Genomic DNA, 107,282 nt, shown 5'->3' with positions numbered 1-107,282 from the left:
CCTGCGGCTTCTACGAGCATACGAGGCGCCAGATGATCGATCGTCCCCAGCCCTTCTGGGACTATTGGCAACGGCAGGGAGCGGCTACGTCAATGCTGGTCTAACAGAGAGATCAGTAATTGATTGTTCTTTACTTAATATATCTTTATTTAATTGCGTTGGATTTTCCAACGTAGGTTTTTCCTGCGTAGGTTTTTCCAACGTTGGATTATCCAATGTTGGATTTTCCAATGTAGGTAAATCCAATATAGGCGGCTGTCCGCCGCTGGTAGCTGCTTCCGGCTCTCGCGGCTTCGGCTGCTCGTATATGACGTAATCTGCGCCCCGCAAGCGTCCCTTTTCGTCGCGCTCCCGGCTGCGCACGATATATCCGGCTTTTTCGAGTTCCTTTACCGCTTCGCGGATTGCGTCGATCTTCTCCCGGTTGATATGGGATAAGCCCGCAAGGGTATAATCCCAATCTTCGGGCAGCGAAAGCATTTGCGACAACAAGCCCTTTGCCTTTAAGGACAATTCCTTGTTTCGCAAGTGGTGGTTGCTCATAACGGTATATCCCGTATTTCGCTCCACTCTGAAAACTGCCATATTTCCTCACTTCCTCTCTTGGTATGCGTGGACAATTAGAAAGCCGTTTTCGGCTGTTTTGGTATTGCAATATGCCCTTTGCCGTTTTCGCGTCTGCAAAGCCGCATGGCACAAGGGCTTTTGCCCGTCTATTTGTCCATGCTGGCGTGCGTTTTCCGCGTCCTTTTGCCGGGGCAATAGGGACACTCTTTGAAAACGCAAAACTCATATTTCCACCCGGGGCGGTAGAAACGGCAAGTGCCGCAATCTTCATCATCTCCGGCACAACCGGATTGATAGCGGTCAAATCCCGGCTTCTGCTGCATGAGCAATTCAAACGCCCGCTGCTTGCCCTTTGTGAAATACATTCCGGCTGCACCTCCTTTCCTGCGGGCATAAAAAAAACGGCGTTACTTTCTCCCCCAAAGGGGTTAAGGTAACGCCGTTTGTGTGCGTATTCAGTTTTTAACACATTCCCTGTCTATCCGCTGTCCGCAAAACCATTGATTTTATTAGCTTTTTGCCGCTATCGCTATCACACCTCATTATTATCCCGCCCGCGTTATACGTCGCCTAGCTATTAAACCCATTGAACTTGAGGTAGCTCATCAGGTACGCCTTCGATACAAAAGACGAAACCGCACTGCGTACGAGCAATGACTCGCGCGTAACCTGATGTGCGGTATCGGGCACGGGAGTCTGCTCAAGGGAAAACGCCGCACGAATCGATGCCTCAAGTTGATCGACTACATAATCGAAAGCCGTCGGAGCGTCGTAGCTCAAGCGCTGAATATTAAAGAGCGCCTGAACCGCAGCGATGGGCAGCACCTGCTTAAAGATACAAATGGCGATGAGACGCGCAATCTGCTCACGGCCATACTGCTTTTTAACTGGAGCAGGAACAAGGCCGACCTTTACGTAATTATTGATCATCGAAGGCGTGATAACGGGCTGCTCTACGCAAATCGAAAGCGGCTCCATCCACAGCGCAACATATTCAATAACCTGATCGCGATAGAGCGTTACGTTGGGCAGCTGGTCATAGCGTGGCAGGCTCAACGCATTGAGTTTACCCACCATATCGGACTGAATAAATGCATCCGGCAGCACCGTCGGCTGAATATCCTCCGGCTTAATGCTGACCGATGTATCGGACATCGGGATAACATGTTTTACGTGGTTCATAAGAGACCTCCGTTCGTTTTCTATATTGTATTCTAGAATATCTAGTTTTGCATACCACATAGCCGCTAAGTAAAAGTGGTTGGACAGCACATTGACGCACCGTCCAACCACTTTGCATATAGATAGCAACCTTACATAAGATATATTATCGTACTTATCCTCGTAAGAAGGCGTATGCGCTGGTAGCCGCTATGGCTCCGTCCGAAACGGCGGTCACAACCTGGCGTAAACGCTTGGAACGGATATCGCCGGCAGCAAACAAGCCCGGCGTGCGCGTGGCCATCGAATCGTCGGTAACGATACCGCCGTCAGGCGCCAGATCCACCAGATGCTGTACAAGCTCGGTATGGGGCTGTGTTCCGGCAAAGACAAAGATGCCAAACGAACCTGGATCGAAGGACTCGGAATAGGTATCACCGGTGGCGTTGTCCTTAAACGTGATGGTTGTAGGCATGGCCTCGCCCAATAGCTCCACAATACTAGTTTGGTACCTAACAGAAATATTATCTTTAGCGAGCACCTTTTGAACCACGCCATCGGGAGCACGGAACTGATCGCGGCGCAAGACGATGGTCACGCTGCTGGCAATTTCTGATAAGAACAGGGCTTCCTCGCAGGCAGCATTACCGCCGCCAATGACAAAGACCTGTTTGCCACGAAAGAACATGCCATCGCACGTCGCACAATACGAAACGCCGCGACCGCGATACGTATCCTCGCCAACAAAACCAGCAGAGCGCGGCGTGGCGCCCATGCAAGCGATAACACTCGAGGCCAGCGTATCGCCCGTATCGTGATGCACCGTAAACAGCGCCGCATCCGCATCGTAATCGATACCCGTCACCATGCTCCATACGACCTGCGCACCCAGGCCCTCTGCATGCTGCTGAAAACGCTCGCCGAGTTCGGCGCCGCTCAAGAGCGGAATGCCCGGATAGTTTTCGACCTCATTGGTTGTGGCGATCTGTCCTCCCGACATGCCTTGCTCAATCACGGTCGTCGTTAGGTTGGACCGCGACGCATAAATGGCTGCAGCATAGCCCGCTGGGCCGCCGCCGATAATCGCAACATCAATCGGCTGATTGGTAGTCATGGAGTGTCCTCTCATCGAAACATTGGCGTTCTTTGCGCTCATACCCAAATTTAGGAGAACATGACAGTCATGCACTACAATGATTCCTTGCAAAACAACGATGAAGGGGAGTTATCGATGGATCAAACGCAGATGGGCAATGACGCTCCCCTGCCCACGCAAAGCGCCCCCCAATCGGAGCAATTGATGCCGTCACCTGTACAAAAGCCCTTAGTGACCATTGTCCACGCATCGGTTGGTTCGGGACACAAAGCGGCAGCAAACGCTATCGCACAAGCATTCGAGCTTATACGCGGCACCAAGGGCATACCGCAGGATGTCGAGATTGAGGTCTTGGATATCCTCGATTTTGGACGCATAAAATTCGACGGCAACAAAACGGCCGCATCGTTTACCGGCGCCACACGCCCAATTTATGACTTGACCTGGCGATATACCCTTACCGGACACCTGCTTTGGGGCGGCGGCACGGCATGGTCGCGCATTATGTTCCCCGCATTTAACGAATACGTTCGCACTCGTAGGCCTATTGCCGTGGTCGCCACACATATCACGGCAGCCAACGTTGCGGTTGGTGCGCGCGTCATTACGGGCATCGACTATCCCGTCATTTGCGTGCCGACCGATTACGAAGTCGAGGGCTGGTGGCCCCATAAGGACACTGACTTATTCTGCGTGGCAAACGAGTTTATGGCCGAGACGCTCCGCCCACGCAAGGTTCCCGAGGCAAAGATACGCATTACGGGCATCCCTATTCGCGCTGGATTTGACACGGATTACAATCGTGAGGAAGAACTCGAGAAGTTCAATCTCCCTATCGACAAGACCATTGTGCTGGTAATGGCCGGCGCCAGTTTGCCTCAACCGTACGTTCGCTTTCGCGCGGCGATGGACCACACCCTCCCCTTCCTCCGTAGCTTCGAGGATATGCACTTTGTCTTCTTGCCGGGCAAGGACACGGAATACGCCACGCGCCTGAAAACGCTCTTCGAAGCCATGAAACTCGAAAACGTCACGGTTCTTGACTATGTCGATGACATGGCAGCGCTCATGCACGGCTGCGATCTGGCAATTCTCAAATCGGGTGGACTCACTGTTACCGAATGCCTGTGTGCACACCTGCCGATGATTCTGCTGGGCAAGTCCTATGGCCAGGAAAAGGCCAACACCACCATGCTCACCGACTTGGGCGCCAGCATGCATGTCACCACCGCACGCGAGCTCATCGTGACGCTGCGCCATCTCCACGATCATCCCGAGTCGCTCAAGGCGCTGCTCATCAATGGTGAAGTTCTACGCCGTCCACACGCGGCCGAGGACATCGCCATCGCAACCATGGAACTTGTAGGCAAGCCCCAAAAGCGCAAACGAGCCTTCTGCCGCTTCTACTGGGGCGGAAAACCCGCGCATATCCGCTAGCATTGGACTGTCCGCCGTGGCGCAGGCCGCCCACACATATCATTCCATGCTCAAACATTCTCGCTTCGCTTCGCTCGCTGCGAAACTGCGCGTGGAACGATATGTGTGGGCGGCCTGCGCCACGGCTATACGTACGCGCTAGCAGCCATATCGGTTACCCTACTAAAAGCAGCGAAGGGGAACTCGAAAACAAGAAAACAAGTAATCAAAGTAATCCGATCTAACAAAGGAGCCGTCTCTTTGTCAGATCGGATTACTTATTAGACACAGCTTCTAGATGCAGCATTCGGCTTCAGATGGGAAGCCATAACCGATTGCGAGCATGTAAACGTAGCTCGCCCCTGGGAGGCCCCTATATATCGTCCCGCGCGCAGTTTCGCAGCGCAGCGAGAATGTTTGAGCACGGGATGATATATAGGGGCCTCCCAGGGGCGAGCGGGCATTACGATGCCCATTTTCAACGAAGAAATGAGCTAAGCCACACCAGAAGAACCGAAACCGCCGGATCCTCGGTCGGTTTCGTCTAGTTCGTCTACCTCCACGAGATTGACCGTGGGAACTTCTTGGATGACGAGTTGAGCGATTCGGTCACCCTTGTTGATCTGGATTTCATTGGATGGATCCAGGTTGATAAGGATGACTTTAAGCTCACCTCGATAGTGGGCGTCTATAAGACCGGGCGTGTTGACTATAGACAGACCCTGCTTAATAGCCAGGCCACTGCGAGGCTGAACGAAGCCAGCGTATCCATCGGGCAGCGCGATCGCAAGGCCAGTAGAGACCAAGCGTCGCTCGAAGGGCTTAAGGGTACAGTCCTCATTGGCACGGAGGTCCAAACCGGCATCTGTGGGATGGGCGTATTTGGGAAGCTCGATCGTAGGGTCGAGACGCTTAATGTTGACTGTAATGTTGGACATAAAATCACCTTAGCTTGTCGAGCTCTTGCAAAAACTCATCGATGTCTTTGAAATCGCGATAGACCGAGGCAAAGCGAATGTAGGCCACCTTGTCGATCTTGGCCAAGCGCTTAAGCACCATGTCGCCCAGGTCGTGGGACGTAACAGCCGTCAGCGTACGGGAACGCAGCTCCACCTCGATGTCATCGATGAGCTCATTGAGCTTTTTCGTGTCGATGTCGCGCTTAATCGTAGCGCGCATTAAGCCGACCAGCAGCTTATTGCGATCGAACCGCTGCTTTGACCCATCAGATTTGATGACCTCGATGGGGTCTTCGCATCGCTCGAATGTTGTGAAGCGATAGTTGCACGAACAACATTCACGACGGCGTTTAATGGTGTTATTAGATTCCTGCATACGGGAATCGACAACACGGGTATGTGCATTGCCGCATCTGGGACAGCGCATGGTACCTCCTCCAAAACGATAACAAGGGTACCATGTGCCGGAGTTTAAATCTTACGAACGCGCAGGAACTTTAAGAACGTCACCCGCATCGAGTGATCCATGCTCCAGATGATTGACACTGCGAATTATGTCAGAAGTCTCCTGTGTAGAAAGACCGTCAACAGAATGCTCCTGAGCAAGCGACCACAGGGAATCTCCGGACTGAACACGGACGGTCTCATAGGTAACGTTAGATGCCGACTCGGCATATGCGGCGTGACGAGCGCTGAAGATCGAGGTAGCAAGTACAAAGAAGAGCGTGAGCGCAACGGCCAGGGCGACAATCGTCGAGGCCTTCAGAGCAACGGGGGCCGAAGTCGTGGCGACGCACTGGCTGCGGACGGGCTTGCCAGGCAGTGTTTGAAAACCAGATCGGCCGCCTTTGACAACCGTGAAAGCCGGCGCCGCAGGCGTCTCGAGCTTAAGGGCGAGGTTTCCCTGGACCATATCCGTTGCATTCATCATGTTCTCCTCTCGCGTTTTTTGACGAGAACTGTTTTATCAAGCCGCGAGGACAAAAAAGTCTAGCGCGGGAACGAGTGTTCGGTTATTATTATCTTCGAACAGTTGTTCCTGTCAAGCAAACATAGAACATTTGTTTGGGTTAGGTAGAGAGGAATCCCTGATGGCTCGCAAAATTACCAAGCGACAGCAGCAGATTTACGACTTCATCAAGGAGTATCAGCAGGAAAAGGGCTATCCGCCCAGCGTGCGTGAGATGGCTTCGGCTGTGGGTCTTTCCTCCCCTAGCACCGTACATGCACATCTCTCCGCACTGGAAGCACGCGGCCTGCTCAAACGTGACGCCACCAAGCCTCGTGCCCTAGAGCTCTTTGACGAGGACGGAGCCTCCGTCTCCATCTCAAAGTCCGATGAGCCCACGGCACCCCGCGGAACCGTATCGCTACCCCTCGTGGGCCGTGTCGCCGCAGGGATCCCCATCCTTGCCGAGCAGAATATCGAGGACACCTTTACCATCCCGACCGAGATCGCAACGGACCAGGGGTCTTTTATCCTCGAGGTCCACGGCAATTCGATGATTAACGTCGGTATCCTTAACGGCGACTATATCATCGTTCGCGAACAGAAGAGCGCCATGAATGGCGAGATCGTTGTGGCCATGATCGATGGCTCCGCAACGGTCAAAACGTTCTACAAGGAGCAGGGACGAGTTCGCTTGCAGCCCGAAAACGACACCATGGAGCCCATCTATGCGACAAATCCGACGATCCTGGGCAAGGTTGTTGGATTGATGCGCCGGTTCTCGTAATGCAAAACCGCATCACGGTCTTTGATACCATTCGCGGATTTACCATGCTGTCGATGGCAGGATTTCATGCTTGCTACGATCTTGCCTATCTTTATGGTTGGGATATGCCCTGGTTTACTCAGACCATCTTCCAAGACATCTGGCGTGCCAGCATCAGTTGGGTATTTTTGTTTATTGCCGGCTGGATGTGCACCCTCTCGCGCAACAACATCAAGCGTGCCGTCAAATATGCCGCTGCCGCTTTTGTTGTATGGGTCGCGACGACGCTCGTCTCAGTCGATGACTCGGTGAACTTCGGCATCATGTTCTGCATGGCGGCCTGCACCGCCATTGTCGCGCTCGCGCGTCCGGTGATCGTTAAAGTGCCGTCGGTATGGGGTATAGCAATTTGCCTCACACTTTTTACCCTTACCTGGAGCATTCCTAAAACGGTTTATCCTATCCCCTATTTAGCTTGGCTGGGTTTCCCAAGTCCAGACTTTGTCTCTGGTGATTACTATCCAGTCATACCATTCTTATTTATGTACCTTGCAGGCTTCTTTGCCGCCCACACGACTCAGGAAGCAAACTATGAGGCGCCGGGATGGGCCTATGCGAATCCCATCCCGGCGCTCGCAAGTCTCGGGCGCCATGCGCTGCCGTTCTACCTGCTTCATCAGCCGGTTATCTTGGGTGTACTGGAGCTGATTTACTCTGTTCGATAACGCTCGAGACGCGGTGCGATACGGGCTGGAAGCTTTGCCACAATACGAACGCCGTCCTCGAGGTATTCCTCGTGCAGAAGGGTTCCCTGTTCGTGCACAAGCGTGATTAACGCGCCCTCTCGATACGGGATATCGGCCGAGAGCAACACGTCCGTAGCGGCCGCTTCACGAGCAATGCGATCGACCAAGTCATCAAGGCCCTCACCCGTCTGAGCCGAGAACAATACCACCTCGGGATAGCGCCGGCGAAAGCTCAAGCGGTCGACGCTATCGAGCAGATCGATTTTATTGAACACGGTAAGCGTCAGGCGCTCACCGGCACCAATCTCGTCAAGGACACGATCAACCGCCTCAAGCTGACGCTCGTAATCCTCATCGGAAGCATCCACAACTTTAAGAACCAAATCGGCGCCGAGCACCTCGGAAAGCGTAGATTTAAACGCGTCGACCAGGCCATGGGGCAGCTTTTGAATAAAGCCAACGGTATCAGTGATCGTCATGCCACGGCCACCGGGTAAACGATACGAACGCGTCGTAGGATCGAGCGTGGCAAACAGCTTATCCTGCGAAAGTACCGTGGATCCCGTCAATCGATTAAGCAACGTCGACTTACCGGCATTGGTGTAGCCAGCCAACGCCACGCGAAACGCCGGCGATTCAATACGGCTTTTCGATTGCACACCACGACGTTGTTCAACCTGTTTCAATTCGCGTCGAAGCGCAGCGATCTTATCGCGAATCAGGCGACGGTCGACCTCGAGCTGGCTTTCGCCCTGGCCAAAACGCGATCCAATGCCGCCACGCGTCTGTTCCTTAGCAAGGTGGCTCCACATACCTCGCAGACGGGGCAGCAGATACTGCAACTGAGCCAGCTGCACCTGTAAGCGACCCTCACGCGTCTGAGCATGCAGGCCAAAGATATCCAAAATCAACGCCGTACGGTCAATAATTTTGACCGGTTCGCCCACGGCTTTCTCAAGATAGGACTGCTGTGAAGGAGTCAAGTCGTCGTCGAAGATTACAACATCCGCATCCATACGATGCACCAAACCGCATAGCTCCTCGACCTTACCGGAGCCGATAAACGATTTGGGATAAGGTTTGACCAGACGCTGAGACAAGCGTGCCACGCATTGGGCTCCAGCAGTGTGAGCCAAGCGCTCGAGCTCGTCGAGCGAACGGTCGAGCGGCCAGGCGTTATCGCGCCACTCAACACCAACCAAGACGGCACGCTCAGGTTCAGGCGCCGTGGGAACCAAGGGAAAACGTGCCATTAGGCAGCCTCGATACGACGGTAGATATCATCGACGACCTCATCGATGGTAAACTCATCCATATCGAACCACACGATGCGATCGTCACGCTTAAACCAGGAAAGTTGGCGCTTGGCATAGCGACGTGAGCGCATCTTGATAAGCTCGCGGGCCTCGTCCATGGTAATAGTGCCTCGCAAGGCATCAATAATCTCTTTGTAACCGATTGCCTGCATCGACGTGAGTGCATCACCCAGGCCCTGGTCCATAAGGCCACGGACCTCATCAACCAGCCCCTGCTCAAACATAAGGTCGACACGCAGGTTAATGCGCTCATACAGCACTTCACGGCTACGCGTCAGACCAAACCACAAGGCATGATAACGCTCATGCGGAACGCTGAATTTGGACTTCTGCTGGGCATACGACACACCGTCATCGTGCATCTCGAGCGCACGGATCACGCGGCGCACGTTATGGGGATGAATCACGGCAGCCGATTCCGGATCACGCTCGGCAAGCAGGGCATGCATAGCTTTCTCGCCAATACGCTCGGCAAGCTCCTGATAGCCCGTGCGACGTTCGTCCTCGAGCTCTCCCGAAGGAAAATCCATTTCATCGAGTGCAGCCTTAAGATACAAGCCCGTGCCGCCGCAAAAGACCGGAAGCCGTTGCTCACCAAGCAAACGCTCGATATGCGCCCGGGCATCAGACTGATAGAGCGCAGCAGAATACGCGACGCCCGGGTCCACGATATCGACAAGGCGCAGGGGCACCGAGCACTCCTCGGGCATCATCTTGGCCGTACCGATATCCATACCGCGATAGATTTGCATCGCGTCACACGATAACACTTCAGACGACAGACGAGCAGCCAGGCGGTCGGCAACATCACTCTTGCCGACCGCCGTCGGACCGACGATCGCTACGGCAGAAAGGTTTGTGCCGGGGGAAACCATTAGCGAGGCTCACCCACAACGGAGCCAGACAGATACCACGTCTTGGCGACATCCACATCGACGTCGACGATTTTGCCGATAAGCTGATCGATGCTATAGCCAGCGGGAATCGGCGCATGCACTGTCTGGTTCTTAGGACTTTTACCAAGAAGGACAGCGTCGTTTTTCTTGCTCGTGCCCTCAATAAGCGCAGGCACCACGGTGTGAAGCTCGCCCTGGTTATACTCGTATGCCGTCGTCTCAATAACCTTGACCAGACGGTTAAAGCGCTCAAGGATAACCTCATGCGGGGTGGGATCATAGATCTCAGCTGCCGGGGTACCGGCGCGCTTGGAGTAAATAAACGTGTAGGCCTGGGCATAGCGAACCGTCTCGGCAAGCGAGAGCGTCTGCTCAAAGTCTTCCTCGGTCTCGCCCGGGAAGCCCACGATGATGTCGGTCGAAAGCGCAATTTCAGGCATACGGTTACGAATGCGATCGACCAGGCCCAGATAATCCTCGCGCGTGTACCGACGATTCATCTCTTTAAGGATGCGCGTGGAACCCGACTGAACGGCTAGGTGAAGCTGCGGCATAACGGCAGGTGTCTCGGCCATAGCATCGATGGTCTCGGGAAGCAAATCCTTGGGGTGCGAAGAAGTAAAGAAGATACGCTCGACGCCCGTATCACCCACGGCGCGCAGCAGGTCGGCAAAGCGCGGCTTGCCAAAGAGATCGCGACCGTAGGAGTTAACGTTTTGTCCCAGCAGCGTAATCTCGCGCACACCCTGACGCACCAGACCCGTCACCTCGTCGACAATCTCCTCGAAGGGGCGGCTCTTCTCGCGACCACGGACGTACGGCACGATGCAGTACGTGCAGAAGTTGTTGCAGCCCGTCATGATGGGCACCCATGCATGATACTGCGTCTCGCGATGCCACGGCATACTCATGGCGTCCGTATCTTCATGCTCATTCGTGCGGATATGGCGCTTGCCATCCATAAACGCCTCGGCGATAAGCTCCGCCACGTGCGCAATCGAATGCGTACCAAAAATAACGTTGACGTTATCGACGTTGGTGAGCAGGCCCTCGCCATCGCGCTGAGCGATGCAGCCACCCACGGCGACCACACGCTTGCCCGAAGGAGAAGGAGGAAGACTCTTGCAGGAATTGCACTGTCCGTACAGGCGCGTATCGGCAGCCTCGCGCACACAGCACGTCATGAATACGACAATATCGGCATGCTCCGGATCGAGCGCCATAAGACAGCCATAGGAATCGAGCAAACCGCTCACGCGCTCGGAGTCGTGCTGATTCATCTGGCAGCCGAATGTGCGGATAAAATAGGTTTTACCGGCAAGAATATCGCGTACGAAGCGCTGGTCCATGAGCTTACATCCTAACGATGATATCGACGGGGCACAAAGGTGCTACAAACGTGCGAAAACTCGCTTACGCAACAGGCTTAACGTCGTCCATGACGACATTGTCCATAGCAGCCCGATTAATCTGGTGAACGTAGATAGAGAGACGGATTGCCGTGCGAGACTCCCCGTTAATGAGGATGTCAGAGAACACCGGCGCACAAGAGACATCAAAGCCAGTCGGAATCAGAAAACCTCGTGCAATGGCAACGGCCTTTATGGCCTGGTTGACGGCGCCGGCACCGACGCACTGAATGTTGACGGGAACGCCATCTTTGACCATACCGGCAATGGCGCCGGCAACGGACGCGGGCGATGATTTGCTTGATACCTTCAGGCAATCCATGAAGAAACTCCTGCGTTTAAAAGTACGTTTTAACTGCAATAACTGTATCGTACCGAGCGGACTCGGTAAAGATGCTACTCCTCTTTGGCAAGATCGAACGTCACGGTGATGCGATCACGTGAAACGCGAATCTTAGGGTCGCCGCACAGATTGAGGTAATACCGGGCGGCGAGGTCATTGAAGTCGCGCTCGACAGCACGCGAAAACTGCGCCATGTCATCCTTGGCAATGCGGAGGCCTCGACGGTCTTTGGCAAGATCGACTGGAGCCGGCAATTGCGAGGTGGAATCGCGCTCGCGCAGCAGGCGCGCACACACGCCGCGAACGGGCTTAATCTGTCCCGAAAGAATACGGTGGGCAGTACGCTCGGACATCTCGAGACCCAGCCCGGAGCAAATCCGGATAAAATCCTCGGCATCCGAAGCGAGACCTAAACGATCGATAACCGGAAGCTCACACTCGTCATCGATAAAGAGCAGGCGTGACGTATCGAGACGACCGGAAGCCTGGGCGTACAGGGTCGCAGCGATCTCGGACGGAGAGCCCAGATACACGTCGCAGTCGCGCAGCTCCTCAAGGGCAAACTCGCAGGCTGCGCGAATGATGTTGTGAGGACCACGAGCGCATACATAGCGGCCGTCTTCGTCTTTAACCGCCTGAGGCCAGCTCGACTGGTCGGCGCGCTCAGCCAAGCGATCGGTGTCAACGCACACCTTAAACGCTGAGCCCAAATCGACGCCCGATGTAACAACGCGTGCCTCATCGGTGTTCTGCTTGATAGAGAACAGCGCCATACCACGACCGTGAACACCCCAACGGTCCATCTTCATGCTCTCGAGCTTGGAGGTGACACGGGCATCGAAGATACGCTCCTGCATATCCTGCGGCACACCCGAACCGTTATCCAGGAAGAGGAGGGTACGAACACCCTCCTCCTTGGTCGTGGCTAGATAGACCTTATCGGCTCCGGCATCGCGAGCATTACGCAGCATCTCGATGACAATGTCCTCTACATGCTGAATGTCATGCTTGGCCTGACGGCGCTCGGCCTCCGAAACGCGGAGGCGGACATACCCCTCGCCAAGGTTTTCCTCGACGCGAAGGTTGCCCTCCCCCGACATCGACGCGATAAATGAGATGAGCTCGTTCGCGTCGTTCATGTTATTTAGCGATATCGACGGCACGGCTCTCGCGAATCACGACAACGCGCACCTGACCGGGATACTCCATCTCTTCCTCGATCTGATGGGCGATATCGTGCGCAAGCACCGTGGACTGGGCATCGGAAATCTTGTCCGGCTGAACCATGACATGGACCTCGCGACCGGCCTGCATAGCATAGGTACGCTCGACGCCGTCATGAGAGTTGGCGATCTCCTCGAGCTTCTCAAGGCGCTTGATGTAGCTCTCGGCCGACTCGCGACGGGCGCCGGGACGAGAAGCGGAAACAGCATCGGCAGCCTGGACCAGAACGTCGAGCACCGTGTTGGGGTCGACATCGGCATGATGGGCCTCGATTGCGTGGACGATAACGGGCTTCTCGCCATAACGGCGGGCAAGCTCGGCGCCAATCACAGCATGCGGACCCTCAACGTCGTGGTCGATGGCCTTGCCCAGGTCATGCAGAAGACCCGCGCGCTTGGCGGTCACAACATCCAGACCAAGCTCGGAGGCCATGATGCCGCACAGGTCGGAGACCTCAAGCGAGTGCTGTAGCACGTTCTGACCAAACGAGGTGCGGTAGCGCAGAGCGCCCAGGGTTTTGACGATCTCGGGATGCAGGTCGTGGATACCGGTATCGAAGGCAGCCTGCTCGCCGGCTTCGAGCACACGCTGCTGAACCAAGTCAGCGGCCTTGTGGTACATCTCCTCGATGCGGGCGGGGTGAATACGACCGTCGGCAATGAGGTTCTCGAGCGCCACGCGGGCGGTCTCACGACGGACCGGATCAAAGCTCGAAAGCACGACAGTCTCGGGGGTGTCGTCGATCACAAGGTTGACGCCGGAAACCTGCTCGAAAGTACGGATGTTACGACCCTCGCGACCGATGATGCGTCCCTTAAGGTCATCGGAGGGAATATGAACGGACGTGACGGTGACCTCGGCGGTATGGTCGGCGGCACAGCGCTGGATCGCCAGGGAGAGAATCTCCTGAGCGGTCTTGTGGCACTCGGCGCGGACCTGTTGCTCGGACTCACGGATGATGGCGGCCGCCTCATGGGTAACCTCACCGCGGACCTTGTCGAGCAGCTCCTTGTGAGCATCCTCGCGCGTAAGGTCGGCAATACGCTCGAGCTCGGAGGTCTGCTTGGCGCAAAGCTCCTCAAGTTCGCGAGAGCGCTTCTCGACCTGACCGGCCTGGCTGGACAGCTGATGCTCGCGCTTATCGAGCGCATCGTTGCGTCGGTCGAGCGATTCCTCGCGCTGCATCACGCGATTTTCGAGCGCGCGAATCTCGCTCTTACGCTGCTTGTCCTCGGCCTCGGCGGCCTGTTTGTTCTTGATGATCTCTTCCTTAGCCTCGAGCAGAGCCTCTTTTTTGAGGGTCTCGGCCTGACGCTTAGCATCACCGATCAGGGACTCTGCCTGCGCGTGTGCCGACTGAATCTTTTCTTCGGCCTCGTGAAGACTTCCCTGCTTGGCGGTGCGCATGTAGGCAATGGCGACGATGGCACCCAAAACAATGCCAACGAGCGCTGCAATGATAAGCGGCATGCTCACTCCTTTTTATGGATTCGTTACACAACAAAGCGAACCGTCCATACGAACGGCTCGCGACATTTGAGTAATATGGGCGCAGCTTATGCGGGTCGGATACAGATAAACATATAAACAAACTCATCGCAGATGAGCACATATCACAATGCAAATGACAGTTATTATCCTACGTTGAACCGCAACAACTGTCAAATTAACGCACCCAGCACGGCGCCTATCGAGCGGTGAACGGCAGGAGCGTAACGTGCGCATGCTTAAACGTCGCATTTCTCGCTTAAGGCATCGAGGCGCGCCTTAACGGCATCCGCGGAAATGTGATAAGAAAAGCCCTTGCCCATCAAAAATCTGACGAGCTTTTCGAATGCACGTGCCTCGGGAACGCGACGCTTAGCGAGCAAAGCCGATGCGCGAGCCAAGTCGTCATCCTCGGCAAAATAAGCCTCGGGATACCCTGGAATCTCATCAAGTGCAACATGGCGACGCTTGAGTTCAGTCTCGATTTTGCGCTGCCCCCAACCACGACGCTTACGCTCCTCGATAAAGTACGAGCAAAAGCGGTTCTCATCTAAAAAACGATACTCGATGGCACGATTGACGGCAAAGTCGATCGCGGGCTGACGAAAGCCATAGCGCGCCAACTTATCGCGCACCTCGCCCGTAGCATGATCACGACGCGAAAGCATCTCGGTCACCATGGTGAGCGCACATTTGCATTCAATAAGCTGCACCGCCTCGCGAAAGTCATCCCAGTCGCAGGGAAGATCGAGACGGTTCTGAACGTACACACGTGCCACACGCACGGGAATCCAAATGGACCGTTCAAAACCGCCCTCCAGATCGCAATCGATATGTGCACAGGGCTTTTTAGACGCATAACCGCTCGAGAACGAGGAGGCCGTCTTCTTATCCGGAAAAACGACCCGAGCCTCGGTCACCGTATACGACATGTCGGCATCCGTTACTCGTCGTCATCGTCGAGCATCGCGGAGCCATCGATGGCATACAGCTCGTCAAACTCCTCGGGGGCGGGCTGATCGGTCAACTCAACCTCGGAGGGGGCATCATCGTCATACTCAAGACCGCAGGCAAGGCGAACCTTGTGCTCGATCTCGTCGGCGCAATCGGGATGCTCGCGCAGGAACGTCTTAGCGGCCTCGCGACCGTTGCCGAGTTTGTCCTCACCATAGGCAAACCAAGACCCCATCTTTTTGCATATGCCGCACTCGACAGCCATATCCAGAATCGAGCCCTCTTTAGAAATGCCGGTGCCATACATGATGTCAAATTCGGCCGAGCGGAACGGAGCAGCCACCTTGTTCTTAACGACCTTGGCACGTACGCGATTGCCGATAACCTCGTCCTTGAGCTTGATGGTATCGATTTTACGAATATCGATACGCACGGAAGAGAAGAACTTGAGTGCGCGGCCGCCTGTGGTGGTCTCGGGGTTGCCGAACATGACGCCGATCTTCTCGCGCAATTGGTTAATGAAGATGCAGGTTGTGTTGGACTTGGCAAGCGAGCCGGCGAGCTTGCGGAGCGCCTGACTCATCAAGCGAGCCTGCAGACCCACCGTCGTGTCACCGATCTCGCCCTCGATTTCGGCACGTGGAGTCAAAGCGGCGACAGAGTCGACGACGATGGCGTCGATGGCACCGGAACGCACAAGCATGTCAACGATCTCGAGCGCCTGTTCACCCGTATCGGGCTGGGAAATCAGCACCTCGTCGATATCGACGCCGATGCGCGCGGCGTAGGTGGGATCAAGCGCATGCTCAGCGTCGATAAAAGCCACGACACCGCCCATGGCCTGCGCCTCTGCAAGAATCTCGAGCGAAAGCGTTGTCTTACCGGAGGACTCGGGGCCATAAATCTCAACGATACGGCCGCGCGGCACGCCGCCGATACCCAAGGCGGCATCGAGCGCCAGAGAGCCCGTCGGAATAGCCTCGACCTCGAGCTCGGGACCGCCGTCGCCATACCTCATAATAGAACCCTGGCCGAACTTCTTCTCGATCTCGGCCTTGGTAGTGGCGATCATCTCGTCGCGCTCTTTGCCCGTCGTGCGCGTATGAACGGTACGTACGGGACCTGAATTCTTGGCCATGAATAGCCCTCCTCTTAACAACCTGAATCGATGATAAACGAACGGCTGTTCGTGGTCAACCGTTCAGGTTCATCATATGCACCCGTCCATTCCAAAACCCGACCAAACGCCGACCAAACGCCGACCAAACGCTTGACCATGCCAATCGCAAATACGAGTGCTCGTACAAATTAAAGACATGTGCCAGCGCAAGCGCATTCCTTGCCAAAGGTCCCTATCTCCACAATTAAGGGGCCCTAAGGCCCCTTAAAACACGTCTATTCCATGGAATTGAGCACGCGGACAATGCGTTCCAAAGCCTCAGCGACCGCATAGGCACGGACGCACGACCGATCACCCTCGTAGTGACAGCGCGCAGACTCAACGACCGTCGCTCCCCCCTCGGCCGCACGATACGCCCATCCGATATAGAACGTGCCGGCGGGGTCTTGCTCGGTACCGCCGCCGGGCCCAGCGTAGCCCGTTGCGCTCACGGCGACATCGCTCTGATAGAGGTCCAGCGAGCCCGCGGCCATCTCACGCGCCGTCTGATGCGACACGGCGCTAAACCGATCGAGCGTTTCCTGCTCGACGCCGAGCACGCGATGTTTGATCTCATCGCAGTAGGTCACCGCACCGCCACGAAGCACCGCCGAGGCACCCGGGATATCGGCAATCGTCGAGGCAATCATGCCCGCCGTCAGCGACTCCGCCGTCGACACCGTCACGCCACGGGCACTCGCGCGCTCGACAATATCGCGCGCCAGCTCCTCGTTGTTTGCGGCGATCTGCAAATAAGACTCCGTCATACCCACCAGGACCTAGACCGAAAAGACGATCTTACGGCAGTTCCAGAAGTACTGGGCACCCGAGATAATGGTCAAAATGACGGCGATGACGTACAGGAAGCGCGACACCGAATAGACACCGAGCAGCAGCGACGCCGGCCCCAGCTGAAGACCGGCCATCGCAAAGACGCACAGATAGCCACAGATGGAGACCATCGTGGTCGCCGTCTTGTACTTGCCGAGCTTATCGGCGGCAACGACCACACCGGCAGCACTCGCGACCATGCGAAGTGCGCTCACCAACAGCTCGCGGAACAGGATAATGAACACGGACCACACGGTCACCGCGCCAAAATCCAAGAACAGCAGCAAGGCCGAGAACACCAGCAACTTGTCGGCGATGGGGTCCAAGAACTTGCCGAAATCGGTGATCTCGTTGCGTGAGCGCGCCAGATAGCCGTCGACCTTATCGGTGCACGACAGGATCACATACAGAATGAAGGCAGCGGCGGCGAGCGGGCCGTCAAAGGTGCTCCAGTCCGTACCGGCAACGCTCGCGTGAGACAGAGCCGAGACGATCATGAACACCGGAATAAAGACGATGCGAACGCACGTCACGATGTTGGCGGGCGTCCAAACGCTCGTCAGTTCCTTATTGCTCTCGTTTGCCACGACGCTCTCCTACTCCACAACATGGCCGATAAGCTCATAGCAGAAGCTATCGGTAAACTCGACGGTCAAAATATCGCCCACGGACGCCTCGCTGGCGTCCAGATGCACCGCGCCATCGGAATCGGGCGCCTGGAACCAGGCATGACCGATCAGCTCGGCGCCGTCCTCGGTCTCCTCGATACCGTCGACGATTACCTGGGCGCGCTCGCCCACATGGGCTGCTGTGGCGGCAAAACCCAGCGACTCGGCCAGATCCATGGCCTCCTGGGCGCGCTCGAGCTTGACCTCCTCATCGACCTGGCCCTCCATATTGGCGGCCAGGCTGCCCTCCTCCCGCGAGTAGGCAAAGACGCTCGTATAGTCAAAGCCGACGGTGTCCATAAAGTCGATAAGATCACGGAACTCGTCGTCGGTCTCGGTCGGAAAGCCGACCATGGCCGTGGAACGAATCACGATGCCGGGGATACGATCACGAAGATCGCGGAACAGTTCCTCGAGCTCCTGACGCGAACCGGAGCGACGCATGGCCTTGAGGATGCGCGCGTCGCAGTGCTGCACGGGGATATCGATATAGGGCAACACCTCGGGCGTATCGCGGATCGTCTCGATAAGCTCGTCGGTCATGCCCTCGGGCTGCAGATAGAGCACACGAACCCAGACGTTGTGCGGGCGCACAGCCTCGGCGACGGCGCGCAGCAGCTGCGCCAGATTGCGCGGTGAGGCCTCGGCGGCGTCCTCATCGGCAAAGTCGGTGCCCCAAATGCCCGTGTCCTGGCCGATCAGCACGATCTCGCGCACACCGCCGGCAACCAGGTCGCGCACCTCGGAGATAATGCTTTCGGCATTGCGCGAATGATAGCGACCGCGAATGTAGGGAATCATGCAGAAGCTGCAAAAACGATTGCAGCCATCGGAGATCTTGACGTAGGCGACAGCGCCCTCGACGGTACGCTTGACCTGCGGGATATAGGCAGCAATTTTACGCTCCACACCAAGAACGCCATCGATGACAGAGACGATACCGTCTTCCTCATCGGCCTTCACAAATGCCGCGACCTCGGGCAGCTCGTCGGGCAGGTCGTCGCCGTAACGAGACGGCACGCAACCGCACATGACAATGGGGCAGGAGCGAACGCCGTCCTGCACCTCGTTAGCGAGCTCGAGCGTGGTCTCGATGCTCTCAGACGTCGCCGAGGTAAGAAACGAGCACGTATTGACAATGGCGATATCGGCATCCTGAGGATCGAATGCCTCCTCGTAGCCCGCAGCGGTCAGCAGCGAACGCATGCGGTCGGTATCGACCTCGTTCTTGGCGCAGCCAAGCGTGATATAGAGTACGGAACCCAACGGAGTATCCATGTTGGAGAGCGGTCCTTTCGAGTAAATTAGCGGTAGTTGGTAAACTGCAGCGGCTGGCCGTAGTCCTGGTCGCGCAGGAACTGAATCACCGTCTGTAAAGCGTCCTTAGAAGCCGAGGAAACGCGCAGCTTATCGGCCTCGATGGTCACCTTGACCTTAAGCTTTTGATCCTTGATGTCTTTATTGATCTTCTTTGCGGTCGCCTGGTCGATGCCCTCGACGATATGACCGAGCACGCGCACGGTACCGCCCGAAGCCGCCTGCGGGGTGTCCCAAGAGACAGCCTTGAGGTCGATACCGCGCTTGATGAGCTTGGAGCTCAAAACATCGATGATCTGCTTGGAGACAAAATCGGCCGGAGCGTTAATCGTAAAGAGCTGGTCGCCCTTCGAAAGCTCGATGGTGGCGCCGGAGTCTTTAAGGTCATAGCGCTGGGAAATCTCGCGGGCGGTCTGCTGGAAGGCGTTATCGACCTCCTGCATGTTAACCTCGGACACAACGTCGAAGCTGGAATCTTTAGCCATGGTTCTTCCTTTCGGTACGGGGAGCCTTAGTAGCTGTCGTACGAATAGTCATCTGAATCGTTCACTGTCTGGCCGTCGGATGCCGTGTCGGTGCCGACGGTAGACTGGACATCGGTGCCGTCGGCATTATCGGTACCGCCGGCATTATCGCCGTTCGCGGAGTCGGCGGTCTCCTTCTTGGGAACGGTAATGGTCACGCGCGCCACACCCGATGTCTTGGTGTCATAGCGAACCTTTTCACCATTCTTGGTGACCGTGACATCGGAGGGCTTGGACGTGGTGATCTCAATCGAGGACTCGGGCGTGTACTCCTGCTCAAAAGGACCGGTCGCTTGAGCGCCATAGACCGATTTACCGTCGACCTTGACCTCGATCCAGGCGGTCTTGCCCTTGGCAACAGAGACCTTGACCTTGGTGACCTCGTCCTCTTCCTTTTCCACCGTCGCCTTGGCGGCATCGGAACTGGCCGCATCCGTCGCCTCGTCGGCGTCTTCATCCTCGTCAGTGGGTTCGGTCTTCTTGGAAGATTTCTTAGTCGTCGTCTTGGTAGCCACGGGTGTCTCGGGCGTCGACTCGGGTGCAGCAGAGCCGCAACCACGCAGGAGTACCACGATGAGCAAAATCAACAGTAGCACCACGGCACCGATGCCGACGTACATAATGCGCGGATCGATCGTGTTGTATTGAGAGGCGCGCCCAACGCCGCGTCCGCGATTGGAGCTACCACGACCATTACCCTGCGGTATGCGGCCGCGACCGCTATCGGGACGACCACGATAGCTACTCTGGCGCTGCGAACCCCGCTGGCCCGGACGCGGCGCAAGCTCGCCACGGCCCTGATAGCCGCGCTGACCAGAGCGAGGCGCCGAAGAGCGTTGCCCATAGGGCTGGGATTGCGAACGGAGGCGCGGCGTCACCTGCGTGGTATCGGCGTCGGAATAGCCATCGCGGGAACGCCCGGCGGATACTCCGCGATAGCTACGACCGGAGTATCCACCGTCGCCGTAACCGGCGCGAGGATCGCGACTCAACCCGCGAGCGGCGGGAAGCGCACGGTCATCTGGCAGGGGCGTACTGCGAAAACGATCTCGCTGAGAACGAATTTCCTCGCTGGAGCCCGTCTCGGTGATATAGCCCGCTTGCGGAGGGCGCTGGCCGTACCGTGTCGTACGACCACCCTGAACCATCAAAAAACGACCGTTATCGACCGAAGAACGCGAGTTAACGTAGCCGGCAGCATCCTGAAAACGACCGCCCTGCTGCGAGGTATCGCGTTCATATGCCATGAGGTCGTCAAAATAAGCGTTGACGACCTCGCGCGGGTTAAGCCCCAAAAAGCGAGCGTAGCTCGAAATCATGCCCTGCGCATAACCACGCGGGGGCATCGATGCAAAGTTACCAGTCTCGAAAAACTCGATGATCTGCGGCCTGATTTTGATGGTGTTGGCGACCTGCTGGATGGAAAGGCCCATCCGGCGACGCTGCTCGAGCAGCATGTCACCAAAGCGTGCAGCCATCAGAATCCTCCAAACTCACGATCTTCACGTACCATCTCGGCGTCGACAGACTCCAGCGCGGCAAGCCCTTCGTCATCCAGCAGGACCTCGCGCGGCTTGGAACCGTCGGGCGGGCCGACGACGCCCTTTTCTTCCAGCATGTCCATAATACGCCCGGCGCGCGCATAGCCAACCTTGAGGCGGCGTTGCAGGCCAGATGTGGAGCCCAGCTGCGATTCCACCACAATATGGGCGGCCTCCCAGATAAGCGGGTCGTCATCCTGCGGCTCGGCAACGCCCGTGCGAACAATGCCGCCACCAGCCGTGGACATGGAAGCAGGCGCCACGGCAGACAGAATCTCCTCGTGGTAGTCGGGCTCGCTTTGCGACTTAACGAACTCGACGATCTCGTTGATCTCGTCATCGGAGACAAAACAGCCCTGGATACGGCGGGGCTTGCCCCAGTCGACCTTGGAGAACAGCATGTCGCCCAAACCGGTGAGCTTTTCGGCGCCCATCTGGTCGATAATGACGCGGGAATCGATGCCCGTGGCCACGTTAAAGGCGATACGATTGGTGATGTTGGCCTTAATGAGGCCCGTCACCACGTTGGAGCTGGGGCGCTGCGTAGCCACGATAAGGTGAATACCGGCGGCACGCCCCAGCTGGGCGATACGAACGATCGAGGCCTCGACATCCTTGCCGGCAACCATCATCAGGTCCGATAGCTCGTCGATGATAATGACCAGATAGGGCATCTTTTGCGGCGGGTTATCGTAGTGTTCGAACTCGCCGGCGGCCTGCTTTTCGTTATACGTCGAGATCTTGCGAACGTTGAGGCGCACGAACACCTTCAGGCGACGCTCCATCTCGGAAACAGCCCATTGCAAGGCACTCGCAGCCTGCTTGGGTTCGGTCACCACGGGCACATAGAGATGGGGCAGGCCGTTATAGCCGGCAAGCTCAACGCGCTTGGGGTCGACCATGATCAAGCGAACGTCCTCGGGAAGGGCGCGCATGAGCAGGGTCGTGATGATGGAGTTGATCATGACCGACTTACCGGAACCGGTGGTACCGGCAATAAGCAGGTGGGGCATCTTGGCGAGGTCGGCGACAACCGGCGTACCCTCGGCATCGCGGCCGATGGCCAGCTCGAGCGGACCGCCCTTCACATAGGGAAGCACGTCGCCCAGGTTAACGTTCTGGCGCTTGCGATTGGGAATCTCGATACCCACAAGCGAGGTGCCGGGAATCGGCGCAAAGATACGCACCGACTGGGCGGCAAGCGAAAGCGCGATATCGTCCTCGAGGCTCGAAATCTTGCTCACGCGCTCGCCCTCGCCGGGCTGCAGCTTAAAGGTCGTCACCGTGGGACCGGCAATCCAGCCGACGACGCGAGCGCTACGGCCAAACTCCAGCAACGTGGACTGCAGCGACTCGGCAGTCTGCTCCAACTCCTTGTCAGAAGACGCGGCGGACGCCGACTGCGGATTGGCGTGCAGGATTTCGAGCGGCGGGAGTTTGAGGCCATCCTCTTGCTCGCCCTCGACATCGGCAGCAGTGCCGTCAGCTCCCCCATCGCCGGCTGCAACAGGAGCAGCGGAAGCCGTTGGGGTGGGGGCATCGGCAACCTTGGGGTGCTTCAGGAAATCGGGGATCTGCGGGGCAGCAGACACGGGGTTCACGGCAAACGGCGGCTCGGACTCGTCGACCTTGTCCGGGTCGTCTTCCATCGAAAGCTGTCCGGTGACCTGTCCTCGCCTGTCTTGGCGACGCGGCAGCAAAGTTGTCTTGGCGGTCTCGAGCGGACACTCGTCATCCTCGTCATCGCCCTCGGTGAGTTCGATTTCGCTATCGGACCAAGACGGGTCGGGCTCACTCGTGTTGAGCTTGGGTGCGGACTTGCCATGCTTGGCATGGCGACGCGGCAGCAGCGTGGTCTTGGCGCGCTCGGCCTCCACAGCCTCGGACACGTCGACAAACGGATCATCGTCCTCGTCATCATCGTCCAAAACCGGGTCCGCATCATTGCCCATGACCGTGGTCACGGCCATATCGGAGCCCTTCTGACGAAGAATGCTCAGGTGCGGACGGGCGACGCCGGGAACCGACAGGGCCTCTTCGTCGCCCCACGGGCTCGCATTGACATCGGCACGACGGCGCTCGGCAAAATCGGCAGCGCGATCGCGCGCAGAGCGCAAAACGCCACCCACCGAAAAGCCGATGATGACAAAGCCAACGACGGCCAAACCCAACAGGACCACCATCGCGATAGGTTTACCCAGGGCATTCTGCAGCGCACTCGCTATAAACGCACCGATATAGCCGCCCGAGGCGGATAGGTTTTGCGGCACAAACATGAGGTCGCACGAATCGCTCGTGCCCGGCACCATCAACGAAAGAATGGAGACGACGGAGATAAAGACAACGGCGCCACCCGCGACCGAGCGAATGTTGAGCGGCGAGTCCTCACCCAAAAAGAGCGTGGCGGCAAACAGCAAAATGACGATCGGCAGCACGTAGGCGCCCAGGCCAAAGCCAAGATGGTAGAAACCGGCAACCGCTGCCGTCACGGGTGCCGTTGCCGGAGAAATCACGGCAATGAAAGACGCAATCGCCAAAACGGCAATAACCACGCCGGCGATATCGCGGTTGGCCGAAGGCTCGACCAGGGGCTCAACATCGTCGAACTCGGCCTCGTGGCCCTTATTGGCACGAAGATGGGAACCGGCACCCTTAGCAGATGCCGGTTGGTTGTTGGCTTTATTGCCTTTGGCGTTTTGTGCAGATCCGCGCGCCAAACTAAACCTCCATGACGACCGGGATGATCATCGGACGGGTGCGCGTACGGCTCCAAATGAAGTTGGAGAGCGAATCGCGCACGGCCTTGCGAATGGCATCGGAGCCGCTGCTCGTAAAGCTAAACTTGCCCTTCTCGATTGTCTTCATGATGGATGCGGAGGCATCCTCGGAGAACTGATCGTCGATGGCAAATGAAACACCACGGCCCGAGAACTCGATAGCCTCGATCTTCTTATGCTTGAGCGAAACGATGGCGACAGCCGTGACCATACCGTCATTGGCGAGCTTCTGACGATCGCGCAGGACGATGGGGTCGGTATCACCGATGCGCAGGCCGTCGACGTAGACGACGCCGGACTCGACGGGCGTGCCGCGCTTGACAATACCACCGCGCATCTCGAGCGTGTCGCCGTTATCGAGGATAAAGATGTGATCATCCTTAATACCCATCTTACGGGCAAGCTGGGCATGGGCACGCAGGTGCACGGCCTCGCCGTGAACCGGCATAAAATAGGTGGGCTTGGCCATGGCCATCAGAAGCTTGAGCTCTTCCTGGCTGCCGTGACCCGAGACATGGACGAGGGCGCGATTCTTATCCCACACGTCGCAGCCAAGCTTGGCCAGGCTGTTGACGACCTGCTGGACGGCCTTCTCGTTGCCGGGAACAGGGGTCGCCGAGAGGATGACGGTATCGCCCTCGTGGATGGAGAGCGTCTTGTGCTCGCCGTTGGCCATGCGGGACAGCGCCGACAGCGGCTCGCCCTGAGAGCCGGTGCACATGACGACAATCTTGTCGTCAGGCAGGTTATCGATATCGAAGGCATCGATGATATCGGCATCGTCGATGTTGAGGTAGCCCAGCTCGCGCGCCACGCGGGTGTTGGTGAGCATGGAACGTCCGGTCACGACGACCTTGCGGCCGCACTTGCGGGCGGCGTCGCAGATCTGCTGCAGGCGATGGATATGGCTCGAGAACGACGCGACGAACACGCGGCCCGGGGCATTCTTGATGGCGTGCAGCAAGTTGGGGCCGACTTCGGCCTCGGACTTGGTAAAGCCCGGAACCGTGGCGTTGGTGGAGTCGGAAAGCAACAGGTCGATGCCCTGCTTGGCAAAGCGACTGATGGCGGCATAATCGGGCGTGACGCCATCGATGGGCGTCTGGTCGAGCTTAAAGTCGCCCGTGTGCATAACGGTGCCCTGGTTGGTGCGAATGAATACGCCCAAAGCGCCCGGAATTGAGTGCGTCATAGAGAAGAAATCGAGCGAAATGCCACCAAGATTGACATGGCTACCGCCCTTGACCTCGCGGAACTTGGGCGCGCGGATGCGGAACTCGGAAAGCTTGCCCTCGATGAAACCAAGCGTCAGCTTGCTCGAGAAGATGGGCACCTTGTTGTTGAGGTCCTGCAGCAGGTACGGAAGCGAACCGGTATGGTCCTCGTGGCCGTGGGTGACGATGATGCCGCGGAGCTTCTCCTCGTTCTCCAGAACATAGGTGTAGTCGGGAAGCACCAGGTCAATTCCGGGCTGGGAGTCGTCGGGGAACATAAGGCCGGCGTCGACGAGCACCATGTCGTCGCCGCACTCGAAGACCGTCATATTCTTGCCGATGCCATCAAGGCCTCCGAGCGGAATGATCTTCAAGGGAGATGATTTTTTAGCTGCCATAGGTTCGTGCGGTTTCCTTTCTTCGAAACGGGTCTGGAACAACCGACGGGGCGCTTCTGGCAAACCGACCGCCGGGAACGTACAAACATGCATCACGGAGTCGATGCAGTAACCGCATTATGATACCCATTTGCCCACCAACAGACCACCCATGCATCAAAGCCCCATCTGAACTGGTCTATCCCGCCGGTTTCCCGTGGGGCGGGCACTGATGAAGTTTCCTGCTCTACAGTCCTGCTCACGACGGAGGCCACATTAAGTGGCCTCCTGTTCGTGCGGAACTCGCGATAAACTTCATCAGTGCCCGCCCCACGGGAAACCTGCCAATAAGGGACAGGTTTATTTTGGTAGGTTTTATCTGGGGTAATGCCGCGCATGCGATTATCTAAAGATCTGAATTCAGATAACTGAATAGACTATCTGACAAAATCGAAACCCGCACCCACCAGCCCTTTTGCTATTCCCGGCGGGGGCCGCGGGTAAAGTTTATCGCGAGTTCCGCACGAGCCGGAGAGCACTTAATGTGCTCTCCGTGCGAGCAGGACTGTAGAGCAGGAAACTTTACCCGCGGACCCCGCCGGGAATAGCAAAAGGGCGACCCCTGTCCAGAGTCGCCCTTGTTGAGCTGCTTATGTGTAGCTGTTACTCGGCGTCGTGGTGACGGCGGGGCTTGCGGCCTCCGTTGTCACCGGGACGGCGCGGACGGTCGCTGCGCTCGGAGCGCTCGCGACGCGGACGCTCACGGCGCTGGAAGTGCTCGCCATCGCCCTCGGGGGCACCCTCGGCACGAGCCGGGGCCTCGGGCTTATCCAGACGATCGAGCGAGATCTTGCCGCGATCGTCGACCTCGATGACGACGACCTTAACCTCGTCGCCCACGTTGAGGACGTCCTCGACCTTCTCCACGCGGCCCTTGGCGACGCGGGAGATGTGCAGCAGGCCGTCCTTACCGGGCAGCAGGTTGACAAAGGCGCCGAAGGGCTGGATGGAGACCACGCGACCGGTGTACTCCTCGCCCGGCTCGGGAACCTTGATGATGAGCTTAATGCGCTCGACGGCCTGGTCGACGGACTCGCCGGTGCCACCGACAAAGACAGTGCCGTCCTCCTGGATGTCGACCAAAGCACCGGTCTCGTCTTGGATGCCGCGGATGACCTTACCGCCGGAACCGATGACGTCGCGGATCTTGTCGGTCGGAACCTGGATGGAGACGATGCGCGGAGCGGTGCTGCGCGTGGTGTGGCGCGGCTCGGGGATCACATCGAGCATCTTCTGCAGGATGAAGGCGCGACCCTCCTTGGCCTGCTGCAGGGCGCGGGCCAGGATGTCGAAGGTAAGGCCCGTGGCCTTGTTGTCCATCTGCAGAGCGGTAATGCCCTCGGTGGTGCCGGTGACCTTAAAGTCCATATCGCCCAGGAAGTCCTCGAGACCCTGGATGTCGGACAGGACCACGGTCTTGCCCTCCTCCTGGATCAGGCCCATGGCGATACCGGAGACCGGGCGCTTAATGGGCACGCCGCCGTCCATGAGGGCGAGCGTGGAGCCGCAGGTCGAAGCCATCGAAGAGGAGCCGTTGGACTCCATGACCTCGGAGACCACGCGGATGGCGTAGGGGAACTCGTTCTCGTCGGGGAGCACCGGAAGCAGGGCGCGCTCGGCCAGGTTGCCGTGGCCGATCTCGCGGCGCTTGGGGCTACCCATGCGGCCGGTCTCGCCGGTGCAGAACGGCGGGAAGTTGTAGTGGTGCATGTAGCGCTTGCCCTCGGTGGGCTCGATGGTATCCAGACGCTGGCCCTCGTTGAGCATGCCGAGCGACAGGACGGAGAGCACCTGGGTCTGGCCGCGCTGGAACAGGCCGGAGCCATGAACGAGCGGCAGGTAGTTGTCCTTCACCATAATGGGGCGGATCTCATCGGCGGCACGGCCGTCGACGCGCTCACCGGTCTCGACGACCATGGTGCGCATGGCCTTCTTCTCGAGCTTCTTGAGTGCCACGGGGATCTCGCGCTCCCAAGCGGCCTGCTCCTCCTCGGTGAACTCGGCACGGATGGACTCCTTCAGAGCCTCGACCTTGCCGATACGGGAGAGCTTGTCGGCGTCGCGAAGGGCGGCTGCCATCTCGTCGTAGTGGGCGAAGATGCGCTCCTGGACCTCCTCGACGGGCTGGTCGAGCGGGTACTCCTTCTTGACGATAGCGCCGTTGACCTGCTCCCACTCGGCAACGAACTCGTCCTGAGCCCGGCAGAAGGCAGCGAGGGCCTCCTGGCCAAACTTCATAGCGGCGAGCATATCGTCCTCGGAGATCTCATCGGCGCCGGCCTCGACCATCGAGATGAAGTCGGCAGAGCCGCCCAGCTCCAGGTCCAGATCGGAGTTCTCGCGCTCCTCATAGGTGGGGTTGACGATAAACTCGCCGGTCTCCACGTTGCGGCCGATGCGCACGCACGCAAGCGGGCCTTCGAAGGGCACGCCGCCGAGCGTCATGGCCAGGGAGGCACCCATGACGTTGATGACGTCGAAGGGGTTGACCTGGTCGGCGACGAGCGAGGTGGCGACGATGTGCACCTCGTTGCGGAAGCCGTCCGGGAAGCTCGGGCGAATAGGACGGTCGATCATGCGGGCCGTGAGCGTGGCCTTCTCGCTGGGACGGCCCTCGCGCTTGAGGTAGCCACCCGGAATACGGCCGGCAGCGTACATCTTCTCGTTGAAGTCGACGGTCAGCGGAAAGAAGTCGTAGTTCTTGCGCTCCTTGGAGACGACCACGGTGTCGAGCATCGTGGTGTCGCCCTGCTTGACCAGACAGGCGCCGGTGGCCTGCTTGGCAAGTTCGCCCGACTCAAAGGTGTAGGTCTTGCCGTACAGCTCAAAGGTCTTGGATACGAGTGTCATTGTTCTCCTTTACCCCGCAGGCCCCTTGCCTGCGGGCTTCTCATGTGACGCGGGCCCCCTGCCCCCGCCACGCTTCAGAGCGTGATTGTTCACGCCCTTACACAAAAAGAGCGCCCCGCTGCGCAGGACGCTCTTAGCATGTACAAATCCTTACTGGATGTTGTCGCGGATGCCCAGAGCCTTGATGAGCTCACGATACTCGACGACGTCGTTCTTCTTGATGTAGGAGAGAAGACGACGACGGCGACCGACGAGCATGAGCAGACCACGACGGGTGTGGAAGTCCTTCTGGTGGGACTTCATGTGCTCGGTCAGCTCCTTGATGCGCTCGGTCAGGATGGCGACCTGAACCTTGGGGTTGCCGGTGTCGACCGGGGTGTTACCGAACTGGGCAGTCAGCTCCGCCTTGCGCTCTTTGGAAACAGTCATTGTTTCACCTTTCGTTTCGCGTCGCCCGCGGGCGACTCTATTCGCCTCGGACTGGGAAGCCGCCGGTGGAGCGAGCATCCAAGGTCGAGGTACCAACAGGTCGGTATGTTACCACAAGCGGACCGCGTATGCCCATCATCACCGACCCAACATGAATTCCATCGCGCGAAGACGCTGATCGGTGTGCGTCGCAGCCCAAACATGCGAAAGCCCCAGCAAAAAGGCGGCAGTATGGGGATCGACCCTCTCGGCCATGAGCGCATCGAAGGTCATGGACATGAGGGCGCGCAGCCATGCGACCTCGCCGGTCGACACCAGCTCGGCACCCGGAACGCTCGACGCGCACGACCCGCACATGAGCCCGCCCGCCTGGGGCGAAAAATACGACAGCATGGGGTCTCCGCACAGTACGCAGGCCGAAAAATCGGGTCGATAGCCAACGTGCGACAGCAGCTTAAAGACATATGCCGCCACAAGCAGATCCATATGTGCCGTGTCGAGCCTGCTGCCCACCAGGGCAAGTGCTCGCTGCGTAATGGCAAAGGTAAACGGGTCCTCGGCGTCCTCGAACGAGCACACGCGCGCGACCTCGGCGATCGCGCTTGCGGCGCAGGTCGTCTCGTAATCGGGCGCGGCGCCGAGCGGCGCCTCCAAAAGCTCGGCCTGGGAAACCACGTCGAGCGACCGTCCGTGCGCGAGCAGCATATCGACGGTACAGAACAGCTCGCAGCGCGCCGCCAGGCGCCCGCCGGGTTTGCGCGCGCCCTTTGCCACGGCACGGACCTGCCGACCCCGCTCATCAAGCATCGTCAAGATCAGATCGGTCTCCTTGAGCTTGGTCTTATCGAGGACGAGTACCTTTGTGCGATATGTCCGTGAGCCTGCCATGAGCGCCGCGCGCCCTTAGTCCTCGGCGTTGTAGCCAAAACGGCGAATCTGGGCCTCGTCGTCACGCCAGCCGGCCTTTACCTTCACGTCCAGCTCCAAAAAGACCTGCGTGCCAAAGATGCGCTCAAGATCGCGACGGGCGTCGATGCCGATATGCTTGATCATCTCGCCGCCCTTACCGATGATGATGCCCTTTTGGCCCTCGCGCTCGACGTAAATGGTGGCATGCACGCGCAGCACCTTCTTGGTCTGCTCGAGCGCATCGCAGATTACGCCAACGGAGTGCGGAATCTCATCACGGGTGCGGCGCAAGACCTTCTCGCGCACAAACTCGGCAACGAGCGTCTCGTCGGAAGCGTCGGTACCCATGTCCTCGGGGAACCAACGCGGGCCCTCGGGCAAAAAGTGCGCAACGGTCTCGATGAAGGCATCGACGTTAAAGTTCTTGACCGACGACGTCACGATTTCATCGTCATATTCCATAAGCTCGTGGGCGGCCTTAAGCTGCTCCATGACCTGTGCGGGATCGGCCTCATCGGCCTTGGTGAGCACCAGGACCTTCTTGGAACGGGCGCATCTGACGCGCTCGGCAACCCAGGCGTCTCCCCTGCCGATCGGTTTGGTGGCATCAATCAAAAACGCGACGACATCGACATCGTTCAGCTCGAACAGCGCGCTCTTGTTGAGCTCGGACCCCAGGCCGTCCTTGGGCTTGTGGATACCCGGGGTATCGACAAAAACCAGCTGGTAGCCAGGGCGATTGACGACGGCGCGCATGCGACGGCGGGTCGTCTGGGCCACCGGCGAGGTGATGGCGACCTTTTTGCCATAGCAGGCGTTGAGCAGCGTGGACTTACCGGCGTTGGGGCGGCCGACCAGGGCCACGAAGCCGCTGCGGAAACCGGGCTCAACGTCGCCAAAGCCCGCGAGGCTGTCGCCCTCGTCGCACAGGGCGTCGAGCTCCTCGTCACTCATGCCCTCAAACGGGTCGAACTCCTCGACCTCGCAAGCCTCAGTCGCTTCGGCATCCACAGCATCCAGGGGCTCGTCGTCCAGCGTTTCATCGATAGGCTGCATATTGTCGGACATGAAAATCCCTTTCTAAATAAAGCCGAGCGCGTGGGCAAATACCAACAAGCCCACAATCGCGGCGGTGATGGAAAGAACGTATACGGAGGCGGCGGCGATATCCTTTGCACGCTTTGCCAGCGGATGGAACTCCTGGGTCGCCAAATCGACAATCGCCTCCATGGCGGTGTTGCACAGCTCGCCGTGAATCACCAGGCCGCAGCAAATGATAATCGTAGCCCACTCGGCAATGTCGAGCCCCACGATGCAGCCGGCAATGACAGTGCACACACCCGCCACGAGCATGACCTTAATGTTACGCTCGGTCTTAACGGCGGTAACGAAGCCCTCCATGGCGTAGGAGAACGACTTTAAAAAGGACGGATGGTCCTTGTTCGATCCGGGAATCATAGACGGCTCCTAGTCGTGGGCATGGTTGGTGATGGGGCCGACGTGAACCAGCTTGGGGTCCTCGCCGCGCTCGAGCGCCAGATCGCGCAGGATGGCGTCCTCGCGGGCCTCCATGACCTCGGCCTCGTCGTCCTCGATATGCTCGTAGCCCAGTAAATGCAACATGCCATGCACGAGCATCAGGCGGCACTCATCGGCAGGGCTATTGCCAAAGCCGGGGGCCTGACGGGCAATGACCTGCGGGGCCAAGATGATATCGCCGAGCTCGAGCGTCTCGTCGGCTGGGATATCCTCGTCAAAGGCCGAGTCGCATTCAAACGAGAGGACATCGGTGGTACGGTCGATACCGCGCCACTCGTGGTTGAGCTCGTGCATCTCATCCTCATCGACATACGAAAGGGAAATCTCGACTTTTCGCTCAACGCCCTCGGCAGCAAGCACGACCTCGCAGATGTGCTCTACCTCCTGCGCGACAAGCAGCGTATCGAGCTCGGCATCGTTGCTGATCAATACACTCAACGGGACTCCTTTCGGTCGCGCACGCGTTTCTCGCGCACGTCATCATAAGCATCATATGCCTCGACGATTCGCCCCACCAAGGCGTGACGCACCACGTCGGCACGCTCGAGGTGCGAAAACGCGACATCGTCGACACGACCCAAAATCTGCTCAACGTCGGCAAGACCACCGCGACGACCTACCAAGTCACGCTGGCTCAGGTCACCGGTAATCACAAACTTGGAGTTAAAGCCCAAGCGCGTCAGGAACATCTTCATCTGCTCGGGCGTGGTATTTTGAGCCTCGTCGAGCACCACGAAGGCATCGCTCAGCGTACGACCGCGCATGTAGGCAAGCGGGGCGATCTCGATCACGCCACGCTCCATAAGCTCATCGGTGCGCTCGCGATCCATCATGTCAAAAAGGGCGTCGTAGAGCGGACGCATGTAGGGATCGATCTTTTCCTCGAGGGTACCGGGCAAAAAACCCAAGTTCTCCCCCGCCTCGACAACCGGACGCGTCAAGATCAGACGGCCCACCTCGTGACGCTTGAGCGCGGCAACGGCAAGCGCCATGGCCAGATAGGTCTTACCGGTACCGGCAGGACCCAAGCCAAACGTGATGGTATGCGAGCGGATGGCATCCACATAGCGCTTTTGACCGAGCGTCTTGGGGCGAATGGCACGACCGCGATACGAAAGCAGCACATCATCGCGAAGCGACGTAGCCCCGTACTCACCGTCGCGCAAGACGGCCAGGCAGCGAGAGACATCGTCGACAGACAGCGTCCGTCCGGCGGCAGCCTCGCGAAAAGCATGCTCGAAAAAGCGCGCCACGAGCTCGACCTCGTCCGGGTCACCGCACACGGCGATACGGTCGCCACGGGCGACCACGTGGGCGCGAACCAAGCTCTCGAGCGCACGAAGGACGCCGTCGCCGGCACCCAAAACGCGCGAGGGATCAATTCCATCGGGAACGGTAAGTCTAATCTTCGAGGCTTCCATGAACCTCCCTGCGTGCATGGACCAAGCCGGAATCATCGACTCCGATGATAGCAACATCGAGCAGGCACGGGGCTGTGAGTCCGCAGGTATCGTCAAGACGGGCATGATGGAACGAACCGAGCGTCAGGTTGTCGCCATACTCGAGCACGGCACGCTCGACGGTGCCCACGCGACGGCGGGCGTCGGCAATGGCGAGTTCCTGCGCCGCGGCTCGCATACGACGGCTGCGCTCAGCCATAACCTCGGGCGGCACCTGGTCGGGCATATCGGCAGCAAGGGTACCGGGACGCTTGCTATAGCGGAAGACATGCATGCGCGAAAAGCCCACGCGACGGCACAACGCCAGCGACTCCTCAAATTCCGCGTCCGTCTCGCCGGGAAAACCGACGATGACGTCGCACGAAAGGGACGCCTGAGGCAAGTTGGCGCGGATCATACGCACCGTCTCCTCAAATGCCTCGGCGCTATAGGGACGTCCCATGCGATGCAGGGTCGCCGTGCAGCCAGACTGCACGGGCAGGTGCAAAAACGGGGCGATGCGCTGCGGATAGCGCGCCATGACCTTAAGCAGGGGCTCGGAGATATCCATGGGCTCGACCGAGGAAATGCGCACATGCGGAATAGACGTACGCTCCATGATGGCCTCGAGCAGCTCATCGATCTCGACGTGTTCGTCAGTCGCACTCTTGCCATCGTAGGCGCCCAGGTTCACGCCCGTCAGCACCACCTCGGGCACGCCGGCCTCCTGAGCCTCACGAACTTGTTCGAGCACAGACTCGACCGGCACGGAGCGCTCGGGGCCGCGGGCCTTCCACACAATGCAATAGGTGCAACGATGGTTGCAGCCGTCCTGGATCTTCACACCCAGACGCGAGCGACCGAGCGCGTCGACCACATCGCCGTCGCTACAGGCGGCCACGCTATCGGACTCAACGCCCAGCACCTCGCAGACGCGTTCGGCGACATCGATCTTAGACGGCTCCGCGATCACGCGGTCCGAAAGCTCCAGAAGCTCCTCGGGGTGCAAATTGACAACGCACCCGGTCACGACCACATAGGGCTCTTTTGGATGAGCCAGCGCATGGCGGACGGCCTTACGGGTCTTGGCCTCGGCCTCGCCCGTAACGGCACAGGTGTTAATGACGATCAGCTCCGCATCCTGAGGCTCCACCATTGCAAAACCCAGGCGCATAAGATCGGCAGTGATACGGTCGGACTCAACCCGGTTGACACGGCAGCCGAGGTTGACAACAGAGATATGAGGTGCGAGCACGCGGGCTCCTTAATCGAGGATGTCGTCGAGAGCGCTCTTAATGCGATCGGTCACCGATTTCTTGCCGGAAGCGACATCGTCGCCCGACTCGGCGGCGAAAGTCTCGAGCAGCTCGCGCTGCTTGGCGGAAAGGTTCGTGGGGACGAGCACGCGCAGCTGAACGATCAAGCGTCCACGCGAGCCGCCACCGCCGATACGGGGCATACCGTAGTTGTTGACACTCACGGTGTCGCCGTACTGCGTACCGGCGGGGACGCACACCTTGACGACCTCGTCGGGCAAAATGCCCTCAACCTTAATCTCGCAGCCGAGCGCAGCCTGCGCAATCGAGATATCGCTCACGAGGTACAGGTCGCCGCCGTTGCGTTTAAAACGCTCGTGATCGGCGACGCGCACGTTGACGATCAGGTCGCCCGAGGGCTCACCACGAAGGCCTGCCTCGCCAAAGCCGCTCACGCGCAGCTGGCGACCGGTCGAGACGCCGGCGGGGATATCGATGTCGATCTTTTCGTGCGAAGGCGTGCGGCCCTGACCGTCGCAGGTCTCGCAGGGATGGTCGATGACCGTACCTTCGCCATGGCAGTCGGGGCAGGGCGAAGAGGACTGAACTTGACCCAGGAACGAGCGCTGGACCGTCGTGACATAGCCCGTGCCGTGGCAACGGCTGCACTGCTTTTCGGCCGCACCCTCGGCCCTACCGGTGCCATTGCAATCCTCGCAGGGGGCAAGGCGGTCATAGCTGATCGTCTTTTTGCAACCGAGCGCCGCCTCCTCAAGGGTCACCGAAAGGGAGATGGCCATATCGCGGCCGCGACGACGCTCGCGGCGATTTCGGGCGCCACCGCCGGCACCGCCGCCAAAGAACGACGAAAAGAGGTCGTCCATGCCCATGCCGCCAAAGATATCGTTAATGTCGACATAGCCGGAGCCACCGGGGCCGTCGGGCGAACCGTAGCGATCGTAGTTTGCACGCTTCTGCTCGTCGGAAAGAACGGAATATGCCTCGTTGAGCTCTTTGAACTTGGCCTCGGCATCGGGGTCGTCCGAAACGTCCGGGTGTACGATACGGGCCTTCTTTAGAAACGCGCGCTTAATCGTCCGCGCGTCGGCATCCTTGTCGACGCCAAGTACCTCGTAGTAATCCCTATTTTCCGACACGACCGAATCCTTCCGACTTTCATTATTGTCACAGTGCGTCCTATACCCAAGCTGGGCCGACCGCAAACAAAGGGTTTGATGTTATTGCATTGCGTAGGGCGAAAGCATGGCACGTTGCGAGCAGCTCGCAAACCAAACCGACACGAGAGCAAACATAAATCCGTTGGCAAAACCGTTGGCAAACTGCATCGCGCCGCGCTTCCACCACAGCAGGCTGCGGTGAAGCACGCCGTCCGAAAGCACCATGAACAAGCCCATGGCAAACGGAACAAAGCACATCATGGCAAAGGCCGAGAACACGCCCGAGATGGCCGACAGCACCAAAAAAGGCGCCACGATGCCCATCAGGTAAAAACCGGTACGAGCCTTGCCCTCCAGGCGTTCGGCCTCGACATGGGCGCGCCCGACCAAATCGCCGCCCGAGGCACCGTTGGTGCCGGCGTGACCCATGCCGTCAATATGGATCTCGTCGCCATCATGCGTGCCGGCAGGAAACTCAATCGTCTGCTCGGAGGTCACACGGGTCCGCCCGCTGCCACCGCAATCGGGGCAGGGGTCGGCGACGACCTTACCGGAACCGCCGCACTCGGGGCAGACCGACTGGAACGTGCCGGCACCAAACAGGAAGGACAGGTCGACGTCGATGTGGCCGCGACCGCCGCAGCTCGGACAGGTATGTGCATGCTCGGACGAGACAGAGCCCGAGCCTCCGCAATGACCACAGGTATCGAAGCGCGTATAGCGGACGGTCTTGCGGGCACCGCCCTTGGCCTCCTTGGCGTCGAGCTTAATATCGACGACCACGTTGGCGCCGTTCTCGGGATTATAGGCAGCCTGGCTGCGACGCTGCTGGCCCCAGGCGCCACCAAAGGGAAAGCCGCCCTCAAAGGGATTGCCATAGCCTGCGCTGCCGGCGTAGCCGCCGCCATAGGGCGAAGCAGAAGGAGCGCCGGCGAAGGGATTGCCCGAGCGCATGGCATCATAGCGCGCACGCTTCTGCTCGTCCGAAAGCACGGCATAGGCCTCGGAAACCTCTTTAAACTTTTCCTCGGCATCCGGCTCTTTGTTGACGTCCGGATGGAGCTTGCGGGCCTTTTGCTGAAAGGCCTTCTGTATATCACGCGAGGTGGCGTCCTTGGAGACACCCAAGATCTCGTAGTAATCTTTTTCGTTCATCGTCGCCATGCGCGGCAACCTCCTGCTCACAGCAGCGTATATATTGCGGTAATTCTACCCGAGCGGCCTAAGCTAGACCCCAAAACAGCTCGAACAGCATATTTCCATCGAGCCAGCCCAAGTGGGTGGGCGCTAAACGGGCGCGGGCGCGACCTGCTACAACATCTTTTGAGGTGATGCGCCCCGCATGCCCCTCGACATCATCGGGTACCCAGGTGGCAAGGTCCAACTCGAGCGCACGGTCGCAGGACGCCGCCAGCTCGTCTGCAGGAATCACGCTTGCCGAGCGAACCAACAGGTCGGGCCCAATGCCACGCGTCATGCGGCAGGCGAGCATCAAATCCTCCGCCGCCGCCTCCCGCTGCGACAGGTACTCGGCATCAAACGTCGTCGCGGCATCGTCGCGTTGCACCAGACGCACGCGATACGCATCGCCGCGAGCGGGCACGTCGGGATAAAGCCCGGCCAAGCAATCGAAATCCTCGGCGTCGAGCATACCGGCGGCAGAGCGACCCAGGCCCAGATAGCCCCGTCCGGTCCAATAGGCGATGTTATGCGAGCACTCATGTCCGTCGAGTGCATAGCTTGCCACCTCATACGGGTGATAGCCGGCCGCGCCCAGACGCTCGCGCGCCGCTTCCATGCACGCAGCCTGAAAATCCTCGTCGGGCTCGAGCGACTCGTCGTAACACGCCATGCGGTAGAGCGGCGTGCCTTCCTCGAGCGTGAGGGGGTACACCGACACATGTTGCGGCGCCGCTGCCAACACGCCATCGAGCGTGTGCTTCCAACTCGCTGCGGTCTGCCCGGGAAGGCCACACATAAGGTCGCACGACACATCGAGCCCAGCGTCCTTAACCGTCGTGATGGCAGCGAGCGCCCGATCGGCATCGTGAATACGGCCGATGGCGGTAAGTTCGGCATTATCGAGCGTTTGCACGCCCAGAGAGACGCGTGTGACACCAACCTTGGCAAGCGCAGCGGCAAGCTCGGCGGTCAGCGACTCAGGATTAGCCTCGCAGGTAAACTCAACGGGCTTGCACCACATGCAAATACGCCGGGCAAGCTCCACCAGACGCTCTCCCGCCAGCGACGGTGTGCCGCCGCCAACATAGACGGTGCGGACCTGTGCAAGCGCCCCGGTGTCTCCAAAGGCATCAAGGCGCGCATACAGCTGCTCAAAATAGGCATCGAGCGCAGCGCTCAGGTCGCACGGAGCAAAACTGCGTGAGTCAAAGTCGCAGTACCGACACTTTTGAGCGCAAAACGGCACATGCACGTACAGCGCGGTAACGGCCACCGTTAGGCCTCCAGCGGATGAGCGGGCACCGACTCGCCAGCGGCAAGCGCGGCCTCGCAGGCCACCACATCGCGCTCGATATCATCGACCAATGCCATGAACTCCTCATATGTGGAGCAACGCACCACCTGGGCACGCCAGGCGGCGGCATGGGGCATGCCCTTTAGATACCAGCTTGCGTACGTACGGGCACGCGACATGAGCGGCAGAAGCTCATGCGTCAGCGTGAGATGCTCGCGCAGGGCGTCCAGGCGCTCAACAGAGCTGCGCACCGGCGCCGGTACGCCATTGAGCGCAAGGGCGCGAGCATCGCCAAAGACCCAGGGATTACCGTAGATACCGCGTGCGATAAACACCGCGCTGGCACCCGAGTTGCGCAGATGCTCCACGGCATCCTCGGCCGAGAACACGTCGCCCGAACCGATAACGGGAATCTCGACGGCATCGGCCACCTCATCGACGACCGACCAATCGGCCTGACCCGTATAGAGCTGCGTGGCACAGCGACCATGCACCGCCACAGCAGCGGCGCCCGCCCCCTCGAGCATCTGGGCAAACGTCGCGGCATTGCGATCTTCGGCGTAAAAGCCTTTGCGGATCTTAACGGTCACGGGCACGTGCGCCGCGCCCACCGCCGCCTCGACGATCTTTTCGGCCAGCTCGGGCGTGCGCATGAGCGCCGAGCCCTCGCCTTTGGTGACGACCTTGCGAGCCGGGCAGGCCATGTTGATATCGATCAGCGACAGGCGATCGCCCACACGCTCCTCGACGGCAGCGACGGCGCTCGCAAATTGATCGGGCTTGGAGCCAAAGAGCTGCACGCAGATCTGCCGCTCCTCGTCGGCCGGCAGCACCAGGCGCCACGTCTTATTGCTGGCATAGGCAAGGCCCGCCACGCTCACCATCTCGCTATAGGCAAGATTGGCGCCGCGGCGGCGGCACATGATGCGATAGGCGGGATCGGTCACGCCGGCCATAGGAGCCATAAGGAACGGCTGCTCGGCATAGGCACCCAGCAGCCGCGTACTGTATTCAGAAAGCGCCATGGAACTACTCGTCCACCTTGAGGATCGCCATAAAGGCCTCTTGCGGGACCTCGACCGAACCGATGGCCTTCATGCGCTTCTTGCCCTCTTTCTGCTTCTCGAGCAGCTTGCGCTTACGCGAGATATCGCCGCCATAGCACTTGGCCAAAACGTCCTTGCGGCGCGCCTTGACGGTCGAGCGGGCAATGATCTTGTTGCCGATGGCACCCTGAATGGGCACCTCGAACAGCTGGCGCGGAATAATTTCCTTAAGCTTGTCGCACAACCCGCGGGCCAGGCCATAGGCCTTGTCCTTGTGCACGATAAACGAAAGCGCGTCCACCTCGTCGCCCGAAAGCAGGATATCGAGCTTGACGAGCTCGGAGGGACGATACTCGTTGAACTCATAGTCGAGCGACGCATAGCCCTTGGTGCGACTCTTGAGCTGGTCAAAGAAGTCCAGGATGAGTTCGGCGAGCGGCATGTCGAAGCGCATCTCGACCGATTTGCTCGTGAGGTGGATCATGTCGGTCGTAATGCCGCGGTGCTCGATAGCGAGCTGCATGACGGCTCCCGTATACTCGGGCGGGCAGATAATCTTGGCCTTGAGGTAAGGCTCCTCAATACGCTCGATGCGCGTAGCCTCGGGCAGATCCTGCGGGCTGCGGACATCAATCATCTCGCCGTCGGTCTTGTAGACGTGGTAGTCCACCGAAGGGCTCGTGGCGATGAGGTCCAGGTTGAACTCGCGCTCCAGACGCTCCTTGACGACCTCCATATGCAGCAGGCCCAAGAAGCCAACGCGGAAGCCAAAGCCGAGCGCCACCGAGGTCTCGGGCTCCCACACCAACGAAGGGTCGTTGACATGCAGCTTATCGAGAGCGTCACGTAGGTTCTCGTAATCCTTGTTGTCGATCGGGAACAAGCCCGTATAGACCATGGGCTTGGCCTCACGGTAACCGGGAAGCGGCTCAGGGCAGGGATTCGATGTCCACGTGAGGGTATCGCCCACGCGAACGGCCTCAGGGTCCTTCAGGCCCGTGACCACGTAGCCCACCTCACCGACCGTCAGCGCGTCGACCGGAGTCTCGGCGGGACGCTTGACGCCCACGCCATCGACCAAAAAGTCGCCCTCGGCCTGCATCATGCGCAGGGTATCGCCCTTCTTGATGGAGCCGTCAAAGACGCGGACCGTGGCGACGACGCCGCGGTACTCGTCAAAATACGAATCCAGGATGAGCGCCTTGAGCGGAGCCGTCGCATCGCCCTTGGGCGGTGAGATCAAAAAGACGATGGACTCCAGCAGATCATGGATGCCCTCGCCGGTCTTGCCCGATACGCATACGGCATCGTCGGCAGGAATCGCAAGGTCATCCTCGATCTCGGTCTTAACCTCGTCGGGGTGTGCCGACGGCAAGTCGATCTTGTTGATAGCGGGCACGATATCCAGGTTGGCGTTCATGGCGAGCGTCGCGTTGGAGACGGTCTGCGCCTCGACGCCCTGCGTGGCGTCGACGACGAGCACCGCACCCTCGCAAGCGGCAAGCGAACGCGAGACCTCATAGGTAAAGTCCACGTGGCCCGGCGTATCGATCAGGTTGAACTGATACGTCTCGCCATCGTCGGCGTCATAGGAAACGCGAACGGCATTGGACTTGATCGTGATACCGCGCTCGCGCTCGATATCCATTGTGTCGAGCAGCTGCGATTCCATGTCGCGCTCGTCGACGGTATGGGTGAGCTCGAGGATGCGATCACTGATCGTGGACTTGCCATGGTCGATGTGCGCAACGATCGAGAAGTTGCGGATGTGGGAAATGTCAATTGAAGTATTCATGCGGACTATCTTACCCGAGCGGTACAAAAAATGGAGTCTGTTCCATAAAACAGGCTCCATTTATGCGCGTAATCTATGTGGTGTGAAATTTACAACTTAGGCGTTGATGCTGTTCACGAGCTTGGCAAGACCGGACTTGCGGTTGGAAGCCTGGTTCTTGTGGATAACATGCTTGGCGGCAGCCATGTCGAGGCGCTTGGTGACGGTCTTGAGGGCAGCCTGGGCCTTCTCGGCGTCGCCCTCGGCGACGGCGGACTGGACGTGCTTGGTCAGCGTCTTGAGCTCGGACTTGACAGCCTTGTTACGCATGCGAGCTGCCTCATTGGTGCGGATACGCTTCTTCTGAGACTTGATGTTTGCCACTTCTGGAGTTCCTTTCGAGTTCCTTGCAAAAAATGTATGACACCTCTGAGACACGGTGAGGTCATGCAAGCGCCTACTATAGCACGCTCCCCCTCAAAGGGATAGAACGAATTTGTCAAATAGACAGGTATCATCACGATTTTCTCAAGATGTTCGTAATCCAGAGCAAAAGCGCGTTCTGAGAATCGGCCGAACCCTTAAGAGCGAGCTCAACATCGACCGCGCCCTCGAGCGCCGCGACGAGCTCCGCCATCGAAAAGCGGCGTGCCCAGGTCAGGTGATTCTTAACCTGCCAGGGTTGAAGCTTGAGCGTCGCGGCAAGCTCGCGACCCTGCCCACGCGCATCGAGCGCCTTGGCGACGATAAGCTCGCGAATGCGTCCGCACAGCAGCGTGTAGGTCCACACATAGCTCTTGGCGGGTAGCAGCCCAAAGAGCTCAAGCGAGCGGCGCATATCACGAGCCGAGACCGCGTTGAGAAAATCCCAGGGCTGAACTTCGGCCGTGCGCACGATCCAGCGTTCCACATCGGCAAGCTCAATTTGCGGCGCATCGACCATCTGGGCAAGCTTGGCCAAGTCGTTATCGAGCATGCGAGTGTTTTCACCCGAACGCGAGACGAGTTCCTCGGCGGCCGCCGTCGAGATCGACTTGCCGTGCTGCGTCGCCATCTGCTGCACGCGGCGCGGTAGCTCCCAGCGCTTGGTGCCGGAGCAATCGATCACGGCCTTCTTGTCGATCTTGGCGATCGCCTTATACAGGCGCGTGTTCTTGGCAAGGGAGTCGGCGATGATGAGACAGACCGTTGTGGGGCTTGGACTCGCTAAATACTCGACAAGCGGCTCCGAGACCGCCTTGGCGAGCTTTGAGCAGCCGTCAAGGATTACCAAGCGAAACTCGCTGCCCATGGGAAAAGTGTTGAGCGATCCGATAATGGACTCGATATCGGGGTCCTTGGTCATGTCGCGCTCGTCGAGGTTGAACTCGACCATACCCGACTTTTCCAGACGTGCTTTCATACGCGAGACGGCGTGGTCGCGCTTGACTCCGTCGGTACCGACGATCAGATATGCCGGCAGCAGACCGGTTTCAGACATCGCGCTCCCCTCCCGCAGGCTCTCCTGTTCGTACCGTGCCATTCTATCCCACGGGTTGGTCCCGCGCCAACGGCAGCATCACGGTCGCTGACATCGCATGGCAAAACCGGCCGCAGTCGGCGAGACGGTAATGTCGCCTCTCTCGATAGTGCATGCGAACGCGCCGCCCGTATCGCTAACGGCATCGATGCAGGCATCGGATGGATGGCCGTAGCGGTTGCCCTCGCCCGCGCTCGCAATAGAGAGCTCGGGCTTAAGGGTTTCCAGCAGGTCTGTATCGACAGAATCTTTTGAGCCGTGATGCCCCAGCTTGAGCACATCGATATCACCCACCTCCTGTACAAACTCGCACTCCTGATCGAGCTCGGCATCACCAGTGAGGAGCATACGCAGGCTTTTGCCTTCCTGAGCATAGGAGAGCAGCAAGACAAGCGAGTCCTCATTGCCCTCACCGTCAACCGTATCAAACGGCCACATCACACGAGCCCGAAATGCGCCGATATCGACTGTGTCTCCGCGAGCCACCTGCCGATACGTGACGCTTGGGCGATTCAGAACCTCAGCAGGCGCGCTGCCCAGCGCATCCGCCGCAACCGCAATGCTACCAACCGAAAACCGATCGAGTACGTCGGGAAGACCGCCCCAATGGTCTTCATCCCAATGCGTCACGAAGACGGCGTCGATATGGTGGACGTTATTGCGAACCAACGCCGACACCACGCGCGCGTCGAGCCCACAGTCGACGAGCGCCACGGCGCCACCCTGACGAACCAGAATCGCATCGGCCTGGCCAACATCAAGGACTGTCACCGAAGGCGGCGCACATCGATCCCAATAGACATACGGAACGCCCGCCGCAAGCATCAAACACAGCAGCCCTACTGCCATGGGCCGCGCGCGGGGGCGTGGCCACAAGACCAAGAGGACCACCAGCGAAAAAGGCACCACGTATACCAAGGGCGTATCGGGCGGCACGCTTACGGATGCGCCCGGAACGGCAGCAAAGAGCTGCTCAAAGAACAGGGCACAGCGAGCGATAGCCATGGGCACCACAAGCGCCCCGTGACGCAAGAGCGGCACAAGCGAGCAAGGCACCAGCACAACCGAAGATGCGAGCAGCACGCTTATCACCGGACCGATCACGGCATTTGCAAGCGGGGCAATGAGCGAAAACATCCCAAATGCGGGAATGGTTACGGGAAGTGTCGCGATCTGCGAGCACAGCGTGACGGACAAAATACTGGCAACCCCCGATGGCACGCTCAGCTCGCCCAAGGCGTAGGTAGCGTAGGGGCAAAAACAAAGGATGGCAAAAACACTGGCGCACGATAGCTGAAAACCCATCTCGAACAATACTGTCGGCCGCAGCAACATAAAGATTGTCATGGTCAAAAATAGAGCCGAAAGGCCATGCCGACGACGTCCGGCGCCGTTGACGACAAGCGTCACCGCCACCATACAGCACGCGCGCACGGCCGAGGGCGAAGCGCCCGTAAAGACGGCATAGGCAGCGAGGGCCAGCACCAACAGCCCCCTCTGCAGCCCACGAGAGAGGCGAGTCTTTTGCAGGGCGCTCTCAATCACAAACCCAACGATGGCAAGATGGCTGCCCGAGACGGCGATAAGATGTGCGGTGCCCGTTACCGAAAACAAATCGCCCGCCGGCTGAGCACGCAGCTCGGAGGAGCGTCCGCAGACAACGCCGGCAATGAGCGAGCGCGCCGGATCGGTCTCGGGCGCGATAACGGCAAGGAGCTCGTTTCGCAGCCAAGGCAACAGCCCCGGAAAGCCCTCGTCAACCGATACCAACCGGATGACCTTAACTTTTCGAAGCTCGCCCCGCAGTACGCGTGAGCGCCCATACGCATCATTCTCAAAACGCGAAATTCGACCGACAGCATGCACATGCGAACCGGCGCTGAGCTCACGATCACACGACAGCCGTATCTCGCCCAAGCGCTTTCCACCCGCATATGAATCACAGGTATAGGAGTACGTCCCGTCATTGATGGATGGGTCACCCTGTACAACAAACTCGAGACTGCTCGCAGCTCGATTATCCAGTGCCCCCGAAGCACGCAGCGCCCCTATCGCCCAACCCGCGGATACGACCGCTCCCGCCAGGAGGCCGAGGGACGCGGCATACAGCCATCGCCTCCACCGCACAAGACGCATACAAAACCGAGCCAATACGATGCACGCGGCAGCCGCAACGGGAATGGCCATAAGCAATGTGACGGGCGCTGCCCGCTCTCCCAGCAGCAAATCGGCTGCCACGTTAAGTACCAGGCCGCAGCTCGCACACAAGCCAGAACAAAGGGCCATCGTCCACGGCATCAGGGGCCGCGGCGGCATCACATGCTCGCACTCGGACACACTCATACGCAGATGCAATCTTTAATTTTGGCGAGCTTTTTCTCACCGATCCCCGATACGCGCATGAGGTCATCGACCGAGGCAAAGGCCCCGTTTTGAGTCCGCTCATCGATAATCGACTGGGCCGTAGAAGGCCCGATGCCCGAAAGCGTCTGCAGTTCCGCCGCACTTGCCGTATTGATATTCACAAGCCCCGACGAAGACCCCGCACCAGCAGTCATGGCAGCACCGCTTTCGACCCCGCCGACCGCCGCAGCCGCTTGTTGCTCCCCCACCATCGGAACATAGATCTTTTGACCATCTGTGATCTTGGACGCACGATTAAGCCCTGTCACATCCGCCTCAGCCGTAAGCCCTCCGGCGGCATCGATCGCTTGGGACACCCGCGCTCCGTCTTTGAGCCGGTACACGCCAGGCCTCGCAACGGCGCCATCAACATCGACGTACACCTCAGCAGTAGAAGAACTCTTGGCAGACGACTCATCGGCATCATCAGGTAACCCATCCCCGGCCCCGCGCACATCCGAGGCGCTCGCCTCATCACTACGCTCAAACGACACGCCGCTGGAGCGGCCACCAAAACTTGCCATCGCCAAGCCGCTCGCGGCGGCAATGACAATCAGAATCGCCACGACCATCGCCTTATGGCCGAGCAGCTTTTCTGCCCAGCGGTCCATCCGTTTAACCCGTTCGTGTTGCTCGCGTTGCGCCATAGCAAACACCTCCCAACACCATCGTGTCAGGAAACGAGCGCCGTAGCCTCCGCACGCCCACACCGGTTATCGAAGTCAAACCAAAAGCTGACCAAAACCTTGCAGGATAGTGTCCATTTATTCAGATACACGTCGACAAATGAACCGTTTATCGCCTAATGCCCAGGTAGATTAAGACCGACGATGCAAATGCACCGCCGGTCTATACACAACATTATTCGTGATCTTGGTAAATCTCACGTGGAGCAAGCTGAGGATGTTTACGTTTTAAGGTCTTAGGGGCCTTGTACGTGTTGCTCTCGAAGTCGATGTACTCGGTCTGTTTGAGCAAGCGCTCAATCATCTCCTCGTGATCGAACAGCTCCCACGCCTCATGCACGGCATCGAGTTTTGCGTGCGTCTCAGGGCGGCGCGGCATAAAGAGCGTGCAGCAATCGGGAGCAGCCTCGGTCGAGATATCGAAGGTACCGATTTCCTCGGCACGCGCGATGATCTCCTGCTTGTCCGAACCGATCAGCGGGCGGAACACGGGGATCTTGACAGCCTCGTTGACGGCCATAATGTTCTCGAGCGTCTGGGAGGCAACCTGACCGAGCGATTCACCGGTCACGATAGCCTTGGCGCCCTCGATATGCGCAATGCGCTCGGCAACCGAATACATAATGCGGCGATACATGATCACGCGCAGGTTGCTGGGGCAGGCCACGGAAATCTCACGCTGGCAATCGCCAAACGGCACCACGTACAGGCGGCCGATCTGGACGCCCGGCGCAAGCGCACGGATAATGTCCTGCACCAAATACTCGCTCGTATCGGGTGTCTGCGGACGACCGGAGAAATGTACCGGCACGCACACCGCGCCGCGACGCGCGAGCATCCAGGTCGCCACCGGAGAATCGATGCCCGACGACAGAAGCGTCACAACCTTGCCGGCGGAACCCACCGGCAGACCGCCCACGCCGCGCTCGGAGCGCGCATACACGTAAACGCTACCCTGGACCACCAGTACGTGCACCATCGCGTCGGGGTCGTGCATCTGGACCTTTTTATCGGGGAAGGCCTCGCACAGTACCTCGCCAACCTGACGATTGATATCAATCGAGGTGAGCTCGTAGTCGGTGTTAGAGCGTTTGGCATGCACCTTAAACGAATCGAAGGGACCAAACTCGCGCAGCGCCTTCACGGCGGCGGCGCAGTACTCCTGCGGGTCGCGGTTGGTGTGATATGCCAGGGACACGCGGGCAACGCCGGGGACGGTGCGAATGACACGCGCCGCCTCGTCGGCCTGATGCTCGTTAAAGGTCACGAGGATATAACCGGAAATTCGAGACACGGCATTCACGGAAAAGGCGGCCAAGGCCGCCTTGATGTTATCCATGAGGATATGCTCAAAATGTGCGCGGTTCTTGCCCTTCAGTCCAACCTCGTGATAGTGGACCAGGCAGACGCGAGCTGCCATTTAGGCTTCAGCAACCTTGTGGCCGAGCGCCTTCTTGTAACGAGCCTCGTCGTAGGAGATATCGCCGTCGACAATCTCGTCCATAGCCATCGAGATGGTATCGGCGCCGGAGAGGCCAATGGTAATGTCATCGACATCCTGAACGGCAAGCACGCGGTTGTGCTGGCCACGCAGCATGCTGTTAATGTCGCAGGCGCGCTTGGAGGCAAGCGAGGCGAGCAGGAAGCGGTTGTGATCGGTCTTCTCCAGAAGATCGTCAATACAAGGCTTTACAACGGACACGGACCTCAGATCCTTTCATGCATATCGAGAACGCGAACGAGCTCATCGGTCGCGCGGTCGAGATCATCATTCACCACGACGTCGTCGTAGCGGTCGGCAAGGGCAAGTTCATCGGCGGCGTTTGCCATACGCAGCTCGATCGTCTCGGGCGTCTCGGTACCGCGACCGACCAGGCGATCGCGTAACACCTCAAGCGAAGGCGGCTTGATAAAGATCAACACGGCCTCGGGGAAACGCTCCTTGACCTGCAGGGCACCCTGGACATCAATCTCCAAAATCAGAGACGAGCCAGAGGCGAGCTTGGATGCGACCTCGCTCACCAACGTGCCGTAGCAGTTACCGTGGACCTCGGCCCACTCAACAAACTCACCGTTTGCCACGCGGCGGTCGAACTCCTCGCGCGTCAGGAAAAAGTAGTTGACGCCGTCGACCTCACCTTTACGTGGCGCTCGCGTGGTAGCCGAAACCGTCAGGCCCAGGTTCGAGCGGCGCTCGCGCACACGACTGACGAGCGTCCCCTTGCCTGCACCTGACGGTCCAGAAATCACAAAGAGCTTTGAATCCTGAGCGCTCACTTATTTGGTCAGCTGCTCGAGGAGCTGCTCGCGCTGACGGACGCCGAGGCCCTGGACGCGACGGGTAGCGGAGATGCCGAGCTCCTCCATGATCTTGGCGGCCTTGGCCTTGCCATAACCGGGCAGAGACTCGATGAGGGTGGAAACCTTCATGCGGGAAGCGATGGGGTCATCGGAGTTGAGCACGGACTCGAGAGACTTCTCGCCCTTCTTGATCTGCTCGCGAAGCTCAGCGCGAGCGTGACGTGCGGCGGCAGCCTTCTCAAGAGCCTGCTTACGCTGCTCGTCGGTAAGCTGAGGGAGTGCCATTCGAACCTCCAAATAGTTGGGTTATATCTGATGCAATAATTGGCATTTTAGCACGTCAAACGCACTAAATGCCCAATCGACGGCTCCATAGGTTAGACGATACCTGCGAAAAGTGCAATATACGGAGGTCAAAGTTGAGCCCCTGACCTGTGATTCCACACAAAGGATGGGAAAGTTTTCGCAGGCACAAGGGCTAATTTGTGCTAATAAGACCCAAAAGTGGTGACTTGAGGGAATCTTTTACGCGACGTTTTCGACCAGCTCGGCGACGATGGCGTCAAAGGCCGCAACCGGATCGTCGGAGCCGGTAATAGGACGGCCCACCACGATGTGGCTCGCACCGCGCTCGATAGCCTGGGAAGGTGTCGCCACACGGGATTGATCGCCCAGGGCGGCACCCACCGGACGCACACCCGGAGTCACGATCAGCGCGTCGGGGCCGAGCAGCTCACGCATGTCGTGAGCCTCCATCGGCGAGCACACGATACCGTCGATGCCGTTGGCCTGAGCGAGCTTTGCCAGGCGAGCGGCCTCCTCGGCCACGGGCGACTCGACGCCGATCTCCGCCAGCGCATCCTGATTCATGCTCGTAAGTACGGTAATGGCGACGAGCTTGGCGCGGTCCTCGCGCGCCTCCTCGGCACCCTCGCGGCAGGCAGCGAGCATGGCGCCCGAACCCAAGCCGTGGACCGAGAGCAGGTCGGCACCGGCAAGCGAGGCCGAGCGAGCGGCACCGCGCACCTGATGCGGAATGTCATGGAACTTGAGGTCGAGGAAGACCTTAAAGCCCAAATCCTTGAACGTCTTGACGATCTCGGGACCCTCGGCGTAATAGAGCGTCATGCCCACCTTGAGCCAGGCGGCATGGCCCGAAAGCTCGTGGGCGAGCTCGAGTGCGCGCTCACGGTCGCAGTCGAGGGCGACGATAACACGGTCGCGGGCATCGGTCTCTAGCATTCGAACGCACCTACCAGCTCGTTGATGTCCTTTACGCCCTGGGACTCCGCCCAGGCCTCGAGCTCGTGCGCAATCTTAAGCGAAGCACACGGGTCGACGAAGTTGGCCATGCCGACCGACACGCAGGTGGCGCCGGCCAGGATAAACTCGGCCGCATCCTCGCCGGTCATGACACCGCCGACACCGTTGATGGGGATATCGACGGCCTGGGCGACCTCCCAGACCATGCGCACGGCGATGTGGTGGCACAGCGGGCCCGAAAGGCCGCCCTTGGGCTTGGCCACACGGGACTTGCGGGTGTGCACGTCAATGGCCATGCCCTGGATGGAGTTGATGACCGAAAGGCCGTCGGCGCCGGCAGCCTCGAGGGCGCGGGCGATCTCGGCGACGTTGACCGGAGCCATCTTAACGAACAGTGGCTTATCGGTCACCTTGCGGCAGGCAGCCATAACGGAAGAGGCGCCCTCGGGCGTGGAGCCCATGGCGGCACCGCCGGCGGCAATGTTGGGGCAGCTCACGTTGATCTCATAGCCGGCAGCCCAGGGGCACAGCTCGACATACATCTCGAGCGCGCGCACGAACTCATCAACGGAGTGACCGGCAACCTGGCAGATGACCTGGCAACCGTCCTTGGAGAGCTGCTCGAGCCACGGACCGGACTCGCGGGCGAAAGCGGCCACACCGGGGTTCTGCAGGCCCACGGAATTGATCATGCCGCCGGGGATCTCGGCCATGCGGGGTGCAGGATTGCCGGGCCAGGGCTCGGCAGCGCAACCCTTGGTGGTGATGGCACCCAGCTGGGAGACATCAAAGAAGTTCTGGAACTGCCAACCGTAGCCAAAGGTACCGGCTGCGGTGTTGATGGGGTTCTGCATCTTGACGCCGCCGAAATCGACGGACATGTTCACGGTACCCACTAGAAGACCACCACCTTGGAAGCATCAAACACGGGGCCGCACATGCAGGCACCCTTCATACCGTCGACCGTCTCGACATTGCAGGTGTTGCAGGCACCAAAGCCGCAGCTCATCATGCGCTCGAGCGACACCTCGCAGTACGCGCCGGCCTCGGCGGCAGCGGCGGCGACTTTCTTCATCATAACGGCGGGACCACAGCTGGCGACGTAGTCGTAACCGCCCTTGCCGAGCAGCTCAGCGGCAGGATCGGTGCATAAGCCATGCGTACCCAACGAGCCGTCGTCGGTGCACACGTTGACCGTGGCTCCCAGCGCGCGGAACTCATCGACGCCCACGACCTTGGACGCGGTGCCAAAACCCAGGCACACGTCAACAGCCACGCCCTGCTCGGCAAGCATGCCAGCGAGGCACAGCACGGGCGGAACACCGATGCCGCCCGCCACGAGCAGCGCCTTCCTGGTGCCCTCGGGTACCAGCCAGCCGCGGCCGCCAGGGCCCAACAGGTTGGACTTGGAGCCGGGGCCCATCTGCGACAGACGACGGGTGTCGTCGCCCACGACGGCGTACCACAGCTCGACGGTACCGGCCTCGGCGTCAGAGCGATAGAAGCTCAAGGGCACGCGAAGCAACGAAGAGGCATCGCCGGGCACGGCGATGTTCACAAACTGACCGGGCTTGAGCGCACTTGCAAGCTTGGGGGCCGAAATAACGAGCGAGAAGATGCCGTCGGCGATCTCCTGGTTCGAGACGACCTCGAAGTCGTGCATGCGTGCAGTGGAAGGTGTGGGCATAGACGCTCCAATCCCCCATGCAGTTGCATGGACCAAACGAACAGAAAGCGCGGCACCGCAAGGGCACCGCGCACAAAAGCGATAAGGCTATGCTAGCAGATGCAGCCGTCGGCAAGCGTCTGTTTACCGCCGACAAACACATCGGTGGCACGACCGGTGAGCGTGCGGCCGGCAAAACCGGAGTTCTCGGCGCGCGACTCGTAACCGTCCTCGCCGACCGTCCAGGTGACAGACGCGTCGAAGACGGTCAGGTCGGCAACAGAGCCCGCCTTGACCTGAACCTGGTCGAGGCCCAGGATCTCACGCGGCTTAATAGCCATGAGCTCGACCATGCGGCCCATACCCATCTTGCCCGTGTTGACCAGCTCGGTGAGCACGAGCGACAGCGAGGTCTCGAGGCCGATCATGCCAAAGGGCGCGAGCTCGAACTCACGGGCTTTCTCCCACGGCGTGTGGGGAGCGTGATCGGTGACGATGACGTCGACGGTGCCGTCGATGACACCCTGGCGGATGGCCTCGGCATCCTCGTCGGTACGCAGCGGCGGGTTAACCTTGAGCGAGGTGTTGTAGGTCTCGTCCAGGTCGTTCTCGGTCAGGAACATGTGATGCGGGGTGGCCTCGCAGGTAACCTGAACGCCAGCGGCCTTGCCGGCACGCACGAGCTCCAGGCCATGGGCGGTGGAGATGTGCTGGATGTGCAGCTTGGCACCGGTCAGTTTGGCGATCTCGATGTCGCGGGCGATCTGGAGTTCCTCGCCGGCAGCCGGCCAGCCCTCGAGGGCCAGACGAGTCGAAACCTTGCCCTCGTTGATCTGGCCGTGGCCGACCAGGTCCTCGTCCTGGCAATGGCTCATGAAGACCTTGCCGAACATCTTGCCGTAGTCCATGCAGCGACGGAGCATGCCTGCACCCTGCACGCCGCGACCGTCGTCGGTGAAGGCGACGGCGCCGTGGGCGACCATATCGCCCATCTCGGACATAGCCTCGCCCTTAAGACCGCGGGTCATGGCGCCAGAAGGATAGACGCGGCAGTGGCCGACCTCGGCAGCGCGGGACTTGACGAACTCAACAACGGTACCGTTATCGGTAACGGGGTCGGTGTTGGGCATGGCGCACACGCCAGTGAAGCCGCCCTTGGCAGCTGCGCGGGTGCCGCTCTCGATGTCCTCTTTGACCTCGTAGCCGGGCTCGCGCAGGTGGACGTGCATGTCCACCAGGCCAGGGACAAGGTACTTACCGGAAAGGTCGCGGACCTCGGCTCCCTCGGCGGCGAGGTTCTCGCCGACCTCGGCAATCTTGTCGCCGTCGATCAGGACGTCAACGACACCGTCAAGCTCGACGGACGGATCGACGACGTGGGCATTCTTAAGAAGCAAGGCCATTATCGGCACCTCCAAGCAGCAGATACAGGATAGCCATACGCACGCAGATACCGGCGTAGACCTGCTCCAGGATGACGGAGCGTTGCGGGTGGTCGGCCATATAGGAGTCGAACTCGACGCCGCGGTTGATGGGGCCCGGATGGCAAATGATCGCGTCGGGCTTCATGAGCTTCTCACGGTCCTTGGTCAGGCCGAAGAGCTTGTGGTACTCGCGAATGGTCGGGAACGGGGCACCCTCGAGGCGCTCCTGCTGTACGCGCAGCATGTAGACGACGTCCAGCTCGGGCAGGACGGAATCGAGGTCGCTCGTCACGTGGTCGCAGCCCAGAACCTCGGGCGCCGGCGGCAGCAGCGTGCCGGGGGCGACGGCGTAGGTCTCGCAGCCCATGATCTTCAACGCGGGGATCAGCGAGCCACAAACACGGGAGTGGGCGATGTCGCCGACGACGGCGACTTTCAGACCGTGGAAGTCACCCTTGTGCTCCCAGATGGTGTACAGGTCGAGCAGAGCCTGCGTGGGGTGGTTGTGCTTACCGTCACCGGCGCAGATAACACTCGCGGGCGAATTCTGCGTGACAATGTAGGGAGCACCGGCATGTTTGTCGCGCACGACGATGCAGTCGATCTTGTAGGCGTTGAGCGTCTCGACGGTATCGACGAGGCTCTCGCCCTTGACCGTGGAGGTCGAGGAGCCGCCAAAGTTGAGGCTGTCGGCCGAAAGACGCTTCTCGGCAAGCTCGAAGGAGCTGCGGGTACGCGTCGAGGGCTCGTTGAACATATTGACGATGGTCTTGCCCTTGAGCGTGGGGACCTTCTTGATGGCACGCTCGTTGACCTCGGAGAACGCCTTGGCGGTCTCGAGGATGAGCTTGATGTCCTCTTCGGAGTACTCGGTAATGTCGATCAGGTGCTTATGATTGAACGCCACGGTACTACTCACCTCCCAGCGGCGCGGAGCCCACGTGGGAACCCGGCGCGACGTCGTTGATCTCGACAGCGGTGCGGCCGTCGACTTCCTTCATATATAGGTGCACGTTCTCCTCGTGCGACGAGGGAACGTTCTTGCCGACAAAGTCCGGCGAGATAGGGAGCTCGCGGTGACCGCGGTCAACGAGAACTGCCAGCTCGATGCGGCTCGGACGGCCCAGGTCCATAACGGCGTCCAGAGCGGCGCGGATGGTGCGACCCGTGTACAGGATGTCGTCCACCAAAACGACGCGCTTGCCGTCGACGCTGAAGGGAATGTTGGTAGCGTGGATCGCGGGAGCGAAGTTAGTCGCATAGTCATCGCGATAGAAGCTGATGTCCAGGCTGCCGAGCGGAACGTCAACACCCTCGATCTCCTTGATCGCCTCGGCGAGCTTCTTTGCCAGAAGGTCGCCGCGCGTGACGATGCCGACCAGAGCGAGGTCTTCACAGCCCTCGTTGCGCTCGAGAATCTCGTGCGCGATGCGGGTCATCGCTCGGTTGACGGCGGTCTCGTCCATGATGACCGCCTTGGGGGAAGTCGTGCCCATCGATCTCCTTCCTCACATGTCTTGACTGCTGATACAGTCAAAAAAATAGATGCCCGACCGCTCAAAGCGGACCAGACACCCACAGGAAGGACTGCTCTATGGCAGCAATATAAATCCATGTGGGTATCTCGTACCCCTTTAATGGTCAAGGGATAGTGTAGCCAACCCCGAGCTTAATTGCGAGCATTAATACGGAGCAATCCGCAAACGGACTCAACGCTCCATAAACCTATATATATTTGCGGGACAAGCTTGAAAACGTCGATGCGAGCTGGCATAATCCCCTCTGCTACACGCAAATCGGATCTACGTCCAGGGCCGTAGCGTGGGCACTATCGCCATAAGAGAAATATCTCTGTGTAGATTACGCACAGGGAGCTGCTTCTGTGCTATAGTTCAGGCTTGTTTGTTAACGCGACATGTTCGTTTGTCGCCCAAGGAGGGTCAGTTATGTCCAAAGTTTGCGAAGTTTGCGGTAAGCACCCCGTTGCCGGTCGCTCCATCAGCCACTCTCACCGCGTCACCAACCGTAAGTTCCGCCCCAACATCCAGCGCGTCTACGTCGTCGTCGATGGTCACCGTCGCAAGATGAACGTTTGCTCCACCTGCCTTAAGTCTGGCAAGGTTGCGCGCTCCTAAATAAGGTCTTACCAACAAGTACCTCGGACTCTCCGGGTCAAAGACCTCGCGTTCACATAGAACTTACCAAAGGCGTCCTCTCTTCTGGAGGGCGCCTTTTTGCACTCATTGGGGACAGACTTACATGGGTGTTTTCACTCATTGGGGACAGACATGATGCGTGTCTGCGGCGCCCCGACTAGCTCCGGCCCCTGCCTCACGCAGCTTCCTTCCAGCCCGCAGTGGCCTTGGTCACACTTGTAGCGCCGATACCGGTGATACGGGCAATTTGCTTGACCGTGAGATGTGCCTGCCTGAGCCTCAGCAGGCAGGCATCGCGTTCGGGGCGTGGCAGGGCCTTAAGCAGCTTAGGATCTATGCTCGGCAGGACTTCGCGCGCAACGGAAAGGGCCTCCTCATCGGGGATCCGACGGCGTGGAAGAACCTCCACCGACCAGATGCGCCCGGCAGCTTCCTTGAGATGTTCGCAATAGCAACGGGAGCCTCCGACAATATCGAGCATAGGGGCCGCATCACAAATGTCAAAGGGATCGTAGTTTTATTATGTAATGGCTTAGTGTTATTGAAGACTTACTTACTCACTGTAATCATGTTAGCACACCGACCAAGGGTTTCTATGAGTCCTTATTTGTTTGTCCGTGCTAGATATTTGACGGTGACTTTGATGGGACTTTCATCTTGGTGTCGAACTCCACGACTCTGTCATCACCTTTAAGCCACTTGCAACCACAGGATAACAATAGTCGCTGTCATCACGAGCAAACCGCTTGCGTCCACCCTTTGGCAATAGTCGCTGTCGTCACGAGCAAGCCGCTTGCGACTACCCACGCGGAGTTAAACAATAATTGCAAACTGAAGCTGCAAATCCACCCGACAAGGCTCTTTTATAAAACCCATTGTTTAGACGACCAGCAATCTCATCAGGCTCTCACCTTGAATAGTTTCCCAGCCAATCTGCGTGACTGCCTCCGACAGCTGTCTATCATGCGTAACCAACAGTAACGCGCCAGAGAAACCGCTCAGCATCTCCTGCAGCGCCTCAATAGAACCCACATCAAGATGATTCGTCGGCTCGTCGAGTACGAGGAGGTTGGGATTCGTAACAAGCTGTTCAGCAAGCATGAGTTTGCGGAGTTCGCCAGGACTCAAATCGTCGCCATCGAGCAGTTTGTCAGGGTCGGAGTTCAACCGCGCCACGATGGAGAGGATGCGACCTTTCGTCTCCTGGTCCTGGTCTCGGAGATGCCTCAGTGCTCGCTCGCGTTCCTCTGGCCCGACGTCCTGGGGAACGTACGCAACTTTGACATTATCAGGAACAGATTCGATGACGCTTCGCACCACCAGGCTCTTTCCCGTTCCGTTCGCACCGGTCAACACCACGTGATCCGTTGGCGAGATCCAGAGCTCCGGCACGTCTATCGAGAACTCGCCAGCAGACAGTCGCGACGCCTCCAAGTGCGCCACGCAGCTTGAGCGCGCAGCGACGCCGAACTCGCCGATGCGATGGTCGTATCTTTTCGAGACGGTTTTCTCAGAAAGCTCTGCCTCGGCCTTTGCGAGCCGCCCGCTCATTTTGGACGAGAGCTTTCCCGCTACGCCGTCCTTTCCAGATACTATGGCGCGTCCGATCTTCTCCCGAGCGTCGCTGTCTTTTTTGCTCAAGCCGCGCTTGCTTCGCTTGCCCTTCTGACGCGCCGCCTCTTCGCTCCTGCGCTGGGCTTCTGCCTTCAGGCGCTTAGCTTCACGAGAGGCTTGCTCGCGATCCCTCATCGCAGAGGCGCGTTCGCTCGCCGCCTGGTCGCTTGCCTTTGAGTACCCGCCGGGGCGCATGGTCCAACGTGCGCCCTCGCACATGAGGCTCTGGCCCACAAGGCCATCGAGCAGGTCTCTATCGTGCGAGATGAGGATGCCGATGCCGCTGAAGGAGGCCAGCGCCTCCTTCACGATGTCGCGCGTGGCGGCATCGAGGTCGTTGGTCGGCTCATCCATGATGAGGACATCTGGTTGTGCATAGAGGGCGCACGCGATCTGGAACCGCTTCTGCTGACCGCCCGAGAGCGTGTCGTAGCGCCAGAACCAGTCGTCTTCGATGCGGAGCAGTGCCCTTGCCCGTTGCGCCTCCTTGCCCCAATCCGATGCGAGATCAAAGAGCTTGTCTGGCTCTTGGGTCGAGTCTTGCTCGCAATACGACGCGAACAGATTCGGGCTCACCGTCCCGGAATCGGGTGTAATAACGCGGGCGGCGATACGGGCGAGCGTGCTCTTCCCGCATCCGTTGTCGCCGATGATGCCCGTCCATCCCGATGGGAACGTGGCGCTGACGTCTTCGATGGCTGGCGATGCCGTACCGGGGTAGGTATAGCTGATGTGAGTGAGATTCAGTTGCATGGCGAGCTCCTTTGAGAGGAGGTCGCGCAGGGGTCAGGCACGCGATGTATGGATTTGGAACGAGAAGGCACTGAAGCGATGCGGCACCCTGAAGCGCGACCGGATGTACAGAATTGTCGTATGGGGTACCCGAAACGGGCATCGCTAGTTCTTCATCTAACCTGACCTAACTCGAAGCGGCGCTTGCCAAAGGCCCCGCTGGATGATTGATATCTAGGATTATAGCATGGTAATCAGGTGGCAACTCGCCGGCGCGCCCTTGGCTCGTCGCTTCACCCAAGTGCTGATTGGTGCTGAGAGCGGAGAGACTGCGTGGCACTGCTCCCTCTAGCTGGCGCCTGATGCTGGAAAGCATCGCGCAGAAACGCCCGCCCTTCCCGCAACCCGCCAGAGCATGGCCGAAGGCGGCGGTTGGCACTGCAGCCTCCTCCCATGTTATCTTTATTGAAGATAATTAAGAAGGTGGTGCACGATGTGCAGAACATACCCGGGAAAGGAAACGAAACACAGAACCAACTCATAACAGCGACGCAGCAGCCCTCGAGTCCCGTGGCCCTGAGCGCAGACGTCGAGATGCTGCTCGAGCGCTTTTTAGTCGAGGCCGAGCTGGCCGAGACCACGAAGGAGACCTACCGCAGGACCCTGAGGGGCTTCTTCGCGTGGAAGGAGGAGCGAGGGATCGCAGACCTCGCCAGGGGAGACATTCTCGCCTACAAGCAGGACATGCTGGCGCGGGTGCGGCCCTCGACGGCGAGCACCTACCTCACCGCGGTCAAGAGCCTGTTCAAATGGCTCGAGTCCGTGAGAGCCTACCCGAACGTGGCCGCGGACATAAAGACGGTCAAGCTAGTGGGCAACATCCACCGCAAGGACGCGCTGACGCCGGCGCAGGCCAAGCGCGTGCTCCAGGTGCTGAAGGGCGACACGCTGCAGGCCAAGCGCGACTTCGCGCTGGTGAACCTGCTCATCAGAGTCGGCTTACGCTCGGTGGAGGTCACGCGAGGCCGTCTGGGTGATTTGCGCAACAGGGGCGATCAGACGATTCTGCTCGTCCAGGGCAAGGGCAGGGTCGAGAAGGACGCGCTCGTGGTGCTGACCGATGCGACTCTAGGACCCATTTACGACTACCTGGCAGCGCGCAGGTGCGAGGGGCGCGAGGTCGTCGGGGAGGACTCGCCGCTGTTCGCCAGCCTCTCCAACAAAACATATGGGAAGCCGCTGTCCACGCGCAGCATACGGCAGATTGCGAAGGAGGCCCTGCGCGCGGCGGGGCTCGACAGACACTATGACCCAATCCGAGGGCACTAAAAAGATAGGAGCCCCCGCTCGTGACCGCGGGTCGGGGCTGCGACAATGATGTTGAAGTGCCATAGGCGCAGCCGCGCCGCAACGAGGTTGGGAGGCTCCCATGCCAAAGTATTCTACCGCGTTCGGGATGGACGTCCACCTGAGGTCGACCACCGTCTGCGCCCTCGACGCGGACACCGGCGAGGCCGTGACGAGGAGGTTCCCCGGCAACCCCTGGGGCGAGATCGCCGGGTGGATGGATGGGTTCCCCGGGCCGTCGCTCGCGGCCTACGAGAGCGGCTACCTCGGCTTCGCCCCGCAAAGGGAGCTCGCCGGGCTCGGCGTCGAGTGCGTCGTCGCCGCGGTCTCGAAGATCCCCAGGTCGGCCGCCGACTCGGCCTCCAAGAACGACAGGAACGACGCCGCCAGGATGGCCAAGGCGATACTCGCCCACGACATCCCCCCGTATGGTCCCCCTCCCCCGAGGTCGAAGGCATCAGGGACCTCGCCGGCGCCTACGACGGGGCGACCGCGCGCCTGGCGACCGCCAAGCAGCGGCTGCTCGCCTTCCTCGCAAAGCGGGGGTTCGTCTACGGCGGCACCACGCCCGCCGGCAACCCGAGGAAGTACTGGACCTACGACTTCCTGAGGTGGCTCGACAAGGTCAGGCCGGAGGACGATGGCGGGGTTCGGACGCTCGCCGCCCTGAGGAACGAGGTCGAGGCCGCGGCGGAGGCCCGGGCGGACCTGCTCTCCGAGTACAGGGCCGCCGTGGATGCCAGCCCGATCGCCGCGGAGGTGGCCGCCCTCCAGTCGATCAAGGGCTGCGCCTTCGCGCTGGCCGCGGCCTTCTCGGCCGAGGTCGGCGACTTCACGAGGTTCCGTTCCGGAAGGCAGGTCACGGCCTATTTCGGCCTCGCGCCGAGTCAGAGGTCGAGTGGCGACTCCGTGCGGCTCGGAGGCATCAGCGGTGCGGGCAACGCGCTCGTGAGGAAGCTGGCCGTTGAGGGTACATGGTGCTACGCCGCGGCACGGCACCAGCCGAAGCTCATGCCGAGGGACACGGGCGTGCCCCTCGAGATAAGGATGCACGGGAGGAAGGGGTCCGAGCGGCTCCTGCGGCGGCGCGAGGAGATGCTCGCCCGCGGCATGCCCGCGGCGAAGGCCAACGCGGCCACCGCGGCCGAGCTCGTGAGGTGGCTCTGGGCCCTCGGCATGATGTGCCGGGAGGGCGCGGAATAGACATAGCCCCCGTCCCGGCGAGCCGGGCGGCCTTCGGGGATACCCCCTATTTCGCTGTGCGCGCGGAGCCCTCCGCATGCGCCTCGACAGACTTGGGGAACCCCGCCGAAGGAATGGAGTGCGGGCCGACAGAACGGTATCCGCGGATATGAGACTGAGCCGAAGGCGTCGATGACATGCCGGGGGCGGACCGGGACGGGTTAACGGCAGGCCCCGCCGACCGATTGCAAGCGGTCGGCGGGGCCATTGTGGCTCTTGACAGCGGATTGGGTCATATGAGCGAGAGGCTCACGACCCACAGCTTCCGGCACAGCGCGGTGACGTTCGCGTTGCTGGGGGGCGCCAGCCTGCAGCAGGCCCAGGCGCTCGCAAGGCACACGAACCTGACGACCACGATGGTCTATGCCCACAACGTCGACCGCGTGAGCCAAGCTCCGGAGCGTTTTGTCGACGGCCTCCTCGACGACTAGGAGCCCGAGGCCGGGGCCGCGTCATGCGAGGGGGATGCCCGAGAGGTCGCTCCCCAGCACCTCCAGGTACTCCAGCAGCTGCTGGTACTTGCCCCGGAGCAGCAGGAGCTGTTGCTGGAGCTCCGCGTTCTCCTCCTTCAGCTTCCTCGATTGCTTCCTGCTCTTGTCGAGGGCGATGTCGAGGTCCTGCAGGCGTGACTGCGCCCTCTGGAGCTCCCTTGACAGCCTGGTTATCTCGGCGTCCTTGTTCAGCTCGCGCCTGCCCTCTTGGCTCACCTTGCCCGTCGGCTTGAACTGGCAGACCCGGTTCTTCGCCAGGAGCTCCTTGACGTGCTGCTGGCTGAACGTCCCCGAGCTCAGCCCCGTGAGCGCCATGAGCTCCTTCTTGGTGACGATGCGGTGGTCCTCTTCGATCTCGTCGATGGCCCCCTGGATGAGGGCCAGCGTCTTCTCGCGCTTCGCCGCGTACATCCTCTGCATGTTCTCACTGGGCTGCTTCATCAGAGACCTCCAGGTCCTCGTCGCTGATAACGCTCAGCACGCGCTGGGTCAGCGTTTCGTATGCGTCTATCCAAGCACCGCAGAGCTCGGCGAAGACCTCGTTGCCACAACTTAGAGCCTTCTCCTGCTTGCTGCGCCAGTCGTCGAGCTCGCTTTGATAGTAGTCGAGGTCGCCGGCGTCGGGGACGAGGTAGCTGCAGCGGAGGCACCTCGACCTGTCGGCGCTGCAGCCCCTTGCGTCCGAGCACAGGCCGATCCTGTGGACCCTCTTGGCGAAGGGCTTCGACAGGATCCTGTCGAAGCGCGCGGGGTCGTCTGTGTTGATGATCCTGCCCCTGAACACGACGGGGTCGTCCTTGCGCAGGTCCTTGACGGAGGTGTGGGTGTAGCTCTGCTCGATCATCTTGGTGTTGTGGTGGGCGGTGAGCGGCAGCAGGTCGATGGCGCGGAAGAGGCCCGAGTTCATGCGGTCGCTGACGGCGTTGTGGCGGAACTGGTGCGTCGTCGGGGAGTAGGGCTCGCCGTGCTCGTCGACGATTCCCCTGCACTTGCAGAGCCGCGAGAAGAAGCGGTTGCAGCTTCCAAGGTTCTTCGGCTTGAATGCCGACCCGTGAGTCCTATAGCATCTCTCCCCCGTCTTCGGGTCCCTTATGAGCCTGTAGGCCCGCGAGGTGAAAAGCCACCTTGCATTCTCGCCGAGGTGCGCCAGCACCTCGTCCCTCTGGGCTGCCACCAGGTCGACGAGGAGCTTCCCCATGCCCTCGTACCTGACCTCGATCAGCTTGATGTCGCTCGGGACGTAGGGTCCCGCTTGCTTGAACGACGGGATCGTCAGGGTGTAGGTGTCCGCGTCGAGCCGCTTCAGGCACCTGACCGTCATGCTGAGGACCTCCGTGGCGCGGTTGGGGATCAGGCGCAGCATCCAGTAGAGGCACCTGTAGACCAGCGGGATGCCGTCTTTCATGAAGATGACGTCGAGCTGGCCGGCCACCTCGTCGGGGATGTACTTGTCCTCCTTCTTGACGTAGGCGGGGGCCCTCTCCAGCACGAACCTCTGCATGGCGGAGCTGATGTCGGTGAACCCCGACTCCCTCGCGAATGCCTCGAGAGCGTGCCAGTAATGCAGGCGCTTTCTCAGGGAGGTCTTCCGCTCTCCCGAGAAGAGGTAGGCATAGAAGGAGGCGAGCGCCTCCGGCGGGGCTTCTGCGAAGCTCTTGCAATCGTCGGGGATGAAGTCTGCGCAGTGCTTGATGGACATGCAGATGTCTGAGCTGATGGCAGCGGGGTCCCGCCCCTTCACGAGCCTCGTCAGCGCCCATCTCTTGGCCTCCTTCTTGAGGTGTTCGTTCGAGATACCCGTGAAATATATGTTGCGCGAGCTCGGTTTGACGTTCTTGTCGGGCTTCACCTTGTCGGCTTGCCAGACGTCGTCGCTGAAGCTCGAGGCAGAGCAGTAGTCTGAGAGCATCCTGGCCGCCTGCTCGTCGGTGACGGACACGGTGTTGGAGAGGACGACTGGCTCGAGGGCCGCGGACCCGGATGTGGGGAAGAGCAGGCTGTCAGGCATGTTGCGTTCCCTCCTCAATAGCGTCGAGCACGGCCCTGTAGCGCTCGTTCAGGGTTCTCTCCTGCGCGTACTCGGTGTAGCCCTCGTACTCGTCCATCGGGATGTCCAGCTCCGCGTACTTGGCCTCGAACTGCGCCAGCAGCCTCGACGAGTCCTCGTAGAGCTCCTGCCAGCGTGCTTGGAAGGCCCTTCCCGTGCACAGCTTGGGGCAGGACGCGCAGCTGATGTTGCCGAGGTCGGCGCACCTGCCCTCCGAGGGGTGCTTTGAGCACACGCCCAGCTCCACGTTGCGGCGGTTGGTGCAGAAGTCGACGTAGAGCCAGCGGCGCTCCTCCTCCGTGTACAGGTCGAGCCTGCCGCTCTCGATCAGGAGGTTGAACTTCTGCTGGAAGAACTCGCTGTTCAGCTCTGCGAGCCTCCTCATCCTCACCTCGGCGTAGACGCGCTCGGTGGTTCTGTGGTCGACGTGGCCGAGCTGCTTTTGCACGTCTGTAAGCGTGGCACCCGACGTGATGAGCTCGACGGCGACCGTCTTGCGCGTCTGCCTGGAGCAAAACGTGTCGTAACTCTCGTCGATCGACTGCATGCCGTACCGCTCGAGCAGCCTGTTGATCGCTCCGTTGAAGGTCGTCGCGGGGAACTCGGTCTTAACCCCGTTGGTGATGCAGAAGAAGAGCGTCTCGACCCCGTACATCTCCCTGAGGGCGGAGGTCTCCTCGATGTAGGCCTCGATCTCGCCGTGGAGCCCTGGCGAGATGACGGCGAAGATCTTGTCGCCGAGGCGCCGCTTGATCCTGGATGCCGCGGTCTTGGGGGACCTCGCCCTCACCTGCGGCATGCCGCTGGCGGGGTCCTCGGCCGTGATGTCCTCGACGCGGATGCTCTTGATATCGGAGAGGCGCCACCCGGTCTCCATTGCGAGCTTGAGCATCAGCCTGCAGGCGCTCGACCCAAGCTCGTCGACGTGCTCCTCGAGGAACACCAGGATGTCCTCGGGGATCTCCGGGGTCGCCCTCGAGTAGTCAGAACCGCTCCTGACCGTCAGGTTCGCGGTCGGGTCCGTGTCAAGGCGCCCGCGAGCGACGAGGTGCCGGAAGAACCTCCTGCAGCTGGTCAGATGATGCTTGAGCGTGCCGGGTGCATAGCCCTCCTTGCTCATATGCGAGAGCGCGGCGAGGACATGCAGCTCGCCCACGTCCTCTGGGCAGGTGATGCCGTATTCGCCGACGAGGAAGGAGAGCACGGTTAGCAGATCGGCCATCGCAGCCGGGATGCGCGCCAACGCGCGATGGTCAGAGCTCGCGCGTTGGCATGCATCCTGGTAGAGGAACCTCAGATACTCCCTCGCATCCTGCTGGAACAAACCCGTCCCGTCCAGCACGGAGAAGTCGAACCGCCTGCCTGAGAACGTCTCCCCCTTGGGGAAGTAGAACCACACCTCCGACTTGTCGCTGGCCACCTCGTCGGCGTTGCCGTCGAACATGAACCTGCGCAGGCCGGCGATCTTGTTCTCCAGGTGCTCGTCAAAAGCGTTTGCGAGGGTGGGGGTCTGCCGCACCTTCTTGAACGCCGCGAACTTCCTCACGTCCTCGTCTTCCAAATGCTCCTTGAAGTCGCGACGGAATCTGTGGAGGGGCAAGATCGGCCCCCTCGGAGAGTCGGGGGCCAGGTACCTGCCGGCGAAGAACGCATCGTATGCGCCCAGGAGCTCCTCGAAGCTGACGCCGCCTGGCAGTTCCGGTGCCGGCAACTGGGAGTCACCTGCGACAAGCAGTCCAGCAGGGACGGAGCTCTTGTCAACCCGCACAGCTTTCTCGTCGTAATAGGCGCGTTCCTCCGCGCTGAGATCTAGGAATTCATATACGGTGGTCCGGTTAGAGGTCGTAGCGTACGCAGCGTACGTGTAGGGCAACATCTCCCTAGCGATTACTTCATGCAGCCTGCGATAGTCCCACCGCTTGCCGTGCCCCCTCTCTCTGTGCTTTCGGTACCTCCCGACAGGGCGCCAGGAGAACCCGAAGATGTACGCGGTCAGGCGCGGGTAGGTGAAGTGTCGGTAGTTGCGATCGGACAGCCCCGAGGCATACTTCTCTGCCATGTCGCGCACATACGCCGCGAACTCCTCCTCGCCGATCTCCTCGACAACACAGTTGTCGAGCCACATCAGGAAGGAGTCGTGAGCTCTTCTGAAGTATCTTCCGTTGAACTCCTCGCGGACCGCTGCAAGGGGTTCCCGATGATTGATGGCCTCGACGGCGCGGTCCCCGATCTGCACCGGGAAGCGGTGATAGGTGTAGAAGCGCTCCATGTACGTCTCGCCAAAGATACGTATCAGGGGGTTAACGCGGTCCCTGACCTGGTAGGTCAACCCGGTTATCACCTTGAAGAGCTTCTTTATGCCGGGCTTTTCCCAGGCTTCCTCGTCCTCGTGCATGGAGACGAGCACGTCGAGGAAGTAGTCGCTCAGCTCCTCCTCCGAGAACATGGAGGTCAGGGCAAGACGACACAGGGTCCCATAGCTATATGTCCCCTTCAGCGACTCCTCCAGGCCCTCGCAGGAGGGCAGCGGCGTGCGCGACTCCACGCAGGCGGCCAAGGCAGCAAAGTCGCTCACCGTCGCCGTGTCTGCGACATGGGTGTAGTTGTTGCTGCGCTTCGCACCCCCGGAGTTGTCCCTGATGTGCTCGAGCGCCTCCTCAGGTTGCCTGATCATCGGCGCGCCTCTTCTCCTTGGCTGCTTCGAGCCTCTTCCAGTTCTCGACGGCGGTCACCCTGTCCTGCCTGTTCTTGTAGGGCTCGGCAGACTCCATGCTCTTCCAGCCCATGATGTCCAGGATCTGGTTGTCGGTGAGGGAGGCGGGGTCTAGGGCCTGCTGCCTGAGGAGCTCCTCCATCTTCGTGCTCCTGCCGGAGTGGGTGCGCACCTTGGCGGGGTCGAGGCCGGCGTGCTTGGCGGCGCGCTTGATGATCTCGAGCGCGTTGTGGTAGGCCATCGGCTTGCCGAAGCTGCCCTCGCGCTCGCGCAGGTTCAGGAAGATCTCGGTCGGTACGAGCACTCCGGAATCGATCAGCTTCCCCTCGACGGCGCTGCGCTCGTTGTAGAGGTACTCCTCCAGCAGGCGCCGCGAGCGCTCCGACAAGACGCAGACGCGCCCCTCGCCCTCGCGCCTGCCCTTGCTGCGGAACAGCTTCAAGGTGCCCTCGTCTGCGCGGTAGAGGTCGATCTGGGCGGAGAGGATCTCGTCGATGCGAAGGCCGTCGAGCGAGAGGGAGAAGACCGCCTTGTCGCGGTAGGTGCGGAGGTTGCTGAGGATGGCGTCGACCTGCTCGTCCGTGTACCACTTCTCGTAGTCCACAGGAGGCTTGCCGCTGACGAAGGACGTCTCGGCGACATAGCGCGGCGACGTGGTCACGATTCCCTGGCCGTAGAGGAAGGAGTGCGGGTTCTCCCCACTTCGCTCCTCTGCGACCTCCATCTTGACCTCCCTGCCCTGGGAGCGCAGGAAGGTGTAGAAGCTGGCCACGACCGTGTAGTAGCCCCTGACGGTGAAGCCGGACCTCTTTCCCTCCACTGCGCCGACGAACGGGATGACGTTTCCGAACTGCAGGAAGCGCAGGAAGCCGGCGAGGTGCTTGGCGGTCGCGTCGGCGTAGCCGATGTGCCAGCAGTCCTGCAGGTAGTTGAGGTGCTTGCACAGCTTGTAGGCGTACTGCCTCGCCGTCTGGGGCGAGCCCATGTTCATCTTGTGGAGGAACTTGTTGGCCCAGAAGGGGTAGGCGTCCGGATGGTTGATGATCCAGCCGTCCATCGTTCCCCCGTCGGCCTTCGGGTAGAGGCATTTTTCAACGGCAAACATTTTTTGTCACCTGAACAAACATCAATTCACTGGATAACGCTTAGTTAAACATCACAATAAGTGCTCGACCTATCAACGACTAAAAATAAATCTTAGTATCTGAAATACATAATAAAATGAAGGCCCAGCTGATAGGCCTTGAAGCTTGACCATCGGTACGCCTCGAGTGAGTCGAGCGAACCTTTCACAGGATTGAGATGGATATAATCGAGCAGCTGCACCGCCTGAGTGTCCGACTCAACCGCAACCCGCGAATAGCGATTGTCAAACAGATGGCCCGTTCTTCCCGTTTTCCCATTGAAATACTTGGCATACGCCGTCAATGCGCACTGCATCGCCTTTGAAAGGTTGTCATAAGGGTCATCAACCATCAAATGGAAGTGGTTGTCCATAAGGCACCAAGCCAACACCGCCACTTTATGGCGCGCAAACCTGTCCGAGATATCCGACAAGAAACGATAGCGGTCGGAGTCATCTTCAAAAATAATCTGCTTGGAGTTGCCGCGGTCATAAACATGGTAATAGCCGGTGATCGAAACGGCGCGGGCACATCGGGGCATAATCTCTCCTTTCAAAACTGTACAGGCAACACCTAAAAGGAGAGAAGCAACGCGAAATGCTGAGCCTGTGATCTATTTATATCCAATAAGCGGCAATAACAGGTCCAGAACAGCGAAATGGCAAAACGATGTCTGTCCCAAATGAGTGAAAGCACTCATATAAGTCTGTCGCCAATGAGCGGGCCGATGCCAGGCTGATATTTTTAATTAAAACGCTTCAGTAGATTGAAGCGTTTTAGTGTGCCTTTTACGGGAATCTTACCGTTCGCCGAATAATTTCTTGCTATCATGCAACACGTAGGGTAAATCTCCGATCGCAAGGAGACACAAATGGTGAAAAAGTCACCGGAAAACACTACTCCCGCAATTGTGGACAACGTAGAGGCGCTTGAGGCTAAGCTCGCTCAGATGCGAGAGGCCCAGGCGCTTTTTGCTACGTACACGCAGGAGCAGGTCGACAAGATCTTCTACGAGGCCGCCATGGCCGCCAACAAGGCTCGTATCCCGCTGGCGAAGATGGCCATCGAGGAGACCGGTCGCGGCGTTCTTGAGGACAAGGTCATCAAGAACCACTACGCCGCAGAGTACATCTACAACGCTTACAAGAACACCAAGACCTGTGGTGTCATTGAGCGCGACGAGGCCTACGGCATCACCAAGATCGCTGAGCCCATCGGCATCGTGGGCGCCGTCATCCCGACGACCAACCCCACCTCCACCGCGATCTTCAAGACGCTGATCAGCCTGAAGACCCGCAACGCCATCATCATCTCCCCGCACCCGGCTGCCGCCAAGTGCACCATCGCCGCCGCCAAGCTCGTGCTTGACGCCGCCGTCAAGGCCGGCGCCCCCGAGGGCATCATCGGCTGGGTCGATGTCCCCTCCATCGAGCTGACCAACATGGTCATGCGCGATGTCGACATCATCCTCGCCACCGGTGGCCCGGGCATGGTCAAGGCCGCCTACTCCTCGGGCAAGCCCGCCCTGGGCGTTGGCGCCGGTAACACCCCGGTCGTCATCGACGACACCGCCGACGTGCTGCTCGCCGTCAACTCCATCATCCACTCCAAGACCTTCGACAACGGCATGATTTGCGCTTCCGAGCAGTCCGTGACCGTCATCGACACCATCTATGACCAGGTTAAGGCCGAATTCCAGAAGCGCGGCTGCTACTTCGTCAAGCAGGGTGCCGAGATGGAGGCCCTGCGCGGCGCCATGTTCAAGAACGGCGCTCTCGATCACCGCATCCCCGGCATGGCTGCCGCCAAGATCGCCGAGCTCGCCGGTATCGAGGTTCCCGCCAAGACCAAGATCCTGATCGCCGAGGTCACCTCCACCGACCCCGCCAAGGAGGAGTTCTCCCACGAGAAGCTCTCCCCTGTCCTGGCCATGTATCACGCCAAGGACTTCCAGGAGGCCGTCGACAAGGCCGAGCACCTGGTACTCGCCGGTGGCCCGGGCCACACCGCCTCTCTGTACGTGCATCCCGCCCAGGCCGATAAGATCAGCCTGTTCGAGCATGTCATGAAGGCCTGCCGTATCGTCATCAACACCCCGTCCTCGCACGGCGGCATCGGTGACCTGTACAACTTTGGCATGAAGCCGTCTCTGACCCTGGGCTGCGGCTCCTGGGGCGGCAACTCCGTCTCCGAGAACGTTGGGGTGAAGCACTTGATCAACGTTAAGACTGTGGCCGAGCGCCGTGAGAACATGCTGTGGTTCCGCGCTCCCGAGAAGGTCTACTTCAAGAAGGGTTCCACGCCCGTCGCTCTCGACGAGCTGGGCAGCGTCATGGGCAAGAAGCGCGCCTTTATCGTCACCGACCAGTTCCTCTTCAAGAATGGCAACACCCGCGCCATCGAGGCCAAGCTCGACGAGATGGGCATCGCCCACGACTGCTTCTACGACGTCGAGCCCGATCCGTCGCTGCAGTGCGCACGTCGCGGCGCCAAGCAGATGGCTCTCTTTGAGCCGGACGTCATCATCGCCGTCGGCGGTGGCTCCGCTATGGACGCCGGCAAGATCATGTGGATGATGTACGAGCACCCCGAGTGCAAGTTTGAGGACATGGCCATGGACTTCATGGACATCCGCAAGCGTATCTTCACCTTCCCCGAGATGGGCAAGAAGGCCTACTTCGTCGCCGTCCCGACCTCTTCGGGCACCGGTTCCGAGTGCACGCCGTTCGCCATCATCACCGACAAGGAGACCGGCATCAAGTGGCCGCTCGCCGACTACGCACTGCTCCCCAACATGGCTATCGTCGACGCCGACAACTGCATGACCGCCCCGCGCGGCCTGACCGCCGCCTCCGGCATCGACGTCATGACCCACGCCATCGAGTCCTATGTCTCCATCATGGCCTCCGACTACACCAAGGGCCTCTCGGAGCGCGCTGCCAAGCTCGTCTTCGAGAACCTGCCCTCCAGCTTCGAAAACGGCGCCAAGGACCCGCATGCCCGCGAGGAGATGCACAACGCCTCCTGCATGGCCGGTATGGCCTTCGCCAACGCCTTCCTGGGCCTCAACCACTCCATGGCCCACAAGCTCGGTGCCTTCCATCACCTGCCCCACGGCATCGCCAACGCCATCATCCTGACTCGCGTCATGCGCTACAACGCCGCCGAGGCCCCCGTCAAGATGGGCACGTTCTCCCAGTATCCTTACCCCAACGCGCTGCACAACTACGCCGAGATGGCCAAGTACTGCGGCATCGAGGGCAAGGACGACAAGGAAGTCTTCGAGAACTTCATCACGAAGCTCGAGGAGCTCAAGGACTTCATCGGTGTCAAGAAGACCATCGCCGACTACGGTGTTGACGAGCAGTACTTCCTCGACACCCTCGACGAGATGACCGAGCAGGCATTCAACGACCAGTGCACCGGCGCTAACCCGCGCTACCCGCTCATGAGCGAGATCAAGGAGCTCTACCTGGACGCCTACTATGGCCGCGAGCCCCAGGACTACGCCGTCTGCTAGTTTTTAGCACGGTTATTTCGGCGGGGGTGAACGGGCGCACGCACGCCCCCGCCGCTGCTTCTATCGCATCGTTGAAAGGATGCAATCATGCTGCTCCCCGAATCCAAGACCGAGCTCGTCCGTCGCGGCAACAAAGTCGTTTACGACCTGGGCGACAAGATCGTCAAGGTCTTTAACGAGACCAAGCCCGTCTCCGACGTGTTCAACGAGGCTTTGAATCTTGCCCGCATCAATGAGTGCGGCATCCGCAGCCCCAAGGCTCTCGAGGTTTCTCAGCTCGAGAACGCCAACGGCTGGGCGCTCGTGACCGAGAAGGTTCCGGGCACCACCCTTGCCGAGAAGATGACTGCCGAGCCCCAGCGCTTTGGTGAGTACCTCGAGATGTTCGTCGACCTCCAGATCGAGATCCACGGCTACACCTCCCCGCTGCTCAACCGTCAGCGCGACAAGTTCGCCCGCATGATCGACAGCCTCGATCAGCTCAATGCCACCACGCGCTACAACCTTCAGGAGCGTCTGGACGGCATGACCAAGGAGTTCAAGGTCTGCCACGGCGACTTCAACCCCTCCAACGTCATCGTTGGCGACGACGGCCAGCTGTACGTCTGCGACTGGGCACACGCCACCCAGGGCTCCCCTGCTGCCGACGTTGCCACCAGCTACCTGCTCTTTGCCCTCAACAGCAAGGACCAGGCCGAGGCCTACCTGGAGCTCTACTGCGATCGCGCCGACATGCCTATGCAGGTCGTGCGTCAGTGGACGAGCATCGTCGCCGCTTCCGAGCTCGCTCGTAAGCGCAACGTGAACGATGAGTTCCTGAAGAACTGGATCGACGTCGTCGATTATCAGTAATATCTGAGCGATTTATTTCGCATCGGAGGCACAAAGGAAAACCCCGCAGCTCGCATGGGCTGCGGGGTTTTCCTTTTAGCAACAACTGTCCCTTAGACGCAAAAGCGGCCCTGCATCTCTACCTCGAGAGACGCAGGGCCGCTTAACAAGTGCACTAAACGCAGCAGGCTCGATTAACGGCGTGCTGCTTTCACAAGCTCAGCGACCTTGGCGACAACCTCATCGATCGCCACATCCTCGCGCTCGCCCGTGGCACGATCCTTGAGCTCGACGGTGCCGTTCTTAAGGCCGCGCTTGCCGAGCACCACCTGATAAGGGAAGCCCATAAGGTCGTTGTCGGCAAACTTAAAGCCGGGACGCTCGTCACGGTCGTCAACGACAACCTCGATACCCTCGGCGCACAGACCCTCGACGATTTGATCGCAAACAGAAGCGCACTCCTCCTTCTTGGGGTCGAGCGGAATCACCGCAACCTCGTACGGGGCAACAGAGACCGGCCAAACGATACCGTGCTCGTCGTTGTGCTGCTCCACGACGGCAGCGAGCGAGCGGGACACGCCCACGCCGTAGCAACCCATGATAAGCGGCTTCTCCTTGCCGTCCTCGTCCATAAAGGTGGCACCCATGGCCTCGGAGTACTTGGTGCCCAGCTGGAAGACCTGGGAAACCTCGATACCGCGAGCAGCGGAGAGCGGCTTGCCGCAGTGCGGGCAAGGGTCGCCGGCAACGACGGTAACCAGGTCGGCCCACTCGTCGACGGTAAAGTCGCGCTCGGGGCAGGCACCGGTAAAGTGATAGTCGACTTCGTTGGCACCGCAGGCCCACTGCTTGGACTCGCGCAGGCTCTCGTCGCAGACCAGACGAATGCCCTCGGGCAGGTTAACCGGTCCGATAAAGCCCTTATGCAGACCGTAGGTCTGGAGCTCCTCGTCGGCCATCATGCGATAGCCCTTGCCAAAGACATGCTCGGCCTTGCAGTCGTTGAGCTCATGATCGCCCGGAACGATGGCCACAACCGGCTTGCCCTCGGCGTCGATGAGGGCCAGCGACTTGCGCGTACCGTTCTCGGGGAAGCCGAAGAACTTGGCGACGGCCTCGATGGTGCCCATACCCGGAGTCTCGACCTTGGTGAGTGTGCCGTCGCCGGGGCCCTCGGTCACAACGACCTTGGTGCTTGCCGCCTCGTCATCGGCAGCAAAGCCACAATCGTCGCAGTAGACCAGCGAAGCCTCGCCGGCATCTGCCAGCGCCATGAACTCGACGGAGGTGTCGCCACCGATCTCGCCGGAATCGGCGACGACGGGCAGGGCCTTGATGTAGCAGCGCTCGCAGATATTGGCGTAGGCCTGCTTCATCTTGTCGTACTCCTCCTGCAGGCTCTCCTGCGTGGCAGAAAAGCTGTAGGCGTCTTTCATGATGAACTCGCGACCGCGCATCAGGCCAAAGCGGGGACGGAACTCGTCGCGGAACTTGTCCTGGATGTGATAGAGATTCACCGGCAGTTGCTTGTATGAACGCAGCTCGTTGCGCACCAGGGCAGTCACGGTCTCCTCGTGCGTGGGGCCGAGCACGAACTCGCGGCCGTGGCGGTCATCAAAGCGCACGAGCTCCTTGCCATAGGCATCGATACGGCCGGACTCACGCCACAGCTCGGCATCGACCATGATGGGCATCATGAGCTCCTGGGCGCCGGCGGCGTCCATCTCGTCGCGCACGATGTTCTCAATCTTGCGAATCGAGCGCCACGCGAGCGGCAGATAGGAATAGAGACCGGCGGCCTCCTTGCGGATCATACCGGCACGGAGCAGCAGGCGATGGCTCGCAAGCTCAGCGTCGGCCGGATCCTCTTTGAGCGTCGGAGCATACAGCTTAGACATATACATTGCTCGGGTCATTTAATTCTCCTCAATAAGCTTGTCGACCTCGGCCATAAGCGCGTCGACAATTTGGTCCTCCGCTACTTTACCAATGATCTGGCCATGCGAAAAGAGCAGGCCCTGACCACGTCCGCAAGCAACGCCCAGGTCGGCATCAGAAGCCTCACCGGGGCCATTAACGGCACATCCCATGACGGCAATCGAAAGCGGCGCGGCATAGTTCTTAAGCCGCTCGGTTACTTCCTCGGCGATTGCGATCAGGTTAACCTGACAGCGGGCGCACGTGGGGCACGAGACAATCTCGGGGCCGCGGCGACGCAGGCCCAGCGACTGCAAAATTCCCCAGGCGACCGGCGGCTCCTCAACCGGATCGGCCGTGAGCGAAACGCGCATGGTGTCACCGATTCCCTCGGACAGCAGGATTCCAAGGCCCACCGAGCTCTTGATGGTGCCCTGCAGCTTGGTACCCGCCTCGGTTACGCCCAGGTGGAGCGGAACGTGGGGAATCTCACGCGACAGGGCACGATAGGTGTCGAGCGTCGTTTGCACGCTATGGGCCTTGGCCGAAAGCACAATGTTCGTAAAGCCGCGGTCTTCAAAATGCTTGACAAAACGTTCGCTCGACATCACGAGCTTTTCGGGCTGCGTGAGGTCGTCGCGCTCAGCGATATCCTGCTCAAGCGAACCGGCATTGACGCCGATACGAATCGCACAGCCCGCGGCACCCGCAGCATCGATCACCGCGTCAACCTTGGCCCAATCGCCGATATTGCCGGGATTGATGCGCAGCTTGGCAGCACCGGCCTCAACGGCACCAATGGCGAGCTTATGGTTAAAGTGGATGTCGGCAACGATCGGCACCGGAGACTCGGCACAGATGGTGCGGAAACCCTCAAGCGCGGCCTCGGTGGGCACGCTCACGCGCACGATATCGCAGCCAGCCTGCGCCAACGCGCACACTTGCGCAAGCGTTGCCTGGGCATCAGCGGTATCAGTGCAGGTCATAGATTGGACCACCACCGGCGCGCCTCCACCGATCTGCACGCCGCCCACATGCACGGGGCGCGTCAACTCGTGAGGCAAAGGATGGGATAAAGACAATCCAAACACTCCCCTACAGAATAAATCGAAGGATGTCGGAACGAAGCATATAGACAAACAGCAGCGCAAAGAGCGCGATGCCCACATAGCTCACAATCGTCTGGACCTTGAGCGGAAGCTCGCGGCCCGCAATCTTTTGAATGATCTCGATGACCAACTTGCCGCCATCGAGTGGCGGGATGGGCAGCAGGTTCATAAAGCCAAGCGAGAACGAAATGAGGGCGGCAAACGAAAGGAACGTGGCAGGGCCGGCAGCAGCAGCTTGCGAGGACATAACGCTAATACCCACGATCGAAGAGGACTGATCGAGAATCTCCATCGTATGCTGAGGCTGGAGCAGGCGCATCACGCCCTGCGCTGTCTGCACGACATAGGAGAACGACAGGCGAGCCGACGTGATAGGGTCTAAACGGACCACCTGCGTAGAGACATACACACCTAGGCGTTCGTCCTCTTTGAGCGCAACCGTGGTCGAATGCTTCTTGCCGTCACGCTCGTACTCAATGGCGATATCGTCCTTACCGGCAGCCTTGCCAATGGCATCGTAAACGTCCATCCAGGTAGAGCACGATACTCCGTCGACCGAAAGAATCGCGTCGCCATCCTCGATTCCCGCCGCGGAGGCAATCGAGCCTTCGTCAACCTGGCCGATCACATTGGTGTCCACCGGCACCGTGACACCCGCGATGGAATAGATGCTCATAAGGAGCAAAAAGCCCGTCAGGATATTGACGATAATGCCCGCAAGCAGCATAAAGGCACGCTTGACAAAGCCCTGACCCAAATAGGTGTGCGAGCGCTCGCGTGCAAGGAATTCGGCCTCGCCGCACGGCAGTTCCCATACATCGCCCTCGGCAGTCGCGTGCTCGCGATCGAACCGACGGCCGTCAAAGGTGGTATAACCCGCCGCATCACGCGGCAGGGTCTGGTACTTGGTGGGATAGTAACCAGGCGAAGGCTTTTCTCCTTCTTCATACCAAGGAGCTATGGAGCCCCAACCCAGCAGCAAAGCACAGGCCTCGAGCACATCCTCCTCGGACAGCTCAAGCTCGACGGCAAGATCGGCCACCGTCACACGGCCGTGGCGATAGATGGCGGCAAGCACGCGATCGGCACACGAGACATCGGTCGGATCCATGCCACAGATGGCAGCATACCCACCCAGCAACAGCGGGGTCACGCCAAACTTGGTGCCGATCCGACGAGACGTATGGTGAATATCAAAGCGACACGGCAGGCCCAAAAAGAACTCAGTCACCCGGACGCCGCAGGCACGCGCCGCCAAAAAGTGGCCGCCCTCGTGCAAAAACACGAGGACGGAAAGCATCAGCAGGCCCCAAAAGACCGATGAGAGAACGCTCAGAACAGTTTCCATAAAACGAAAAAGCAATCCTTATGGGTTAAGAACGGGTTGCGGCGAGCACTTGCGCGGCCTTTTCACGCGCCCACGCATCGATACCGCGAAGCTGTTCAAACGAATCGACCGTCTGCGCATCATGCGCATCCATACAGGATTCCACGATGCGATCGATATCGGTAAAACTGCAGCCATCATGCAGGAAGGCATCGACGGCGACCTCGTTGGCGGCATTGAGCACGCACGGCATGGTGCCGCCCGTCTTGCCCGCACGCTCGGCCAGCGCCAGGCAGCGGAACGTATCCATGTCGGCCGCATCAAAGGTAAGCTGACCCAACTCGCGGAAATCGATGCGCGGAGCCGGAGTATCCCAGCGCTCGGGATACGAGAAGGCAAACTGGATGGGAATGCGCATGTCAGATGCCCCGAGATGCGCCATCACGGAGCCGTCGGCAAATTCGACCATCGAATGAATCTTTGACTGGCGCTGCACGGCCACGTTGATAAAGTCGAGGTCGCAACCGAACAAGTGCATCGCCTCGATACGCTCCAGGCCCTTGTTCATGAGGGTAGCGGAATCAATCGTGATCTTGGCACCCATAGCCCACGTAGGGTGCGCCAGGGCATCGGCGCGCGTCACACGGTCGAGTTCCTCGCGCGAACGGCCAAAGAACGGACCGCCCGAGCAGGTAAGCCAAATACAATGAGCCTCGCGCGGATTCTCACCCAGATAGCACTGGTAAATTGCAGAGTGCTCGGAATCGACCGGGATAAGCTGACCGGGCTGAGCCAACGGCATCAGCAGGTCACCGCCAACAACGAGCGACTCCTTATTGGCAAGGGCAAGACGCTTATTCGAGGTCAAGGCCGCATGGCTCGCCTCGAGACCGGCGGCGCCCACAATAGCGACAAGCACGCAATCGACATCGTCGCGACGCGCGAGCTCGCAAACCGCCTGCGCACCAACGCCGAGCTCCGTTCCCTCGGGCAACTCCTGCAGCACGGCGTCATCGCCATGAGCGACATCGGCCACGGCAACCGCCGGAACCGAGAACTCGCGGGCAGCGGCAACGAGCTCGGAGGTGCTGGAATTAACGGAAAGAGCCGTCACCTGCAGACGATCGGCATGCTGACGGCAAACATCGAGCGCCTGAGTGCCGATAGAGCCCGTACAGCCCAGGATGGCAACACGGAGACGTCCATCGGAGCCATAGGTCGTCTGGAAGGACATTACAGCACGCCTCCGATCATCAGCATCAGCTGCGCGGTGATGCAGCCGAAGATAAGCGAGTCGCTACGATCGAGCATGCCGCCGTGGCCCGGGATAAGGTTACCGGAATCCTTGACGCCCACACCGCGCTTGATGCGCGACTCGATAAGGTCGCCGATAACGCCCAGGATGGACACAACCACGCCACAAAGCAGCGCATAGGGCAAGCTCAGCTTATAGAGATGCGTCACCCACAAAATGAGCCAGATGAGAACCGAGCCCAGAATGCCGCCGACAAAGCCCTCCCAGCTCTTTTTGGGAGAGATCTTGGGGACCATCTTGTGTTTTCCGATACGGCTGCCCACGATGTAGGCAAACGAATCGGAGACCCAAAGGGACGCGCAAACACCCACTGAAAGCAGGGCTCCGGCAAAACCGGGCACGGCATCGCGCAGCAGCACAATAGCCGACAGCATAAAGCCTGTGTAGATGGGACCCATGAGCGTCACGGCCACATCAGAGATGCGGGTACGCGGCGACCAAACATACCAAATGCCCACCGCGAGCATCAGTGCAAAAAGCAGGGCGTTCAGCAAAAGCGAATCGCCAAGCGCCGATAACGGAAAGAGCACGGCGGCAATAATGCCCAGATGCTCGTTGGCGACCTTGCCATCGAGCCTCGTCATACGGAAAAACTCAAAGCAGCAAAGCCCGCTCATGACAGAGACAAAAATGGCGGTGGGCACGATACCCAAAACCAGGCACAGGATAAAGACGACGGCGTAGACGATACCGGCGGCGGCACGGGTAATAAAGCCCGCAAGCCAGGAACCGGTGCCGCTCTTCGCTGCAGGCGCTCCCGCAGTGGCAGCTTTGCGCGCAGGCGTCTTGGGAGCAGATGCCTTGGGACGATCGGACACGATTAAGCCTCCTCGGTCTTGCTCAGTCCACCAAACCTACGGTCACGGCCCTGATAGGCCAAAATGGCGTCAACAAGGCCCCAACGATCAAAGTCAGGCCAATAGGTATCGGTGACATAGAACTCGGAATAAGCCACCTGCCACAGCAGATAGTTCGATAGGCGTAGCTCACCAGAGGTGCGAATGACCAGCTCGGGATCGGGAAGACCGGCGGTGTACAGGTGCGAAGCAACCATATCATCGTCGATAGCAGCAGGATCGATCTTGCCGGCGGCGGCATCGAGCGCAAGCTGACGGGCGGCACGGGTAATCTCGGCACGGGCGCCGTAGTTGACGGCAAGCGCCAGCGTCATACCGGTGTGATCGGCGCACTCGGCAAGACCGCATTCAAAAACGTCGCGGGTCTTCTTGGGCAGCGCGGAAATATCACCCAAAAAGACAACACGCACGTTTTCGCGCTTCAGAAGCGGCAGCTCATCGATAAACGTCTTGGCAAACAGATGCATCAAGACGTTAACCTCATGCTGCGGGCGGTTCCAGTTTTCGGTTGAAAACGCATAGGCGGAAAGCACGTCGACGCCCAGACGCACGCAGGCGGTAATGATCTCGCGAAGGGAGACGATACCCGCCTTGTGGCCCTCGGTACGGGCAAGACCTCGCGCCGTAGCCCAGCGACCGTTGCCGTCCATGATGCACGAGATATGGCGCGGAATGTTATTGAGGTCAAGGTCGGAAAAACCGACGCCCGCAGGGGCGTCGGCAAAGTACTCGACCAGTTTGTTCTCGTCGTATTGCACCTTAGATCTCCATGACCTCGGCTTCTTTTTCCTTCAGAAGCTCCTCGACCTTGGCGACATACTCGTCGGTATGCTTCTGCACCTTGGCCTGTTCGCGACGGACATCGTCCTCGGTGAGCTCCTCATCGCGTTCGAGCTTGTTGTTAAAGTCGCGACGGATGTTACGAATAGAAACCTTGGCCTGCTCGGCGTACTCGCGGCACTCCTTGACGAGCTCGCGACGGCGCTCCTCGGTGGGAGCCGGGAACGGAAGACGAACAACGGTGCCATCGGAGTTGGGGGTAATACCCAGATCGGAAGCGCCGATGGCCTTGACGATGGCGTTGATAAGCGCCTTATCCCACGGCTCGATGAGCAGCATGTGGGCCTCGGGGGTCTTAACGGCGGCAACCTGCGTGACCGGCGTGGGAACACCGTAATAATCGACGGTGATGTCGGACAGAATGTTAGCGTTGGCTCGGCCGGTACGGACCTTGGAGAAGTTATGCTTGAGGGACTCGAGCGACTTGTCCATGTGGGCGGTGATGTTCTCTGCCATGCTTAATCCTCCTGATAGACGAGCGTGCCGACGGGCTCACCCGAAAGCGCGCGCTTGACGTTGTCCTCGCCATCGATGTTGAGGACCAAAATGGGCATACGGTTATCCTGGCACAGGGCCGTAGCCGTGGAATCCATAACCTGCAGGCCGCGGACGAGCACCTCGTGATAGGTGATCTTGTCAAAGCGGACGGCATCGGCGCACTTGACGGGATCTTTGTCGTAGATACCGTCGACCTTGGTGGCCTTAATCAGAATCTCCGCACCGATCTCGCAGGCGCGAAGGGCCGCGGCGGTGTCAGTCGTAAAGTACGGATTGCCCGAGCCGGCTGCGAAGATAACGACATTGCCCTTGGAGAGGTGATTGATGGCGCGACGACGAATATAGGGCTCGCAAATCTCGTTCATCTGGATGGCACTCATAACGCGGCAAGGAACATCGTTATGCTCGAAGGCATCCTGCAGGGCGAGCGCGTTCATAACGGTTGCAAGCATGCCCATGTAATCGGCCTGAGCACGCTCCATACCGCCGGCAGCTCCAGCCATGCCGCGGAAAATATTGCCGCCGCCGACAACGATGCCGACCTCATGGCCAACGGCGAGCAGCTCCTTGACCTGCTTGGCAAGATGGTCGGTAATCTTGGGGTCGATGCCATAGTGGCCATCGCCCATCAGTGCTTCGCCGGAAAGCTTCAGAAGCACGCGTTTATATCGGATGTCGGACAAAGCGATCCTCCTTTAATTAGACTCTCAATATGATATCAAAGGCTCTGCTTAGAGGCATGAAAAAGCAGGCTGTGAGTAAAACCCACAGCCTGCTCATTACCAGCTACAAGAGCTTATTTACTCGCCACGGACCAGACGGTCGAAGGCAACGACGGTAATGGTATCGCCGAGCTCCTTGGAGACCTGCTCAGCGTACTTCTTGATGGTGAGGGAGCTGTCCTTGATGAACTCCTGCTCGGTGAGCACGGACTGCTTGTAGAACTTCTCCAGACGGCCAACAGCCATCTTCTCCTGGATGGCCTCGGGCTTGCCGGACTCGGCAGCCTGAGCCATGTAAATCTGCTTCTCATGCTCGACGGTCTCGGCCGGAACCTGATCGCGGGTAGCGCAGATCGGAGCGACAGCGGCAACCTGAAGGGCAACGTCGTGGGCAAAGGTCTTGAAGGACTCAGCCTGAGCGGTCTCAGCCTTCTCGAAAGCAAACTCGACGAGGACGCCGATCTTACCACCCATGTGGATGTAAGAAGCGAGAGCGCCGTTCTCGACCTTGCGGGCGGCGAAGCGAGAGATCTTCATGTTCTCGCCCATGATGTGAATCATCTCGGTGAGCTCGGAGGAAACGGTCTCCTCGCCCATCGGCTTCTCGAGCAGAGCGTCGACATCGGCCGGCTCGGTGGTGGCGACAACCTCGGCGACCTTGGAAGCAAAGCCGGTGAACTTGGCGTTGGAGCCGACGAAGTCGGTCTCGCAGGAGAGCTCGAGCAGAGCGCCGGTCTTGCCATCCTCGGAGACGAACGCGGCGATAGCGCCCTCGTTGGTCTCGCGGCCAGCCTTCTTGGCAGCCTTAGCGAGGCCGTTCTTACGCAGAACGTCAACAGCGGCGTCCATGTCACCGTCAGCCTCGACGAGAGCCTTCTTGCACTCCATCATCGGGGAGTCGGTCATCTCGCGGAGCTGCTTGACCATAGCGGCGGTAATCTGGGCCATTGTGGTTCCTTTCAAAGAGATGAAAAAGACTTAATTAGGACTGATTTACTCGGCCTTGGGCTCAGCGGCCATCTCGGCCTCGGAGACCTGCTCCTTGCCGGAGCCAGCGAGGCAGGCGTCGGCCATGAGCTCGCACATAAGGGTGACAGCGGAGATGGCGTCATCGTTGCAGGGGATGCCGTACTCGACCTCGTCGGGATCGGAGTTGGTATCGATCAGAGCGACGACGGGGATGTTCAGGCGCTGGGCCTCCTTGATGGCGTTCTCCTCGCGCTTAGTGTCGATGACGAAGAGAGCCTGGGGCAGACCCTTCATGTCGCGGGCGCCACCGAGGTTGGTCTGGAGCTTAGCGAGCTCCTTACCCAGAACAGCCTGCTCCTTCTTGGGAAGAACAGCCATGCGGCCGTCCTCGACCATGGCCTCGAGCTCCTCCATGCGGTTGATGCGGGAGCGGATGGTGACGAAGTTGGTCAGCATGCCGCCGAGCCAACGCTGGTTGATGTAAGGCATGTTGGCGCGCTCAGCGGCGTTCTTGACGGCCTCCTGAGCCTGCTTCTTGGTGCCGACGAACAGCACGTTGCCACCCTTGGCAACGTTCTTGACGAAGGTGTAAGCCTGGTCGGCGTCAAGAATGGTCTGCTTGAGGTCGAGGATGTAGATGCCGTTGCGCTCACCGAAGATGAACGGCTTCATCTTGGGGTTCCAGCGACGGGTCTGGTGACCGAAGTGGCAGCCGGCCTCGAGCAGGGTGCGGATATTAATCTTGGTAGCCATGTTAAACCTCCTGTGGTTTGCCTCCGCGCGGGGTCATCCTCCAAAACCAACCCGGACATGTGCTACCAAAGCCCGGGCACCACGGTATGAAGTAGCCGCGCGTGCGTGATAAAAACCTGTTGCCGTGAAGCAACCCGATGAATGATAGCAGGATTACATCTTTCTGCCAACCCGAAATCAAAACCACACACACGGACGCGCGATCGATTGGATAGAACCCATCTCCTGCCTTATTCGCCGCGCGGAAGAGCTTGGGTAACGGCGCGTTTGAGCCGATCGGGCGTGAGATGCGTATAAATCTGCGTGGTGGACAAGCTTGCATGCCCTAGCAACTCCTGGACAGAGCGCAAGTCCGCTCCGCCCTCGAGCAAATCGGTCGCAAAAGTATGGCGCATCGCATGCGGGGCGATATCGGAAGGGATACCCGCAAGCGTCGCCAACATATGAAACCGTCGCCTAAGCATGGCGGCGCTCATACGGTTGCCGCGTGCCGAGATAAACAGCGGATGCACACCGTTCGTACCGTCGCCACGCTTTGCCTGAGCAAGAAGCTCCGGTCTTCCTTCCTCAATATAGCGGCGGGTCACATCGAGAGCACGCCGATACAGGGGCACGATACGCTCCTTGCTCCCCTTACCCCAAAGCCGCAGCGTTCGCTCGGACCAAGCAATGGACTCAACATTGAGTGCCGCAAGCTCAGAGATGCGAGCCCCAGATGCATAGAGCAATTCGAGCATCGCCGCATCGCGCAGTCCCGCAGGCGTTGAAACGTCTGGCGATGCAAGCAGTGCCTTAACCTGCTGGGTGGTCAGCACTCCGGGCAAATCGCGTGGAAGCTTGGGCGAGGCAATCGCAGAGACAGCGTCTCCATCGATAAGACCCTCGGCAGCCATCCATCGATAGAACGAACGAATGGCAGACAGGTGCGCCGCAATCGTCCTGGGCGCCACCTGCTCGCGCGACAGCTCTGCCAGATACATACGAACGGTACGTACGTCCGCCGTGCGTGCATCGATATCCCCACGCTCGCACCAAGCGGCAAAACGCTCCAGACGAGAGCCGTAAGCGATAACAGTGTTAGAAGAAAGCCCCTCGACGCGTGCAATATAGGCTATGAACGAGTCGACGGCACCGTACAGGTCAAAGGCTATGACCGGTCGCCCCCAAACAGGTCGGAGCGCGATTCCAGATAGGAATCCAAGGCCTTAAGGGCACGATCCGCATAGGCCTGATAGCGCTCACGTTTGCTGCGGCGTTTACCGTCCTCGAGGGGAGGCACCAGGCCAAAATTAACATGCATGGGCTGATATCCGACCGTAGCAGGATCGGTCGCATAGCCCACGAGCGCGCCGAGAGCGCCCACGCGCGGCAGCTCGACAGGAGCAACCTCGATAGCCTCGGCATAGGTATTGAGCGCAGCGAGGAGACCCGTCGCGACCGCTTCCATGTAACCCTCCGTACCGGTAATCTGTCCGGCAAGGCGCACGCCCGTGCCGGGCACGGCGAAGGTCCCATCGAGCACATGGGGAGCATCGACAAAGGTATTGCGATGCATGACGCCATAGCGGAAAAACTCGGCATTCTCCAGACCGGGAACCATATGAAAAACGCGCTTCTGCTCGCCGAAGGTCAGGTTGGTCTGAAAACCAACCAGGTTATAGGCGGTCTTCTCCTTGTTCTCGGCGCGCAGCTGAATCGCCGCCCAGGGACGGCGACCGGTGCGCGGGTCGGTGAGCCCGACGGGCTTCATAGCGCCAAAGCGGATGGCATCCTTGCCCGTGCGCGCAACCTCCTCGGCAGGCTGACAGGCCTGGAAGAGGTCCCCGCCCTCAAAGTCCTTGAGCACCACGCGATCGGCCGTGGTAAGCGCCTCGATAAAGGCCTCGTACTCCTCCTTGTTGAGCGGGGCATTGAGATAGTCGCCACTCCCCTGCTCCTCGTAGCGCGACTGCGAAAACAGCACATCCATATCGAGCGTCGAGGCATCGACAATCGGGGCCGCGGCGTCAAAGAACGCCAGGGAATCACCACCGACGAGCTTCATGACCTCCCCGCTCAACGCCGGCGAGCACAAGGGACCCGCGGCGATAACCACATGGCCCTCGGGAATCTGGGTGACCTCGCCGTGAACGACCTCGATATTGGGACGGGCGGCAACCTCGGCCTCAACGAGCTCGGAGAATTTAACACGGTCGACCGCCAAGGCGCCACCAGCGGGAACGGCAGCGCGATGAGCGCAGTCGAGCAGCACCGAACCCATACGCTCGAGTTCGGCCTTCAACAGGCCGGCGGCGGAATCGGGTCGGGTCGACTTAAACGAATTGGAGCAGACGAGCTCCGCCAAGTGATCGGTATGGTGGGCAGGAGAGGTCACCAGCGGCCGCATCTCGCACAGCTTTACGGCAAACCCGCGATCTGCCAGCTGAATCGCGCATTCCGATCCCGCCAGACCGCCACCGATAACCGTCACTTGATCAAACAGCATCTGCAAACACCTTTCTAATTGACACGCTTTCCATTGTGACCGAAGGGCGTCTGAGCGTGAAGCGCAAACTTTGAGGGCGCATACCTTCCATCCATCATGCGCTCGATGAGTCCCTCGAGCTCGAGTGAGCCCAGGAGTTTGAGCACGCCGACGGCATCGAGGGAGACGAGCGCGGCAATGTCATCGACCTTGAGCGGCGAGGCAATGAGCGCGTGCATCACGGCCTGCTGCGTGGGGTCCAGATCGGCGATACCGGGCGCATCGGGACGTGAATAACGCAGGGTGCCGTATATTCGCGAGATGGCCATCTCAATAGACTCCTCGTCAACAATGCAGCAGGCCCCGTTGGCGATGAGGTAGTTGGTCCCACGCGACTCTGGTGACAAAATGGAGCCCGGTACCGCGAGCAGTTCGCGCCCCAGGTCCATGGCGGCCTCTGCTGTCGAGAACGTGCCCGAGGGCATGCCGGCCTCCGACACGAACAGCGCCTGCGAAAGCGCGGCAATCACCCGGTTACGCCGCGGAAAGGCAAACTTGCGTGGCCCCATACCCCAAGGCGAGATGGACACGACCGCGCCGCCCGTATCGATCGTGCGCGCGATGAGCCCTGCACTCGAGCGCGGGTAAACCACGTCGGCGCCCGTACCCAACACCACGACGTGCCTGCCACCAGCGTTGACCGCGGCCCAACCCGAGGCCTGGTCGCAGCCGACCGCACCGCCCGAGACCACCGTCACCCCCGCCTCGACCGCAACTTTCGCGGCCAGCTCTGCCACGGCAAGGCCGTACGGCGAGGCCTTGCGAGCGCCGATGATGGAGAGCGCGGGCGTCGACAGTGCGGCGGGGTCGCCACGCACATAAAGCGTCTGGGGTACATCAGAGAGCTCCAAAACGGTATCTGGATACAACGCATCACCGGGATGCAGCTCAAAAGTCTCCTCGGGCATTACTGGTCCCTCCTCCCCTGGTACATCGCCGCCTCGAGCACGTGGTCTTGGGTTACCCGCTCACTTTCGGCGACATCGGCGATCGTGCGCGCGATACGCACCAAGCGCACGATGCCGCGCCCTGTGAGATGTGTGCGCCTCGACAGGCCGAGCACGCACTTTTCCGCTGCCCCATCGAGCGCAAAGGTCGAAACGACGCCGTCGATGGAACGTGACTCATCGTCCTCGGCCTCGGCATCTGCATCGTCCATACGGGACTCGCGCCAGGCACGAAATGCCCGACCCCGCACAACATAGTCACGTAGTTCAGCTGACGACATACCCTCGGCGCCCTCGATAATTACCTGCGGGTCGGGTCGGGTCACGTCAATCATAAGGTCAATACGATCGGCCAAGGGACCACGTAGCTTAGACCGATAGCGCTCAACCATCGAAGCCGAGCAGCGGCACGGTACCTCGCGATCGCCCAAAAAGCCGCAGGGACAGGGATTGCTCGCGGCAAGCAGCTGGAACCTCGAGGGAAACGTGAAAGCCCCATCGACGCGTACGATCTTGACGTAGCCGCGCTCTATGGGCTGCCGGAGTGTCTGCAGCACGCTGTTGGGAAACTCGGCAAGCTCGTCTAAAAAGAGCACGCCGCCGTGCGCTAGGCTAATCTCGCCCGGGTGCACCGGCCGTCCGCCGCCAATAAGGCCCGCAGTCGAAATGCTGTGGTGGGGGCTACGGAACGGCCGGTGTCCCGCCAGCAAGCCATCGATGTTCTCGCCCAAGACCGAATGGATGCACAGCGCCTCTTGCTGATCCTCGAGAGAAAGCTCGGGCAAGATACCCGTCATGCGGCGTGCAAGCATGGTCTTGCCCGAACCCGGCGAGCCAATCATAAGCAGGCCGAGCTCCCCCGCCGCCGCGAGCGCAATGCCGCGCTTGGCAACCTCCTGCCCCAGCACATCGGCATAATCAAGTTCTGGCTCAAACGACGCCTCGACACCCTCGGAATCCAGATAATGCCGAGCCGCCTCGCCCATACCGCGGGCGAGCTGAGACAGATGGTCGATAAAGCCACAGTCCACACCGGCAAGCGGCACATGTTGATCCGACCTTCCCGCAATAAAGGACAGGCCCATATCACGCGCCAACAACTGAAACGCAACCTCGCCTTTTACGGGCAGCACGCTACCATCCAGCCCGAGCTCACCGGCAATAAGGCAATGGTCTAGATGGTCGCGGGGAATCTGCCCATCGGCCGCCAGTACCGCGATGGCAATCGGCAGGTCAAAACCACTGCCCGTTTTACGGATGTCGCCCGGAGCCAAGTTGACGGTAATGCCCGCCCGTGGAATCTCAAATCCTGCCGAGCGCATTGCGCAGCGTATGCGGCCACGCGACTCCATCACCTCCATACTTGGAATGCCAAGCATTTGGATACCCGGAATACCGCCGGCAAGCGAGACCTCGACCGTGACGGGAATCGCCTCGACGCCACGAATACATGCAGCGTGGACGGCAAAGGTGTCAAACGCCATCACGATACCTGCCAATCGAATGCGTTGTATTGATGCTCAATCTCCGCAATATGACCGCCGCGGATAGTAACGCCCACCGCGTCGAAGCGAATCGCCTTAAGGGGATAGTGATCCATAAGGTAACAACTCGCGATACGGCGGTAGCGACGCTGCTTCTGGGCGTCCACCGCCTCCTCGGGAAAGACCCGCGTGTTGCAATCTAGGGCGACGCGCCTTGTCTTGATCTCAGCCATCACCACGACATCATCAAGTTCATCAAGCAGTACCAGATCGGCCTCGCCCTCGGGACACCGGTAGCCCTGTTCCAAGAGGGCATAACCGCGCTCACGAAAGTAATCGATTGCAATAAGCTCGCCCAGCATGCCCAGTTCTCGAGGACTGAGGCCCTTAATGAACCCAGGCGTAATCGACGCGCAATCAATCTCCCCGCTCTCCCAAAGCTCTTTGAGCTGTTGCGTCTTGCTCTTTGCACTTGCGGCGCACATGGGGTCTCCTTTCCCGCGCACGATATTGACCCGATCATGAGGCCGCCTTTCTTGCGGGTAAGTACCAAAAGAAAACCAAAGACCAACCAAAAACAAACAAAAAAGGGACCGCATGCAACAATTGCGTTGCATGCGGTCCCCACCAGCTGGTTTATAAAATCCCAGAAGTCCCTGTCTCCATATTTGCCTTAAAAAAGACGCTCCGTCTGCAAAAAATTTCCGCAGAAGCTCACACGATGCAACGGAGAAAGGCCATGTTTACGAATAGCCTCAATGTGCTCGGGGCTCGCATAGCCCTTTGACTCAGCAAGATGATATTCGGGATACTCGGCATCGTACTCGACCATCATCTCGTCACGCGTGACCTTGGCCATAATGGAAGCAGCGGCGATGCAGGCGATTTTGGCATCTCCCTTGACCACATCGCGCTCGTTAGGGACGGCGCCCAAGGGATTGCCGTCCATAAGCACGCAATCGGGCTCGAGCCCCGTATCGGCCACCGCACCCGCGACGGCAGTGCGGATGGCGCGGGCCATGCCCATCTCATCGATATCCGCAGGAGCGATATGGCAAAAACCAATGGCCGTAGCCACCTCGGCAATCTGCACCGAGAGCAGCTCACGACGGGCAGGCGTGAGCTTTTTGGAATCGTTAATGCCCCAAACGCGCGGCTCCATGGGAAGGCAGACAGCGCAGACCGTCAACGGGCCGGCGACAGAGCCGCGCCCCACCTCGTCAACACCAACGACCACGCCATCGCCGCCGAGCTCATGCATCAGCTCGTACATGCCGTTGACGCGCTCGCGCTCGGAAAGTTCCTTGGCATGGCGCTTAAGTGCGCGTTCGCAAGCCTTGATCACCTGCTGGCGCGGATCCTCGCGATAGTGCTCCACGAGGGCGGGAATCTCCTCGAACGTGGCACTCGCCAGCTCGCCGGCAACCTGCGATGCCGAAATCGAGCTCGTCATATTGGCCATACCAGGCCCTCCTTGCATGGAAATCAGATAAAAAGAAGGGCCACCCGAAGGTGACCCTTGTGTCCAAACGAGTGGGCAGACGCTGCGATCTTCTTAGCGCTTCTCGGGGATGCGAGCAGCCTTGCCCACCTTGTCGCGGAGGTAGTACAGCTTGGCGCGACGGACGCGACCATGACGGACGACCTCGAGCTTGGCGATCTTGGGGCTGTGAAGCGGGAAGGTACGCTCAACACCGACACCGAAGGAAATCTTGCGGACGGTGAAGGTCTCACGGGCACCGGCGCCGGCCATGCGGATGACGTCACCCTGGAAAACCTGGATGCGCTCGCGGTCGCCTTCCTTAATGCGGTAGTGAACCTTGACGTTGTCGGCAACGCGGACCTGCGGGATGTCCTCGCGGATCTGCTGACGCTCGATTGCGCGGATGTAATCCATGTGCAATTCCTTACTCTTCTAGAGGTGCCGTACCACCTTGGCCGGCACGTAGTTGAACAAACGTATTCGAGTATACACGCCACGACCTTGGCTGCAAGAACTATTTTGCCCGTGCGCAAAAAGACAAAAACACGCACTCTTTCTGCACTTATGCGCCGTCCGCAGCATCAGTCGTCGGCGTCGTCACGGTCGTTCCGGGCGCGATATAACCGTATTCGAGCAGCACCGAAAGCGCATGCTGCTTCCAGGTGGCAAGCTCTTCGTCATTATAGTTGTCATGAGCCCATTCGTTCATCGCATCCTCGGCGGCTTGGGGCACCAGGTCCTGGCTGTCCGCCATCAGGTACAGGATGCCTAAGATGTCGAAGTCCTGCTTGGTCATCTCTTCCTTGTTTGATGTGCCGATGAGGCCGTGATCGATACCGTAGCGGCAGATATCGGTCAAAACGGTAACGAGGCCCGTAGGAATCGGCGAGGCATCCTTCGCGGCAGCGGGCGCGGTGTCGTCAGTCACTGCAGTGGCATCGTCGCTCGCCGGAGCAGAATCGGCCGCGTTCGCATCGGAAGCCGCCTGCTCTCCCTGGGCAGGAGCCGCGCTATCCGTCGTTGCCGAAGAATCCCCCGAAGAAACGGACGCAACGCTCACCGGTGTCTCGACCACGGTCGTCATCGGGTCGACCGGCGCGGGTGCGGCGATGACCTCGGCCCAATCGGAATACACGCCGTCAATAAAGGCGCGAACATGGAAGGTGCCCGGTTGCGAGATGGTCATCGTGCCGTCCGTCGCGACCGAAATGCCCTTGCTCTCGAGCTCCTGGGCCTCCCAGCTGCAGACCCTATCGACTTCCTTGCCCGTCGTGTCATAGACCGTAGCCGTTAGGCCGTCGATGCCGTTGAGATTCTCCTCGACGCCGACGACGGTCTGTGCCGAGCCCTCGAGTTTGATGCTGCCGTTAAACGACTCGGGCGCCGCGTCGCTTACCTTATATTTGTAGGCCGCGGCGTCGATCTCGTCATTGGTCGAAACATGCCCGTTCACGTCCACATAGGTGTCCTCGGGGATAAAGTACTTTACGTAGGCGGTGCCGGCCTTTTTACCCACCACGACTTGCTCGTGGGTGACAGGGTCGGTCTGGATCTCGATGACGTCGGACTTGCATTTCTTGCCGTTTTTATCGACCACGCGCCAGTCGCCCGACGACTTCACAAAGCCGTAATAGTCAACATCGTCCTCGTCCCTTGCACGCACGCGATAGGAAGAGATGGGGTCTTCGTCTCCCACCGTAAGCCTTCGGGTCTTATCGGTCTGCAGCGATACGAGAATCTTGGAAATGGGCTTAATGGGCTGCGGCGTGCCCAACTGGGTATCGACCGTCACCGACTCAAACGACAGATTGGAACCCGTAATGGACATGGGGTAGGTGGCGGCCATGTCGTTGAGCACATTGCACGTGCGCGGGGCGCCGCCGTTGCGCGAAGGCACCTCGCGATCGGCCAGGACAGAATTCCAATCGATGGCGCGCACCATGTGGTTGTTGGTGCGATGCGACCAGCTCGTAACGTTTCCGGCGGTGGTATCGTAGCCGTCGTCGCCACGATGGGCGATTGAGCGCAGGAACAGGTTCTGCACGGCGTCGGTCGACTGATCGCCAAAGGTGGTGTAGAACGAGCGCTGGTCATAACCGGCGGTATGGAACTCCTGCACGGCGGCGTTGTCGTCGTAGCACTCGCCGTTCATGTTAAAGATAATCACGTCGAACGTCACGCCCACCGGCTGGTCATAGTCCTCGGACAGCGTCGTGGTAGAACTCGTCTGCTTGCTATTGACCTGCGTGTGCGCAGGGATCGTCATATCGACGGTGACCGACTGATTGTCCGTTGTGGTGATCGACTGTTCCTCGGTCTTGCTCGCCTCCCACAACTGGGACATCGTGGTTTCGGCCGAAAACGAAGTCTCGATCTCCTCGCTCGCTGTTGCGGGCACGCCCAGCGACTCCTTGAGGCTCACCGATGCGCCCCACGAGCCGCCTTTGGAATACGATGTGGATTCAGAAGTGCTCGTGCCGACCGTCTCCTCGGTACCGCGGGCGAGCGTGATGCTCTGCGAGGCGTCCTCATAGCCGACGTTAAGAGCCGAGGTAACGAGCTCCTGCTCAGTCTTAGAATCGACAAAGGAATAGCCCGGCGCGTCCTCGGGCGCACAGTTAAGCTTGTTCATGCTGTTGAGCTGCTGAACTCTAAAGTTATAGAACGCGATGCCAAAGCCATTGAAATCATACTGATAGGTGCCGCCGAGCTTGTCGACACAAGCAATGGTGGCATAGATGACGTCCTGCTCAGTCGCGTCTTGCGACAGTCCGTCGAGCGGCACGTTTTTACGGAAATCGGAGCCCGTCAGCTTGTGACCGATACAGCCGGCGATATCGTCGGTCAAGCGATCGTAGACAGCTTTGAGGCTTTTTGCCGATGTCAGACCACTCTGTTTCGATTTGTCGGCGCCGTCGGAATGCTCACCGTTGCCGCCCGAAAGCGCATCATACAGATAGATGTAGTGACCCTTACCGAAGTCCTTCTCAAAGCCCTTGCCGGCGTGGTCCCAGTACAAAAAGTCCCCGGAGTCGTCGCCTCCACCATAGCCAAGGATGTTATAGGCAAGCGATGCCCAGTTGGGCAACACCTTTTTGACGGCGGCCGTATAGAACGAGACGTTGTCGTACATCGAGGTACGGTCCTCGAGTTTGCCGTCATCGATATCTACAAACGTGCAGTCGCGATCGTTGACCGTAATGGTGAGCGGGTTGACCACGTCGCCATAAAGCTCGTCGCGCGATTCATCCTGAAGGGCAAAACCGGCCGTCGGCATCCCGCAAAGCGCCGTGACCGCAACGACCACCCAGCACAGGGTCATCTGTGCTCCCCGACGCGCTCGTTGCAAATACCTGGTGAGGTTTTTCATCGCAGTCCTCCCGTCAGTTGCCAATGTATTGAACCAACAGAATAAATATAAAACGCCGCCGCGTCCACAGGGGGCGCGGCGGCGCGAAGGGGGGCGTAAGAGGCGCAAATGGAACGCGACTCAGTTAAGCGGAACGCTTGGCCTCGAGCTTTGCCTGAGCGGCAGCCAGTCGTGCGAGGGGTACGCGATAGGGCGAGCAGGACACGTAGTCCACATCGGCCACGTTGAACAGGCCCTTGATGGACTTGGAGTCGCCACCGTGCTCGCCGCACACGCCAAAGTGCATGTCGGGGTTGGCGGCGCGACCCTTCTCGACTGCCATACGCACCAGCTCGAGCACCGCCGCGTCGATGGTCTCGAAGGGATTATCCTTCAGGATCTTCTTGTGCATGTACAGCGGGATGAACTTGGCCTCGGCGTCGTCGCGCGAGAAGCCGAAGGTTGTCTGGGTGAGGTCGTTGGTGCCAAAGCAGAAGAAGTCGGCATGGTGGGCGATCTCGTCGGCGACCATGCAGGCGCGCGGCAGCTCGAGCATCGTGCCCACGGGAATATTGAGCTCGACGCCCTCCTCGGCGGATACCTCGGCGATCACGCGCTCGATGACCTCGCGGGTCTGGACATGCTCGGCTGTGATGGAAACGAGCGGGACCATGATCTCGGGGCGCGGGTCGACGCCCTCCTTGATAAGGCGGGCAGCAGCCGTGGCGACGGCGCGAACCTGCATGAGCGGCAGATCGCCAAAGACAACGGACAGGCGCACACCGCGCAAGCCGAGCATCGGGTTGGACTCAACCATGCCGTCGATTCGACGCAGGCGGGCACGCAGGGTGGCAAGCTCTTCCTCGCTGGCGCCGGCGGCTTCCTTCTTGGTGATGGCGACCTCGAGCTCGCGAGGATTATCCAGGAACTCATGCAGCGGCGGATCGAGCAGGCGAACGACCACATCGCGACCGGACATGGTCTTAAACATCGCCAGAAAGTCCTCGGTCTGAACCTTGAGCAGGTCGGCCAGGGCCTGCTGCTTCACGGCCTCGTCGTCGGACAGGATAAAGCTCTGGATAATGTTCTTGCGGTCGCCCAGGAACATGTGCTCGGTGCGGCACAGGCCGATGGCCTCGGCGCCAAACTCGAGTGCGAGCGCGGCATCCTCGGGGTTGTCGGCGTTGACGCGCACGTGGTTGGCGTGACCGTCGGTCTCGTCCAGGCGAATCTCGTCTGCCCAGGACAGAATGGTGTCCAGGTCGCCGGTGAGCTCGGCGGAGACCAGATCGACGGCGCCGTCGACGACAATGCCCTGGGTGCCGTCGATGGAGATGATGTCGCCCTCGTGCAGCACACGGTCGCTGCCCTCGATGCGCACGACCTTCTCGGCGGCGTCAATATGGAAGCGCTCAACGCCGCAGACACAGGGCGTACCCATACCGCGGGCGATAACGGCAGCATGGCTCGTCTTGCCGCCGTGGCTGGTAAGGATGCCCTCGGCAGCGACCATGCCCTTCAAGTCGTCGGGGTTGGTCTCCCAGCGAACCAGAATGACCTTGTGGCCCTCGTTGGCGCGCGCGACGGCATCGTCGCTCGAGAACACGACCTCGCCCACGGCGGCGCCGGGGCTGGCGTTAAGGCCGCAGGCCAGGGCCTCGTACTTCTTGGAGGAGTCAAACTGCGGATGCAGAAGCTGGTCGAGCTGCGCGGGATCGATGCGACTCACGGCCTCCTCGCGGGTGATGAGACCCTCCTCGACCATCTCGATAGCGATGCGCAGCGCGGCGGTAGCGGTGCGCTTGCCCACGCGGGTCTGAAGCATCCAAAGTTTACCCTGCTCGATGGTGAATTCGATATCGCACATATCGCGGTAATGATCCTCGAGCGTCAGGAAAACGCGCTCGAGCTCCTCACCAGCGGACTCGAGGCCCGGGGTGGTCTTGAGGTCGGCGATGGGCTCAGTATTGCGGATGCCGGCGACGACGTCCTCACCCTGGGCGTTAACCAAAAAGTCACCGTAGAACTCCTTGGTGCCATCGGCCGGATTGCGCGTAAAGGCGACGCCGGTCGCAGAGGTCTCGCCTTTGTTGCCAAAAGCCATGGCCTGGACGTTGACGGCAGTACCGAGCTCGTCGGAAATGCCATGCTGTTTGCGGTAGATGCAGGCGCGCTCGTTCATCCAGCTGCCAAAGACGGCCTGGATGGCAAGGCGCAGCTGAAGCTCCGGATCGTGCGGGAAGACGGGCTTGCCGTCGACAACCTCGAGCTCGGGATACAGGGCAGCCTCGACGTTCTCGGAGAAGATGCCCTTGAAGGTCTCGACAAGCTCCTGCAGGTCCTCGGCCGAAAGCTCGGAATCGACGCGAACGCCGGCGACCAAGCGAGCCTGGGTCAGGGCGTTCTCAAACAAGTCGGCATCGACACCCATAACGACGTTGGAGAACATCTGGATAAAGCGGCGGTAGCTATCCCAGGCAAAACGCGGGTTTTGCGTCTGGGCAATGAGGCCCAGAACGGAGTCGTCGTTAAGGCCCAAGTTGAGGACCGTGTCCATCATGCCGGGCATGGAGAACGGAGCACCCGAGCGAACCGACACGAGCAGCGGGTCGGATGCGTCACCAAGCTTCTTGCCGCAGCGGGCCTCGAGATCGGCCTCGGCGGCAACGATCTCATCGAGTGCACCTTCGGGCCACACGTTGCCGGCACCGGAGTACTCGACACAGGTTTGGCAGGTAATGGTAAAGCCACCGGGAACCGGCAGGCCGATGCGGCTCATCTCGGCAAGATTTGCACCCTTGCCGCCAAGCACGAAGTTCATGGACTTGTCGCCCTCAGTGACACAGGTGCCCTGGGCGTCGGTTCCAAAACGGTAAACCCTCTTGCAATCGCTCACGATACTCCCCTTCCATGCGCTGTCACGCACGACCGTGGTAACGAATCGACCCGCCGGATGCGAGCCGTGAGGGTACTATACGGCGGGTATTGGAAGTGCTTGCGTAGAGGGTGCGAGGTTTGGTAAACGTGGTAAAACTGACGGTAAACGGTAGATAAAGGTGGTTACCTTATGAAGATACCAGTGTACGAGACCTGCAGGTTAACTGAAAGAACTTTGCTAAATCGCTTTACCATAAGTAGCTAATTTGGGACGGGGCTTTTTTAGCTACCCCGTCGGCAATCGGCCAAAAAGCTCGCGGCCTCAGCCGGGGTAGCTAAAAAAGCCCCGTCCCAAATTAGCTACTTTTGTTGGGCTCGGAGAGCGGCAAGACGGGCTCGAGCTTCTTGGATTTCCTCCAAATGACCGATGATCTCGGATGCACTCTCCTCAATCGCCTTACCGTCGGTACGCACCACAAAGCAGCCTAGGCGCTTCATGAGGGCACGGGCTTCCTCAAGCTCGCTGCGCACACTCTCGGGCTCGGCATAGGAGCCGGCGACGGCGCGGGCGTAGTCATCGCCCAAGCGGCTGTCGCGAATCTCAGAAATTACGTCAACGGTCGAAATCAGGCCGAACAGGCGCATCGGGTCGACCTCGTAAATCGACTTCGGCGGCTCCATGCCGTGCGCAAGCGGAACGTTTGCGACCTTGTAACCCTGATAGGCCAAATACATCGACAGCGGCGTTTTGGACGTACGCGACACGCCCAGCAGCACGATATCGGCCCCCGAAAGGTCGTCGCAACCGCGCCCGTCATCGTGCTCAACGAAATACTCCATAGCCTCAATGCGGTGGAAATAGCGGTCATCCGTTTTGTGAATAACGCCCGCAACGCCCTTGGGCGGCACACCGATGAGCGACGACAGCACGGCAAGGGTCGGACCGATCAGGTCGACAGAGCGAATATGCAGCATACCCAGGTAATCGAGCACGCGGGCGCGAAGCGCCGGATCGACGATAGTGTGGAACACGGCGATATCACGATGGTCCGCATCGACGCGCGGGCCCACAAACGACTTGACCTGCTCCACCGAGTTCACTTTGGGCAAGCGCAAGAGACGAAAAGCCCCTTCATCAAATTGCCCGGACGCCGCAAGCACCACCTCACAAGCGGTATCACCGAGCGAGTCGGAGATAACGATAACGGTGGGACGAGCGGTGACCGGGCAATCCATGCGGGGCTCCTTTTGCGCTTATGCGCAGGCTAGTTTACTTTTTGCGGGCAAGCTCACCGATGTTGGCGATGCCAGAGAAAACGGCCTCGAAGCGGTTGAGCAGCTTAAGGCGATTATCGCGGAGCTGCTCGTCCTTGTCCATGACCATAACCTCGTCGAAGAAGCGGTCGATGGGGGCGCGCAGGGCGGCAAGGGCGGCAAATGCGGCCGGGTAATCCTCGGCAGCAAGGGCGCCATCGACAGCGGTCTGAGCAGCCTCGGAGGCATCGGCGAGCGCGAGCTCGGCCTCGCCCATCAGACTGCGGTCGTACTCCATACCCAGCTCGGGCTTGGAGATGTGCGCGGCGCGGGCATAGGCAGTAGCCAGGTTGTCGAAGGTCTCGGCATCGTTCTTACGAGCCTCGTCGAGCGCGGCGCAGCGGGCGAAGAAGACGGACGGAGCGATGATGTGCACCGCGGAGACGGCGGCGACGGTATCCCCCGGAATCTTCTCGTCGCGGGCTATGCTCACCAGACGGCCGTGGAAGAAGTCACGGACCTGCTGGGCGACTTCGGCGGCGTCGAACTCGATGCCCTGCTCGCTATAGAGCTCAAGGGCAAAGTCGATGAGCGTCGTGGGGTCGATCGGCAGACGATCGCGCAGGATGTTGATAATGCCGATAGCGGCGCGACGCAGCGCGTACGGGTCGGAAGAGCCGGTCGGGGGCTCACCGATGGCAAAGATACCGGCAATGGTATCGAGCTTGTCGGCACAGGCCACGATGCAGCCAGCGGTGCCCTCGGGCAGCTCATCGCCGGCAAAGCGGGGACGATAGTGATCGCGAATGGCGTGGGCGACCTCGTCGTTCTCCCCCATCGCAGTTGCGTAATAGCCACCCATCACGCCCTGCTGGCTCGTAAACTCGACGACGGCGTTGGAAACCAGGTCGGCCTTGCACAGGTGCGCGGCGCGAGCGGCATCGGCAGCGAGGTGGGCGCCCAGATGGGCCTCGCGGGCAATAGCGAGCGCGAGCTGCTCAATGCGCTCGGACTTGGCGAGCACGCTGCCGAGCTTCTCCTGGAAGGCAACCTTGGCCAGACGCTCACGGAACTCGTCGAGGGAGATCTTCAGGTCCTCCTCGTAGAAGAACTTGGCATCGTCCAGACGGGCGCGCACGACGCGCTCGTTGCCGTCGATCACACGCTCGGCATTCTCGGGCTTGCTGTTGGAGACGACCACGAACTCACGCGTGAGCTTGCCCTCGCCGTCATAGATCGGGAAGTAGCGCTGGTTGGTGAGCATGGACTCGCAGATGATCTCGTGCGGGACCTTGAGGAACTCCTCGTCGAAGGTACCGACGAGCACCGTCGGCCACTCGCAGAGGTTAATGACCTCCTCGAAGACCTTCTTGGGCGTATCGACATGGCAGCCAGGGCGAGCGGCCTCGACCTCGGCAATACCGGCAAGGATGGCCTCACGACGACGCTCGGCAGAGAGCACGCCGGCGTCCTCGAGCACCTGCTCGTAGACGGCGGGGCTGGCGACAACATGGTCACCGGCGCCCAGCACGCGATGTCCGCGCGTGGTATTGCCGCTCGTCACATCGGCAAACGTCACGGGCACAACGTCCTCGCCCAGAAGGCAGCAGATCCAACGGACCGGACGCACAAACGTAGCGTGCTCGTGGCCCCAGCGCTGGCTACGGTAGTTGGGCCACTGCAGGCCTGCGATCGTTTTCTCGCACAGGGCCGTCAGAATAGGGGTAGCCGGCACGGAGGGAATGTTCTTCTCGGCGAATACGTACTCGCGACCGTCAGTGTCCTCGCGACGGATCAGGTCCTCGGCAGCCACACCGCACTTGCGGGCGAAGCCCTGGGCGGCCTTGGTGGCGTTGCCGTCGGCATCGAAGGCAATGTTTGCCGCAGGGCCGCGCTTGACCTCGTGGACCTCATCGGTCGCGGTGGCGACGTTGGTCACGAGCGCAGCCAGACGACGCGGGCTCGAGATCACGCGGACCTCGCCATGGGCCAGGCCGGCCTCGTCGAGGCCCTTGGCGATCATATCGCCAAGCTGCTTGACGGCATTGTTCAGCGGTGCGGAGGGCATTTCCTCCGTACCGATCTCAAACAGGAAATCCTTAGCGTCTGCCATGGCTTACGCCACCTCGCCTTCCTGGTCGGCATTCTCGTTAACTCCGGCGACCTCGGCCATATAGGCCTCGCAGCACGCCTTGGCGACAGCGCGGACGCGCAGGATGTAGTTGGCGCGCTCGACTGCGGACAGGGCGCCGCGGGCATCGAGCAGGTTGAAGGCATGGCTGCACTTCATGACGCAGTCGTATGCGGGCAGCGGCAGCTTGCGCTCCAGACAGGAGTGGCACTCGGCCTCGTAGTCGTCAAACTTCTGACGCATCATCTCGACGTTAGCGACCTCAAAGTTGTAGGCGCTAAACTCGCGCTCGTTCTCCAGGAACACGTCGCCATAGGTCATGGGCGTGCCGTCGGGCAGATAGCTCCACACCAGGTCGTAGACGGAGTTGACGCCCTGGGCGTACATGGCGATGCGCTCCAGGCCGTAGGTGATCTCGACGGGCACGGGGTCGACCTCGATGCCGCCCACCTGCTGGAAGTACGTAAACTGCGTGACCTCCATGCCGTTGAGCCAGACCTCCCAGCCAAGGCCCCAGGCGCCGAGCGTCGGGCTCTCCCAGTCGTCCTCAACAAAGCGGACGTCATGGTCGTTGGGGTCCAGGCCAATGGCGGCAAGAGACCCCAGGTAAAGCTCCTGGGCGTTGACCGGCGAGGGCTTGATGAGCACCTGGAACTGATAGTAGTGCTGCATGCGGTTGGGGTTCTCGCCGTAGCGACCGTCGGCGGGACGGCGGCAGGGCTGCGCATAGCAGGTGCGCCACTCGGCAGGACCGAGCGAGCGCAGCGTGGTCGCGGTATGGAAGGTACCGGCACCGACCTCGGAGTCATAGGGCTGCATAATGACGCAGCCCTGCTCGCCCCAGTACTGCTGGAGGCGCAGGATGATGTCTTGGAAGGAAAGCGATGAAGCGTTCATGCCTCTAATATCCCCTCGTCGAAACGATTACACGGTTAGGTACTGTACTATAGCGGTTTTTAGTCGATAGCGCCCAGACGGTTGAGCGGCCAGTAACGCACGAGCGCCACGGCGATCAGGTCCGAACGGTCGACCGGACCAAAGTAGCGTGAGTCGGCTGAGTTCTCGCGGTTGTCGCCCATCACCCACACGCACCCGTCAGGGACGATGTAGGGATAGCTCACCTGAGCACCAGGCGCCTGGACCGACAGTGGCCAGCTCATGCCCGTCGTATAGTCCTCGTCGAGCGCTTGGCCGTCAACGACCACCTTGCCGTCCTGCAGGTTGACCGTCTGGCCGGCCGTGGCGATGACCCGCTTGACGAGCACATCGTGCTCAGAGGTGCCATCGGGGTTGTGGAACACCACGATATCGCCTTGTTTGACAGGCTGACCGAGCTCAAGCGTCACCTTTTGCGCCAGGATCTGGTCGCCAATCTCAATCGTGGACTCCATGGAACCGGTGGGAACCACAAAGGGCTCGACCACAAAGGTGCGAATCAAGAAGGTGGCCACGAGCGCGATTGCGATGACCACGACCCACTCAAACGCGCCCTTTAGCATGGAATGCTGCGACGGAACCATTCTCACTCCTCGCTCTGCGAATACGAAGCGTCCAAAATCTCCTGCGCGTACGCACGCTCCTGGGGCGTAAGGCGCGCCGTCTCAATCAGATCGGGACGCCAGCGACAGGTGCGCTCGATGGCATTCTTGCGACGCCAGGCATCGACCTTAGCATGATCGCCGCTCACAAGCACGGGAGGCACGCCCTCGCCGTTAAACTCGGCAGGACGGGTGTACTGCGCGTACTCGAGCAGGCCTCCGTCCTCGGCGGTCGAGAATGATTCGTCAACGTTGCTCATCTCATCTCCCAGAGCACCGGGGATCAGACGCACGACGGCGTCAGCAACGACCATAGCAGGCAGCTCGCCGCCCGTGAGCACATAGTCGCCGATCGACAGACGCTCGTCGGCATAGGCATACGCGCGCTCATCGACACCCTCGTAACGGCTGCACACAAACAACAGGCGCTCGCTTTGGAGCAGGCGCTCGGCTACCTGCTGCGTAAAAGGCTCACCGCAGGGCGTAAAGAACACCACGGTGGGCTTGGGGCCCTCAGAGCTAATGGCCTCGATGGCCTCGGCAATAGGCTCGACCTTCATGAGCATGCCCTGACCGCCGCCGTACGGCTCGTCATCGACGGTACGGTGGCGATCGTGCGTCCAGTCGCGCAGGTTATACGCCTTAAAATCAAAAAGGCCGGCCTTGCGGGCACGGCCCAAAATCGATGTGGACATGACAGGCTCAAACATCTCGGGAAAGACCGAAAGGGTCTCGATCAGCATGTTGTCCTCCCTACTTGTCCATATCGATCAAGCCGTCCATAACGTGGACGGATATTGCTCCCCGATCGGGAAGATCGAGCACAACTTGCTCGATCACGGGAATCAGCACCTCGCCATACCGATCACCCTCGACAACCCAAACGTCGTTGGCGGGCGTCGACATAATCTCAACGATCGTTCCGAGCGACCCAAAGCGCTCGTCAACCACCTCGCGACCCATAAGGTCGGTATAGGCGGCATCAAGTGAATCGAGCTCAAAGTCATCACGGTTCGCCAGAACGAAACAACCCGTGATGCCCTCGGCGGCCGTCAAGTCGTCAATGCCCTCAAACGAAACCAGATCGCCATCGCCCGTATCGGTAACGGATGTAACCGTGCAAAAGCGGTCACGCTTGAGCGCCGGTGGCGTCAGGGCGACACGCATACCCGGCTCCAATACAGAAGGAAGCCCCCGCAGCGGCTGCGCGAGGACCTCCCCCTTCCTTCCGTGCGGCTTAACCACACGGGCGATGTTTTTGTACTGGGACCTCAAGGTCCTAGCCCAGAACCTCTACCTCGACGGAAGTGTCGAGGCGAGCGGCCAGTGCACGGGCAAGCGTGCGAATGGCCTTGATGGTACGGCCGCGACGGCCAATGACCTTAGCTACGTCATCCTCGGCAACCGAAACCTCAATAGTTGAGGCATCGTCGCCATCGATAACTTCCAGGCTCACGGAATCCGGGTCGTCGACGATCTGAACAACGAGATATTCGACGAGATCGGCGATGCGATCTGAGAGCATTGCCTCACCCTCGAGCTGTGCAGCGTCAACCTCAGGCACGATTTACTCCTCGGCGCCCTCAGCGGCCTCAGCGGCCTCAGCGGCAGCCTTAGCGGCCTCGGCCTCTTTGGCGAGCTGCTTCTTGGACTTCTTGACGACGGTCTCGGTCTTCTCGCCCTCGTTGGCGGCCTTGACCAGGGCAGCGACAGCGTCGGTGAGCTGAGCGCCCTTGGACTGCCAGTCAGCAATCTTCTCGAGATCGAGGTTGATGGTCTTGGGGGCGGTCATCGGGTTGTAGCGGCCAACCTCCTCGATGATACGACCGTCACGCGGGGCGCGGGAATCGGCGACGACGACACGGTAGTACGGACGCTTCTTAGCGCCGTGACGAGCAAGGCGAATCTTGACTGCCAAAGGAAACTCCTCCAACCAAGCAGCTTTAGGCTGCAACTACAAACAAACAGTTGAACATAATACGCCATCGACGCGGGCAGGTGAAGTCCGTGAGACCAACTTCTTCGGTGTAGTCGAAGGCAAATCCATATCTTAGACAAGAATTCGCGATTTGCAAGCACATCCACGCACCCCACATGAGCTGCGCGGTATACTCATGCCATGAAAAGATGCGAACATACATACGGTTATGAGGATACTGCGGGCGTCACGCCGCCGCCCTGGACGGGTCCGGCGGTGGGTCTGATGGATCTCGATGCGTTTTTTGCGAGCGTGGAGATGCTCGATCATCCCGAGTGGCGCGGCAAGCCGCTTATCGTAGGCGGAGACGCCGAATCGCGCGGCGTCGTCTCCACCTGCTCATACGAGGCACGCCGCTTTGGCGTGCACTCCGCCATGCCCTCGGCCGAGGCACGCCGCCTCTGTCCGCAGGCCATTTGGACACACGGGCATTTCGATCGCTACCACGAGGTTAGCGCACAGGTAATGAATATTCTTGCCGACGAGACACCACGCGTTGAGCGCGTGTCCATCGACGAGGCCTTTATCGACATCACGCCGGGCCGCTTTGCGCCCGAGGACCCACTGCTCGTCGTACGACGCATCAGCGATCGCGTGGCGGCACTGGGGGTGACCTGCTCCATCGGCGTCGGTTGCAACAAAACGGTGGCCAAGATTGCAAGCGAGCGAGACAAGCCGTTTGGGCTTACGGTCGTACGCCCGGGAACTGAGCAGCGTTTTCTGGCACCGTTACCTGTTTCTGCCATGAGCGGTATCGGGCGCTCGGCCGAGGAGCGGCTGCGCCGCATGCGGATTTACACGCTGGGCGAGCTGTCGCGCGCACCGGAATCCACACTGTCTGCGATTTTTGGCGTTAACGGCGAGCGCATGCGCCAGCGTGCGTTGGGGCTCGAGGTTTCCGAAGTCACGAGCCTCGATGAAGAGCGTGAGGTCAAGTCGGTAAGCAATGAGCGCACCTTTGCGAAAGATTTGACCGAGCGCGGGGACATCGAAGCGGCGATTGCACTATTGGGCGAATCCGTCGGACGTCGCCTGCGCCGCCAGGGACTTACCGGCGCCACGGTGACGCTCAAACTTAAGTACTCGTACGGCAGCGGTCGCTCGGCACAGCGACGACTCCCCCATCCCACCGACGACGAGAACATCTTTGTGGCGGTAGCGATCGAATTGCTCGACAACATCTGGCAGGAAGGAATGCATGTACGCCTTGCCGGCATAGGCATGAGTGACTTCAATCATCAAGGCGGCATACAGACCGACCTGTTTTGCGAAGTCGACGACCGCGGAGCCCAATCCAGCGACCGCCGTGACCTCTCCGTCGCCATCGACGCGGTCCGAGACAAGTTCGGCGACACCGCCCTATCCTTCGGCCGCCAATCACGCTTCTCCTCCCACTAAGTAGTCAATTTGGGACGGGGCTTTTTTAGCTACTTTAGATTGTCAGGGTAGTACGGGGCAGCTAATTTGGGACGGGGCTTTTTTAGCTACCCTTCAGCTGGCAGCGAATCACCCGGGGCCGGAATAAAACTCAACCGATTTGTAGGGTTAGCTAAAATAGCCCCGTCCCAAATTAGCTACCCAACCCATACCTGACGCGGTCGCAACACAGACCTCGTCCAAAATGAGCTATTTTTTGACTTTGACCTTTTGTATGGTGCAGTGTCCAATGCCCGTAAGGCGGACGATCTGTTTAATCGAAAAGCCCTCGCTCTTCAAAGTACGAATGCAGGCATCGCGCGCCCCCTTTGGCAAAGCCTTAAGGTGATGAGGCTCGTACGGCTTAAGAAGAGCCTGCGCAAACTCCAGCGCATCTGTGTCGCTCACATGAGCGCCGTCACGGAAGCAATAGCGATTGGGCTCACCCGAGGTGCTGAAGGCAAAAAATCTCTGAGAGTCACCGAGCAACCCGAGAACGCAATCCGTTTTACAGATACCCGGATATCCCATATACTCGCGAAAGCTGCTCCATCGATACAGCGAAGCGGTCCCAATCCTCGCCTTCGCGGGATTGTCGTGAATGTATCTCACGCAGTTGAGCAGCTGATCATCATCGAGGATCGGCACACTCTTAAATCGATCCTGGAAAACAGGCCCCTTCCTGCCTGTCTTTGAGTTGAAATACATGGCATACGCCGTCGTAATCGAATGCATGCAATCGCTCAGATGAACATGCTCGTCGTCAAGCAGAAGATGAATATGGTTATCCATAAGGCACCACGCGATGACATCCACTTTAAACTTCTGGCATTTCGAAGCAATCAGCCGAATCAGATAGAGCCGATCTTCGTCATCCTCAAATATGAGTTGGTCGGCACATCCCTTTTGGACGACATGGTAAAAACCATATACAGAGATTTCTCGCGCAGTCCGAGTCATACGCATCCCCTCCTCTACAGATGACAATTACGTTACCCGAGCCAGAGTAGAAAAAAACGTACTGGGAGCTATAAATCGCGATGTTCGGCGAACGGTAGGTAGTAGCTAAAAAAGCCCCGTCCCAAATTAGCTACTTTTGGGCAAAAAGAAAGCCGGGCGGCCGCGGAAAAACGCGACTGCCCGGCGAAATACTTGAGGGTAGCTAAAAAAGCCCCGTCCCAAATGAGTTACTAGAGGAGGTCCAGGGAGAGCTGGGGAGCGTCGCCCCAGAGCTTTTCGAGACGGTAGAACTCACGTGCCTCGGGAGTGAAGACGTGGACGACAACCGAACCGTAGTCCATGAGCATCCAGGTCTTCTGCTCGCGGCCCTCAATGGAAAACGGGTGCTCGCCGCAAGCCTCGGCGACTTTCTCCTCAATCTCGTCGACGATGGAATCAACCTGGCGGTTGTTGGTGCCGGTAGCAAGGACAAAGTAGTCGCACACATCGGAAAGCTCAGTCAGGTCGAGCACCTGAACGTCCTCGCCTTTCTTGTCGTAGGCGGCCTGCGCGGCAGCGCGGGCGACATCCTCGGCGGCGACACCGCTGGCGGAGAGCGTCGCGGCGGTGCGGTCGGACGTGGCCACGAAACTCTTGTGCTCCGCACCTTCAAGAATCTGCTCGTCAGTCATGGTCTCATCGGCCATGGAATACCTCTTTCTAGACAGCCCGAACTAGCGCAGCTGGGCGTAATGGTTGTAAATCGTAATAGCCGTGGGATAAAGATAGCGCCCGGACTGGATCACATAGACCAGACCCTGCGCAAAACAGGAGAAGAACAACTCGTCGAGCGAGGACTTCCCCACCATCTTGCGCAGCGCATGGGCATAATCGCCGTGGCGGTTGGGTTCGATGGCATCGGCCACAAAGACCACCATATCGAGTGGCGTCATGTCGCAAGCGCCCACGGTGTGACGGTCGACAGCCTGAAAGACCGCCGGCGACAGCTCGGGAAAAAGCTGCGGAAGCTCATAGGCGGCAACCGGGCCATGCAAAAGCGGCGTCGCGGCAGACGGAGAGCCGGCAATCTTAATGCCATAATGCAGAGCGCGCGTGACCAGCTCGTCGTCGGAGAGCACTTTGTCCCAGTCATGGATCAGGCCGGCGGCGGCGGCATCAAAGCGGTCGACGCCGTATACCTCGGCTAGGTGCAGCGCCGTCTCGGCAACCCCGAGCGAATGCACGTAGCGCTTACGCTTATCCTTCATGCGCACATCGAGCAACTCGTGGATACGCGTCAAGAGCGCGCGCTCGTCGCCCTCAAACTGATCTTCTACCGACAACGTTTCCCCCCGTCAATCAAAATCGTCTTGCCCAAGATCGGCATACAGGCCGCGTTTACGGATATAGCCGAGCACGGACTCGCTCGTAAGATAGCGCACGCTCATGCCGCGGGCAACCCGCTTGCGGATGTTGGTCGAGCTAATCGCTAGCGCCGGAATCTGAATATAGCGCACATCGAATGGCAGCCCCGATTCCTTAATCCTCGTCCGGGCCGTATCGATGTCAAAGCCGGGACGTGTCGCAGCGATAAAGGTTGCCAGTTCGGCAATCTCATCAGCATTGTGCCAGGTCACAATATCGATAATCGCATCGGCACCCGTAATAAAGTAAAGCTTCACCTGTGGCGGGTAAAACTCGCGAAGGGCACGCAGCGTATCGGCTGTATAGGTGACACCGGCACGATCGATCTCGAAGCGGCTTGCCAAAAAGGCCGGGTTCGCGGCAGTCGCGAGGACCGTCATGGCATAACGGTCCTCAGCAGGCGTCACCGGTTTGTCGAGCTTAAAGGCAGGAGAGCCGGCCGGCATAAAAAGCACAGCGTCCAAGTCGAGCGACTCGCGAGCCTGCTCGGCGGTAACCAAGTGCCCGTAATGAATCGGGTCAAAGGTGCCGCCCATAATGCCAAGCCGAAACTCGTGCCCATCCTTGATGGGCAGCTCAGGCAATCCGATTCCACCGCGCAGCGACATGGCCTACTCGCCCTCCGGGGTCTCAATAACGTCGACTTCGGTAGCGCCTTCGGAGCCCTCGGTGACATGAGCCACGTCCGCACCCTCGGCCGCTACGTCAATAACCTCAACGCCTGCATCCTCGAGCTCGTCCTCGAACTCCAAGAAGTCCTCGGCGCCCTCAAAGTCAAAGGCGCGCTGGCAAATGCGAACCTCGTCGCCCGCACGGCAGCCGGCCTTCTCGAGCGCATCGTCGACACCCATGCGCGCAAACTTATGCTGCAGGTAGATGACAGCTTCCTCGTTTTCCCAGTCGGTCTGGATAACCATGCGCTCGATCGCGCGACCAACCACGCGGAAAGCACCCGGCTCTTCCTCAACAATGCGGAAGCGCTTCTCGCGCTGCAGACGGCGACGCTCCCACTCCTCATCGCGCAAATCGACCGGCTCATCGGAAACCGCAAGCTCCGCGCGGAGCTTAGCCACCTGCTCGCCCACGGCAAGCATCAGGGTGTTGAGGCCGGCACCCGTCACGGCGGAAACGGCAAAGAACATATGGCCGTCGTCGAGCGCTGCACGCTTAAGGTCGGCAATCTTGTCAGCCGTGCCCGGCGCATCGCACTTGTTGGCGACGACGATCTGCGGGCGCTCCGAGAGCTCGGCACCATACTGCTCGAGCTCACGGTTAATGATGCGATAGTCCTCAACCGGATCGCGATCCTCAAAACCGCCCGTCATATCGACAACGTGCATAATCAAAGCAGTGCGCTCAATATGGCGCAGGAACTGGTGACCCAAGCCCTTGCCTTCACTCGCACCCTCGATGAGTCCGGGGACGTCGGCAACGACGTAAGAATATTCACCGGCACGCACCATGCCCAGATTGGGCACGAGCGTGGTAAACGGGTAGTCGGCGATCTTGGGACGGGCGGCGCTCATACGCGCGATGAGCGAGGACTTGCCCACCGAGGGAAAGCCCACGAGCGCGGCATCGGCCATAAGTTTCATCTCGAGCTCGATCCAGTGCTCCTCGGCAGGCTCACCCAGCTGGGCAAACGCGGGCGCGCGGCGCACCGACGTCACAAAGTGGGTGTTGCCCAGACCGCCGGCCCCACCGGGCGCCACGACAACGCGCTCGCCATCGTGCACCAGGTCGGCAATCTCGAACATCGGGGTCTGCGTCTCGGGATCGAGTTCACGGACTACGGTGCCCATGGGAACTTTCAAAATCAGGTCCTCGCCGCTCTTGCCATTGCGACGGGCGCCCTGGCCGTGCGTGCCACGCTCGGCACGGAAGTGATGCTTAAAGCGGTAATCGATCAGCGAAGACAGCTGAGCATCGGCCTGGATGACGACATTGCCGCCACGGCCGCCGTCGCCGCCATCGGGGCCGCCCTTGGGAACAAATGCCTCGCGCCTAAACGACATGCATCCGGCTCCGCCGTCGCCGCCGCAAACGTTAATGCGGCTGATATCGGTGAACTGTGACAACAGAATCGCCTCCTACAAAAAAAGAGGGAGACCCTTGAATCCTAAAACTCAAGTGCCTCCCACATATGTGCTCTATGAAGGGTGAATTACGCGTTCGCGAGCGGGCGTACGCTGACCCTGTGCTTGATACCCTTGTGGAACTCAACGGTACCGTCGACCAGCGCGAACAGCGTGTCGTCCTTGCCACGGCCAACGTTCGCACCCGGGTGGATGTGCGTGCCATGCTGACGGACGAGAATCGTGCCCGTGGTTACCGTCTGGCCGGCGAAGCGCTTCGTGCCAAGGCGCTGACCGCGGGAGTCACGGCCATTACGGGAGGAACCGAGTCCTTTTTTGTGTGCCATTGTGTATACCTACTCTTTCGTTACGAGTGTAATCTACTCGGCGACGGGAGCCTCGGCAACAGCCTCAGCCTCTGCCTTGACAGCCTTCTTGGCGCGGGAGGTAGCCTGAACCTTCACGATCTTCAGCTTGGTGAGCTGCTGACGGTGACCCTTCAGACGACGATAGCGCTTACGCTTGTGGAACTTGAAGACCAGCTGCTTCTCGCCCTTGAACTGCTCAACGATCTGAGCGGTAACCTTGGCCTTGGCCAGCTTGTCGGGATCGGTGACGATCTTCTTACCATCGTTGAGGAAGATGACCGGCAGGGTGACCTTGTCGCCCTCATTGCCCTCGATCTTCTCGACGGTGATGACATCGTCGGTGGCGACCTTGTACTGCTTGCCGCCCGTGTTAACGATTGCGTACATGTTTACTTGCCCTTCATGCATCAGTTAGTGCAACAGCCGAATATAGTAGCAGGCGTTAATACCCCCGTCAACGAGTATGTGGAGCAAATCCACAAGTTCGCACAGGTATGGGGCTGACGAGTCGGCCCTCGTCGTCTTCGCATGCCTGATTCTGACGCTCGACATCGTAGGAGCAGATGGTCACGAGGTCTTGCATACCGGTGGAAACAATAGGTGCATCGACGCCCGGGGTCAAGCCCTGCAACAAAACATCAGCAGCAGAAAGCAAAATCTCCGGACGCATGGAGCCCTCGTTGTCGGCATGGGTGTCGAGTATGAGCACCAGATGGTCCGGGCGCTCCCCCGCCTTAAGCTCGTAGCCCACGAGCGTATGGTCCAAGTCCAGGCGCTTGCTCTTTTTGCCGCGCGCATAGTCGATGCCGTGGCCCGCACGCAACGTGTCAATCGCGGCGCGCACCTCATCGGTGCTCACGGGTGACTCAGGGTCCAGGTGCAGGTCGATGCGGTACGACAGGCGCGTGAGCTGGGCCGTGAGCGCCGGCGTATGCACGTCGATGTAGGCGGCCTCGATGGGCGCCAAATCGGCCGGAGATGCCGCGGCCAGGCGCCCAAAGGCCTCGTCGAGCGCGACGAACTCGGTCATAAACAGGTCATACCACTCGCAGGTCGACGACGTGCCCACGGGCAGCGCCGAGGAAAAACCCACGCGCATGTGCGGAGAGAATCCCTGCGTCACGGCATAGGGCAGGCCCGCGCGACGCACGATACGCTCAATGGTATGGATTAGTTCCAAATGGCCCAGGTACTTGAGACGATCGCGCTTGCCGTAGCGAACGCGAAGCCTAAAGAGCGTGGGGTTGTCGGTCAAGCGCTCACTCATGCGCGATCACCCACCAATACGTTCTTGGCGTGGAGCGTGGGGCAGATTCCGCAGCCGGTGCACGACGTGCGGGTGCAGTCGGGCGTCGTGGCACCCTCCAGCGAGCGACGGTACTCGCGCTCGAGGAAGCCGCGCGAGCAGCCGGGGCTCACGTGCTCCCAGGGCAGGTGCCAGTCCAGCTCGTAGG

At 59.8% G+C, this 107,282-nt stretch carries 102 protein-coding genes (1 of these 102 only partly in view); 11 read left to right on the top strand and 91 right to left on the bottom strand.

Translation table 11 applies throughout. The annotated features are described in order from the left end of the window. Positions 1-84: 84 nt before the first annotated feature. A complete protein-coding gene (locus ACTQ1S_RS02665) occupies positions 85-585 on the bottom strand; it encodes a helix-turn-helix domain-containing protein (protein WP_441546999.1) in 501 nt (166 codons plus the stop codon). A 71-nt stretch (positions 586-656) separates the two neighbouring features. Here ACTQ1S_RS02665 and ACTQ1S_RS02660 point away from each other — a divergent pair, with 71 nt between their 5' ends. Further along, the gene (locus ACTQ1S_RS02660; protein ID WP_441546998.1) at positions 657-1,004 is read left to right on the top strand and encodes a hypothetical protein; all 348 of its coding nucleotides are present in this window, start codon (positions 657-659) and stop codon (positions 1,002-1,004) included. A gap of 133 nt (positions 1,005-1,137) precedes the next feature. Here the strand turns inward: ACTQ1S_RS02660 and ACTQ1S_RS02655 are convergent, their stop codons facing one another. Both ACTQ1S_RS02655 and ACTQ1S_RS02650 read right to left on the bottom strand, forming a co-directional pair. Next, a complete protein-coding gene (locus ACTQ1S_RS02655) occupies positions 1,138-1,749 on the bottom strand; it encodes a DUF1836 domain-containing protein (protein WP_427726793.1) in 612 nt (203 codons plus the stop codon). Positions 1,750-1,903: 154 nt separating this feature from the next. Further along, positions 1,904-2,842, bottom strand: coding sequence for an NAD(P)/FAD-dependent oxidoreductase (locus ACTQ1S_RS02650; protein ID WP_441546997.1), 939 nt, complete (start codon positions 2,840-2,842; stop codon positions 1,904-1,906). A 186-nt stretch (positions 2,843-3,028) separates the two neighbouring features. Here ACTQ1S_RS02650 and ACTQ1S_RS02645 point away from each other — a divergent pair, with 186 nt between their 5' ends. Continuing rightward, on the top strand, positions 3,029-4,261 hold the full coding sequence (locus ACTQ1S_RS02645) for an MGDG synthase family glycosyltransferase (RefSeq protein ID WP_441546996.1): 1,233 nt from the start codon (positions 3,029-3,031) through the stop codon (positions 4,259-4,261). Positions 4,262-4,734: 473 nt separating this feature from the next. Here ACTQ1S_RS02645 and dut read toward each other — a convergent pair whose 3' ends face one another. Genes dut through ACTQ1S_RS02630 form a run of 3 tightly spaced genes read right to left on the bottom strand, consistent with a single transcriptional unit; the run spans position 4,735 to position 6,127 of the window. After that, positions 4,735-5,178, bottom strand: coding sequence for a dUTP diphosphatase (dut, locus tag ACTQ1S_RS02640; RefSeq protein ID WP_441546995.1), 444 nt, complete (start codon positions 5,176-5,178; stop codon positions 4,735-4,737). A 4-nt stretch (positions 5,179-5,182) separates the two neighbouring features. Further along, positions 5,183-5,626 (bottom strand): transcriptional regulator NrdR, encoded by a 444-nt coding sequence (nrdR, locus tag ACTQ1S_RS02635; RefSeq protein WP_154516361.1) that lies wholly within the window; start codon positions 5,624-5,626, stop codon positions 5,183-5,185. A 51-nt stretch (positions 5,627-5,677) separates the two neighbouring features. After that, positions 5,678-6,127: a LysM peptidoglycan-binding domain-containing protein gene (locus ACTQ1S_RS02630; protein WP_427717462.1), complete on the bottom strand. Its 450-nt coding sequence runs from the start codon at positions 6,125-6,127 to the stop codon at positions 5,678-5,680. Positions 6,128-6,290: 163 nt separating this feature from the next. Here ACTQ1S_RS02630 and lexA point away from each other — a divergent pair, with 163 nt between their 5' ends. Next, positions 6,291-6,935, top strand: coding sequence for a transcriptional repressor LexA (gene lexA, locus ACTQ1S_RS02625; RefSeq protein ID WP_427717464.1), 645 nt, complete (start codon positions 6,291-6,293; stop codon positions 6,933-6,935). Continuing rightward, positions 6,935-7,639, top strand: a complete 705-nt coding sequence (locus ACTQ1S_RS02620; RefSeq protein WP_427748033.1) for a heparan-alpha-glucosaminide N-acetyltransferase — start codon at positions 6,935-6,937, stop codon at positions 7,637-7,639. The genes lexA and ACTQ1S_RS02620 overlap by 1 nt, the downstream gene beginning before the upstream one ends. On the opposite strand, the gene hflX is transcribed toward ACTQ1S_RS02620, so the two are convergent. The 42 genes from hflX to pyrR form a co-directional block, all read right to left on the bottom strand. Further along, positions 7,624-8,913: a GTPase HflX gene (gene hflX / locus ACTQ1S_RS02615; protein ID WP_441546994.1), complete on the bottom strand. Its 1,290-nt coding sequence runs from the start codon at positions 8,911-8,913 to the stop codon at positions 7,624-7,626. The genes ACTQ1S_RS02620 and hflX overlap by 16 nt on opposite strands. Continuing rightward, positions 8,913-9,851: a tRNA (adenosine(37)-N6)-dimethylallyltransferase MiaA gene (miaA, locus tag ACTQ1S_RS02610; protein ID WP_441546993.1), complete on the bottom strand. Its 939-nt coding sequence runs from the start codon at positions 9,849-9,851 to the stop codon at positions 8,913-8,915. The genes hflX and miaA overlap by 1 nt, the downstream gene beginning before the upstream one ends. Beyond that, positions 9,851-11,221: a tRNA (N6-isopentenyl adenosine(37)-C2)-methylthiotransferase MiaB gene (gene miaB / locus ACTQ1S_RS02605; RefSeq protein WP_427717472.1), complete on the bottom strand. Its 1,371-nt coding sequence runs from the start codon at positions 11,219-11,221 to the stop codon at positions 9,851-9,853. The genes miaA and miaB overlap by 1 nt, the downstream gene beginning before the upstream one ends. Positions 11,222-11,285: 64 nt before the next feature. Continuing rightward, on the bottom strand, positions 11,286-11,603 hold the full coding sequence (locus ACTQ1S_RS02600) for a stage V sporulation protein S (protein ID WP_118079896.1): 318 nt from the start codon (positions 11,601-11,603) through the stop codon (positions 11,286-11,288). Positions 11,604-11,677: 74 nt separating this feature from the next. After that, positions 11,678-12,763: an ATP-binding protein gene (locus ACTQ1S_RS02595; RefSeq protein WP_441546992.1), complete on the bottom strand. Its 1,086-nt coding sequence runs from the start codon at positions 12,761-12,763 to the stop codon at positions 11,678-11,680. Position 12,764: 1 nt separating this feature from the next. Then, positions 12,765-14,318, bottom strand: coding sequence for a ribonuclease Y (gene rny, locus ACTQ1S_RS02590; protein WP_441546991.1), 1,554 nt, complete (start codon positions 14,316-14,318; stop codon positions 12,765-12,767). A 257-nt stretch (positions 14,319-14,575) separates the two neighbouring features. Further along, on the bottom strand, positions 14,576-15,268 hold the full coding sequence (locus tag ACTQ1S_RS02585) for a regulatory protein RecX (protein WP_441546990.1): 693 nt from the start codon (positions 15,266-15,268) through the stop codon (positions 14,576-14,578). Between the two features lie 11 nt (positions 15,269-15,279). Then, positions 15,280-16,428, bottom strand: a complete 1,149-nt coding sequence (gene recA, locus ACTQ1S_RS02580) for a recombinase RecA (RefSeq protein ID WP_154516331.1) — start codon at positions 16,426-16,428, stop codon at positions 15,280-15,282. A 257-nt stretch (positions 16,429-16,685) separates the two neighbouring features. Continuing rightward, entirely contained in the window at positions 16,686-17,201 is a 516-nt protein-coding gene (locus tag ACTQ1S_RS02575) for a CinA family protein (protein WP_441546989.1), read from the bottom strand. Positions 17,202-17,228: 27 nt separating this feature from the next. Next, positions 17,229-17,777, bottom strand: coding sequence for a CDP-diacylglycerol--glycerol-3-phosphate 3-phosphatidyltransferase (gene pgsA, locus ACTQ1S_RS02570; protein ID WP_229770672.1), 549 nt, complete (start codon positions 17,775-17,777; stop codon positions 17,229-17,231). A gap of 99 nt (positions 17,778-17,876) precedes the next feature. Continuing rightward, positions 17,877-19,226 carry a 30S ribosomal protein S12 methylthiotransferase RimO gene (gene rimO / locus ACTQ1S_RS02565; protein ID WP_441055662.1) on the bottom strand — a complete coding sequence of 450 codons (1,350 nt, stop codon included), beginning with the start codon at positions 19,224-19,226 and terminating at the stop codon, positions 17,877-17,879. Between the two features lie 26 nt (positions 19,227-19,252). Beyond that, positions 19,253-19,750 (bottom strand): YajQ family cyclic di-GMP-binding protein, encoded by a 498-nt coding sequence (locus ACTQ1S_RS02560; RefSeq protein ID WP_441546988.1) that lies wholly within the window; start codon positions 19,748-19,750, stop codon positions 19,253-19,255. A 26-nt stretch (positions 19,751-19,776) separates the two neighbouring features. Continuing rightward, positions 19,777-21,267: a RodZ domain-containing protein gene (locus ACTQ1S_RS02555; protein WP_441546987.1), complete on the bottom strand. Its 1,491-nt coding sequence runs from the start codon at positions 21,265-21,267 to the stop codon at positions 19,777-19,779. Continuing rightward, a complete protein-coding gene (locus ACTQ1S_RS02550; protein WP_441546986.1) occupies positions 21,267-24,047 on the bottom strand; it encodes a DNA translocase FtsK 4TM domain-containing protein in 2,781 nt (926 codons plus the stop codon). Before ACTQ1S_RS02550 ends, ACTQ1S_RS02555 begins: the two co-directional genes overlap by 1 nt. 1 nt (position 24,048) lies before the next feature. Beyond that, positions 24,049-25,719, bottom strand: coding sequence for a ribonuclease J (locus ACTQ1S_RS02545; RefSeq protein ID WP_117654800.1), 1,671 nt, complete (start codon positions 25,717-25,719; stop codon positions 24,049-24,051). Between the two features lie 642 nt (positions 25,720-26,361). Beyond that, positions 26,362-28,608, bottom strand: coding sequence for a polyribonucleotide nucleotidyltransferase (locus ACTQ1S_RS02540; RefSeq protein ID WP_154516316.1), 2,247 nt, complete (start codon positions 28,606-28,608; stop codon positions 26,362-26,364). A 150-nt stretch (positions 28,609-28,758) separates the two neighbouring features. Then, a complete protein-coding gene (gene rpsO / locus ACTQ1S_RS02535) occupies positions 28,759-29,037 on the bottom strand; it encodes a 30S ribosomal protein S15 (protein WP_154516313.1) in 279 nt (92 codons plus the stop codon). 138 nt (positions 29,038-29,175) lie between these two features. Beyond that, a complete protein-coding gene (gene recO, locus ACTQ1S_RS02530) occupies positions 29,176-29,925 on the bottom strand; it encodes a DNA repair protein RecO (protein WP_441546985.1) in 750 nt (249 codons plus the stop codon). A 15-nt stretch (positions 29,926-29,940) separates the two neighbouring features. Further along, entirely contained in the window at positions 29,941-31,014 is a 1,074-nt protein-coding gene (gene era / locus ACTQ1S_RS02525; protein ID WP_441048393.1) for a GTPase Era, read from the bottom strand. 12 nt (positions 31,015-31,026) lie between these two features. Continuing rightward, on the bottom strand, positions 31,027-31,404 hold the full coding sequence (locus tag ACTQ1S_RS02520) for a diacylglycerol kinase family protein (protein WP_427726826.1): 378 nt from the start codon (positions 31,402-31,404) through the stop codon (positions 31,027-31,029). A 9-nt stretch (positions 31,405-31,413) separates the two neighbouring features. Beyond that, the gene (gene ybeY, locus ACTQ1S_RS02515; protein ID WP_441546984.1) at positions 31,414-31,923 is read right to left on the bottom strand and encodes an rRNA maturation RNase YbeY; all 510 of its coding nucleotides are present in this window, start codon (positions 31,921-31,923) and stop codon (positions 31,414-31,416) included. Then, the gene (locus ACTQ1S_RS02510) at positions 31,920-32,906 is read right to left on the bottom strand and encodes a PhoH family protein (RefSeq protein WP_441015490.1); all 987 of its coding nucleotides are present in this window, start codon (positions 32,904-32,906) and stop codon (positions 31,920-31,922) included. The genes ybeY and ACTQ1S_RS02510 overlap by 4 nt, the downstream gene beginning before the upstream one ends. Beyond that, entirely contained in the window at positions 32,887-34,179 is a 1,293-nt protein-coding gene (locus ACTQ1S_RS02505; RefSeq protein WP_370450600.1) for a MiaB/RimO family radical SAM methylthiotransferase, read from the bottom strand. Before ACTQ1S_RS02505 ends, ACTQ1S_RS02510 begins: the two co-directional genes overlap by 20 nt. A 9-nt stretch (positions 34,180-34,188) precedes the next feature. Next, on the bottom strand, positions 34,189-35,337 hold the full coding sequence (gene dnaJ / locus ACTQ1S_RS02500) for a molecular chaperone DnaJ (protein WP_441546983.1): 1,149 nt from the start codon (positions 35,335-35,337) through the stop codon (positions 34,189-34,191). Positions 35,338-35,418: 81 nt separating this feature from the next. Next, positions 35,419-36,522: a DnaJ domain-containing protein gene (locus ACTQ1S_RS02495; protein WP_427747934.1), complete on the bottom strand. Its 1,104-nt coding sequence runs from the start codon at positions 36,520-36,522 to the stop codon at positions 35,419-35,421. Positions 36,523-36,580: 58 nt separating this feature from the next. After that, positions 36,581-37,813 carry a radical SAM family heme chaperone HemW gene (hemW, locus tag ACTQ1S_RS02490; RefSeq protein ID WP_441546982.1) on the bottom strand — a complete coding sequence of 411 codons (1,233 nt, stop codon included), beginning with the start codon at positions 37,811-37,813 and terminating at the stop codon, positions 36,581-36,583. A gap of 2 nt (positions 37,814-37,815) precedes the next feature. Next, on the bottom strand, positions 37,816-38,859 hold the full coding sequence (gene dusB / locus ACTQ1S_RS02485) for a tRNA dihydrouridine synthase DusB (RefSeq protein WP_441546981.1): 1,044 nt from the start codon (positions 38,857-38,859) through the stop codon (positions 37,816-37,818). Between the two features lie 4 nt (positions 38,860-38,863). Beyond that, positions 38,864-40,675 carry a translation elongation factor 4 gene (gene lepA / locus ACTQ1S_RS02480; protein WP_441546980.1) on the bottom strand — a complete coding sequence of 604 codons (1,812 nt, stop codon included), beginning with the start codon at positions 40,673-40,675 and terminating at the stop codon, positions 38,864-38,866. A gap of 96 nt (positions 40,676-40,771) precedes the next feature. Then, entirely contained in the window at positions 40,772-41,038 is a 267-nt protein-coding gene (rpsT, locus tag ACTQ1S_RS02475; protein ID WP_022094714.1) for a 30S ribosomal protein S20, read from the bottom strand. Between the two features lie 133 nt (positions 41,039-41,171). Then, on the bottom strand, positions 41,172-42,134 hold the full coding sequence (gene holA, locus ACTQ1S_RS02470) for a DNA polymerase III subunit delta (RefSeq protein ID WP_427747932.1): 963 nt from the start codon (positions 42,132-42,134) through the stop codon (positions 41,172-41,174). Between the two features lie 78 nt (positions 42,135-42,212). Further along, positions 42,213-44,090, bottom strand: a complete 1,878-nt coding sequence (locus tag ACTQ1S_RS02465; protein WP_441546979.1) for a DNA internalization-related competence protein ComEC/Rec2 — start codon at positions 44,088-44,090, stop codon at positions 42,213-42,215. A gap of 422 nt (positions 44,091-44,512) precedes the next feature. Continuing rightward, positions 44,513-45,223 carry a helix-hairpin-helix domain-containing protein gene (locus ACTQ1S_RS02460; RefSeq protein ID WP_441546978.1) on the bottom strand — a complete coding sequence of 237 codons (711 nt, stop codon included), beginning with the start codon at positions 45,221-45,223 and terminating at the stop codon, positions 44,513-44,515. Between the two features lie 214 nt (positions 45,224-45,437). Further along, positions 45,438-46,682, bottom strand: a complete 1,245-nt coding sequence (gene thiI / locus ACTQ1S_RS02455) for a tRNA uracil 4-sulfurtransferase ThiI (protein ID WP_427726849.1) — start codon at positions 46,680-46,682, stop codon at positions 45,438-45,440. Beyond that, positions 46,683-46,964, bottom strand: a complete 282-nt coding sequence (locus ACTQ1S_RS02450; RefSeq protein WP_370450597.1) for a DNA-directed RNA polymerase subunit omega — start codon at positions 46,962-46,964, stop codon at positions 46,683-46,685. Between the two features lie 5 nt (positions 46,965-46,969). Further along, entirely contained in the window at positions 46,970-47,539 is a 570-nt protein-coding gene (gene gmk, locus ACTQ1S_RS02445; RefSeq protein ID WP_427794783.1) for a guanylate kinase, read from the bottom strand. After that, positions 47,540-47,848 (bottom strand): integration host factor, actinobacterial type, encoded by a 309-nt coding sequence (gene mihF / locus ACTQ1S_RS02440; protein ID WP_006236130.1) that lies wholly within the window; start codon positions 47,846-47,848, stop codon positions 47,540-47,542. Between the two features lie 240 nt (positions 47,849-48,088). After that, positions 48,089-48,805, bottom strand: coding sequence for an orotidine-5'-phosphate decarboxylase (gene pyrF, locus ACTQ1S_RS02435; protein ID WP_427747926.1), 717 nt, complete (start codon positions 48,803-48,805; stop codon positions 48,089-48,091). Beyond that, positions 48,799-49,707 carry a dihydroorotate dehydrogenase gene (locus ACTQ1S_RS02430; protein WP_427717595.1) on the bottom strand — a complete coding sequence of 303 codons (909 nt, stop codon included), beginning with the start codon at positions 49,705-49,707 and terminating at the stop codon, positions 48,799-48,801. The genes pyrF and ACTQ1S_RS02430 overlap by 7 nt, the downstream gene beginning before the upstream one ends. A 14-nt stretch (positions 49,708-49,721) precedes the next feature. Then, positions 49,722-50,489, bottom strand: coding sequence for a dihydroorotate dehydrogenase electron transfer subunit (locus ACTQ1S_RS02425; RefSeq protein WP_154516544.1), 768 nt, complete (start codon positions 50,487-50,489; stop codon positions 49,722-49,724). Between the two features lie 116 nt (positions 50,490-50,605). Beyond that, positions 50,606-51,895, bottom strand: coding sequence for a dihydroorotase (locus ACTQ1S_RS02420; RefSeq protein ID WP_154516264.1), 1,290 nt, complete (start codon positions 51,893-51,895; stop codon positions 50,606-50,608). Beyond that, complete coding sequence (locus ACTQ1S_RS02415; protein ID WP_035138537.1) at positions 51,879-52,823, bottom strand: aspartate carbamoyltransferase catalytic subunit; 945 nt, start codon at positions 52,821-52,823, stop codon at positions 51,879-51,881. Before ACTQ1S_RS02415 ends, ACTQ1S_RS02420 begins: the two co-directional genes overlap by 17 nt. A gap of 4 nt (positions 52,824-52,827) precedes the next feature. Then, positions 52,828-53,412, bottom strand: coding sequence for a bifunctional pyr operon transcriptional regulator/uracil phosphoribosyltransferase PyrR (pyrR, locus tag ACTQ1S_RS02410; protein ID WP_138374176.1), 585 nt, complete (start codon positions 53,410-53,412; stop codon positions 52,828-52,830). Between the two features lie 450 nt (positions 53,413-53,862). Between pyrR and rpmB the strand changes: the two genes are divergently transcribed. Continuing rightward, entirely contained in the window at positions 53,863-54,051 is a 189-nt protein-coding gene (gene rpmB / locus ACTQ1S_RS02405) for a 50S ribosomal protein L28 (protein WP_022094725.1), read from the top strand. 196 nt (positions 54,052-54,247) lie between these two features. On the opposite strand, the gene ACTQ1S_RS02400 is transcribed toward rpmB, so the two are convergent. Next, entirely contained in the window at positions 54,248-54,553 is a 306-nt protein-coding gene (locus tag ACTQ1S_RS02400; RefSeq protein ID WP_441056780.1) for a hypothetical protein, read from the bottom strand. 398 nt (positions 54,554-54,951) lie between these two features. Then, a complete protein-coding gene (locus ACTQ1S_RS02395) occupies positions 54,952-56,439 on the bottom strand; it encodes an ATP-binding cassette domain-containing protein (protein ID WP_441048890.1) in 1,488 nt (495 codons plus the stop codon). A gap of 432 nt (positions 56,440-56,871) precedes the next feature. Between ACTQ1S_RS02395 and ACTQ1S_RS02390 the strand changes: the two genes are divergently transcribed. The 3 genes from ACTQ1S_RS02390 to ACTQ1S_RS02380 all read left to right on the top strand — a co-directional run bounded on the left by ACTQ1S_RS02390 (position 56,872) and on the right by ACTQ1S_RS02380 (position 59,438). Further along, positions 56,872-57,747: a tyrosine-type recombinase/integrase gene (locus ACTQ1S_RS02390; RefSeq protein WP_441054835.1), complete on the top strand. Its 876-nt coding sequence runs from the start codon at positions 56,872-56,874 to the stop codon at positions 57,745-57,747. A gap of 327 nt (positions 57,748-58,074) precedes the next feature. Further along, entirely contained in the window at positions 58,075-58,968 is an 894-nt protein-coding gene (locus ACTQ1S_RS02385) for a transposase (RefSeq protein ID WP_441546977.1), read from the top strand. 275 nt (positions 58,969-59,243) lie between these two features. Further along, positions 59,244-59,438, top strand: coding sequence for a tyrosine-type recombinase/integrase (locus ACTQ1S_RS02380; RefSeq protein WP_441032096.1), 195 nt, complete (start codon positions 59,244-59,246; stop codon positions 59,436-59,438). A gap of 21 nt (positions 59,439-59,459) precedes the next feature. Here ACTQ1S_RS02380 and ACTQ1S_RS02375 read toward each other — a convergent pair whose 3' ends face one another. From ACTQ1S_RS02375 to ACTQ1S_RS02355, 5 genes are all read right to left on the bottom strand, one after another. After that, the gene (locus ACTQ1S_RS02375; protein ID WP_123219222.1) at positions 59,460-59,939 is read right to left on the bottom strand and encodes a DUF6262 family protein; all 480 of its coding nucleotides are present in this window, start codon (positions 59,937-59,939) and stop codon (positions 59,460-59,462) included. Continuing rightward, positions 59,923-61,506: a hypothetical protein gene (locus ACTQ1S_RS02370; protein ID WP_441546976.1), complete on the bottom strand. Its 1,584-nt coding sequence runs from the start codon at positions 61,504-61,506 to the stop codon at positions 59,923-59,925. The genes ACTQ1S_RS02375 and ACTQ1S_RS02370 overlap by 17 nt, the downstream gene beginning before the upstream one ends. Further along, entirely contained in the window at positions 61,499-64,219 is a 2,721-nt protein-coding gene (locus ACTQ1S_RS02365; RefSeq protein WP_441546975.1) for a tyrosine-type recombinase/integrase, read from the bottom strand. Before ACTQ1S_RS02365 ends, ACTQ1S_RS02370 begins: the two co-directional genes overlap by 8 nt. Continuing rightward, positions 64,203-65,363: a tyrosine-type recombinase/integrase gene (locus ACTQ1S_RS02360; protein ID WP_441546974.1), complete on the bottom strand. Its 1,161-nt coding sequence runs from the start codon at positions 65,361-65,363 to the stop codon at positions 64,203-64,205. The genes ACTQ1S_RS02365 and ACTQ1S_RS02360 overlap by 17 nt, the downstream gene beginning before the upstream one ends. A 92-nt stretch (positions 65,364-65,455) precedes the next feature. Then, positions 65,456-65,923, bottom strand: a complete 468-nt coding sequence (locus ACTQ1S_RS02355; protein ID WP_441057378.1) for a transposase — start codon at positions 65,921-65,923, stop codon at positions 65,456-65,458. Positions 65,924-66,253: 330 nt separating this feature from the next. Between ACTQ1S_RS02355 and adhE the strand changes: the two genes are divergently transcribed. Together adhE and ACTQ1S_RS02345 are read left to right on the top strand one after the other, a co-directional pair. Beyond that, the gene (adhE, locus tag ACTQ1S_RS02350) at positions 66,254-68,902 is read left to right on the top strand and encodes a bifunctional acetaldehyde-CoA/alcohol dehydrogenase (protein WP_427795671.1); all 2,649 of its coding nucleotides are present in this window, start codon (positions 66,254-66,256) and stop codon (positions 68,900-68,902) included. Between the two features lie 87 nt (positions 68,903-68,989). Further along, on the top strand, positions 68,990-69,754 hold the full coding sequence (locus tag ACTQ1S_RS02345) for a phosphotransferase (protein ID WP_441057376.1): 765 nt from the start codon (positions 68,990-68,992) through the stop codon (positions 69,752-69,754). Between the two features lie 173 nt (positions 69,755-69,927). On the opposite strand, the gene ACTQ1S_RS02340 is transcribed toward ACTQ1S_RS02345, so the two are convergent. From ACTQ1S_RS02340 to rpsP, 27 genes are all read right to left on the bottom strand, one after another. Then, positions 69,928-71,637: a proline--tRNA ligase gene (locus ACTQ1S_RS02340; protein ID WP_441547001.1), complete on the bottom strand. Its 1,710-nt coding sequence runs from the start codon at positions 71,635-71,637 to the stop codon at positions 69,928-69,930. A 12-nt stretch (positions 71,638-71,649) separates the two neighbouring features. Further along, positions 71,650-72,732: a flavodoxin-dependent (E)-4-hydroxy-3-methylbut-2-enyl-diphosphate synthase gene (gene ispG, locus ACTQ1S_RS02335; RefSeq protein ID WP_441546973.1), complete on the bottom strand. Its 1,083-nt coding sequence runs from the start codon at positions 72,730-72,732 to the stop codon at positions 71,650-71,652. A gap of 13 nt (positions 72,733-72,745) precedes the next feature. Continuing rightward, positions 72,746-74,107, bottom strand: coding sequence for a M50 family metallopeptidase (locus tag ACTQ1S_RS02330; protein WP_441546972.1), 1,362 nt, complete (start codon positions 74,105-74,107; stop codon positions 72,746-72,748). Positions 74,108-74,132: 25 nt separating this feature from the next. Then, positions 74,133-75,320: a 1-deoxy-D-xylulose-5-phosphate reductoisomerase gene (gene dxr / locus ACTQ1S_RS02325; protein WP_441546971.1), complete on the bottom strand. Its 1,188-nt coding sequence runs from the start codon at positions 75,318-75,320 to the stop codon at positions 74,133-74,135. After that, a complete protein-coding gene (locus ACTQ1S_RS02320) occupies positions 75,320-76,219 on the bottom strand; it encodes a phosphatidate cytidylyltransferase (RefSeq protein WP_370450594.1) in 900 nt (299 codons plus the stop codon). Before ACTQ1S_RS02320 ends, dxr begins: the two co-directional genes overlap by 1 nt. Before the next feature lie 2 nt (positions 76,220-76,221). After that, positions 76,222-77,016 carry an isoprenyl transferase gene (locus tag ACTQ1S_RS02315; RefSeq protein ID WP_441041581.1) on the bottom strand — a complete coding sequence of 265 codons (795 nt, stop codon included), beginning with the start codon at positions 77,014-77,016 and terminating at the stop codon, positions 76,222-76,224. 1 nt (position 77,017) lies between these two features. Further along, positions 77,018-77,554, bottom strand: coding sequence for a ribosome recycling factor (gene frr / locus ACTQ1S_RS02310; RefSeq protein WP_006236112.1), 537 nt, complete (start codon positions 77,552-77,554; stop codon positions 77,018-77,020). Positions 77,555-77,556: 2 nt separating this feature from the next. Then, positions 77,557-78,279, bottom strand: a complete 723-nt coding sequence (gene pyrH / locus ACTQ1S_RS02305; RefSeq protein ID WP_154516255.1) for a UMP kinase — start codon at positions 78,277-78,279, stop codon at positions 77,557-77,559. A 117-nt stretch (positions 78,280-78,396) separates the two neighbouring features. Next, the gene (tsf, locus tag ACTQ1S_RS02300; RefSeq protein WP_441083440.1) at positions 78,397-79,266 is read right to left on the bottom strand and encodes a translation elongation factor Ts; all 870 of its coding nucleotides are present in this window, start codon (positions 79,264-79,266) and stop codon (positions 78,397-78,399) included. A 45-nt stretch (positions 79,267-79,311) separates the two neighbouring features. Further along, positions 79,312-80,040, bottom strand: a complete 729-nt coding sequence (gene rpsB / locus ACTQ1S_RS02295; protein WP_055285135.1) for a 30S ribosomal protein S2 — start codon at positions 80,038-80,040, stop codon at positions 79,312-79,314. A 230-nt stretch (positions 80,041-80,270) separates the two neighbouring features. Beyond that, a complete protein-coding gene (locus ACTQ1S_RS02290; RefSeq protein ID WP_154516254.1) occupies positions 80,271-81,179 on the bottom strand; it encodes a tyrosine recombinase in 909 nt (302 codons plus the stop codon). 8 nt (positions 81,180-81,187) lie between these two features. Further along, positions 81,188-82,525: a methylenetetrahydrofolate--tRNA-(uracil(54)-C(5))-methyltransferase (FADH(2)-oxidizing) TrmFO gene (gene trmFO, locus ACTQ1S_RS02285; protein WP_154516252.1), complete on the bottom strand. Its 1,338-nt coding sequence runs from the start codon at positions 82,523-82,525 to the stop codon at positions 81,188-81,190. A 14-nt stretch (positions 82,526-82,539) separates the two neighbouring features. Next, positions 82,540-83,472: a DNA-processing protein DprA gene (locus tag ACTQ1S_RS02280; RefSeq protein WP_441015515.1), complete on the bottom strand. Its 933-nt coding sequence runs from the start codon at positions 83,470-83,472 to the stop codon at positions 82,540-82,542. Beyond that, complete coding sequence (locus ACTQ1S_RS02275; RefSeq protein WP_154516248.1) at positions 83,472-84,995, bottom strand: YifB family Mg chelatase-like AAA ATPase; 1,524 nt, start codon at positions 84,993-84,995, stop codon at positions 83,472-83,474. The genes ACTQ1S_RS02280 and ACTQ1S_RS02275 overlap by 1 nt, the downstream gene beginning before the upstream one ends. Continuing rightward, positions 84,995-85,480 (bottom strand): YraN family protein, encoded by a 486-nt coding sequence (locus tag ACTQ1S_RS02270; protein WP_154516246.1) that lies wholly within the window; start codon positions 85,478-85,480, stop codon positions 84,995-84,997. Before ACTQ1S_RS02270 ends, ACTQ1S_RS02275 begins: the two co-directional genes overlap by 1 nt. A gap of 188 nt (positions 85,481-85,668) precedes the next feature. Beyond that, positions 85,669-86,457 carry a ribonuclease HII gene (locus tag ACTQ1S_RS02265; RefSeq protein ID WP_441057368.1) on the bottom strand — a complete coding sequence of 263 codons (789 nt, stop codon included), beginning with the start codon at positions 86,455-86,457 and terminating at the stop codon, positions 85,669-85,671. 93 nt (positions 86,458-86,550) lie between these two features. Beyond that, a complete protein-coding gene (rplS, locus tag ACTQ1S_RS02260; protein ID WP_117583231.1) occupies positions 86,551-86,892 on the bottom strand; it encodes a 50S ribosomal protein L19 in 342 nt (113 codons plus the stop codon). Between the two features lie 148 nt (positions 86,893-87,040). Then, positions 87,041-89,800 (bottom strand): hypothetical protein, encoded by a 2,760-nt coding sequence (locus ACTQ1S_RS02255; protein WP_441546970.1) that lies wholly within the window; start codon positions 89,798-89,800, stop codon positions 87,041-87,043. Positions 89,801-89,972: 172 nt separating this feature from the next. Next, positions 89,973-92,723: a pyruvate, phosphate dikinase gene (gene ppdK, locus ACTQ1S_RS02250; protein WP_441546969.1), complete on the bottom strand. Its 2,751-nt coding sequence runs from the start codon at positions 92,721-92,723 to the stop codon at positions 89,973-89,975. Between the two features lie 341 nt (positions 92,724-93,064). Further along, positions 93,065-93,940 (bottom strand): pyruvate, water dikinase regulatory protein, encoded by an 876-nt coding sequence (locus ACTQ1S_RS02245; protein ID WP_441546968.1) that lies wholly within the window; start codon positions 93,938-93,940, stop codon positions 93,065-93,067. A 34-nt stretch (positions 93,941-93,974) separates the two neighbouring features. Next, positions 93,975-96,071, bottom strand: a complete 2,097-nt coding sequence (gene glyS / locus ACTQ1S_RS02240) for a glycine--tRNA ligase subunit beta (protein WP_441546967.1) — start codon at positions 96,069-96,071, stop codon at positions 93,975-93,977. Positions 96,072-96,074: 3 nt separating this feature from the next. After that, positions 96,075-96,986 carry a glycine--tRNA ligase subunit alpha gene (locus ACTQ1S_RS02235; protein ID WP_006236091.1) on the bottom strand — a complete coding sequence of 304 codons (912 nt, stop codon included), beginning with the start codon at positions 96,984-96,986 and terminating at the stop codon, positions 96,075-96,077. A 59-nt stretch (positions 96,987-97,045) separates the two neighbouring features. After that, a complete protein-coding gene (lepB, locus tag ACTQ1S_RS02230; protein ID WP_441546966.1) occupies positions 97,046-97,609 on the bottom strand; it encodes a signal peptidase I in 564 nt (187 codons plus the stop codon). Between the two features lie 2 nt (positions 97,610-97,611). Then, a complete protein-coding gene (gene trmD / locus ACTQ1S_RS02225; RefSeq protein ID WP_441546965.1) occupies positions 97,612-98,370 on the bottom strand; it encodes a tRNA (guanosine(37)-N1)-methyltransferase TrmD in 759 nt (252 codons plus the stop codon). Positions 98,371-98,380: 10 nt separating this feature from the next. Further along, positions 98,381-98,872 (bottom strand): ribosome maturation factor RimM, encoded by a 492-nt coding sequence (rimM, locus tag ACTQ1S_RS02220; protein ID WP_427717603.1) that lies wholly within the window; start codon positions 98,870-98,872, stop codon positions 98,381-98,383. Positions 98,873-98,906: 34 nt separating this feature from the next. Then, entirely contained in the window at positions 98,907-99,152 is a 246-nt protein-coding gene (locus tag ACTQ1S_RS02215; protein WP_154516529.1) for a KH domain-containing protein, read from the bottom strand. Positions 99,153-99,194: 42 nt separating this feature from the next. Beyond that, positions 99,195-99,545 carry a 30S ribosomal protein S16 gene (rpsP, locus tag ACTQ1S_RS02210; RefSeq protein ID WP_427717582.1) on the bottom strand — a complete coding sequence of 117 codons (351 nt, stop codon included), beginning with the start codon at positions 99,543-99,545 and terminating at the stop codon, positions 99,195-99,197. A gap of 201 nt (positions 99,546-99,746) precedes the next feature. Here rpsP and dinB point away from each other — a divergent pair, with 201 nt between their 5' ends. Next, positions 99,747-101,003: a DNA polymerase IV gene (gene dinB / locus ACTQ1S_RS02205; protein ID WP_427717584.1), complete on the top strand. Its 1,257-nt coding sequence runs from the start codon at positions 99,747-99,749 to the stop codon at positions 101,001-101,003. A 228-nt stretch (positions 101,004-101,231) separates the two neighbouring features. Here the strand turns inward: dinB and ACTQ1S_RS02200 are convergent, their stop codons facing one another. The 9 genes from ACTQ1S_RS02200 to ACTQ1S_RS02160 all read right to left on the bottom strand — a co-directional run. After that, on the bottom strand, positions 101,232-101,981 hold the full coding sequence (locus ACTQ1S_RS02200) for a transposase (RefSeq protein ID WP_195838550.1): 750 nt from the start codon (positions 101,979-101,981) through the stop codon (positions 101,232-101,234). A gap of 230 nt (positions 101,982-102,211) precedes the next feature. After that, a complete protein-coding gene (rsfS, locus tag ACTQ1S_RS02195; RefSeq protein ID WP_427726898.1) occupies positions 102,212-102,667 on the bottom strand; it encodes a ribosome silencing factor in 456 nt (151 codons plus the stop codon). A gap of 27 nt (positions 102,668-102,694) precedes the next feature. Then, positions 102,695-103,228 carry a bis(5'-nucleosyl)-tetraphosphatase (symmetrical) YqeK gene (gene yqeK, locus ACTQ1S_RS02190; RefSeq protein ID WP_427718844.1) on the bottom strand — a complete coding sequence of 178 codons (534 nt, stop codon included), beginning with the start codon at positions 103,226-103,228 and terminating at the stop codon, positions 102,695-102,697. Between the two features lie 87 nt (positions 103,229-103,315). Beyond that, entirely contained in the window at positions 103,316-103,993 is a 678-nt protein-coding gene (gene nadD, locus ACTQ1S_RS02185; protein WP_441056612.1) for a nicotinate-nucleotide adenylyltransferase, read from the bottom strand. A gap of 3 nt (positions 103,994-103,996) precedes the next feature. After that, positions 103,997-105,463, bottom strand: coding sequence for a GTPase ObgE (obgE, locus tag ACTQ1S_RS02180; protein ID WP_441067782.1), 1,467 nt, complete (start codon positions 105,461-105,463; stop codon positions 103,997-103,999). Positions 105,464-105,549: 86 nt separating this feature from the next. Next, entirely contained in the window at positions 105,550-105,807 is a 258-nt protein-coding gene (gene rpmA / locus ACTQ1S_RS02175; protein WP_154516202.1) for a 50S ribosomal protein L27, read from the bottom strand. A 33-nt stretch (positions 105,808-105,840) separates the two neighbouring features. Continuing rightward, positions 105,841-106,215, bottom strand: coding sequence for a 50S ribosomal protein L21 (gene rplU, locus ACTQ1S_RS02170; protein ID WP_035138585.1), 375 nt, complete (start codon positions 106,213-106,215; stop codon positions 105,841-105,843). 67 nt (positions 106,216-106,282) lie between these two features. Further along, positions 106,283-107,095 carry a TIGR03936 family radical SAM-associated protein gene (locus ACTQ1S_RS02165; RefSeq protein WP_441546964.1) on the bottom strand — a complete coding sequence of 271 codons (813 nt, stop codon included), beginning with the start codon at positions 107,093-107,095 and terminating at the stop codon, positions 106,283-106,285. Continuing rightward, positions 107,092-107,282, bottom strand: the end of a protein-coding gene (locus ACTQ1S_RS02160; RefSeq protein WP_441546963.1) for a TIGR03960 family B12-binding radical SAM protein. Its footprint extends 1,687 nt past the window's final position; the window shows 191 of its 1,878 coding nt (coding positions 1,688-1,878); its start codon lies off the right edge, out of view; the stop codon is at positions 107,092-107,094. Before ACTQ1S_RS02160 ends, ACTQ1S_RS02165 begins: the two co-directional genes overlap by 4 nt.

It is taken from the genome of Collinsella sp. LCP21S3_D3 (assembly GCF_052118305.1).
GTDB lineage: Bacteria > Actinomycetota > Coriobacteriia > Coriobacteriales > Coriobacteriaceae > Collinsella.
This window is presented reverse-complemented; position numbering and strand designations above follow the sequence as displayed.

Excerpts from the sequence above, each read along its gene's own strand:
- ACTQ1S_RS02665 (WP_441546999.1), bottom strand. The coding sequence starts at position 585 with ATGGCAGTTTTCAGAGTGGAGCGAAATACGGGATATACCGTTATGAGC.
- ACTQ1S_RS02660 (WP_441546998.1), top strand. The coding sequence starts at position 657 with ATGCCCTTTGCCGTTTTCGCGTCTGCAAAGCCGCATGGCACAAGGGCT.
- ACTQ1S_RS02655 (WP_427726793.1), bottom strand. The coding sequence starts at position 1,749 with ATGAACCACGTAAAACATGTTATCCCGATGTCCGATACATCGGTCAGC.
- ACTQ1S_RS02650 (WP_441546997.1), bottom strand. The coding sequence starts at position 2,842 with ATGACTACCAATCAGCCGATTGATGTTGCGATTATCGGCGGCGGCCCA.
- ACTQ1S_RS02645 (WP_441546996.1), top strand. The coding sequence starts at position 3,029 with ATGCCGTCACCTGTACAAAAGCCCTTAGTGACCATTGTCCACGCATCG.
- dut (WP_441546995.1), bottom strand. The coding sequence starts at position 5,178 with ATGTCCAACATTACAGTCAACATTAAGCGTCTCGACCCTACGATCGAG.
- nrdR (WP_154516361.1), bottom strand. The coding sequence starts at position 5,626 with ATGCGCTGTCCCAGATGCGGCAATGCACATACCCGTGTTGTCGATTCC.
- ACTQ1S_RS02630 (WP_427717462.1), bottom strand. The coding sequence starts at position 6,127 with ATGAATGCAACGGATATGGTCCAGGGAAACCTCGCCCTTAAGCTCGAG.
- lexA (WP_427717464.1), top strand. The coding sequence starts at position 6,291 with ATGGCTCGCAAAATTACCAAGCGACAGCAGCAGATTTACGACTTCATC.
- ACTQ1S_RS02620 (WP_427748033.1), top strand. The coding sequence starts at position 6,935 with ATGCAAAACCGCATCACGGTCTTTGATACCATTCGCGGATTTACCATG.
- hflX (WP_441546994.1), bottom strand. The coding sequence starts at position 8,913 with ATGGCACGTTTTCCCTTGGTTCCCACGGCGCCTGAACCTGAGCGTGCC.
- miaA (WP_441546993.1), bottom strand. The coding sequence starts at position 9,851 with ATGGTTTCCCCCGGCACAAACCTTTCTGCCGTAGCGATCGTCGGTCCG.
- miaB (WP_427717472.1), bottom strand. The coding sequence starts at position 11,221 with ATGGACCAGCGCTTCGTACGCGATATTCTTGCCGGTAAAACCTATTTT.
- ACTQ1S_RS02600 (WP_118079896.1), bottom strand. The coding sequence starts at position 11,603 with ATGGATTGCCTGAAGGTATCAAGCAAATCATCGCCCGCGTCCGTTGCC.
- ACTQ1S_RS02595 (WP_441546992.1), bottom strand. The coding sequence starts at position 12,763 with ATGAACGACGCGAACGAGCTCATCTCATTTATCGCGTCGATGTCGGGG.
- rny (WP_441546991.1), bottom strand. The coding sequence starts at position 14,318 with ATGCCGCTTATCATTGCAGCGCTCGTTGGCATTGTTTTGGGTGCCATC.
- ACTQ1S_RS02585 (WP_441546990.1), bottom strand. The coding sequence starts at position 15,268 with ATGTCGTATACGGTGACCGAGGCTCGGGTCGTTTTTCCGGATAAGAAG.
- recA (WP_154516331.1), bottom strand. The coding sequence starts at position 16,428 with ATGGCCAAGAATTCAGGTCCCGTACGTACCGTTCATACGCGCACGACG.
- pgsA (WP_229770672.1), bottom strand. The coding sequence starts at position 17,777 with ATGATCGTCTCGGCTCTGTCTCACGCGAGCGTTGCCGGTACGGACTGG.
- rimO (WP_441055662.1), bottom strand. The coding sequence starts at position 19,226 with ATGGATACTCCGTTGGGTTCCGTACTCTATATCACGCTTGGCTGCGCC.
- ACTQ1S_RS02560 (WP_441546988.1), bottom strand. The coding sequence starts at position 19,750 with ATGGCTAAAGATTCCAGCTTCGACGTTGTGTCCGAGGTTAACATGCAG.
- ACTQ1S_RS02555 (WP_441546987.1), bottom strand. The coding sequence starts at position 21,267 with ATGGCTGCACGCTTTGGTGACATGCTGCTCGAGCAGCGTCGCCGGATG.
- ACTQ1S_RS02545 (WP_117654800.1), bottom strand. The coding sequence starts at position 25,719 with ATGGCAGCTAAAAAATCATCTCCCTTGAAGATCATTCCGCTCGGAGGC.
- ACTQ1S_RS02540 (WP_154516316.1), bottom strand. The coding sequence starts at position 28,608 with ATGACACTCGTATCCAAGACCTTTGAGCTGTACGGCAAGACCTACACC.
- rpsO (WP_154516313.1), bottom strand. The coding sequence starts at position 29,037 with ATGACTGTTTCCAAAGAGCGCAAGGCGGAGCTGACTGCCCAGTTCGGT.
- recO (WP_441546985.1), bottom strand. The coding sequence starts at position 29,925 with ATGGCAGGCTCACGGACATATCGCACAAAGGTACTCGTCCTCGATAAG.
- era (WP_441048393.1), bottom strand. The coding sequence starts at position 31,014 with ATGTCCGACAATATGCAGCCTATCGATGAAACGCTGGACGACGAGCCC.
- ACTQ1S_RS02520 (WP_427726826.1), bottom strand. The coding sequence starts at position 31,404 with ATGATTCCCGGATCGAACAAGGACCATCCGTCCTTTTTAAAGTCGTTC.
- ACTQ1S_RS02510 (WP_441015490.1), bottom strand. The coding sequence starts at position 32,906 with ATGGAAGCCTCGAAGATTAGACTTACCGTTCCCGATGGAATTGATCCC.
- ACTQ1S_RS02495 (WP_427747934.1), bottom strand. The coding sequence starts at position 36,522 with ATGGCGACGATGAACGAAAAAGATTACTACGAGATCTTGGGTGTCTCC.
- dusB (WP_441546981.1), bottom strand. The coding sequence starts at position 38,859 with ATGGCGCTTTCTGAATACAGTACGCGGCTGCTGGGTGCCTATGCCGAG.
- lepA (WP_441546980.1), bottom strand. The coding sequence starts at position 40,675 with ATGAATACTTCAATTGACATTTCCCACATCCGCAACTTCTCGATCGTT.
- holA (WP_427747932.1), bottom strand. The coding sequence starts at position 42,134 with ATGTCTGAAACCGGTCTGCTGCCGGCATATCTGATCGTCGGTACCGAC.
- ACTQ1S_RS02460 (WP_441546978.1), bottom strand. The coding sequence starts at position 45,223 with ATGGCGCAACGCGAGCAACACGAACGGGTTAAACGGATGGACCGCTGG.
- thiI (WP_427726849.1), bottom strand. The coding sequence starts at position 46,682 with ATGGCAGCTCGCGTCTGCCTGGTCCACTATCACGAGGTTGGACTGAAG.
- mihF (WP_006236130.1), bottom strand. The coding sequence starts at position 47,848 with ATGGCACTCCCTCAGCTTACCGACGAGCAGCGTAAGCAGGCTCTTGAG.
- pyrF (WP_427747926.1), bottom strand. The coding sequence starts at position 48,805 with ATGCTAGAGACCGATGCCCGCGACCGTGTTATCGTCGCCCTCGACTGC.
- ACTQ1S_RS02430 (WP_427717595.1), bottom strand. The coding sequence starts at position 49,707 with ATGTCCGTCGATTTCGGCGGCGTCAAGATGCAGAACCCCATCAACACC.
- ACTQ1S_RS02425 (WP_154516544.1), bottom strand. The coding sequence starts at position 50,489 with ATGCACGACTTCGAGGTCGTCTCGAACCAGGAGATCGCCGACGGCATC.
- ACTQ1S_RS02420 (WP_154516264.1), bottom strand. The coding sequence starts at position 51,895 with ATGGCCTTGCTTCTTAAGAATGCCCACGTCGTCGATCCGTCCGTCGAG.
- pyrR (WP_138374176.1), bottom strand. The coding sequence starts at position 53,412 with ATGGGCACGACTTCCCCCAAGGCGGTCATCATGGACGAGACCGCCGTC.
- rpmB (WP_022094725.1), top strand. The coding sequence starts at position 53,863 with ATGTCCAAAGTTTGCGAAGTTTGCGGTAAGCACCCCGTTGCCGGTCGC.
- ACTQ1S_RS02400 (WP_441056780.1), bottom strand. The coding sequence starts at position 54,553 with ATGCTCGATATTGTCGGAGGCTCCCGTTGCTATTGCGAACATCTCAAG.
- ACTQ1S_RS02395 (WP_441048890.1), bottom strand. The coding sequence starts at position 56,439 with ATGCAACTGAATCTCACTCACATCAGCTATACCTACCCCGGTACGGCA.
- ACTQ1S_RS02390 (WP_441054835.1), top strand. The coding sequence starts at position 56,872 with ATGTTATCTTTATTGAAGATAATTAAGAAGGTGGTGCACGATGTGCAG.
- ACTQ1S_RS02380 (WP_441032096.1), top strand. The coding sequence starts at position 59,244 with ATGAGCGAGAGGCTCACGACCCACAGCTTCCGGCACAGCGCGGTGACG.
- ACTQ1S_RS02375 (WP_123219222.1), bottom strand. The coding sequence starts at position 59,939 with ATGAAGCAGCCCAGTGAGAACATGCAGAGGATGTACGCGGCGAAGCGC.
- ACTQ1S_RS02370 (WP_441546976.1), bottom strand. The coding sequence starts at position 61,506 with ATGCCTGACAGCCTGCTCTTCCCCACATCCGGGTCCGCGGCCCTCGAG.
- ACTQ1S_RS02365 (WP_441546975.1), bottom strand. The coding sequence starts at position 64,219 with ATGATCAGGCAACCTGAGGAGGCGCTCGAGCACATCAGGGACAACTCC.
- ACTQ1S_RS02360 (WP_441546974.1), bottom strand. The coding sequence starts at position 65,363 with ATGTTTGCCGTTGAAAAATGCCTCTACCCGAAGGCCGACGGGGGAACG.
- ACTQ1S_RS02355 (WP_441057378.1), bottom strand. The coding sequence starts at position 65,923 with ATGCCCCGATGTGCCCGCGCCGTTTCGATCACCGGCTATTACCATGTT.
- adhE (WP_427795671.1), top strand. The coding sequence starts at position 66,254 with ATGGTGAAAAAGTCACCGGAAAACACTACTCCCGCAATTGTGGACAAC.
- ACTQ1S_RS02345 (WP_441057376.1), top strand. The coding sequence starts at position 68,990 with ATGCTGCTCCCCGAATCCAAGACCGAGCTCGTCCGTCGCGGCAACAAA.
- ACTQ1S_RS02340 (WP_441547001.1), bottom strand. The coding sequence starts at position 71,637 with ATGTATATGTCTAAGCTGTATGCTCCGACGCTCAAAGAGGATCCGGCC.
- ACTQ1S_RS02330 (WP_441546972.1), bottom strand. The coding sequence starts at position 74,107 with ATGGAAACTGTTCTGAGCGTTCTCTCATCGGTCTTTTGGGGCCTGCTG.
- dxr (WP_441546971.1), bottom strand. The coding sequence starts at position 75,320 with ATGTCCTTCCAGACGACCTATGGCTCCGATGGACGTCTCCGTGTTGCC.
- frr (WP_006236112.1), bottom strand. The coding sequence starts at position 77,554 with ATGGCAGAGAACATCACCGCCCACATGGACAAGTCGCTCGAGTCCCTC.
- tsf (WP_441083440.1), bottom strand. The coding sequence starts at position 79,266 with ATGGCCCAGATTACCGCCGCTATGGTCAAGCAGCTCCGCGAGATGACC.
- rpsB (WP_055285135.1), bottom strand. The coding sequence starts at position 80,040 with ATGGCTACCAAGATTAATATCCGCACCCTGCTCGAGGCCGGCTGCCAC.
- trmFO (WP_154516252.1), bottom strand. The coding sequence starts at position 82,525 with ATGCTGTTTGATCAAGTGACGGTTATCGGTGGCGGTCTGGCGGGATCG.
- ACTQ1S_RS02280 (WP_441015515.1), bottom strand. The coding sequence starts at position 83,472 with ATGCCCGAGGAGACTTTTGAGCTGCATCCCGGTGATGCGTTGTATCCA.
- ACTQ1S_RS02275 (WP_154516248.1), bottom strand. The coding sequence starts at position 84,995 with ATGGCGTTTGACACCTTTGCCGTCCACGCTGCATGTATTCGTGGCGTC.
- ACTQ1S_RS02270 (WP_154516246.1), bottom strand. The coding sequence starts at position 85,480 with ATGTGCGCCGCAAGTGCAAAGAGCAAGACGCAACAGCTCAAAGAGCTT.
- ACTQ1S_RS02265 (WP_441057368.1), bottom strand. The coding sequence starts at position 86,457 with ATGGCCAATATGACGAGCTCGATTTCGGCATCGCAGGTTGCCGGCGAG.
- rplS (WP_117583231.1), bottom strand. The coding sequence starts at position 86,892 with ATGGATTACATCCGCGCAATCGAGCGTCAGCAGATCCGCGAGGACATC.
- ACTQ1S_RS02255 (WP_441546970.1), bottom strand. The coding sequence starts at position 89,800 with ATGACCCTGTGCTGGGTGGTCGTTGCGGTCACGGCGCTTTGCGGGATG.
- ACTQ1S_RS02245 (WP_441546968.1), bottom strand. The coding sequence starts at position 93,940 with ATGGATTGCCCGGTCACCGCTCGTCCCACCGTTATCGTTATCTCCGAC.
- glyS (WP_441546967.1), bottom strand. The coding sequence starts at position 96,071 with ATGGCAGACGCTAAGGATTTCCTGTTTGAGATCGGTACGGAGGAAATG.
- ACTQ1S_RS02235 (WP_006236091.1), bottom strand. The coding sequence starts at position 96,986 with ATGAACGCTTCATCGCTTTCCTTCCAAGACATCATCCTGCGCCTCCAG.
- lepB (WP_441546966.1), bottom strand. The coding sequence starts at position 97,609 with ATGGTTCCGTCGCAGCATTCCATGCTAAAGGGCGCGTTTGAGTGGGTC.
- trmD (WP_441546965.1), bottom strand. The coding sequence starts at position 98,370 with ATGCTGATCGAGACCCTTTCGGTCTTTCCCGAGATGTTTGAGCCTGTC.
- ACTQ1S_RS02215 (WP_154516529.1), bottom strand. The coding sequence starts at position 99,152 with ATGCTCTCAGATCGCATCGCCGATCTCGTCGAATATCTCGTTGTTCAG.
- dinB (WP_427717584.1), top strand. The coding sequence starts at position 99,747 with ATGAAAAGATGCGAACATACATACGGTTATGAGGATACTGCGGGCGTC.
- ACTQ1S_RS02200 (WP_195838550.1), bottom strand. The coding sequence starts at position 101,981 with ATGACTCGGACTGCGCGAGAAATCTCTGTATATGGTTTTTACCATGTC.
- rsfS (WP_427726898.1), bottom strand. The coding sequence starts at position 102,667 with ATGGCCGATGAGACCATGACTGACGAGCAGATTCTTGAAGGTGCGGAG.
- yqeK (WP_427718844.1), bottom strand. The coding sequence starts at position 103,228 with ATGAAGGATAAGCGTAAGCGCTACGTGCATTCGCTCGGGGTTGCCGAG.
- nadD (WP_441056612.1), bottom strand. The coding sequence starts at position 103,993 with ATGTCGCTGCGCGGTGGAATCGGATTGCCTGAGCTGCCCATCAAGGAT.
- rpmA (WP_154516202.1), bottom strand. The coding sequence starts at position 105,807 with ATGGCACACAAAAAAGGACTCGGTTCCTCCCGTAATGGCCGTGACTCC.
- rplU (WP_035138585.1), bottom strand. The coding sequence starts at position 106,215 with ATGTACGCAATCGTTAACACGGGCGGCAAGCAGTACAAGGTCGCCACC.
- ACTQ1S_RS02165 (WP_441546964.1), bottom strand. The coding sequence starts at position 107,095 with ATGAGTGAGCGCTTGACCGACAACCCCACGCTCTTTAGGCTTCGCGTT.